The 113352-nt window shown below is 47.5% G+C and carries 114 protein-coding genes and 8 tRNA genes (1 of these 122 only partly in view); 54 read left to right on the top strand and 68 right to left on the bottom strand.

The genetic code is table 11. The features are described from left to right. Positions 1 to 386 precede the first annotated feature (386 nt). The 11 genes from FCU94_RS01480 to mutY all read right to left on the bottom strand — a co-directional run bounded on the left by FCU94_RS01480 (position 387) and on the right by mutY (position 5893). Positions 387 to 462: transfer RNA gene (locus FCU94_RS01480), tRNA-Phe, on the bottom strand. Positions 463 to 469: 7 nt separating this feature from the next. After that, positions 470 to 545: transfer RNA gene (locus tag FCU94_RS01485), tRNA-Thr, on the bottom strand. A gap of 66 nt (positions 546 to 611) precedes the next feature. Then, positions 612 to 687: transfer RNA gene (locus FCU94_RS01490), tRNA-Phe, on the bottom strand. 221 nt (positions 688 to 908) lie between these two features. Further along, positions 909 to 2534 (bottom strand): methyl-accepting chemotaxis protein, encoded by a 1626-nt coding sequence (locus FCU94_RS01495; RefSeq protein ID WP_176286795.1) that lies wholly within the window; start codon positions 2532 to 2534, stop codon positions 909 to 911. A 282-nt stretch (positions 2535 to 2816) separates the two neighbouring features. Further along, positions 2817 to 2892, bottom strand: a tRNA-Asn gene (locus FCU94_RS01500). Positions 2893 to 2936: 44 nt separating this feature from the next. After that, a tRNA-Phe gene (locus FCU94_RS01505) sits at positions 2937 to 3012 on the bottom strand. Between the two features lie 7 nt (positions 3013 to 3019). Continuing rightward, positions 3020 to 3095, bottom strand: a tRNA-Thr gene (locus FCU94_RS01510). A gap of 66 nt (positions 3096 to 3161) precedes the next feature. Continuing rightward, positions 3162 to 3237: transfer RNA gene (locus FCU94_RS01515), tRNA-Phe, on the bottom strand. A gap of 102 nt (positions 3238 to 3339) precedes the next feature. Next, the gene (gene mltC, locus FCU94_RS01520; RefSeq protein ID WP_176286796.1) at positions 3340 to 4476 is read right to left on the bottom strand and encodes a membrane-bound lytic murein transglycosylase MltC; all 1137 of its coding nucleotides are present in this window, start codon (positions 4474 to 4476) and stop codon (positions 3340 to 3342) included. A gap of 70 nt (positions 4477 to 4546) precedes the next feature. Then, entirely contained in the window at positions 4547 to 4819 is a 273-nt protein-coding gene (locus tag FCU94_RS01525) for an oxidative damage protection protein (protein WP_176286797.1), read from the bottom strand. Between the two features lie 18 nt (positions 4820 to 4837). Beyond that, the gene (mutY, locus tag FCU94_RS01530; RefSeq protein ID WP_176286798.1) at positions 4838 to 5893 is read right to left on the bottom strand and encodes an A/G-specific adenine glycosylase; all 1056 of its coding nucleotides are present in this window, start codon (positions 5891 to 5893) and stop codon (positions 4838 to 4840) included. A 207-nt stretch (positions 5894 to 6100) separates the two neighbouring features. Between mutY and trmB the strand changes: the two genes are divergently transcribed. The 3 genes from trmB (at position 6101) to FCU94_RS01545 (ending at position 8513) form a co-directional block, all read left to right on the top strand. Continuing rightward, complete coding sequence (gene trmB / locus FCU94_RS01535; RefSeq protein WP_176286799.1) at positions 6101 to 6820, top strand: tRNA (guanosine(46)-N7)-methyltransferase TrmB; 720 nt, start codon at positions 6101 to 6103, stop codon at positions 6818 to 6820. A gap of 116 nt (positions 6821 to 6936) precedes the next feature. After that, entirely contained in the window at positions 6937 to 7857 is a 921-nt protein-coding gene (glsB, locus tag FCU94_RS01540) for a glutaminase B (protein ID WP_176286800.1), read from the top strand. 29 nt (positions 7858 to 7886) lie between these two features. Then, positions 7887 to 8513: a DNA-3-methyladenine glycosylase family protein gene (locus FCU94_RS01545; RefSeq protein WP_176286801.1), complete on the top strand. Its 627-nt coding sequence runs from the start codon at positions 7887 to 7889 to the stop codon at positions 8511 to 8513. Here the strand turns inward: FCU94_RS01545 and hemW are convergent. Genes hemW through FCU94_RS01580 form a run of 7 tightly spaced genes read right to left on the bottom strand, consistent with a single transcriptional unit; the run spans position 8510 to position 13254 of the window. Next, positions 8510 to 9688 (bottom strand): radical SAM family heme chaperone HemW, encoded by a 1179-nt coding sequence (gene hemW, locus FCU94_RS01550; RefSeq protein WP_176286802.1) that lies wholly within the window; start codon positions 9686 to 9688, stop codon positions 8510 to 8512. The genes FCU94_RS01545 and hemW overlap by 4 nt on opposite strands. Further along, positions 9688 to 10290, bottom strand: a complete 603-nt coding sequence (locus FCU94_RS01555; RefSeq protein WP_176286803.1) for an XTP/dITP diphosphatase — start codon at positions 10288 to 10290, stop codon at positions 9688 to 9690. The genes hemW and FCU94_RS01555 overlap by 1 nt, the downstream gene beginning before the upstream one ends. Before the next feature lie 25 nt (positions 10291 to 10315). Next, positions 10316 to 10747 (bottom strand): DUF4426 domain-containing protein, encoded by a 432-nt coding sequence (locus FCU94_RS01560; protein ID WP_176286804.1) that lies wholly within the window; start codon positions 10745 to 10747, stop codon positions 10316 to 10318. A 36-nt stretch (positions 10748 to 10783) separates the two neighbouring features. Then, positions 10784 to 11074, bottom strand: coding sequence for a DUF167 family protein YggU (gene yggU / locus FCU94_RS01565; RefSeq protein ID WP_176286805.1), 291 nt, complete (start codon positions 11072 to 11074; stop codon positions 10784 to 10786). Beyond that, positions 11074 to 11631, bottom strand: coding sequence for a YggT family protein (locus FCU94_RS01570; RefSeq protein WP_176286806.1), 558 nt, complete (start codon positions 11629 to 11631; stop codon positions 11074 to 11076). Before FCU94_RS01570 ends, yggU begins: the two co-directional genes overlap by 1 nt. Before the next feature lie 37 nt (positions 11632 to 11668). After that, on the bottom strand, positions 11669 to 12487 hold the full coding sequence (proC, locus tag FCU94_RS01575) for a pyrroline-5-carboxylate reductase (RefSeq protein ID WP_176286807.1): 819 nt from the start codon (positions 12485 to 12487) through the stop codon (positions 11669 to 11671). A gap of 41 nt (positions 12488 to 12528) precedes the next feature. Further along, positions 12529 to 13254 (bottom strand): YggS family pyridoxal phosphate-dependent enzyme, encoded by a 726-nt coding sequence (locus FCU94_RS01580; protein WP_176286808.1) that lies wholly within the window; start codon positions 13252 to 13254, stop codon positions 12529 to 12531. Positions 13255 to 13279: 25 nt separating this feature from the next. Between FCU94_RS01580 and FCU94_RS01585 the strand changes: the two genes are divergently transcribed. Beyond that, entirely contained in the window at positions 13280 to 14317 is a 1038-nt protein-coding gene (locus FCU94_RS01585; protein ID WP_176286809.1) for a type IV pilus twitching motility protein PilT, read from the top strand. A gap of 13 nt (positions 14318 to 14330) precedes the next feature. Beyond that, on the top strand, positions 14331 to 15437 hold the full coding sequence (locus FCU94_RS01590) for a PilT/PilU family type 4a pilus ATPase (protein ID WP_176286810.1): 1107 nt from the start codon (positions 14331 to 14333) through the stop codon (positions 15435 to 15437). A gap of 37 nt (positions 15438 to 15474) precedes the next feature. Here FCU94_RS01590 and FCU94_RS01595 read toward each other — a convergent pair whose 3' ends face one another. From FCU94_RS01595 to FCU94_RS01605, 3 genes are read right to left on the bottom strand one after another with little or no spacing between them, the layout of a single operon-like run. Beyond that, complete coding sequence (locus tag FCU94_RS01595) at positions 15475 to 15630, bottom strand: FeoB-associated Cys-rich membrane protein (RefSeq protein WP_176286811.1); 156 nt, start codon at positions 15628 to 15630, stop codon at positions 15475 to 15477. Position 15631: 1 nt separating this feature from the next. After that, positions 15632 to 18133, bottom strand: coding sequence for a ferrous iron transport protein B (gene feoB, locus FCU94_RS01600; RefSeq protein WP_176286812.1), 2502 nt, complete (start codon positions 18131 to 18133; stop codon positions 15632 to 15634). A gap of 10 nt (positions 18134 to 18143) precedes the next feature. Continuing rightward, positions 18144 to 18377, bottom strand: a complete 234-nt coding sequence (locus FCU94_RS01605) for a FeoA family protein (RefSeq protein ID WP_255199219.1) — start codon at positions 18375 to 18377, stop codon at positions 18144 to 18146. Positions 18378 to 18596: 219 nt separating this feature from the next. Between FCU94_RS01605 and FCU94_RS01610 the strand changes: the two genes are divergently transcribed. Both FCU94_RS01610 and FCU94_RS01615 read left to right on the top strand, forming a co-directional pair. Further along, positions 18597 to 18908: a hypothetical protein gene (locus FCU94_RS01610; RefSeq protein ID WP_176286814.1), complete on the top strand. Its 312-nt coding sequence runs from the start codon at positions 18597 to 18599 to the stop codon at positions 18906 to 18908. Positions 18909 to 18931: 23 nt separating this feature from the next. Further along, positions 18932 to 19717: a DUF4198 domain-containing protein gene (locus tag FCU94_RS01615; protein ID WP_176286815.1), complete on the top strand. Its 786-nt coding sequence runs from the start codon at positions 18932 to 18934 to the stop codon at positions 19715 to 19717. A gap of 72 nt (positions 19718 to 19789) precedes the next feature. Here the strand turns inward: FCU94_RS01615 and ruvX are convergent, their stop codons facing one another. The 7 genes from ruvX to metK form a co-directional block, all read right to left on the bottom strand. Next, positions 19790 to 20215, bottom strand: coding sequence for a Holliday junction resolvase RuvX (gene ruvX / locus FCU94_RS01620; protein ID WP_176286816.1), 426 nt, complete (start codon positions 20213 to 20215; stop codon positions 19790 to 19792). Between the two features lie 17 nt (positions 20216 to 20232). After that, positions 20233 to 20796, bottom strand: coding sequence for a YqgE/AlgH family protein (locus FCU94_RS01625; protein WP_176286817.1), 564 nt, complete (start codon positions 20794 to 20796; stop codon positions 20233 to 20235). Between the two features lie 50 nt (positions 20797 to 20846). Then, complete coding sequence (gene gshB, locus FCU94_RS01630) at positions 20847 to 21794, bottom strand: glutathione synthase (protein WP_176286818.1); 948 nt, start codon at positions 21792 to 21794, stop codon at positions 20847 to 20849. A 13-nt stretch (positions 21795 to 21807) separates the two neighbouring features. After that, positions 21808 to 22539, bottom strand: a complete 732-nt coding sequence (gene rsmE / locus FCU94_RS01635) for a 16S rRNA (uracil(1498)-N(3))-methyltransferase (RefSeq protein WP_176286819.1) — start codon at positions 22537 to 22539, stop codon at positions 21808 to 21810. A gap of 78 nt (positions 22540 to 22617) precedes the next feature. Next, on the bottom strand, positions 22618 to 23115 hold the full coding sequence (locus FCU94_RS01640; RefSeq protein ID WP_176286820.1) for a SprT family zinc-dependent metalloprotease: 498 nt from the start codon (positions 23113 to 23115) through the stop codon (positions 22618 to 22620). Between the two features lie 69 nt (positions 23116 to 23184). Beyond that, complete coding sequence (locus tag FCU94_RS01645; protein WP_176286821.1) at positions 23185 to 23982, bottom strand: DUF2189 domain-containing protein; 798 nt, start codon at positions 23980 to 23982, stop codon at positions 23185 to 23187. A gap of 269 nt (positions 23983 to 24251) precedes the next feature. Further along, complete coding sequence (gene metK, locus FCU94_RS01650; RefSeq protein ID WP_176286822.1) at positions 24252 to 25406, bottom strand: methionine adenosyltransferase; 1155 nt, start codon at positions 25404 to 25406, stop codon at positions 24252 to 24254. Positions 25407 to 25721: 315 nt separating this feature from the next. Between metK and tkt the strand changes: the two genes are divergently transcribed. Further along, on the top strand, positions 25722 to 27716 hold the full coding sequence (gene tkt / locus FCU94_RS01655; RefSeq protein ID WP_176286823.1) for a transketolase: 1995 nt from the start codon (positions 25722 to 25724) through the stop codon (positions 27714 to 27716). Between the two features lie 80 nt (positions 27717 to 27796). Here tkt and FCU94_RS01660 read toward each other — a convergent pair whose 3' ends face one another. Continuing rightward, positions 27797 to 28033: a hypothetical protein gene (locus tag FCU94_RS01660; protein ID WP_176286824.1), complete on the bottom strand. Its 237-nt coding sequence runs from the start codon at positions 28031 to 28033 to the stop codon at positions 27797 to 27799. Positions 28034 to 28229: 196 nt separating this feature from the next. On the opposite strand from FCU94_RS01660, the gene epd reads away from it, so the two are divergent. The 4 genes from epd (at position 28230) to mscS (ending at position 32938) form a co-directional block, all read left to right on the top strand. Further along, positions 28230 to 29270, top strand: coding sequence for an erythrose-4-phosphate dehydrogenase (gene epd / locus FCU94_RS01665; RefSeq protein WP_176286825.1), 1041 nt, complete (start codon positions 28230 to 28232; stop codon positions 29268 to 29270). A gap of 154 nt (positions 29271 to 29424) precedes the next feature. Next, the gene (locus FCU94_RS01670; protein WP_176286826.1) at positions 29425 to 30585 is read left to right on the top strand and encodes a phosphoglycerate kinase; all 1161 of its coding nucleotides are present in this window, start codon (positions 29425 to 29427) and stop codon (positions 30583 to 30585) included. 153 nt (positions 30586 to 30738) lie between these two features. After that, entirely contained in the window at positions 30739 to 31815 is a 1077-nt protein-coding gene (fbaA, locus tag FCU94_RS01675) for a class II fructose-bisphosphate aldolase (protein ID WP_176286827.1), read from the top strand. Between the two features lie 259 nt (positions 31816 to 32074). Further along, on the top strand, positions 32075 to 32938 hold the full coding sequence (mscS, locus tag FCU94_RS01680; RefSeq protein ID WP_176286828.1) for a small-conductance mechanosensitive channel MscS: 864 nt from the start codon (positions 32075 to 32077) through the stop codon (positions 32936 to 32938). Between the two features lie 44 nt (positions 32939 to 32982). Here mscS and FCU94_RS01685 read toward each other — a convergent pair whose 3' ends face one another. Beyond that, the gene (locus FCU94_RS01685; RefSeq protein WP_176286829.1) at positions 32983 to 33465 is read right to left on the bottom strand and encodes a YbaK/EbsC family protein; all 483 of its coding nucleotides are present in this window, start codon (positions 33463 to 33465) and stop codon (positions 32983 to 32985) included. A 9-nt stretch (positions 33466 to 33474) separates the two neighbouring features. Continuing rightward, the gene (locus FCU94_RS01690; RefSeq protein WP_176286830.1) at positions 33475 to 34095 is read right to left on the bottom strand and encodes a LysE/ArgO family amino acid transporter; all 621 of its coding nucleotides are present in this window, start codon (positions 34093 to 34095) and stop codon (positions 33475 to 33477) included. A gap of 111 nt (positions 34096 to 34206) precedes the next feature. On the opposite strand from FCU94_RS01690, the gene FCU94_RS01695 reads away from it, so the two are divergent. Beyond that, positions 34207 to 35103: a LysR family transcriptional regulator ArgP gene (locus FCU94_RS01695; protein WP_176286831.1), complete on the top strand. Its 897-nt coding sequence runs from the start codon at positions 34207 to 34209 to the stop codon at positions 35101 to 35103. 108 nt (positions 35104 to 35211) lie between these two features. Further along, positions 35212 to 35907: an oxidative stress defense protein gene (locus FCU94_RS01700; RefSeq protein ID WP_176286832.1), complete on the top strand. Its 696-nt coding sequence runs from the start codon at positions 35212 to 35214 to the stop codon at positions 35905 to 35907. 65 nt (positions 35908 to 35972) lie between these two features. Here the strand turns inward: FCU94_RS01700 and pykF are convergent, their stop codons facing one another. After that, entirely contained in the window at positions 35973 to 37385 is a 1413-nt protein-coding gene (gene pykF, locus FCU94_RS01705) for a pyruvate kinase PykF (RefSeq protein ID WP_176286833.1), read from the bottom strand. Between the two features lie 431 nt (positions 37386 to 37816). Between pykF and FCU94_RS01710 the strand changes: the two genes are divergently transcribed. Beyond that, positions 37817 to 38578: a DeoR/GlpR family DNA-binding transcription regulator gene (locus tag FCU94_RS01710; RefSeq protein WP_176286834.1), complete on the top strand. Its 762-nt coding sequence runs from the start codon at positions 37817 to 37819 to the stop codon at positions 38576 to 38578. Positions 38579 to 38675: 97 nt separating this feature from the next. Further along, positions 38676 to 40508: a glutamine--fructose-6-phosphate transaminase (isomerizing) gene (gene glmS, locus FCU94_RS01715; RefSeq protein ID WP_176286835.1), complete on the top strand. Its 1833-nt coding sequence runs from the start codon at positions 38676 to 38678 to the stop codon at positions 40506 to 40508. A gap of 85 nt (positions 40509 to 40593) precedes the next feature. Here the strand turns inward: glmS and FCU94_RS01720 are convergent, their stop codons facing one another. The 11 genes from FCU94_RS01720 to ispB all read right to left on the bottom strand — a co-directional run bounded on the left by FCU94_RS01720 (position 40594) and on the right by ispB (position 53505). Continuing rightward, entirely contained in the window at positions 40594 to 40893 is a 300-nt protein-coding gene (locus FCU94_RS01720; protein WP_176286836.1) for a DUF202 domain-containing protein, read from the bottom strand. Next, positions 40890 to 41225: a YidH family protein gene (locus FCU94_RS01725; RefSeq protein ID WP_176286837.1), complete on the bottom strand. Its 336-nt coding sequence runs from the start codon at positions 41223 to 41225 to the stop codon at positions 40890 to 40892. The genes FCU94_RS01720 and FCU94_RS01725 overlap by 4 nt, the downstream gene beginning before the upstream one ends. 13 nt (positions 41226 to 41238) lie before the next feature. Further along, positions 41239 to 42084 (bottom strand): MurR/RpiR family transcriptional regulator, encoded by an 846-nt coding sequence (locus tag FCU94_RS01730; protein WP_176286838.1) that lies wholly within the window; start codon positions 42082 to 42084, stop codon positions 41239 to 41241. A gap of 55 nt (positions 42085 to 42139) precedes the next feature. After that, positions 42140 to 43516, bottom strand: coding sequence for a PTS transporter subunit EIIC (locus FCU94_RS01735; RefSeq protein WP_176286839.1), 1377 nt, complete (start codon positions 43514 to 43516; stop codon positions 42140 to 42142). Between the two features lies 1 nt (position 43517). After that, entirely contained in the window at positions 43518 to 44420 is a 903-nt protein-coding gene (gene murQ / locus FCU94_RS01740; RefSeq protein ID WP_176286840.1) for an N-acetylmuramic acid 6-phosphate etherase, read from the bottom strand. Positions 44421 to 44756: 336 nt separating this feature from the next. Then, complete coding sequence (locus FCU94_RS01745; RefSeq protein WP_176286841.1) at positions 44757 to 45287, bottom strand: MltR family transcriptional regulator; 531 nt, start codon at positions 45285 to 45287, stop codon at positions 44757 to 44759. Between the two features lie 56 nt (positions 45288 to 45343). After that, complete coding sequence (locus FCU94_RS01750) at positions 45344 to 46492, bottom strand: mannitol-1-phosphate 5-dehydrogenase (RefSeq protein WP_176286842.1); 1149 nt, start codon at positions 46490 to 46492, stop codon at positions 45344 to 45346. Between the two features lie 113 nt (positions 46493 to 46605). Further along, entirely contained in the window at positions 46606 to 48555 is a 1950-nt protein-coding gene (locus FCU94_RS01755; RefSeq protein WP_176286843.1) for a PTS mannitol transporter subunit IICBA, read from the bottom strand. 482 nt (positions 48556 to 49037) lie between these two features. Continuing rightward, entirely contained in the window at positions 49038 to 50117 is a 1080-nt protein-coding gene (locus FCU94_RS01760) for a TRAP transporter substrate-binding protein (protein WP_176286844.1), read from the bottom strand. Between the two features lie 259 nt (positions 50118 to 50376). Then, entirely contained in the window at positions 50377 to 52140 is a 1764-nt protein-coding gene (locus tag FCU94_RS01765) for a lysophospholipid acyltransferase family protein (RefSeq protein ID WP_176286845.1), read from the bottom strand. A gap of 393 nt (positions 52141 to 52533) precedes the next feature. Further along, positions 52534 to 53505, bottom strand: coding sequence for an octaprenyl diphosphate synthase (gene ispB / locus FCU94_RS01770; RefSeq protein ID WP_176286846.1), 972 nt, complete (start codon positions 53503 to 53505; stop codon positions 52534 to 52536). 268 nt (positions 53506 to 53773) lie between these two features. On the opposite strand from ispB, the gene rplU reads away from it, so the two are divergent. The 6 genes from rplU to folA all read left to right on the top strand — a co-directional run bounded on the left by rplU (position 53774) and on the right by folA (position 57695). Further along, positions 53774 to 54085: a 50S ribosomal protein L21 gene (rplU, locus tag FCU94_RS01775; protein ID WP_038207969.1), complete on the top strand. Its 312-nt coding sequence runs from the start codon at positions 53774 to 53776 to the stop codon at positions 54083 to 54085. 20 nt (positions 54086 to 54105) lie between these two features. Then, a complete protein-coding gene (rpmA, locus tag FCU94_RS01780) occupies positions 54106 to 54363 on the top strand; it encodes a 50S ribosomal protein L27 (RefSeq protein ID WP_004409945.1) in 258 nt (85 codons plus the stop codon). A gap of 296 nt (positions 54364 to 54659) precedes the next feature. After that, positions 54660 to 55832: an Obg family GTPase CgtA gene (cgtA, locus tag FCU94_RS01785; protein ID WP_176286847.1), complete on the top strand. Its 1173-nt coding sequence runs from the start codon at positions 54660 to 54662 to the stop codon at positions 55830 to 55832. 115 nt (positions 55833 to 55947) lie between these two features. Next, the gene (locus tag FCU94_RS01790) at positions 55948 to 56715 is read left to right on the top strand and encodes a threonine/serine exporter family protein (protein ID WP_176286848.1); all 768 of its coding nucleotides are present in this window, start codon (positions 55948 to 55950) and stop codon (positions 56713 to 56715) included. Beyond that, positions 56712 to 57185, top strand: coding sequence for a threonine/serine exporter family protein (locus FCU94_RS01795; protein ID WP_176286849.1), 474 nt, complete (start codon positions 56712 to 56714; stop codon positions 57183 to 57185). The genes FCU94_RS01790 and FCU94_RS01795 overlap by 4 nt, the downstream gene beginning before the upstream one ends. An 18-nt stretch (positions 57186 to 57203) precedes the next feature. After that, the gene (gene folA / locus FCU94_RS01800; protein WP_176286850.1) at positions 57204 to 57695 is read left to right on the top strand and encodes a type 3 dihydrofolate reductase; all 492 of its coding nucleotides are present in this window, start codon (positions 57204 to 57206) and stop codon (positions 57693 to 57695) included. A 60-nt stretch (positions 57696 to 57755) separates the two neighbouring features. Here folA and apaH read toward each other — a convergent pair whose 3' ends face one another. The 6 genes from apaH to lptD form a co-directional block, all read right to left on the bottom strand. Next, on the bottom strand, positions 57756 to 58559 hold the full coding sequence (gene apaH / locus FCU94_RS01805) for a bis(5'-nucleosyl)-tetraphosphatase (symmetrical) ApaH (protein ID WP_176286851.1): 804 nt from the start codon (positions 58557 to 58559) through the stop codon (positions 57756 to 57758). Between the two features lie 9 nt (positions 58560 to 58568). Continuing rightward, positions 58569 to 58946, bottom strand: coding sequence for a Co2+/Mg2+ efflux protein ApaG (gene apaG / locus FCU94_RS01810; RefSeq protein ID WP_176286852.1), 378 nt, complete (start codon positions 58944 to 58946; stop codon positions 58569 to 58571). Positions 58947 to 59013: 67 nt separating this feature from the next. After that, positions 59014 to 59817: a 16S rRNA (adenine(1518)-N(6)/adenine(1519)-N(6))-dimethyltransferase RsmA gene (gene rsmA, locus FCU94_RS01815; protein WP_176286853.1), complete on the bottom strand. Its 804-nt coding sequence runs from the start codon at positions 59815 to 59817 to the stop codon at positions 59014 to 59016. A 12-nt stretch (positions 59818 to 59829) separates the two neighbouring features. Then, positions 59830 to 60822 carry a 4-hydroxythreonine-4-phosphate dehydrogenase PdxA gene (gene pdxA, locus FCU94_RS01820; RefSeq protein WP_441351733.1) on the bottom strand — a complete coding sequence of 331 codons (993 nt, stop codon included), beginning with the start codon at positions 60820 to 60822 and terminating at the stop codon, positions 59830 to 59832. Continuing rightward, complete coding sequence (gene surA / locus FCU94_RS01825; protein ID WP_176286855.1) at positions 60812 to 62104, bottom strand: peptidylprolyl isomerase SurA; 1293 nt, start codon at positions 62102 to 62104, stop codon at positions 60812 to 60814. The genes pdxA and surA overlap by 11 nt, the downstream gene beginning before the upstream one ends. 54 nt (positions 62105 to 62158) lie before the next feature. Next, positions 62159 to 64519, bottom strand: a complete 2361-nt coding sequence (lptD, locus tag FCU94_RS01830; protein WP_176286856.1) for an LPS assembly protein LptD — start codon at positions 64517 to 64519, stop codon at positions 62159 to 62161. Positions 64520 to 64666: 147 nt separating this feature from the next. Between lptD and djlA the strand changes: the two genes are divergently transcribed. Together djlA and FCU94_RS01840 are read left to right on the top strand one after the other, a co-directional pair. Next, positions 64667 to 65512 carry a co-chaperone DjlA gene (gene djlA / locus FCU94_RS01835; protein WP_176286857.1) on the top strand — a complete coding sequence of 282 codons (846 nt, stop codon included), beginning with the start codon at positions 64667 to 64669 and terminating at the stop codon, positions 65510 to 65512. 128 nt (positions 65513 to 65640) lie between these two features. Next, complete coding sequence (locus tag FCU94_RS01840) at positions 65641 to 66795, top strand: HD-GYP domain-containing protein (protein ID WP_176286858.1); 1155 nt, start codon at positions 65641 to 65643, stop codon at positions 66793 to 66795. Positions 66796 to 66826: 31 nt separating this feature from the next. Here the strand turns inward: FCU94_RS01840 and FCU94_RS01845 are convergent. The 5 genes from FCU94_RS01845 to rpsU form a co-directional block, all read right to left on the bottom strand. Next, a tRNA-Ile gene (locus FCU94_RS01845) sits at positions 66827 to 66902 on the bottom strand. A 148-nt stretch (positions 66903 to 67050) separates the two neighbouring features. Beyond that, entirely contained in the window at positions 67051 to 68907 is a 1857-nt protein-coding gene (gene rpoD / locus FCU94_RS01850; protein ID WP_176286859.1) for an RNA polymerase sigma factor RpoD, read from the bottom strand. Positions 68908 to 69005: 98 nt separating this feature from the next. After that, positions 69006 to 70763, bottom strand: coding sequence for a DNA primase (dnaG, locus tag FCU94_RS01855; RefSeq protein ID WP_176286860.1), 1758 nt, complete (start codon positions 70761 to 70763; stop codon positions 69006 to 69008). Between the two features lie 106 nt (positions 70764 to 70869). Then, on the bottom strand, positions 70870 to 71313 hold the full coding sequence (locus FCU94_RS01860; protein ID WP_176286861.1) for a GatB/YqeY domain-containing protein: 444 nt from the start codon (positions 71311 to 71313) through the stop codon (positions 70870 to 70872). Between the two features lie 26 nt (positions 71314 to 71339). Further along, positions 71340 to 71555, bottom strand: coding sequence for a 30S ribosomal protein S21 (rpsU, locus tag FCU94_RS01865; RefSeq protein WP_001145625.1), 216 nt, complete (start codon positions 71553 to 71555; stop codon positions 71340 to 71342). A 228-nt stretch (positions 71556 to 71783) separates the two neighbouring features. Here rpsU and tsaD point away from each other — a divergent pair, with 228 nt between their 5' ends. Both tsaD and FCU94_RS01875 read left to right on the top strand, forming a co-directional pair. Beyond that, positions 71784 to 72800 carry a tRNA (adenosine(37)-N6)-threonylcarbamoyltransferase complex transferase subunit TsaD gene (gene tsaD / locus FCU94_RS01870; protein WP_176286862.1) on the top strand — a complete coding sequence of 339 codons (1017 nt, stop codon included), beginning with the start codon at positions 71784 to 71786 and terminating at the stop codon, positions 72798 to 72800. 121 nt (positions 72801 to 72921) lie between these two features. After that, complete coding sequence (locus tag FCU94_RS01875; protein ID WP_176286863.1) at positions 72922 to 73737, top strand: alpha/beta fold hydrolase; 816 nt, start codon at positions 72922 to 72924, stop codon at positions 73735 to 73737. Between the two features lie 26 nt (positions 73738 to 73763). Here FCU94_RS01875 and plsY read toward each other — a convergent pair whose 3' ends face one another. Continuing rightward, a complete protein-coding gene (gene plsY, locus FCU94_RS01880; RefSeq protein WP_176286864.1) occupies positions 73764 to 74375 on the bottom strand; it encodes a glycerol-3-phosphate 1-O-acyltransferase PlsY in 612 nt (203 codons plus the stop codon). A 156-nt stretch (positions 74376 to 74531) separates the two neighbouring features. Here plsY and folB point away from each other — a divergent pair, with 156 nt between their 5' ends. The 11 genes from folB (at position 74532) to rpoS (ending at position 82177) form a co-directional block, all read left to right on the top strand. Further along, entirely contained in the window at positions 74532 to 74885 is a 354-nt protein-coding gene (folB, locus tag FCU94_RS01885) for a bifunctional dihydroneopterin aldolase/7,8-dihydroneopterin epimerase (protein ID WP_176286865.1), read from the top strand. Further along, positions 74882 to 75370 carry a 2-amino-4-hydroxy-6-hydroxymethyldihydropteridine diphosphokinase gene (folK, locus tag FCU94_RS01890; RefSeq protein ID WP_176286866.1) on the top strand — a complete coding sequence of 163 codons (489 nt, stop codon included), beginning with the start codon at positions 74882 to 74884 and terminating at the stop codon, positions 75368 to 75370. The genes folB and folK overlap by 4 nt, the downstream gene beginning before the upstream one ends. A gap of 14 nt (positions 75371 to 75384) precedes the next feature. Next, positions 75385 to 76188, top strand: a complete 804-nt coding sequence (locus FCU94_RS01895; RefSeq protein WP_176286867.1) for an undecaprenyl-diphosphate phosphatase — start codon at positions 75385 to 75387, stop codon at positions 76186 to 76188. A 101-nt stretch (positions 76189 to 76289) separates the two neighbouring features. Next, positions 76290 to 76568, top strand: a complete 279-nt coding sequence (gene ftsB / locus FCU94_RS01900; protein ID WP_176286993.1) for a cell division protein FtsB — start codon at positions 76290 to 76292, stop codon at positions 76566 to 76568. Position 76569: 1 nt separating this feature from the next. Further along, positions 76570 to 77271 carry a 2-C-methyl-D-erythritol 4-phosphate cytidylyltransferase gene (gene ispD / locus FCU94_RS01905; RefSeq protein ID WP_176286868.1) on the top strand — a complete coding sequence of 234 codons (702 nt, stop codon included), beginning with the start codon at positions 76570 to 76572 and terminating at the stop codon, positions 77269 to 77271. A gap of 3 nt (positions 77272 to 77274) precedes the next feature. Further along, the gene (gene ispF / locus FCU94_RS01910) at positions 77275 to 77751 is read left to right on the top strand and encodes a 2-C-methyl-D-erythritol 2,4-cyclodiphosphate synthase (RefSeq protein ID WP_176286869.1); all 477 of its coding nucleotides are present in this window, start codon (positions 77275 to 77277) and stop codon (positions 77749 to 77751) included. Positions 77752 to 77788: 37 nt separating this feature from the next. Beyond that, positions 77789 to 78832: a tRNA pseudouridine(13) synthase TruD gene (gene truD / locus FCU94_RS01915; RefSeq protein WP_176286870.1), complete on the top strand. Its 1044-nt coding sequence runs from the start codon at positions 77789 to 77791 to the stop codon at positions 78830 to 78832. Then, entirely contained in the window at positions 78832 to 79590 is a 759-nt protein-coding gene (gene surE / locus FCU94_RS01920) for a 5'/3'-nucleotidase SurE (protein ID WP_176286871.1), read from the top strand. Before truD ends, surE begins: the two co-directional genes overlap by 1 nt. Before the next feature lie 2 nt (positions 79591 to 79592). After that, positions 79593 to 80219 (top strand): protein-L-isoaspartate(D-aspartate) O-methyltransferase, encoded by a 627-nt coding sequence (locus FCU94_RS01925; protein WP_176286872.1) that lies wholly within the window; start codon positions 79593 to 79595, stop codon positions 80217 to 80219. 6 nt (positions 80220 to 80225) lie between these two features. After that, a complete protein-coding gene (gene nlpD / locus FCU94_RS01930) occupies positions 80226 to 81125 on the top strand; it encodes a murein hydrolase activator NlpD (RefSeq protein WP_176286873.1) in 900 nt (299 codons plus the stop codon). A 71-nt stretch (positions 81126 to 81196) separates the two neighbouring features. Then, positions 81197 to 82177 carry an RNA polymerase sigma factor RpoS gene (rpoS, locus tag FCU94_RS01935; protein ID WP_176286874.1) on the top strand — a complete coding sequence of 327 codons (981 nt, stop codon included), beginning with the start codon at positions 81197 to 81199 and terminating at the stop codon, positions 82175 to 82177. A 99-nt stretch (positions 82178 to 82276) separates the two neighbouring features. Here the strand turns inward: rpoS and FCU94_RS01940 are convergent, their stop codons facing one another. Both FCU94_RS01940 and FCU94_RS01945 read right to left on the bottom strand, forming a co-directional pair. Then, positions 82277 to 83557: an HlyC/CorC family transporter gene (locus FCU94_RS01940; protein WP_176286875.1), complete on the bottom strand. Its 1281-nt coding sequence runs from the start codon at positions 83555 to 83557 to the stop codon at positions 82277 to 82279. A 130-nt stretch (positions 83558 to 83687) separates the two neighbouring features. Then, a complete protein-coding gene (locus tag FCU94_RS01945) occupies positions 83688 to 84482 on the bottom strand; it encodes a cytochrome C assembly family protein (RefSeq protein WP_176286876.1) in 795 nt (264 codons plus the stop codon). Positions 84483 to 84691: 209 nt separating this feature from the next. Here FCU94_RS01945 and ffh point away from each other — a divergent pair, with 209 nt between their 5' ends. The 5 genes from ffh to rplS all read left to right on the top strand — a co-directional run bounded on the left by ffh (position 84692) and on the right by rplS (position 88275). After that, complete coding sequence (gene ffh / locus FCU94_RS01950) at positions 84692 to 86077, top strand: signal recognition particle protein (protein ID WP_176286877.1); 1386 nt, start codon at positions 84692 to 84694, stop codon at positions 86075 to 86077. Between the two features lie 207 nt (positions 86078 to 86284). Next, positions 86285 to 86533, top strand: a complete 249-nt coding sequence (gene rpsP / locus FCU94_RS01955) for a 30S ribosomal protein S16 (protein ID WP_176286878.1) — start codon at positions 86285 to 86287, stop codon at positions 86531 to 86533. Positions 86534 to 86562: 29 nt separating this feature from the next. Further along, a complete protein-coding gene (gene rimM, locus FCU94_RS01960; protein ID WP_176286879.1) occupies positions 86563 to 87111 on the top strand; it encodes a ribosome maturation factor RimM in 549 nt (182 codons plus the stop codon). Between the two features lie 25 nt (positions 87112 to 87136). Further along, the gene (gene trmD / locus FCU94_RS01965) at positions 87137 to 87880 is read left to right on the top strand and encodes a tRNA (guanosine(37)-N1)-methyltransferase TrmD (protein ID WP_176286880.1); all 744 of its coding nucleotides are present in this window, start codon (positions 87137 to 87139) and stop codon (positions 87878 to 87880) included. 41 nt (positions 87881 to 87921) lie between these two features. Next, entirely contained in the window at positions 87922 to 88275 is a 354-nt protein-coding gene (rplS, locus tag FCU94_RS01970; protein WP_045977783.1) for a 50S ribosomal protein L19, read from the top strand. A 255-nt stretch (positions 88276 to 88530) separates the two neighbouring features. On the opposite strand, the gene yacG is transcribed toward rplS, so the two are convergent. Genes yacG through FCU94_RS02005 form a run of 7 tightly spaced genes read right to left on the bottom strand, consistent with a single transcriptional unit; the run spans position 88531 to position 94393 of the window. Further along, positions 88531 to 88725, bottom strand: coding sequence for a DNA gyrase inhibitor YacG (gene yacG / locus FCU94_RS01975; RefSeq protein ID WP_176286881.1), 195 nt, complete (start codon positions 88723 to 88725; stop codon positions 88531 to 88533). Positions 88726 to 88784: 59 nt separating this feature from the next. Continuing rightward, positions 88785 to 89525, bottom strand: coding sequence for a cell division protein ZapD (gene zapD / locus FCU94_RS01980; RefSeq protein WP_176286882.1), 741 nt, complete (start codon positions 89523 to 89525; stop codon positions 88785 to 88787). Between the two features lie 34 nt (positions 89526 to 89559). Continuing rightward, on the bottom strand, positions 89560 to 90168 hold the full coding sequence (coaE, locus tag FCU94_RS01985) for a dephospho-CoA kinase (RefSeq protein WP_176286883.1): 609 nt from the start codon (positions 90166 to 90168) through the stop codon (positions 89560 to 89562). Position 90169: 1 nt separating this feature from the next. Continuing rightward, positions 90170 to 91039, bottom strand: a complete 870-nt coding sequence (locus FCU94_RS01990; RefSeq protein WP_176286884.1) for a prepilin peptidase — start codon at positions 91037 to 91039, stop codon at positions 90170 to 90172. Between the two features lie 37 nt (positions 91040 to 91076). Further along, positions 91077 to 92306 (bottom strand): type II secretion system F family protein, encoded by a 1230-nt coding sequence (locus FCU94_RS01995; RefSeq protein ID WP_176286885.1) that lies wholly within the window; start codon positions 92304 to 92306, stop codon positions 91077 to 91079. A 6-nt stretch (positions 92307 to 92312) separates the two neighbouring features. Then, entirely contained in the window at positions 92313 to 93998 is a 1686-nt protein-coding gene (gene pilB / locus FCU94_RS02000) for a type IV-A pilus assembly ATPase PilB (RefSeq protein ID WP_176286886.1), read from the bottom strand. Further along, entirely contained in the window at positions 93998 to 94393 is a 396-nt protein-coding gene (locus tag FCU94_RS02005; protein ID WP_176286887.1) for a pilin, read from the bottom strand. Before FCU94_RS02005 ends, pilB begins: the two co-directional genes overlap by 1 nt. 81 nt (positions 94394 to 94474) lie before the next feature. On the opposite strand from FCU94_RS02005, the gene FCU94_RS19270 reads away from it, so the two are divergent. Continuing rightward, positions 94475 to 94597 carry a hypothetical protein gene (locus FCU94_RS19270; RefSeq protein ID WP_255199220.1) on the top strand — a complete coding sequence of 41 codons (123 nt, stop codon included), beginning with the start codon at positions 94475 to 94477 and terminating at the stop codon, positions 94595 to 94597. A gap of 8 nt (positions 94598 to 94605) precedes the next feature. Here the strand turns inward: FCU94_RS19270 and nadC are convergent, their stop codons facing one another. Further along, positions 94606 to 95493 carry a carboxylating nicotinate-nucleotide diphosphorylase gene (gene nadC / locus FCU94_RS02010; RefSeq protein ID WP_176286888.1) on the bottom strand — a complete coding sequence of 296 codons (888 nt, stop codon included), beginning with the start codon at positions 95491 to 95493 and terminating at the stop codon, positions 94606 to 94608. A 133-nt stretch (positions 95494 to 95626) separates the two neighbouring features. Between nadC and ampD the strand changes: the two genes are divergently transcribed. Further along, on the top strand, positions 95627 to 96178 hold the full coding sequence (gene ampD, locus FCU94_RS02015) for a 1,6-anhydro-N-acetylmuramyl-L-alanine amidase AmpD (protein WP_176286889.1): 552 nt from the start codon (positions 95627 to 95629) through the stop codon (positions 96176 to 96178). 66 nt (positions 96179 to 96244) lie between these two features. Here the strand turns inward: ampD and fldB are convergent, their stop codons facing one another. Continuing rightward, positions 96245 to 96766: a flavodoxin FldB gene (fldB, locus tag FCU94_RS02020; RefSeq protein ID WP_176286890.1), complete on the bottom strand. Its 522-nt coding sequence runs from the start codon at positions 96764 to 96766 to the stop codon at positions 96245 to 96247. A 164-nt stretch (positions 96767 to 96930) separates the two neighbouring features. Here fldB and xerD point away from each other — a divergent pair, with 164 nt between their 5' ends. From xerD to lpdA, 7 genes are all read left to right on the top strand, one after another. After that, positions 96931 to 97827, top strand: a complete 897-nt coding sequence (gene xerD / locus FCU94_RS02025; protein ID WP_176286994.1) for a site-specific tyrosine recombinase XerD — start codon at positions 96931 to 96933, stop codon at positions 97825 to 97827. Between the two features lie 39 nt (positions 97828 to 97866). Next, a complete protein-coding gene (locus FCU94_RS02030; RefSeq protein WP_176286891.1) occupies positions 97867 to 98610 on the top strand; it encodes a thioredoxin fold domain-containing protein in 744 nt (247 codons plus the stop codon). A 44-nt stretch (positions 98611 to 98654) separates the two neighbouring features. Further along, positions 98655 to 100391: a single-stranded-DNA-specific exonuclease RecJ gene (recJ, locus tag FCU94_RS02035; protein ID WP_176286892.1), complete on the top strand. Its 1737-nt coding sequence runs from the start codon at positions 98655 to 98657 to the stop codon at positions 100389 to 100391. 540 nt (positions 100392 to 100931) lie between these two features. Beyond that, entirely contained in the window at positions 100932 to 101699 is a 768-nt protein-coding gene (gene pdhR, locus FCU94_RS02040; RefSeq protein ID WP_176286893.1) for a pyruvate dehydrogenase complex transcriptional repressor PdhR, read from the top strand. 55 nt (positions 101700 to 101754) lie between these two features. Further along, the gene (aceE, locus tag FCU94_RS02045) at positions 101755 to 104418 is read left to right on the top strand and encodes a pyruvate dehydrogenase (acetyl-transferring), homodimeric type (RefSeq protein WP_176286894.1); all 2664 of its coding nucleotides are present in this window, start codon (positions 101755 to 101757) and stop codon (positions 104416 to 104418) included. Positions 104419 to 104437: 19 nt separating this feature from the next. Further along, a complete protein-coding gene (gene aceF / locus FCU94_RS02050) occupies positions 104438 to 106330 on the top strand; it encodes a pyruvate dehydrogenase complex dihydrolipoyllysine-residue acetyltransferase (protein ID WP_176286895.1) in 1893 nt (630 codons plus the stop codon). Positions 106331 to 106595: 265 nt separating this feature from the next. Next, entirely contained in the window at positions 106596 to 108023 is a 1428-nt protein-coding gene (gene lpdA / locus FCU94_RS02055) for a dihydrolipoyl dehydrogenase (RefSeq protein ID WP_176286896.1), read from the top strand. Between the two features lie 112 nt (positions 108024 to 108135). Here the strand turns inward: lpdA and FCU94_RS02060 are convergent, their stop codons facing one another. Next, complete coding sequence (locus FCU94_RS02060) at positions 108136 to 108762, bottom strand: LuxR/HapR/OpaR family quorum-sensing transcriptional regulator (RefSeq protein WP_176286897.1); 627 nt, start codon at positions 108760 to 108762, stop codon at positions 108136 to 108138. 313 nt (positions 108763 to 109075) lie between these two features. On the opposite strand from FCU94_RS02060, the gene hpt reads away from it, so the two are divergent. Then, positions 109076 to 109606, top strand: coding sequence for a hypoxanthine phosphoribosyltransferase (hpt, locus tag FCU94_RS02065; protein ID WP_176286898.1), 531 nt, complete (start codon positions 109076 to 109078; stop codon positions 109604 to 109606). 57 nt (positions 109607 to 109663) lie between these two features. On the opposite strand, the gene can is transcribed toward hpt, so the two are convergent. Then, positions 109664 to 110332: a carbonate dehydratase gene (gene can, locus FCU94_RS02070; protein ID WP_176286899.1), complete on the bottom strand. Its 669-nt coding sequence runs from the start codon at positions 110330 to 110332 to the stop codon at positions 109664 to 109666. 408 nt (positions 110333 to 110740) lie between these two features. Between can and FCU94_RS02075 the strand changes: the two genes are divergently transcribed. Then, the gene (locus tag FCU94_RS02075) at positions 110741 to 112396 is read left to right on the top strand and encodes a SulP family inorganic anion transporter (RefSeq protein ID WP_176286995.1); all 1656 of its coding nucleotides are present in this window, start codon (positions 110741 to 110743) and stop codon (positions 112394 to 112396) included. 182 nt (positions 112397 to 112578) lie between these two features. Continuing rightward, positions 112579 to 113352: the 5' portion of an ABC transporter ATP-binding protein gene (locus FCU94_RS02080; protein ID WP_176286900.1), read on the top strand. 144 nt of this gene lie beyond the right edge of the window; the window shows 774 of its 918 coding nt (coding positions 1-774); the start codon lies at positions 112579 to 112581; its stop codon lies beyond the right edge, outside the window.

The following is a 113352-nucleotide window of genomic DNA, read 5'->3' on the forward strand; positions in this document are numbered from 1 at the left end:
GTTCGTTTTATAAAGTTTTGAGCGCTTAATTGACTCATTTCATCTGTTTGTCATCTTAGTGTAGAACTTGTTAACCAAATAGCGACCAGGATTCTTTTTATGACACGGATTAAATTTTAGGGTAAAAATAAGTGCTGATTACGCTAACAAATGCATAACATTTAAGTGGTTGAGAGTGGTTTTATTCGCAGAAAGCAGGGAGAAAGAAGGAGCGTCGTAAGGTGTGGATACAAAAAAGCCAAGTCTTGCGACTTGGCTTTTGAAAGTGGCTCCTCCTGCTGGGCTCGAACCAGCGACCTGAGAATGGTGCCGACTACCGGAATCGAACTGGTGACCTACTGAACTATTCTGTCTGTGTCTTGCCATTGAGCAAGCGCACCAAATAATGGTGCCTCGAGGCGGAATCGAACCACCGACACGAGGATTTTCAATCCTCTGCTCTACCGACTGAGCTATCGAGGCAAGAGAATGGTGCCGACTACCGGAATCGAACTGGTGACCTACTGATTACAAGTCAGTTGCTCTACCTACTGAGCTAAGTCGGCCTACTCTATTCTTTGTGCTTTTGTCCGTGAGATAACATTTTGCTAAAACACCAACAAATCAAATTGTGGTGCCCGGAGGCGGAATCGAACCACCGACACGAGGATTTTCAATCCTCTGCTCTACCGACTGAGCTATCCGGGCGACGAGGTGTATTAAAATGCTTTTCGTGCTTTAGGTCAACATCAAAATGCAAAAAAAATATCGTTTGTTGTTTTTCTATACTTAATGGGCTGTTTTTATCCATTTTGGCCAACAAGTGTATAAATGGCAACAACAGTAGCAGACGATATTTTGTTAAATAGTTTGCATTGAAGGGAATAAAAGCACGCGAAGAGGCGTGCTTTTATTGTGTCTAGGCTTGATTAGTGCTTAACCGTAAACTTACTCACCCAGGTTTCCAGTTCATTCGCTAACTGAGCGAGGCTTTGAGTGCTGTTGTGGCTTTCGGTCACCACTCCGCTTAGTTGATTGCCGTTTTCTTCTATGAGATTGATACGCTGCGAAATATCGTCACTGACCTGAGTCTGTTCTGCCGCTGCGGTAGCGATTTGGTGGCTCATTTGAGTAATGGACTCTAGCGCGACAACAATCTGTTGCAATGCCTCTGAAGCGTTTTGAGATTCGTGTACAGTGCTCTCGCTGGTTTCTGCACAAACTTCCATGGTCTGAATCGCATTGCGCGAGCCCTCCTGGAGATTGGTGATCATTTGTTGGATCTCTTTAGTGCTGTCTTGAGTTCTTCCCGCTAAGTTACGAACCTCGTCAGCAACAACCGCAAAGCCACGGCCTTGTTCGCCCGCGCGCGCGGCTTCGATAGCGGCATTGAGAGCGAGAAGGTTAGTTTGTTCGGCAATGTCCCCAATCACATCTAGTACTTTGACAATGCTATTCACGTTGGTATCGAGGTCAGCGACAGCTTTACTGGCCGCATTGAGTTGGTTCGCGAGCCCTTGGATATTGTCGACCGTATTGTGGATTAAGTGTTGGGTATGTTGGCTCTGCTTGTCTGCTTCGTCGGTGTTTTTAGCGGTATCACTAGCGGAATCGGCAACATTGTTCGCTGATGAAGCCATCTCGGTCATTGCCGTCGCAATCATAGCGGTTGATTGTTGTTGCGAGTCGGTTAATTGGGCAATACTCGCCGAGCGTTCTTCTACCTGAGCCAGCTCACTGCGTAGTGCGTGCATTGAACCATCGAGGTTCTCGACCAGTTTGGCTAGCGAAAGGCTCATTTGCTGTACGGCTTCATAAATACTGCCTTGTGCAGCTGGCTCAGCAAACGACGTTTGAATGTTACCATTTGCGACGTCTTGCACCGCATTGCGCACATCTTGTGGTTCTCCTCCCAAGAGCGCAAGCATGCGACGAATCGAAAAAATCAACGTCGCGAGTATTGCCGAAGCGATGATCAAACACAGCATTAACTGCCACTGGGCGGTCGCCCAAAAACGCGCATTCACTTCGTTAAAGCCGATTCCCGTACCGACAACCCAATTCCAGCGAGGCGTTTTCTTGGCGATCGATAGCTTTTCTTCGATACTGCCGTCTGCTTGCTTTTGAGTCCAAGTGTACTCGACCAGTTGACCGGTTTGACGCCCCAATACATCTTGAATTAATTGGCCAACGCTATCGCCATTGCCATCTTTAAAATCGTGAAAGCTGGTTCCATGCAGTTGTGGGTCGAGTGGGGTGGCGATGAAGGTCATCTTCTCATCGGCAACATAAACGTATTCATTGTCTTTGTAGATATTGTTACGTAGTAAGCGGGTGGCCATCGATTTTGCCTGTTGGTCGGAGAGTGTGCCATCCGCCGCCATTTTCTCTACTTCCGTTAAGATGCTGTAGGCACTATTGAAAAGCTCCGTGACACGCGCTTTATTGTCGAGGTTACTTGCAACGCGCAGCGTCCACAATCCTGTCGCCGTCAGTGCAAGCAAAGCGATTAAGATAATTCCTGATAGCAAATAAGCTTGTGTCCTTAATTTCATATGATGCTCGCTTTTTGTTCGTTTTATAAAGTTTTGAGCGCTTAATTGACTCATTTCATCTGTTTGTCATCTTAGTGTAGAACTTGTTAACCAAATAGCGACCAGGATTCTTTTTATGACACGGATTAAATTTTAGGGTAAAAATAAGTGCTGATTACGCTAACAAATGCATAACATTTAAGTGGTTGAGAGTGGTTTTATTCGCAGAAAGCAGGGAGAAAGAAGGAGCGTCGTAAGGTGTGGATACAAAAAAGCCAAGTCTTGCGACTTGGCTTTTGAAAGTGGCTCCTCCTGCTGGGCTCGAACCAGCGACCTGCGGATTAACAGTCCGTCGCTCTACCAACTGAGCTAAGGAGGAACTATTCTGTCTGTGTCTTGCCATTGAGCAAGCGCACCAAATAATGGTGCCTCGAGGCGGAATCGAACCACCGACACGAGGATTTTCAATCCTCTGCTCTACCGACTGAGCTATCGAGGCAAAAGAATGGTGCCGACTACCGGAATCGAACTGGTGACCTACTGATTACAAGTCAGTTGCTCTACCTACTGAGCTAAGTCGGCACACTGTATTCTTTGTGCTTTTGTCCGTGAGATAACATTTTGCTAAAACACCAACAAATCAAATTGTGGTGCCCGGAGGCGGAATCGAACCACCGACACGAGGATTTTCAATCCTCTGCTCTACCGACTGAGCTATCCGGGCAACGGAGCGCTATTAAACGGATTTTCCGCTTTGCCGTCAACTTGTTTTTAGAAAAAACTTCAAAAAAGTGGCCGAGTGCTGATTATTTAGGCGTTTTTACGCTTATGACTTACCAGAATTGAAATCCTTCTTGAATTTAGTCACTTTTTCAAGATAACGACGCGCTTCTGCATTGGGGTGTTTTTTGGTTAATGCCCAATATACTTGATTGGGTTGCAATGAGTTGAGGTCGCGCATCGCGCGTTTTCTGTCGCTTCGGTTAAACGTGTTTAACACGCCCCCCGTTCCCCCGTTGTAAGCAGAGATCATACTGTACTCGAGAGACAGTGGGTGGCTGACATCTTTTAAGTAGCGATTTTTGAGAATGTAAAAGTAGGCAGTACCGGTATCGATATTGTTCTCAGGGTTGAACAAGTATTCGGGGCTGGGTTGGCCTGACTTTTTCTTTACTAGCTTGAACACATCCTTACCAGCGGTTTTGGGCACAACTTGCATTAAGCCATAGGCGTTAGCCCAACTAACTGCATAAGGATTAAAGCTACTTTCGGTTTTGATGATCGCGTAGATCAAGTCTTCAGGGATGTCATACTTGCGCGAAGCGCGTTGGACGATATCGGCGTACTTGTAGCTGCGTATCTCAAACTGCTCGGCAACCATTGGGATTTCGACATAGTACGCTTTTTTAAAATCGACATCTTTAACTTTAAGCTTGTTGGCGATCAGGTATTCAGCAAAGCGGTTTGCGCGCCAACTCCATTGAATCGGTTTATTATCTTGGTCGACGACTTGGCGATAGAGGAAAGGTTGGCCTTCTAGGGTAATCTCTTTGGAGGAGAAAAGATCGACACTTGCCGGATCGTCGGGAGTGAGAAGCGTGGTAATAATGGCATTTTTAAGATGCCCTTTGGGATCAGTAGGTGATACGGTTTCGACCGTAATGAGCCCTTTATCGAAGTTGACTTCTGAGCGGCTGAGGTAGTTATCGATGTACTTAACGTAGTTGCTTTTACCCGCAAATTTGACTTCGCTGCGTCCCCAGCGTTTCTCAATATTACCGGAAAAACTGCTGATTAATGCATCAAGCGCGGCGGTATCTTTTGCAAACTGACCGGGAAGTTCGGCCAAGTTTTTGGCAAAACGATTGGTCGGCTCGTAGTTGATATCATAAATGTCTTCAATGAACTCTCGGCTACAGCCTGATAGAGCCAACATCAGCAGTACGTACGCGAACTTTCTCATAGTATCCCTAAAAAAATGACATCACTGCAGGCAATGATGTCATCTCTTATTCGTCACTCTCTACCCAGCGTTACTCGCTAGGCGGTGTGTACCCTTCGATATGAACTTCTTTGCCCTCGAACAAGAAGTTAACCATTTCAGTTTCGATCAACTTACGGTGTTCAGGATCCATCATATTGAGTTTTTTTTCATTGATCAGCATGGTTTGCTTGTGTTGCCACTGCGCCCACGCCTCTTTAGAAATATTATCAAAAATACGCTTGCCGAGTTCACCCGGATAAAGTTGAAAGTCGAGACCTTCGGCTTCTTTTTGTAGTCGAGCACAAAATACAGTGCGGCTCATAACGACTCCTTAGACTAATTAAATGTGAAGCTCTGACGGTAAGCTTTGCAGCAGTTGTTTGACTGGTGCAGCTAAACCGATCGCTTCCGGTTGGGATAAGTTATACCAAAGACCTTTGTCTGCTTCCATTATCACATCAGGTTGCTTTGATAGGTCTACCAAAATTGGTGTGATATCGAGATGGTAGTGGCTAAACGTGTGACGAAACGCGATCAGCTGACTTTGGCGTTTGATATGTTGGTCGGTGATACCACGCTTAGGCAACAGGTCAGCCCATTGTGCCTCTGAGTCTTCGGGAAAACAGAACAGACCGCCCCAAATCCCGCTTTGTGGACGCTGCTCCAGCCAAACCTCTCCGTCGTGGTGCAACATAACGAACCAAGTTTCTTTGATAGGTTTTTCTTTCTTCGGTTTTTTACCCGGATAATCGAGTGGGTTGCCCTGTTTGTTGGCTTGACATAGAGACGCAACGGGGCACAAGCCGCATTTGGGTTTACTGCGGGTACATACCATGGCCCCCATATCCATCATGGCTTGATTGTACTTGTCGACATCTCGGTTTGGGGTATGTTGCTCTGCGTATTGCCATAGTTGGTTCTCGACTTTTTTTTGCCCAGGCCATCCGGGCACCGCAAAGCAGCGTGCTAATGTGCGTTTGACGTTGCCGTCTAAGATCGCGTGAGGCTGTTTATAGACCGAAGAGAGCACCGCTGCGGCTGTCGAGCGGCCGATACCCGGTAGGGCGTTCAGTTGCTCGATTTCTAGCGGAAATTCACCTTGATACTGCTCTGCGACGATTTGCGCCGCCTTATGTAAGTTGCGCGCGCGCGCGTAATACCCAAGGCCGGTCCACAGATGTAGAACTTCATCTTGGTCGGCCTGGGCGAGATCAATCACCGTGGGAAAGCGCGCGAGAAAACGCTCATAATACGGGATGACGGTAGCCACTTGGGTTTGTTGCAACATAATTTCCGACAGCCACACACTATATGCGGTTTTATTTTGCTGCCAAGGTAGGCTTTTACGCCCATAGTTTTCGTACCACTCTAAGATGGCTTTAGCGAAAGGAGTCACGACATGCTCTATGGTTTAGTTTTAATCAGGCCAAATTAACCACAATTGGGCGTTAAAGTACAACCGACAAACAGTGAGGGTATAGAGAGTGGGCCGCATCCATTCTGTTGCAATGGATCAAATACGCTAAAAAACTTGCACCAATGGCGATTCTTTGGATAATCACAATCCCTTTGAGTCGAGACCAATTTTTAAACAGGCAATATCATGAGTGAAGTGACCACTAACGAATACAACGAAGACGGTAAACTGATACGCAAAGTTCGCAGCTTTGTTCGACGCGAAGGTCGCTTGACCAAAGGTCAAGAAAGCGCGATGAAAGAGTGCTGGCCGACCATGGGGATTGACTACCAAGATAAGCCACTTGATTGGAAACAAGTGTTTGGTAATGACAATCCAGTGGTGTTGGAAATTGGTTTCGGTATGGGCGCGTCATTGGTCGAAATGGCCAAAAATGCCCCAGAGAAAAACTTCATCGGTATTGAAGTACATAGCCCAGGCGTCGGTGCCTGTTTGTCGGATGCGCGTGACGCAGGTGTCACCAACCTACGTGTGATGTGTCACGATGCGGTTGAAGTGTTTGCCAACATGATCCCAGATAGCAGCTTGGCAACCCTGCAGCTGTTCTTCCCTGATCCGTGGCACAAAAAACGTCACCACAAACGTCGTATTGTTCAGTTGGACTTTGCTGAGATGGTTCGCCAGAAATTGATCGTCGGCGAAGGGATCTTCCATATGGCGACCGACTGGGAAAATTACGCTGAGCATATGATTGAAGTTATGAACCAAGCGCCAGGTTTTGAAAACATTGCGACTGACGGTGATTTTGTCCCTCGTCCTGATGATCGCCCGCTCACTAAATTTGAGGCGCGTGGTCATCGTCTTGGTCATGGCGTATGGGACATTAAGTTCAAACGCAGCAAATAATGATTGACTGAGTTATTGTTAACCAGCACACTTTACTAAAGCCAACACCACTGCGGATGTTGGCTTTTTTGACCCTATAAGAAAAATAATAAGCCTTTGAAAAATAGAGGTAACTCATGAAGCCAACCCCTGAGATTCTTGCCGAAATTCTTGATGAAGTTCGCCCTTTAATTGGCCACGGAAAAGTCGCTGATTACATTCCTGCATTGGCGAAAGTTCCTGCCCACAAGCTTGGTATCGCTGTGTTTACTAATCAAGGTGAAGTGATAAAAGCGGGCGATACGGACGAAGCGTTTTCGATTCAGTCTATTTCAAAAGCCCTTAGCCTAACCTTGGCGATGGGGCTGTATAAACCGGAAGAAATATGGTCACGCGTCGGCAAAGAACCGTCAGGACAGGCATTCAACTCTCTGATTCAGCTTGAAATGGAGCAGGGGATCCCACGTAACCCTTTCATTAATGCCGGGGCGATAGTGGTCGCTGATTTGCTCAATAGTCGTTTATCGGCGCCGCGTCAGCGATTGCTGGAGTTTGTGCGTCAGTTATCCGGCGACACCCATATTTGTTATGACAAAGTGGTGGCAGCGTCGGAAATGATGCACAGTGACCGCAATGCTGCCATTGCCTATCTGATGCGCTCATTTGGCAACTTTGAAAACGAAGTGATTCCGGTGCTCAATAACTACTTCCACGCCTGTGCTCTTAAGATGAGCTGTGTCGATTTAGCAAAAACATTTAGCTACTTGGCCAACAAAGGCACCTCAGTGCAAACTGGAAAAGCCGTGATTACGCCCACTCAAACTAAACAACTTAACGCCTTGTTAGCCACTTGTGGTTTATACGATGGTGCGGGCGAGTTTGCTTATCGAGTGGGGATGCCGGGTAAATCTGGTGTCGGAGGCGGCATAATGGCGGTCGTGCCGGGAGAGATGACCATCGCAGTGTGGTCTCCTGAACTGGATCCGTCAGGCAATTCACTGGCCGGGACCAAGGCACTTGAGTTGTTATCAGAGCGGATAGGCCGCTCAATATTCTAGAATAACAATAGAGTGCGCAAGGAGGCGAGATGACACGACAACATTCTGACCATATTCATGCCGACTTATTGGATAAGCTCATCGCCTACCCTGTGGTGCACGCGATGGTGGCCAGTAATGGCCCGCAGCAAGTTGATAAGCAGCCACCAGAGCGGTTTCTGGCCTATTTAAGCCGAGCGGTAGCAGGGCAACAACTGTCGGTGACGGCGGCGAAAACCATTTGGAGCCGAGTGGAAGTTCAAGCAGACTCAAATGGGTTAGAGGCTTTGCTGGTGGAGCAACACTACGACGCGCTCAGGAAGTGCGGACTCTCCAATGCTAAAGTCAAAACCTTGCTAGGCATTAACCAGGCGTTGAGTAATGGCACAATTTGCCCTTCAATATTTCAAAGTGATGACGCCGAGTTTATTACCCAGCAGTTAGTTCAACTGTGGGGTGTCGGGCAGTGGACCGCCGAAATGGCGCTGATGTTTTTCTTTGCTCATCCTGATGTATGGTCTGCAGGGGATGTAGCGCTAACACGCGGGTTAGAAAGCCTCGCTCAACAGCAAGGCGTCAGTGGTGAAGAGATCCTTCAAGCCGTAACGCCTTATCGCACTTACTTTGCGCTCCATGTTTGGGCTGTGCTTGATGCAGAGCTCATGAAAAAAGATTAGTTTTCTTCTGTCATAAAGGCTTCGAGCAAGTCGTTGAGGAACAATTTGCCTTTCTGGGTGACTTGCCAATGAGCGTCACTTTCATCGATATAGCCTCTATCGATAGCCCAATCCATCGTCTGCTTAATCGCCTCCAGCCCGAGCCCTGTGGTATCCAAAAAGTCTTGTTTTGGGCACGCTTCTAGTAAACGGAAGCGGTTCATAAAGAACTCAAAAGGTCGCTCTTGAGCCTCAACATTGATTTCGCTATCCAAGTAAGGTTTGACCATGTTTTGATACGCCGCCAAGTAGCCTTTGGGGTGCTTAACTTTGGTTGTTCGGACAATTCGTCCATCAGAAAAACTGAGCTTACCGTGCGCCCCGCAACCTATTCCCAAGTAGTCACCAAAGCGCCAGTAATTAAGATTATGCTGACATTGGTAGCCCGGCTTACTGTAACCCGAGATCTCGTACTGAACGTAACCAGCGGCGGCGAGTTTCTGATGACCGAGTTCGAAGATGTCCCATAGGGCGTCATCGTCCGGTAACGTTGGTGGTTTGGAGTAAAAGAGGGTGTTGGGCTCAATAGTGAGCTGATACCAAGATAGGTGCGGTGGATCCAGTTCGATCGCTTTTTCAAGATCAGCAAGCGCTTGGTCGACGGATTGATCAGGTAAACCGTGCATCAAGTCGAGGTTGAAGCTGTTGAGGCCGATTTTATGGGCAAGGTGGGCGGCATTGACCGCTTCATCTTGGCCGTGAATTCGCCCCAACCGCTCAAGTTTTGCTTGCTCAAAGCTCTGCACGCCGATGGAGATGCGCGTTACCCCCGCTTTTCGATAGCCACTGAAGCGCTCGGCTTCAATTGTACCTGGGTTCGCCTCCATAGTTATTTCTATGCCTTGCTGAAAAGGGATGCGGTGCTCAATCCCTTGCAGCAGCGTTGCAATACCCTCAGCAGAGATAAGGCTAGGTGTGCCACCACCGATAAAAATCGAGTGTAGCGGACGCGGGTTAGCCGATAATTGATAACGTTCGATGTCACTGTCCAAGTCTTCAAGCAGTGCTGCGATGTACTCTTGCTCTGGAATGTCATTTTTTAGCGCGTGCGAGTTGAAATCACAATACGGGCACTTCTGTACACACCAAGGGATATGGACGTAAAGGCTGAGCGCAGGAGGCGTGAGTTGGTTCATTAATTCTGCTCTGCAAGGGTCGCAAACAGTTGTTTGAGCGCTTTGCCACGGTGAGACAGCTGTTTCTTGCGTGCTGGTTCTAGTTCAGCCGAAGCGCACTTGTCTTCAGGTACGTAAAACACCGGGTCGTAACCAAAACCATTGTCACCGTGTGCCTGGGTTAAGATTCGCCCTTCCCATTTTCCATGACAAACGATAGGGGTAGGATCGTGTTCATGGCGCATCAACACGAGCACGCAATGGAAGCGTGCTGTGCGTTCAGCTTCTGGTACGTCTTGTAGTGCGCTGAGTAGTTTCTCAAGATTTTCTTGGTCGGTTGCGTGTTCACCGGCGTAACGCGCCGAGTAAATACCGGGAGCACCTTGCAGGTAGTCGACTTCTAGGCCTGAGTCATCAGCAATAGCGGGTAAGCCAGTTTCCTTGGCGGCATGACGAGCCTTTATAATGGCATTTTCGATAAAAGTGGTCCCAGTTTCGGCCACTTCAGAGACGTTGAACTCGCTTTGCGCGACCACATCAAAACCGAAATCGGCCAGCAGGTCAGCCATTTCGCGTACTTTACCTTGATTGCCAGTGGCGAGGACAATTTTATTGGTTTTCATCGTATGATCGTTCACTTGTTGGTTACTATTCTTCTACGTAAAATTTCTGGCTGAACTTTAATGTGCCAGCGCCTTTAATGCCAGCATTAACATCAAGATTAAAGGTCAGTTGTTCTTGATCAGAGATAGGGAATTCAGCCAAGTAGTAGATAGCGTCCCCTTCTTTGACTTGTCTAAACTGCAACTCGCGGGTTTGGCCAATCAGATTTCGAGCGCTGCCAGATAGCGTTGCGGTGGTTGCGGGCTTTCCCGCTTGGGAATTATCCAGCACGCTGATATTAATAATCGCTGAGTAGCCATTGCGTTTGAGTTGGTAGCTGCGAGCGACTTTGGCCGTTAAAAACGTTGAGTTGAACGCAGAATAGTGAACTTCAACGTCTTTGATGGTTTTGAACTGCCCAGCCCAAGTTGGCATGGCAAACAGCGCGGTCAGTAATAACGTTGTCCATCGTTTCATCGTGTTTCCTTATGGTTATTATCAAAACAAAAGCCATCATAGGATGGCTTTTATCTCAGTTGGAATCTGTTTGGGAGCGGTGACGCGCACTTGTTTATGACGCCCTAACTCTCCTTTTTCGATACTAATCAGTCCTTTCGCGACCTTAAACTGTTTGGCGAGAAACTTGCTCAAGTGCGCATTGGCTTTACCATCGACGGGGGGAGCGGTAATCGCTACTTTTAGCTCGTCGCCATGCTGGCCGACAATTTTGTCGCGGCTTGCTTTCGGTTGGATGTAGAGGCGAAGCAGTAAGTCTTCGCCTTGATACCAAACAGCTTGAGACATTATAGCTGATACCAGATTGGTCCGATCAAGTCGCCCATTAAGAAGTTGGCGAACTGCAATGCGATAAACAGCACTAATACGCTAAGGTCAAATCCGCCCATTGCTGGAATAATGCGGCGGATAGGCGCAAGCATTGGCTCGGTTAACTGGTGGAACACGTATTCAATTGGGCTGCGACCTTGGCTGACCCAACTTAGGATCGCGCGGATCAATAGCACCCAAAATAGTAGGCCACCTGCCGCTTTAACCAGCGATAGTAGACCTAAGAATAAAAAGTCAGCGCTGAAAGAAACCGAACCATTGGAGGCGAGTAAAATCAGTGCGACGAACTTGAGTACACAAAGTACATAGGCAAACAGCAGTGTTGCCAAATCGATACTGCCGAGCGAAGGAATAACGCGACGCAGAGGTGCGACCACCGGCTGTGTCGCTTTTACAATGAACTGAGAAAACGGGTTGTAGAAGTCAGCCCGTGCAGCTTGCAACCAGATCCGTAAGATCACCACCATGATGTAGAGATCAAACAGGGTGGAAATCAGAAAACTCATTGAATTCATAGGTAACCCTTATTAGCGAGAGCAAGTGCTCTGGTGTTTAAAATTGTTTTTCCATCTCTTCAGCGCGCGCGACTGCCGCTTGCATCGCTTTGGCTACTATATCTGAAAGTTGATGTTGGTTGAACGTTCGCAGCGCTTCTGCGGTAGTACCACCTTTAGAGGTGACGTTTTCACGTAAGGTGGAAAGCTCGCTTTGTGGGTTTTCGACCACCATACTGGCTGCACCTAACGCCGCTTGTTGCACCAAAAGTCGCGCTGTGTGCTTATCGAACCCTTGAGCAATGGCTTCTGCTTGCATCGCTTCCATAAAGAGAAAGAAGTATGCGGGCGCGCTGCCTGCGGCGGCAATCACGTTGTTGATACCTGACTCTTGTTCGACCCAACACACTTTTCCACACGACTCCATCAGCTTAGCCGCAAACGCTTTATCGGCTTGGTTGACTCCATGCGGAGCAAACAAACCGCTCATGCCTAAGCCAAGTTGAGAGGGTGTGTTGGGCATAACGCGAACTAAGTTCACGGTTTGTCCCAGCATCTGCATCAGGCGGTCGCAACTAATGCCCGCAGCAATCGAGATTACCAGCTTGCCCGATAAATCTAAGCCTTTGAACGGTTCACACACTTGTTCCATCATTTGCGGCTTGACTGAAAGCACAACAACCTCTGCCTCTTTGACGGCACAAAGATTATCGCTGGTGGTGCGGATAGCGTATTCTTGCTCAAGGGGTAAACGGCGCGTTTCAGAAGGCGCTGTGGCCGTAATAAGCTCCGCTGGGTATCCGTCAGACACTAATCCCGCGACGATAGCACTGACCATGTTTCCCGCGCCAATAAAGGCAATCTTTTTGTGTTCCATTGAGAATTCTATCCTTATCTATACAAACTGAGTCATCAAGATTAACTCATCGAGTTGCGGCGAGAGTAATCACGCGCACCAAAAATGGCGGTACCAATTCGTACCATGGTGGATCCCGCTGTGATTGCCGCTTCCATATCGCCGCTCATTCCCATCGATAGTGTATCGATGTTCTGCTCTGGCAAGCGTTGCGTGAGTTTTTGTTGCAACTGCGCCAAGTGAGTAAAGGCGGCGAGCTGCGATTGATAGTCAGGCACGTTGGCAGGAATCGACATCAATCCTCTTAACGTGAGGTTGGGTAGGGTAGAAATCAACTCTGCAAGAGCAAACACTTCTTCATCGCTGGTACCTGATTTCGAGGTTTCGCCACTCGTGTTGACTTGAATTAACACTTGCAGCGGCGCCATCCCTTCAGGTCTTTGGTCATTGAGTCGCTGGGCTATCTTGCTACGGTCGATGCTGTGGACCCAAGCAAACTTTTCGGCAACGTGGCGTGATTTATTGGATTGAATCGGGCCGATAAAGTGCCATTCTAGCGGCAAATCAGGGTGGTGTTGGTTAAAGTAGTCGACTTTATCCACCCCTTCTTGGACGTAGTTTTCGCCAAACGCGCGCTGGCCCGCCTCGGCGGCAGCGAGTATCGCTTCTACTGGCTTAGTTTTACTCACCGCGAGAAGTTGCACTGTGTCTCGACCGCGTCCACACTTTTGTTGTGCACTCTCAATCTGTGAGGTGATCTGTTCAATGTTTTGTTGAATACTAGTCATAGCAGATTTTACTTAAGGATTTTAAATGGATATCGCTGAGTTACTGGATTTTAGTGTAAAGCATAATGCGTCAGATCTACATCTTTCTGCTGGAGTATCTCCAATGGTGCGGATCGACGGTGAAGTTCGCAAGCTGGGCGTACCGGCTTTTAATCACGCGGACGTCCATCGCTTGGTATTTGATATTATGAATGACGCGCAGCGCAGTGAGTTTGAAGAAAGACTGGAGGTCGACTTCTCTTTTGAACTGCCGGATGTGGGACGTTTTCGTGTCAACGCCTTCAATCAGTCGCGTGGCTGTGCAGCCGTGTTCCGTACTATTCCGACTGAGATTCCTACTCTCGAACAACTCGACACTCCGGCCATCTTTGAAACCATTGCCAATATGGAAAAAGGGCTAGTGCTAGTGACCGGACCAACAGGCTCGGGTAAGTCGACGACGTTGGCGGCGATGGTGGACCATATCAATCGTCAACACAACAAGCATATTCTCACCATCGAAGACCCAATTGAGTTTGTCCATAGCAATGACAAGTGCTTGATAAACCAGCGCGAAGTCCATCGCGATACCCATAGCTTCAACAATGCTCTGCGCAGTGCTTTGCGTGAAGATCCGGACGTGATCTTAGTCGGTGAGTTACGTGATCAAGAGACGATCAGTTTAGCCTTAACGGCTGCCGAAACTGGCCATTTGGTGTTTGGCACCTTGCATACGAGTTCGGCGGCGAAAACCATCGACCGAATCATTGATGTCTTCCCCGGTAGTGACAAAGAGATGGTGCGCTCAATGCTATCCGAATCACTCAAAGCCGTGATTGCACAAAAACTGTTAAAACGCATCGGTGGTGGGCGCGTGGCTTGCCATGAGATTATGATGGCGACGCCTGCGATTCGAAACTTAATCCGTGAAGATAAAGTCGCGCAAATGATGTCGGTGATTCAAACGGGCGCGGCGCATGGCATGCAAACTATGGAGCAAAATGCCAAACAGTTGCTGGCTCAGGGGTTAGTTGAACAAGCTGAAGTCGCGAAGAAAATCGAACTCGAAACCACCATGTTCTGAGCAGGATAGCCCTATGGATAGTGATCTCTATTTACAAAAAATGATCGAACAGAAGAGTTCAGACCTGTATATCACGGTTGGCGCGCCGATTTTGTATCGTGTCGATGGCGAGCTAAAAGCGGAAGGAGAGAAGCTCTCTCACGCCATGGTCACTTCTCTTATTGAAGGTATGATGGACACTAGCCGCCAACACGATTTTCATTCCAGTAAAGAGGCTAATTTTGCCATCGTACGTCATTTTGGCCGCTTTCGCGTTTCCGCTTTTTATCAGCGAGAGCAGCCTGGCGCGGTGATTCGCCGGATAGAAACTCATATTCCAAGTTTTGATGAATTGAAACTACCTGAGGTCTTAAAGTCGCTATCCATGGCCAAGCGAGGCTTAGTATTAGTGGTTGGGGCGACAGGATCTGGGAAATCAACCACAATGGCGGCGATGACTGGCTATCGTAATCAAAACAGCAGCGGTCATATCCTCACCGTGGAAGACCCGATTGAGTTTGTTCATGAGCACCAAGGTTGTATTGTCACCCAGCGTGAAGTGGGGCTGGATACGCAAAGTTATGAAGTAGCGCTCAAGAATTCTCTCCGTCAAGCCCCAGACATGATTCTGATTGGTGAAATCCGCTCGCGTGAGACCATGGAATACGCGATGACCTTTGCTGAGACAGGGCACCTTTGTATGGCGACGCTGCACGCGAACAACGCCAATCAAGCTCTAGAGCGTATTTTGCATCTAGTACCTAAAGAGCAAAAAGAGCAGTTTCTATTTGATTTATCGATGAACCTGCGCGGTGTAATTGGTCAGCAACTGGTTCGTGATAAAAGTGGCCATGGACGCCATGGGGCATTTGAGGTGCTACTTAACACGCCCCGTATCAGTGATTTGATTCGTCGCGGGGATTTGCACGAGCTGAAATCGGCGATGACAAAATCAACTCAATCCGGGATGCAGACATTTGATCAAGCCCTTTATCAACTGGTAGTGGAAGGTAAAATTGGCGAAGAGGATGCATTGCATAGCGCTGATTCGGCTAACGATTTGCGTATTATGCTTAAGACGCAACGTGGGGAGAGCTTGGCTAGTGGCTCTTTGAGTAATGTAAAGATTGACATGGATTAAACAGTGCCCTGCTTACTGCAGGGCGCTGTTTTCACGCCTAAAGCGTCTTGTCTTGCGCGCTCGGGCACCCGCCACAACCATTGCCGCAACTGGCTTTTCTCTTCACTAACCGGATGTACAGATAGAGGACGGCGACGCTCACTATGGCGATTAACGCAAGCACATCCAAGACGGCATTATGTTGTTCGAACATGCTATTTCTCGACGATTTTAATTGGAATGGGTTGCCCCTGTTTTTTCTGTTGCGCGTTGTCACGCAGACCAACCATCAGTAAAACGGCTAAGGCCGAAAAGTAGGTAAGAGACATCACTTGGATGCCACTTAACGCCAAGCGTGTGCCGATCGTGTAGACAAGTGTGGCAACCGTAAAGCCGAGCATGGTGGGTAACACCATAGATAGGAGCATCCACTTATACTCACCAGTCTGTACTTTTATCATCATTACAGTGGCAAGACAGGGAGGGTACAAGATAAAAAACAGGATCAGCGCAACGGCGGCGACTTCTCCATGAGAGGCCAGCTCATCCGACTCCGCCATACGTTGCTCGAGTTTTTGATTGCTCTCTTCGTCGGCTTGAAACAGCACCCCTAAAGTTGCAACGCTGCTCTCACGAGCGGCGAACGAAGAAAAAAGCGCGACGTTGATCTTCCAATCGAAGCCTGCATATTGTGTCACAGGTTCTAAAGCCCGGCCAAAGCTACCTAACAACGAGGCTTCAAGACGCCTCTCCTTCATTTCTCGCCGAATTCTCTTTCTTTCTGAAGCCAGTTTTCTGAGTGCTTTATTGAGTTTGGCTGCCTCTTTACCCCCTTTTCTTGCCGAAATAGCGTAGTAGAGCGGATGGCGAGATTGAAAGCTATCATTGACAGATTGCGACGCAGCGGCGCCTTTGGCATTGAGTTTTGCTGCGCGGTAGTCTGTGTAAAAGTTGACCAAATCAGTCAGCGACTGCTCGTCAAATACATCGGCGTATTGGGTGGTTTGCGCCGCTTTTTGAAAGCGAGCGACGGCTTGTTCCGCTCTGGCTTGGAACGCTTGTTGTTCTTGCTCAGGAACGCCAGGAAATTGCAGCAGCACGAAAATGACTGTAGAGACGGCCAGGACAATGGTGCCCACTTTGCGTATGTACATCCAAGTTCTTTCCAGTGAACGCGTCACCACACTGCGCGCCGTAGGAAGGTTGTAACGCGGCAACTCCATGACGAATGGCGCTTGCTCGGTGCGACGTAGTACGGATTGGGTCAATAGCTTTGCGACCAGTAGGGCTGCGATAATGGAAATTGTCGAAATGTAGAATGTCATCAGAGACTTGTTTTCAACAAAGAAAATACCGAGCAGCAAGGTATATAAAGGCACTTTCGCCAAACAGTTCATGTAAGGCACGGTGAGAATCGTCGCAATACGGGCACGATTATCGGGAATGCCTTTGGTTGCCATGACGCCCGGTACCGCGCATCCGCCAGCAAAGACCCCCGCGAGAATCATCGGCAGGGTGCTTTGGCCATGAAGGCCAAAACGGTTGAGTACCCGATCTGAAATAAACGCAATTCTGGCCATGTAGCCAGAGTCTTCAATGATAGCGATAAGCGCAAACAAGATTAGAAAGATAGGAATATAGTTGAGCAATGTGTTGGCTGAGTCGACAATCCACAGACCGAGCGATCGAAGATAAGGATCGTGGAGAAAACCCGCGTCGGGTAATATCCCCGCAATGAGCTCTCTACACCCTGCCAGATAGGGCCACCAGTAGTTGGTGAGCTCATATCCATACACGATGGAACTTTGATAAATGATGAAAACCGTGGCGATAAGAAACAGTGGCGCACCAAACTTATTGAGAACGATTTTGTCAATTTTATCGCTCACAGACAGTGTTTCGATTGGGTGCTGAGGCAGGCGAGTGCAATCTTCCACGACCTCAGATACATATAGATGTCGCTGAGCAACAATGTAATCACTGACGCTGCCCGTTAATTTCGCGTCAATGCGCTGAAGAGAGCGTTCGACCTTTGCGCTCAACTGCTCAGCTTGCTGCTCAGACAGCTGGTCTTGCAACCACTCATCGATATGACTATCGCGCTCTAGTAGCCGTAGAGCAAGCCAGCGATGCGCATCGCTTTGATTGGGAATAGCCACATCGAGCCAATCTGTGAGTGAAGAAAGCTCGGGCTCTATCTGCGGATAATCGATCGGCTTAGTGCGCTTTTGAGCGTTGAGCACAGCCGCGCTGATCTGCTCTTCTCCTTTTCCTTTCCTACCGATACATTCCGCGACGGGGACGCCAATTTGTTTGCTTAACGCATCAGAATCGATATCAATGCCAGCGGCTTGAGCAACGTCCATCATGTTGAGGGCCACAGCCATCGGCTGTCCCATCTCTATCAGTTGTAAGGTTAAGTGCAAAGAGCGCTTAAGGTTGGCCGCATCGACCACGTTGAGAACTACATCTGGTGATTCTTGTCGCAGGGCATCGCGCGCCACCCTCTCTTCTAGTGAGTAGCAGCTTAAGCTATACGTTCCCGGGAGGTCTACGAGCTGGTATGTGTCGCAGTTTAATGAAAAATAGCCTGTCTTTTTGTCTACAGTGACGCCTGGGTAGTTAGCCACATGTTGCCTCGCCCCCGTCAGCATATTGAAAATCGTCGATTTCCCCGCGTTTTGTTGGCCTGCCAGTAGTACTTTTTTTCGTTGCATTACGATTTCCTTACGACAGCGCGGCCAAGCGTACGATGACGGTGTCGGCTTCTGTTTTTCTGATCACGACGCTAGTCGCGCCCACTCTAAACTCAAAAGGGTCACGCAGTGGCGCTTTACGAATCAACTTGATTTGAGATTGTGGAATCAGCCCTAAATCAAGCAAGCGTTGGCGAATTGAGCCGCTAGATTGATGAGAAACAATCGTCGCGCTTTCTCCAATAGATAGTTGGCTTAAGGTCATTTTCATTTCATAACAGTGAATAATTTTTTGTTATCGAGATTGTAAACAATGTGCAGAAAACTAATTCAACAATATCCGGTGCATAGATGATTTATATCAATGAATATGTTTTTAATAATCATTCTCACTTCCATTTGTTTTTTTCAGTCGTTAATCTCCCGACATAAAATTGAGATGCATTCTCAATATCCTTTTAAAAAGCTCAAAATGGACCAATAAATGAAACCTAAAACTCTACTGCTACTGATGAGCGTGCTACTCCCGAACGCAGCACTGGCTCACACCCCGTTATTTTCATGTTATGACTTCGGCGACAATACCATCTTATGTGAAGGTGGCTTTTCTGATGGATCTTCGGCATCAGGGGTAGAAGTGCTGGTGGTTGATGGCGCGAACCAGGCACTAATTAAAAGTGAGATTAACCAAGAGGGTGAAATTGAATTTGCAAAACCTGCCGGTGATTACAAAGTTCAGTTTAACGCCGGGCCAGGGCATTCGATAGAAGTCGATGGCAAGAATATTGTTGAATAATCAAAGAAACTTAGGATGAAAAAATGAAAAAGTTATCTCTAGCGGTTGGCTTAACAGCGCTCTCTTTGTCGGCGGCTTCTCAGGCGCATTTTCTACTAATGTATACGCCGACTTCTCAAATTGAATCACCGACAACCGTCGATATGAAAGTGGTGTTTGGCCACCCAATGGATAATGGCCATGTAATGGATATAGAAAAGCCCGAAGCGTTAACGGTCACGTTCAAAGGCAAGCAGACGGATTTATTGGATAAGTTGCAACCCATCGAATGGAAAGGGCCTGATAATAAGGCTAAAGCGTTTGAGTTGGAGTACAAAATCCGTCGTAACGGTGATTACATTTTTGCCGCAACCCCCGCCCCTTATTATGAAGGCGGTGAAGATATCTATATCCAACAAATCACCAAGCGTTACATCAACAAGGGTGGTCTGCCGACAGGATGGGAGGAGCCGTTGGGTTTGAAGACGGAGATTGTGCCAAAGAACAAACCTTATCAAATCCTTGCTGGTAGCACGTTTACCGGGCAACTTCTCTCTGAAGGTCAGCCAGCGGCAGGAGTTGAGTGTGAGATTGAGTTTCTAAACACAGATATTGACAGCAAAGCGAATGCATTTGCTCAAGGCACCCATCGTAATACGCCAGCGTCTGCGCTTGTCGCGATCACCGATGACAACGGTATGTTTACTTTTGGTGTGCCAAAAGCAGGCAAGTGGGGATTTGCGTGTTTAGGCTCTGGGCCTGACAAAGAGTTCCAAGGTAAAGAGTTGTCGCAAGACGCGGTACTTTGGATTGAAGCGCAAGATCTATAAACTCAATATAATAACCAAGCTGGCTCTTTCGCCAGCTTGGTTAGGTTGTGACCGCGCTAGAGAGTCTCTTACTCATTCACCCCATTGCGTTTCAAACCAGCTTTCTAAAATGACCACCGCCGACTGGCAGTCTACGTTGCCTTTGCTCAAGGCTTTATAACCGCCCATGGCAAACAAGTCTGCTCTGGCTTCCGTGGTCGAGAGCCTTTCGTCATGCAGCTCAACCGGAAGACCAAAACGACCATGCAAGCGGTTGGCAAATTTTTTTGCGCGCGGTGTAATGGCCTCTAGGTCGCGTCCATGCAAGTCAGTCGGCAGCCCCACCACGAGTAAATTAGGTTGCCACTCTTTTATCTGCTTTTCTATGTCATCCCAGTTAGGAATGCCATCGTTGGCTTTAAACGCTTTCAGTGGTGAAGCTGTACCAGTTACCTCTTGTCCGATGGCACTACCAATACTCTTAGTGCCAAAGTCAAAAGCCATTATCGTTCTAGACATAGTGTTTGTTCTTTTTATTAAGCGTGACCAATATCGCTCGAGAGTTGGGCCACATCGATGCCAAGCATTTTCACTGCTTTTTGCCAGCGTTCGTTGATCGGGGTGTCGAACATCACATCAGGGTCTGCCTCAACAGTGAGCCATGAGTTCTCCGACAGTTCCGTTTCAAGTTGCCCTGGTTCCCAGCCAGCGTAACCCAGTGCAACCAAGTAGTGGTTAGGCTCGGCATCGGTGCCGAGAACGCCAAGAATATCACGCGACGTGGTGACCGAAATTTGGTCGGTCATGCGAATGCTCGACTCGTACTCATCTTTGGGTTGATGCAAGATAAACCCGCGGTCTTCTGATACTGGCCCGCCGTTCAACACTGGTTTGTCTAAGCTTTCAGTTAGGCGTTTAGGATGCGCGGATTGAACATCGACCTTTTCTAGCATCTTACCTATAGTGATGTCGATGGGAGCGTTAATCATCAAACCCATAGCGCCCTCTTCGTTGTGCTCGCACACATAAATGACACTACGTTGAAAGTAGGGATCTTTCATCCCCGGCATAGCCACTAAAAAATGGTTGGTTAAATTCATAGAGACTCCCGCGTAATGAGGGCAACGAAAATGCGTTGCCCAAATCAGTATTAGGCTTTCAAACGACGCTCAATGGCGTCCATCAGTTTGCCAGTAATTGACACATCAAAGGCCGCTTCAATCTCACGAATGCAAGTTGGGCTAGTCACATTGATTTCTGTCAGCTTGTCACCAATAACGTCGAGACCTACAAAAATCAGTCCTTTTTCTTTAAGTGTAGGCGCTACGGCGGCAGCGATCTGTTTATCTGTTTCACTCAGCGGTCGTGCTTCACCGCGACCACCTGCCGCTAAGTTACCGCGAGTCTCGCCTTTGGCTGGAATTCGCGCTAAGCAGTAAGGCATCGGTTCGCCGTCAACAACGAGAATACGTTTGTCGCCATTGCTGATATCGGGCACGAATGTCTGCGCCATCGCGTAGTTTTGACCGTGGTTGGTGAGGGTTTCGATGATCACTGAAACGTTGGGATCGTTGGCTTTAACGCGGAAAATAGAGGCACCGCCCATTCCATCGAGAGGCTTGAGGATCACATCGCCATGCTCTTCACGGAAGGCCTTAATTTTTTCCGCTTTACGCGTCACAATTGTCGTCGGCGTAAGCTCTGGGAACCAAGCGGTAAAGAGCTTCTCATTGCAGTCACGCAGACTTTGCGGTTTGTTGACGATCAGTGTGCCTTGCTCTTCAGCGCGCTCAAGAATGTAGGTAGCGTAGATATATTCAGTATCAAACGGAGGATCTTTACGCATCAACACAGCATCTAGCTCAGAAAGCTCAATGGTTTGTTCAGATTTAAACTCGTACCAACCATTTGGATCTTCTTTGAGCTCAACAACCTTGGTATCTGCAATCGCGACACCTTGGTCAAGATGAAGGTCATTCATCTCCATATAGTGGATTTCATAGCCGCGTCGCTGCGCTTCAAGCATCATGGCAAAGCTAGAGTCTTTCTTGATGTTAATGGACGCAATTGGGTCCATTACAATGCCTAATTTGATCATTCTTTTTCTCCGTTTAACCAAGATCGCCGAAACGAACTTGCAAGGCTGTAATTGCAGTAAGAGCCGCGGTTTCCGTGCGCAGTACGCGTGGGCCGAGCAACGTCTCTTCAAATTTGTAGTTTTCTGTCATGCTGATTTCTTCAGCAGACAAACCACCTTCAGGACCGATTAACAGGCGCACTTTTTCTACTGGCGTGGGTAGGGTGTTAATTGAGTACTGTGCACGTGGATGAAGGTTGAGCTTCAAACCGTCGTATTCTTCACCACACCATTCTTCAAGCTGCATGATTGGGCGAATCTCGGGAACCGTATTACGACCACACTGCTCACAGGCACTGATGGCGATTTTTTGCCATTGGGCGAGTTTCTTTTCAAAGCGTTTCTGATCGAGTTTGACACCGCATCGCTCAGAAATAAGAGGGGTAATGGTGTTGACGCCGAGTTCGACCGATTTTTGAATGGTGAACTCCATTTTGTCACCACGTGAAATGACCTGCCCTAAGTGCAAGTCGAGTGGTGATTCACTGCTGCGCTCAACGCGCTGTTTGAGCTCAACTTCGACGTTTTTTTTCGACACGTGACTGATCTCGGCTGGAAACTCAGCGCCCTGGCCGTCGAACAGTATCACTTGCTGGCCCTGCTTCATTCTCAAAACGCGTCCGATATGGCCCGCGGCGTCTTCGCTAAGGGCGAGAGTGCCTAACTGAGTGATGGTTTGAGGATGATAAATTCGAGGGATGCGCATTGTGTACCGGTTTCCAGCATGAGAGTTAATTACCCATTAACATGGATGCTTTGCGATGAAAAAACAAGGGGATCGCTATTAGGATAATTGGCGGCCAGTAAAACTGAGCGACTGGTGGCACTGCTGACATCGATATACGGCTTGGTTGCGTAGTACTTTATTGTGGCGTCGAATCGAGAGCGGGTAGTGGTCACAGGCACACCGGTACTCGAAAGTTTTGCCTTGTACTGAGGTAACGGCAAAATTGTGGGTTGTCTTCGCGGGGGCTTTAAACAGCGACTCCATTATCCCTTGCCACTCTTTACCGTGGGGTTTAACCCGACCATACACTTGATAGGCGACCAAATGGGCGACTTCATGAGGGATAACTTCGCGTAAAAACGCCGTTTGGTTTTCTCGGTAGAGTACTGGATTAAGACGTACTTCATTGAGCTGCAAATAAGCCTTGCCCGCTGTTTTACCGCGCAGTTTGAAACTGAGTCTAGGGATTGGAAACTGACGCTGAAAGTGCTGTGATGCGGTGCGGATGCAACTCGAAATGGTTTGCATCGCACGGTATTCATTTTCTATGTCCAAGTTAGACTCCAATAAAAACGCCCCTGTTAGCAGAGGCGAATCATATACCGGATTGTGTTAGCTTGCGACTTAAGGGTGATGTTTCTTTTTGATGATCTCGTGATAAGCGTGCCAAGTCGCGTAGCCTAAGATAGGCATAGTAAATAGCATGCCTATTCCATAGGTCGCAAAGCCGACTAAGATACCGCCACAAATGAGTGCGGCCCAAACAATCATGGCTGGAATGTTTGACTTAACCGCGTTGAAGCTTGAAAACACGGCGGTCATCATATCGACGCGGCGTTCCATCATGAGTGGGATAGAGAAGGCGGAAATGCTAAATACCACGCAAGCCAACACCAATCCCACCAAAGATCCAATCACCAAAAATGGCATAAACTCGCTCAGTGGTGCGCCTTGTACCGAGGGGTAGAGCGCATGGAGCAGTGCGGCGATTCGCATCCAAAAAATCATACACACGGCGAGCATCACTGCAAATGCCCACTGCGACGTTGAGTTACGACCTATCGCTTTCATAGAATGGAGTAAACTTGCGCTGTGGCCTTTTTCACGCTCCCAACTGGCATCATAAAGCCCTAGGGCCAAGAAAGGGCCGATTAGCATGTAGACGACCAAACTGGGCATCACGACGAGGTGAGTCCCTTGCCATTGCACGAGTAATACGATTCCTATTGCCGCGGCCATAAAGCACAGGCCGTAAAAAGCACTGATCAGTGGCATACGCACGAAGTCGTGCAGACCGAGCGATAGCCAGTGGAAGGGGGCAGAAATACTCACTTGATTGCACGGTATTGTACGTGCGTATTCTGAATCTTTGACTTCCTTATGTTTTGCATCGAAGCCATCTGGGTTCACCGTACGAGGCATAACTCCTCCTTGATCGATTCTCTACCTACACCCGCTTCAATAAAGTGGATGAATGAAACTCGATGCCCGGCTTGGCGACGTCATAAGCGGCGCATCAGTTATTACCTGTTTACGCAAATCACCGCCGAGGCGATTCTTTTTGTTAACATATTTTTAACTATTGACCGCTTGGCACAAAAATACAAATTTCTCCGCGCTTTTTTCACATACAAAAAGAGCGCCTGATAATTCAGGCGCTCTTTATTTGCATGTAACTGTTGGAGTGATGGTTATTTTAAACCAGCAAATTCTCGCAGTTGTGCGGCTTTATCTGTCGCTTCCCAAGGGAACTCTTCGCGACCGAAGTGGCCGTATGCTGCGGTCTTCTTGTAAATCGGTTGCAGAAGGTTGAGCATCTCTTGTAGGCCGTATGGACGGAGGTCGAAGAACTGACGTACCGCTTCAATGATGATGTCGTGAGACACTTTCTCAGTGCCAAACGTTTCCACCATGATAGAGGTTGGATCAGCAACACCAATCGCGTAAGAAAGCTGGATTTCACAGCGATCTGCTAGGCCTGCGGCAACGATGTTTTTCGCTACGTAACGCGCTGCGTAAGCGGCTGAGCGGTCTACTTTTGATGGATCTTTACCAGAGAATGCACCGCCACCGTGACGCGCTGCGCCGCCGTAGGTATCAACGATGATCTTACGACCTGTCAAACCACAGTCGCCCATAGGACCACCGATTACAAAACGGCCGGTTGGGTTGATGAAGAAATTAGTCTCTTTGTTGATCCACTCTGAAGGCAGCACAGGTTTGATGATCTCTTCCATAACCGCTTCGCGCAGATCTGGCGTAGAGATTGAATCACAATGCTGAGTTGAAAGAACAACCGCATCGATACCCACGATCTTGCCTTGGTCGTACTGGAACGTTACCTGAGACTTAGCGTCTGGACGTAACCAAGGTAGAGTGCCGTTCTTGCGCACTTCTGCCTGTTTTTGGACTAGGCGGTGCGAGTAAGTAATTGGAGCTGGCATAAGAACATCAGTTTCGTTACATGCGTAACCGAACATAATGCCTTGGTCGCCCGCGCCTTGTTCTTTTGGATCCGCTTTGTCAACACCTTGGTTGATGTCAGGCGATTGCTTACCGATCGTGTTTAGCACGGCACAAGAATCGGCATCAAAGCCCATATCTGAGTGAACATAGCCGATTTCACGTACGGTTTGACGTGTTAGCTCTTCGATATCGACCCATGCAGACGTGGTGATTTCACCACCCACCATCACCATGCCGGTTTTTACGTATGTTTCACACGCAACACGCGCTTTAGGATCTTGCTCTAGAATCGCATCAAGAACGGCATCAGAAATCTGGTCTGCAATTTTATCTGGATGACCTTCTGATACAGATTCAGAAGTAAACAGGTGCTTAGCCATGTGAGCTCCACTTTAATCTACATAAGGGCTCTGACGTATTCAGAACCCAAATAAATAATACTTGAGTTTGTAGGTGTATCTACATCTAGACGTCTATTTTAAGTTTGCTGATGACAATTACAAGCTTTTTTCTCGCTCAAGAATGAGTTAATCGTTTGCTTAATTCTGAGCAAGTTGTCGTGCTAATGATAAAAAATAGTGCAAAAAATCCTCGATGTGCAGGCGAATTCAATGGAAATCGTTTGCACAGCTGGTAGGGGTTTGAGAGAATTAGGCCCCATTTTTTTGATTCGCTTAATGCATTCAGGAGCTGCAATGTCTTCTCGTCAACACCTCGCTAATGCTATTCGTGCGCTAAGCATGGACGGTGTACAACAAGCTAACTCAGGTCACCCAGGTGCCCCTATGGGGATGGCTGATATCGCTGAAGTTCTTTGGCGTTCACACCTAAACCACAACCCAGCTAACCCAGAGTGGGCTGACCGCGACCGTTTTGTGCTTTCAAACGGTCACGGCTCTATGCTGATTTACTCTTTGCTGCACCTTTCTGGTTACGAGCTATCGATTGACGATTTGAAAAACTTCCGTCAGCTGCACTCAAAAACGCCAGGCCACCCAGAATATGGTTACGCACCGGGCGTTGAAACCACGACGGGTCCTTTAGGCCAAGGTATCACTAACGCAGTGGGTATGGCGCTGGCTGAGAAAACGTTAGCAGCGCAGTTTAATAAAGAAGGCCACGACATCATTAACCACTTCACTTATGCATTTATGGGTGATGGCTGTCTGATGGAAGGTATCTCTCACGAAGCGTGTTCTCTAGCGGGTACGCTAGGTCTTGGTAAGCTGATCGCGTTCTGGGATGACAACGGCATCTCTATCGATGGTCACGTTGAAGGCTGGTTCTCTGATGACACACCTAAGCGTTTTGAAGCGTACGGTTGGCACGTCATTCCAGCGGTAGACGGCCACGATCCAGAAGCGATCAACGCCGCTATCATTGCCGCGAAAGCTGACCCTCGCCCAACGCTAATTTGTACTAAAACAGTGATTGGTTTTGGTTCGCCTAACAAGTCGGGTTCTCACGACTGTCACGGCGCGCCACTAGGCGCTGAAGAAATTGCCGCGACTCGTAAAGAGCTTGGTTGGGAGCATGGCCCGTTTGACATTCCGGCTGACGTCTATGCCGAGTGGAATGCAAAACAAGCAGGCGCAGAAAAAGAAGCAGCGTGGAATGCCAAATTTGAAGCCTACGCGGCGGCTTACCCAACAGAAGCTGCAGAGCTTAAGCGTCGCCTAAACGGTGAACTACCTGCCGAGTGGGAAGAAAAAGCCAATGCAATCATTAGCGAACTTCAAGCGAACCCAGCCAACATCGCATCACGTAAAGCCTCACAAAACGCGCTAGAAGCGTTCGGCGCTATGCTACCAGAATTCCTAGGCGGCTCGGCTGACCTAGCGCCTTCTAACCTAACCATGTGGTCGGGTTCGAAGTCTGTTTCTGCGGAAGATGCGTCGGGCAACTACATCCACTACGGTGTGCGTGAATTCGGTATGACGGCTATTATGAACGGTATTGCGCTGCACGGTGGTTTCGTACCCTACGGCGCGACGTTCCTAATGTTCATGGAGTACGCACGTAACGCAATGCGCATGGCGGCTCTGATGAAAGTTCAGAACATCCAAGTGTACACGCACGACTCTATCGGCCTTGGCGAAGATGGCCCAACTCACCAACCGGTTGAGCAAATCGCATCGCTACGTCTAACGCCAAACATGAGCACATGGCGCCCATGTGACCAAGTTGAGTCTGCAGTCGCTTGGAAACTGGCAATTGAGCGCAAAGACGGCCCGACGTCGCTAATCTTCTCTCGTCAAAATCTTGCACAGCAAGAGCGTAGCGAAGAGCAAGTAGCAAACATCGCACGCGGTGGTTACATCCTGAAAGATTGCGCAGGCAAGCCTGAGCTTATCCTAATAGCGACAGGTTCAGAAGTTGAACTAGCGGTTGAAGCGGCTGCCCAGCTGACTACTGAAGGCAAACAAGTACGTGTGGTTTCAATGCCATCTACCGATGCATTCGACAAGCAAGACGCTGAATACCGTGAAGCAGTAGTGCCATCAGACGTAACGGCTCGTATCGCTATCGAAGCGGGCATTGCAGACTTCTGGTACAAGTACGTTGGCTTCGGTGGCAAGATCATCGGTATGACAACATTCGGTGAATCTGCACCTGCAGGAGAACTGTTCAAGATGTTCGGCTTCACAACTGAGAACGTTGTTAACACAGCGAAAGAGCTGCTTGGTTAATCGTCTTTTTACCGAGTCAACAAAATAGAAAACCGAGCCATGTGGCTCGGTTTTTTTATTGGTTTCAGTGAGTTTAAGCGTTATTCAAACTCATTGCCCCAATTGTCTTTCTCTTTATGACCACATACTTTACATGTCACGTATCTGTCCATGTTGAAGTAATGTCCACCATTGATAAAGGTGTTCGCCATCAGTTTAATTCTGCCAAGCAATGAAGGATCAGAGTCATAACTGCTGGTTTTTCTCACCAAGACTTCGCTATGAGGCGTTTCTTGTGAGCATTGCTGGCAAAAGTGAGTCGCTGGGAATCCAGTCATGGTAATTTCCTTTGGTTGAAAAACTAGAGGACAAACAGCCAAAGAAGTACACCGACTCCGCTTTAATATCTATACATTCAGCGTATTAATCAAGTTGTATAGTGTGCGAACTTCGACTTACATCACTAACTTAATGCGCTTTAAGCGGCTATCGGTTACTATTTGTGACACGAAAATGATGTAGGGCGAAGGAATCATGCTAAGAGTTGCGATCAATGGATTTGGACGTATCGGTCGTAATGTACTGCGAGCAGTATATGAAAGTGGCAAAAGCCAACAAATTAAAGTAGTCGCAGTCAATGAACTGGCACAGCCTGATGCGATGGCACATCTTCTGCAGTACGACACCAGTCATGGTCGGTTTGGCAAAAAGATTACCAACGACCAAGAACATATCTATATTCATCATGGAGCTTGCGATCAAAGAGCAGGCGAATATGACTCTATTCGCATTCTTCATCTTAGTGATATTGAGCTACTGCCTTGGCGTGATCTAGAAGTGGATATTGTCTTAGATTGTACCGGCGTGTTTGGCTCGCAGGCCGATGGTCAAGAGCATATTAAAGCAGGGGCGAAGAAAGTTCTATTTTCACACCCAGGTGCCAACGATCTCGACAATACCATTATCTATGGCGTAAACCATCACACGCTTAAAGCAGAGCATAAAGTGGTGTCGAACGGATCTTGTACCACTAACTGTATTGTGCCGATCATTAAAGCGCTTGATGATGCGTTTGAAATTGAGTCTGGCACCATCACTACTATCCATTCGTCAATGAACGACCAGCAAGTCATTGATGCTTACCACTCCGATTTGCGTCGAACGCGCGCTGCGAGTCAATCGATCATACCTGTAGACACTAAGTTGCATAAAGGTATTGAAAGAATCTTCCCGAAATTTTCTAACAAGTTTGAAGCAATTTCTGTGCGAGTACCGACGGTAAACGTTACGGCGATGGATTTAAGTGTCACAATTAATACAAATGTGAAAGTTAATGACGTAAATCAAACCATTGTTAACGCATCTCAGTGTACATTACAGGGCATTGTTGACTATACTGAAGCGCCGCTCGTTTCTATCGACTTTAATCACGATCCCCATAGCGCGATTGTCGATGGCAGCCAGACCCGAGTGAGCAACGGACATTTGGTGAAAATGTTGGTTTGGTGTGATAACGAATGGGGCTTTGCAAACCGTATGCTGGATACTGCGGTCGCAATGCAAGCTGCTGAATAAGCCGTAGAGCAGCGTTGGAGAAAGATTTATTTTTAACCTTGAAATAAATTGAATCGTTCTTCATATTAAGACCAGTTTACAGAATTATTGAGCCTGGCAAGGGTTGCTGGGTGACTGAAAAACTTTACTTATTGAATATTTGAGAGGACACATCATGTCTGTAATCAAGATGACTGACCTGGATCTAGCAGGTAAACGTGTATTTATCCGTGCGGACCTTAACGTACCAGTAAAAGAAGGCAAAGTGACTTCTGATGCACGTATCCTAGCTTCTCTACCTACGATTAAGCACTGTCTAGAAGCCGGCGCTAAAGTAATGGTTACTTCTCACCTAGGTCGTCCTACTGAAGGTGAATACGCAGAAGAGTTCTCTCTACAACCTGTTGTTAATTACCTAAACGACGCACTAGATTGCGAAGTGAAACTAGCGAAAGACTACCTAGATGGCCTAGAGCTAAATACGGGTGAACTTGTTGTTCTAGAAAACGTTCGCTTCAACAAAGGCGAGAAGAAAAACGAAGAAGAGCTATCTAAGAAGTACGCGGCACTGTGTGACATCTTCGTCATGGATGCATTCGGTACAGCTCACCGTGCACAAGCATCGACTCACGGTGTGGGCATGAACGCTCCTGTAGCGTGTGCTGGTCCTCTTCTAGCGGCAGAACTTGAAGCACTAGGCAAAGCAATGGACAACCCAGAGCGTCCGCTAGTGGCTATCGTTGGTGGTTCTAAAGTTTCGACGAAACTGACAGTTCTAGAATCTCTATCTAAAGTGGCTGACCAGCTTGTTGTTGGTGGTGGTATCGCAAACACATTCATCGCAGCGGCGGGCAATAACGTAGGTAAGTCTCTATACGAAGCAGACCTAGTTGAAACAGCGCAAAAACTAATGAAAGAGTGTTCTATTCCAGTAGCCACTGACGTTGCATGTGCAAAAGCATTTGATGAAAACGCAGAAGCTGAAATCAAGAACGTTGCTGACGTCGCTGACGACGATATGATCTTCGACCTAGGTCCAGATTCAACTGCAGCTCTAGCTGAAATTATCGCTAACGCGAAAACTATCCTTTGGAACGGCCCAGTAGGTGTATTCGAGTTCAAGAACTTCGAAGCGGGCACTAAAGGTATCTCTGAAGCGATCGCTCAGTCTGCTGGTTTCTCTGTCGCTGGTGGTGGTGACACGCTAGCCGCTATCGATAAGTTCGGTATCAAAGCGGACGTTTCTTACATCTCTACTGGCGGTGGTGCATTCCTTGAATTCGTTGAAGGTAAAGTACTGCCAGCGGTTGCGATGCTTGAAGAGCGCGCTAAGTAATTAAACGAAAGCGGGGGAGTTTCTCTCCCGCTTTCTTGTTTGCTGCACATCACATTTTTTTGCTAGAATAGCGCACGTTGTGAGCAAACGTTTGCAAGAATTTAAACTTAACAAGTTTTATTTTTAAAACGACAGATAAATAGGATCAAATCCATGTCTAAGATCTTCGATTTCGTAAAACCAGGTGTTATCTCTGGCGATGACGTTCAGAAAGTTTTTGAAGTAGCAAAAGAGAACAAATTTGCTCTTCCTGCAGTAAACGTTGTGGGCACTGACTCTGTAAACGCAGTACTAGAAGCAGCAGCTAAAGTGAAAGCGCCAGTTGTTGTTCAGTTCTCTAACGGCGGTGCAGCTTTCTTTGCTGGTAAAGGCGTTAAGCTAGAAGGTCAAGGTGCACAAATCCTTGGCGCTGTAGCGGGTGCTAAATACGTACACGAAGTTGCAGAAGCTTACGGTGTGCCAGTCATTCTACACACTGACCACGCTGCTAAGAAACTACTACCTTGGATCGACGGTCTACTAGACGCGGGTGAGAAATTCTTCGCTGAAACGGGTAAACCACTATTCTCTTCTCACATGCTAGACCTTTCTGAAGAGTCTCTAGAAGAGAACATCGAAACCTGTGCTAAGTACCTAGAGCGCATGGCTAAAATGAACATGACAATCGAGATCGAACTGGGTTGTACTGGTGGTGAAGAAGACGGCGTTGATAACTCTGATATGGACGCATCTGAGCTTTACACTTCTCCTGAAGACGTTGCTTACGCATACGAGAAACTAAGTGCAGTTTCACACCGTTTCACTATCGCAGCTTCTTTCGGTAACGTACACGGTGTTTACAAGCCAGGTAACGTTGTTCTAACTCCAACTATCCTACGTGATTCTCAAGCACATTGTGCAGAGAAGTTCGGTATCGCACCAAACGCGCTAAACTTCGTATTCCACGGTGGCAGCGGTTCTACTGAAGCTGAAATCCAAGAGTCTATCGGTTACGGTGTTATCAAAATGAACATCGATACAGATACCCAGTGGGCAACTTGGGATGGTATCCGTCAGTACGAAGCTGAAAACCACGATTACCTACAAGGTCAAATCGGTAACCCAACTGGCGAAGATGCGCCAAACAAGAAGTACTACGATCCACGCGTATGGCTACGTGCTGGTCAAGCTTCAATGGTTGCACGCCTAGAGAAAGCATTCGCTGACCTTAACGCAGTAGACGTACTATAATTCGTTGATTGCTAAGAGTTTAAAAACCCGCTCAATGAGCGGGTTTTTTTATATCTGATTTGTTGTGCCGCTGGCTTTAAACAAAAGCGGCGAAAGGATTGTTTTGGCGCTATTTGCAAAAAGTTAACTTTGCGATTGGTCGAAAGTGCGCTATCGTGCCAAAAAAATGACATTGTCACGGTCAATGTATCACAAGTACTCTAGTGGCGGTGCCAAGCAATTGGATTCATGCAGTCTTGTTTAATAAGAGGATAAAACTATGTCAGATGAGTCAGTTGGGATTGAAGCCCCTCTCGTTGATGGTTTAAGCCATGCGGAAAAATGGCTAACAAATAATTCAGATCTACTGGTTCAGTACGGTGTGAACATCATATCAGCGGTTCTGATCCTATTTATCGGTAACATTATCGTTAAAGCGGTCGCTAACAGCGTGTCTAAAGTTCTAGACAAGAAAAACATGGACAAAGCCGTTGTCGAATTTGTTCATGGCCTAGTTCGTTATCTGCTCTTTGTTATCGTACTCATTGCGGCACTAGGTCGCGTTGGTGTTCAAACCGCATCGGTTGTTGCCGTTATTGGTGCGGCGGGCTTAGCGATTGGTCTTGCGCTACAAGGGTCACTATCAAACTTTGCTGCGGGTGTGCTCATCGTGGCTTTCCGCCCATTTAAATCGGGAGATTATGTCGAAGTGGGTGGTGTTGCCGGCAGTGTTGAAGCGATTCAAATTTTCCAAACCGTTCTTAAAACACCCGATAACAAAATGGTCGTGGTGCCTAACTCAGGTGTCATCGGTAGCCCTATTACCAACTACTCTCGTCATGAAACTCGCCGTGTCGACCTGATTATCGGTGTCTCATACAAAGCGGATCTTAAACAAACCAAGCAAGTGATCCGTGAAACCCTGGAAAAAGATCCTCGAATTCTCAAAGATCCAGACATGACCATAGGTGTGCTGGCACTTGCCGACTCATCAGTCAACTTTGTGGTTCGTCCTTGGGTTAAAACCGCGGATTATTGGGGTGTATACTTTGATTCCATGCAAGGTATTAAAGAAGCTCTTGATGCAGCAGGCATCGAAATTCCGTTCCCACAAATGGATGTTCATCTCAACAAAGTCGATTAATCACACTCGGTGTTACGATCAAAGCGAGGCTCTGCCTCGCTTTTTTACATTTCTAGTATGGGATTGTCCAACTGGTTCAGGACAGGGATTAGGTCTTGGCCGGCAATCCCTAAAGTTACTTCTGGTTTGCCTGGAGTATAAAGGATCTCTTGTTGTTGATAGAGTCGGGTATCAACAATGATTGCAATCTCACTGGGTAGGCCGAAAGGGCATACCGCTCCGGCTACGCATCCGGTCACTTCAGTCATCTGCTGATCATCGACAATCGAGGGCCGTGTTCCCGTTAAAACTTTAATTGCTTTGCTATCGAGGCGAGAGTCTTTGTCAGTCAACAGCAGCGCATAACCTGCGCCTTTAAGGCGAAGAAAAAGGCTTTTGCTATGCGTGCCTGTCCAACCGAGTCTCTTTGCTACCCGTTCATCTGTGGTGAAGTCTAGGATCGGTTCATGCTGCCATTCGGTAAAGCTGATATTGAGTTGGTTGAGCAAGTCAATGTTAAAACGATATATCCTATCTAGTTGATTCATATCTCTCCCTTATTCGTTGAATAATTGCCTAGCCAACATAAAGGCAATAACAAACATCATAACTGCAACCCCAAAATCAATCCCTTGTTTTACTCTGGGTTTTGACAGTATCGGTGCCAATTTGGCTGCCGCAATGGATAGTGCGAAAAACCAAACAAATGACGCCGTGATGGTCCCAAAAGCGAAGGCAAGACGGTCGATACCGCTAAATTGGCCGCCAATCGAACCCAATATGACCACTGTATCTAAATAGAGGTGGGGGTTCAGAACTGTCACGGCAAGGGCGCCTACGATGACCGCCTTGCGTCCAACCAATGAGGCGGACTGGTCTTGGCTATCCGTTATTGGAGATAACGCATTTTTGAGTGACAAATAACCATAGAAAGTTAAAAAAGCGATACCTCCTAGCGTGACTAGCAGCAGCAAGGTCTCATTTTTTGCCAGTAGCGCGCCGCCGCCAAAGATTCCCAGTGAGATAAATAAGGTATCCAATACGCTGCAAATGCTGGCGGTCGTCAGGTGATGTTGGCGCTTAATGCCTTGATTTAACACATAGGCATTCTGCGCACCGATTGGGATAATCATGCTTGCGCCTAACCCAAATCCTTGTAGCATCAACCAAAAATTCACTTCACTTTCTCCATTTGTTTGTTGATGTAGTGAAGATAAACAAATAGATTTAATAAGTATATTTAATGATTTTTATACTATATTAGTTCTTCTAATTAGATTGAGGTGCAGATGCGAGGGTTAGATTATCGCTGGATTGAAGCATTGGAAGCCGTTGTTAAAGCAGGGAGTTTTGAGCGAGCGGCACAATCACTTTATGTGTCGCAATCCGCGATATCTCAACGGGTAAAGCAGCTGGAAAAATTTCTCGCTCAACCGGTTTTGGTCCGTGAGCAGCCTCCGAGGCCCACCTTGATTGGGCAAAAGCTGCTAGGTTTTTATCAGCGAGTGCAACTTTTAGAAACTGAACTTATTCCAGAGCTTGGCAGCGACAGCCAAGAAAAAGTGCAGCGCATTTCGATTGCGACCAACGCAGACAGCTTAGCGACTTGGTTGTTGCCAGCTTTGGCACCCATCATGAAATCTCATCGGGTAGAGTTTAATTTTGTTGTGTTTCCAGAAGCGCGCACCCTGAATAAACTCAAAAATGGCGAAGTGGTGGGGGCCCTCAGTATGGAACCTAGAGCGATGGCGGGGTGTGAGGCTCAATACCTAGGTCGGATGGATTACGTGTGTGTGTCCAGCCCAGAGTTTGCTGAGCATTATTTTCCCAATGGTGTCGACCGAGCTGCGCTACAGAGTGCGCCAGCGGTCTCTTTTGATCATTATGATCCTCTCCATCGTGATTTTTTAACCCAGCACTTTCATATTGAACCTGATACGATCGCTCATCATCATGTCGCCAGTTCAGAGGCGTTTGTTAATCTTGCATTAATGGGCTGCGCGTATTGCTTGATCCCAAAGTTGCAGATTGAGCGTGAACTTGCGTCAGGCCAACTAGTCGATTTGATGCCAGGCTTTTTTATGAGTTTTGAAATTTACTGGCACCATTGGCAACTCGAAACCGGTTTACTCAAAACCATCACGCAGTCGATTCTCGCTCATACCGACGATTTATTACCTAAATAGTCGTACTATAAGACGAGTTAACTCTTTGTCAGAACTTCCTTCGCTTACTTGGCCTATTTGTATCCTCTATCTATGATGTATAGGTTTGAAGCGAAAGGGTATTTCAGTATGAAGAGAATTCCACTATGGGTAGCAGCGCTCTCCTTATCCAGTGTGAGTGTCAATGCGCTGGCCAATACGCCAGACTTTCCGCACTTAGTCACCACCGGGTATGGTGAGGTTGTCGCTCAGCCTGATATGGCGCAGTTTTCGGTCAAAGTGGTCGAGACAACCATGACGGCTGAACAAGCTAAGCAGTCGGTCGATCAGGTGGTCATGAGTTTTCTTTCTGCGCTCAATCAGCACGGCGTGGCGAGTAAAGATATCTCTAGTTCCAATCTCTATATCACCCCTCAATACCACTATCCAAAAAAAGGCAAACCTGAACTGGTTGGATATCGTGCGACTCGAAGTATGACGGTCACGGTGCAGCAACTAGAGGATCTCAATCAATATCTTGATTTGGCGTTGGATGCGGGGATCAACCAAGTTGATAACATTGAGTTGAAAGTACGAGAACAAGCCTTGTATCAGCAGCAGGCGCGACAGGCAGCGATTAAAGATGCCAATGATAAGGCCAACTCGTTGGCGGAAGGGTTTGGCAAAGAAATCGAAGATGTGTGGCGGGTTGACTACAATATGTCGAATCATCAACCAGTACTGATGCGTTCTATGGCGATGGATGGAAAAATGGAGTCGAACACGTACCAAGATTCGACCATAGTGATTCGAGACCGTGTTGATGTGATTTATCAGTTAAATTAAACGGGGTCTCTATCAAACAAAAAGAGGGCATAAAGCCCTCTTTATAGTCATCAATACAGGTTCGATTAAAGAACGTGTACAGATGCAGTGTTAGTAGTACCTGAAGCCACTAGAGCACCAGAAACCATAACAACGATGTCGCCTTTGTTACCTAGGCCTGACTCTAGAGCGATTTCTTTACCCGCTACGTAGAATGCGTCAGTGCTTTCGATTGAATCAACAACAACTGGAGTCACACCTTTAGTTAGCACTAGCTGTGCAGCCGTCTTAGTGTTAGTTGTTAGAGCGATGATGTTTGCCGTTGGGAAGTACTTACGTACTGAACGTGCAGATTTACCACCTTCAGTTGCAACAACGATAAGTGGAGCTGCTAGTTTTTCAGCTGTGTCTACTGCGCCTTTACATACTGCTTCAGTGATACGTAGGCGTGGGCTGTCTAGACGAGAACCTAGCTCAGCTTTAAGCGCTGAATCAGTACGGTTCGCGATTTGAGCCATGATAGTGACTGCTTCAACTGGGTACTTACCTTTAGCCGTTTCACCAGAAAGCATGACAGCGTCAGTACCGTCCATTACAGCGTTCGCAACGTCGCCTGCTTCCGCACGAGTAGGGCGTGGGTTGTTGATCATAGAATCAAGCATTTGCGTTGCAGTGATAACCATCTTACGTGCACGGTTACACTTCTCGATCATCATTTTCTGAGCGAAGATAACTTCTTCAGCTGGGATTTCAACACCTAGGTCACCACGAGCAACCATGATACCGTCAGAAAGCTCTAGGATCTCGTCGAAGTTATCAACACCTTCTTGGTTTTCGATCTTAGAGATGATGTGGATGTTCTCGCCGCCGTTTGCAGCAAGTACTTCACGGATTTCTTGAACGTCAGACGCTTTACGGATGAAAGATGCTGCTACGAAGTCAACGCCTTGCTCACAACCGAACTTAAGGTCGTTCTTATCTTTTTCAGATAGAGCTGGTAGGTTTACAGAAACGCCAGGAAGGTTAACACCTTTGTTTTCGCCTAGCGCGCCGTTGTTTAGCACCTTACATTTCACTTCAGTCTCAGAAGTTGCGATAACTTCCATCTCAATAAGACCGTCATCTACTAGGATAGTGTTACCAACGTTTAGGTCAGCAGCAAAGCCAGCGTAAGTTACTGCTACTTTGTCTTTGTTACCCACAACTGAGATGTCAGTAGTGAACGTGAACTCTTGACCAGCAACTAGGTCAACGTCATCGCCGTTTTCTAGTTTGATCGTACGGATTTCAGGACCTTTAGTGTCTAGAAGGATAGCAAGTTGCTTACCAGACTCTTCCATCACTTTGCGGAAGTTCGCGATACGAGTGCCGTGCTCTTCATAGTCACCGTGAGAGAAGTTCAGGCGCATTACGTTCATGCCTGCGTTTACTAGCTCAGTTAGCTTCTCTACAGATTCAGTTTTAGGGCCAATCGTACATACGATTTTGGTCTTTTTCATGGAAGATACTCTCCGGTCAATATAGTTACAATTTGAAAGTCGGTTATTGGTCTGAAACCAAGGCTGTCGCTAAGGCATTTTGTGCCTGCCAACTCGAATGGACAGCGCCGAAATTAGTTGGCTTCAGAACTGAAAGTCTTTCACAAAGTTTAGTCATTTTATGACCAACTTGTTGGGATTTTTGGCGCTATTTTTGTGACCACCCTAGGATAACTCGGGTTCACTGGCAAAAAATAACGGTCAATTCTGTAATTTATTTTCTTTTCGGATGCGAATTCTACCACTGAATCATTTCAATATCACTGGTTAAGAATTGTCTTAGGACAAGGTTTTTGCGCTAAATATTAATTTTTTGGATCGAAATAAATGGACTTAAAAGTTTCGCTTTGACTATAATTAGTTTCAAACCGAAACTTAAATTTAATGATTAAATGTCGAAACGAAACACTCAGTTAAGAAGACACGCTATTTCTAACCTAGTCGATGAGAAAGGGGAAGTCAGCGTTGAGGCACTGTCCGTTCAGTTTGAAACATCAGAAGTCACGATTAGAAAGGATCTCGCTTCTCTAGAAAAAAATGGTCAGCTACTGCGCCGCTATGGTGGTGCCATCGCTTTACCGAAAGAAGTGGTGAGCGATGAACTCGATAAAAATGTTTCGATTCGTAAGAATGAGCTGGCTCAAGCTGCGGCTAAACTGATCCGCGAGCACAATCGTATTGTGATCGATAGTGGTAGCACGACAGCCGCTTTGATCAAACAGTTAGACGGTATGCGCGGTTTGGTGGTGATGACCAATTCACTCAATGTTGCGAATGCACTCAATGAGCTAGAGAGTGAGCCGACACTGCTTATGACCGGAGGCACTTGGGATGCGCATTCTGAGTCATTTCAAGGCCAAGTTGCCGAGTCTGTTCTACGATCTTATGACTTTGATCAGCTGTTTATCGGCGCTGATGGTGTGGATTTGGACCGTGGAACCACCACATTCAACGAGTTGGTTGGTCTGAGCAAAGTGATGGCCGACGTGTCGCGTGAAGTGATCGTGATGGTGGAGTCGGAGAAGATTGGCCGCAAGATCCCCAATCTGGAACTGGCTTGGGACGCCATCGATATTTTGATCACCAATAAAGATTTAGCGCCAGAGGCAAAACAAAAGATTGAATCTCATGGCGTCAAAGTTGTGTGCGCCTAACGCGCAAAACAACCATCAAATACGACTATTTTAAAATCATTAATCCGACATTGGCCTTTGCTTGCTGCCACTCGGAATCAACAAATTGGAGTTACTTATGTGTGGAATCGTCGGTGCAGTTGCACAACGAGACGTCGCTGAAATTTTGGTAGAAGGATTACGCCGCTTAGAGTATCGCGGCTATGACTCGGCGGGCGTTGCTGTGGTAGACAGTCAATCCAATCTCACTCGTGTACGTCGTTTGGGCAAAGTTCAAGAACTGGCTGACGCCGTCGATTCGGCACAAGTGGTGGGCGGTACCGGGATCGCACACACACGTTGGGCGACGCATGGCGAGCCTTCTGAAGCAAATGCACATCCCCATATGTCGGGTGATATCGCAGTGGTACATAACGGCATTATCGAAAACCACGAAGAGTTACGTGAACTGCTTCAATCTCGCGGTTACGTATTTGAATCTCAGACCGATACTGAAGTGATTGCTCACATGGTTGAGTGGGAGCTTCGTACGTCAGAAACTCTGCTTGAATCGGTACAAAAAACCGCCAAACAACTTGAAGGCGCCTACGGCACGGTAGCGCTGGATCGTAACGATCCGTCGCGCATCGTAGTGGCGCGCTCAGGCAGCCCAATCGTGATTGGTTTTGGTGTTGGTGAAAACTTCCTGGCTTCAGATCAGCTTGCCTTGCTTAATGTTACCCGCCGCTTTATGTACTTGGAAGAAGGTGATGTTGCCGAGATCACTCGTCGTGAAGTGACCGTATTTGATGCAACGGGTGAGCGTGTAGAACGTGAAATCACGGAATCAAACGCTGAACACGACGCGGGTGACAAAGGTCAGTACCGTCACTTCATGCAAAAAGAGATTTATGAGCAACCAACGGCGCTGATTAACACGATGGAAGGTCGTCTTACCGCGGATTCTGTTGTTACTGAAGCGATTGGGGTTAACGCGGCAGACATTCTCAGCAAAGTCGAGCACGTTCAGATCGTCGCCTGTGGTACCTCATACAACGCAGGTATGACAGCGCGTTACTGGTTCGAAGACATTGCTGGCGTAAGCTGTGACGTTGAAATCGCCTCTGAATTCCGTTACCGCAAGTTTGTGACGCGCCCAAACAGCCTGCTTATTACTTTGTCCCAGTCTGGTGAAACGGCCGATACACTCGCAGCCCTTCGTCTGGCCAAAGAGAAGGGTTATATGGCGGCGATGACGATCTGTAACGTTGCTGGCTCTTCATTGGTTCGTGAGTCTGATTTCGCCTTTATGACTCGCGCGGGCGTGGAAATCGGGGTAGCGTCAACCAAAGCCTTTACCACTCAGCTTTCAGCGCTATTGATGTTGGTGACGGCACTGGGTAAGCAGCAAAACCGCATCAGCAAAGAGAAAGAAAAAGAAGTCGTGGAAGCGTTACACGCGCTACCTGCGCAGATCAATTCCGCATTAGCATTTGAAAAACAGATCGAGGCTTTAGCCGAAGACTTTGCCGACAAACACCATACTCTGTTCCTAGGGCGCGGCGAGTTTTATCCCATCGCGATGGAAGCGTCGCTGAAGCTGAAAGAGATCTCTTACATCCATGCAGAAGCGTATGCTGCTGGTGAACTGAAACACGGTCCACTTGCCTTGATTGATGCCGATATGCCGGTGGTGGTCGTAGCGCCAAGCAATGATCTTCTGGAGAAGCTCAAATCAAACGTCGAAGAAGTTCGTGCGCGCGGTGGTCTGTTGTATGTCTTTGCGGATGCAGACGCGGGCTTTGAAGGTGATGAGACCATGAAGATCATCACCATGCCTCACGTGAGTGAAATCACAGCGCCAATCTACTATACGATTCCAATGCAGCTATTGTCTTACTATGTTGCGTTGATCAAAGGTACCGACGTTGATCAACCTCGCAACCTAGCCAAAGCGGTCACTGTGGAATAGTTCCCCCGTTACTTAGTCGTTCTACAAAACCACCTATCACACCATGTGTGATAGGTGGTTTTTTGATTTATGCTGACTGCCAACACTAATGCAAACAGACCCACAATGCGGCGAGTGCGACCGCGCAGCTCATCCAAAGGTTGCGAATCAACATTTTACGATGCACCACGTTGGCTTGAGTCGCGATTTCATTTTTACGTTTGACAATCTGATTGAGAAACAACCACAGTACAAGCAACAATAGCAAGTAGTGCAAGATGGAGAGTGAGCCGACCTTGAGCAGCAGCATAGTCCCTGTGGTCATCACCAACGCGCTACGCGTCCACGCCAATTGGGTACGCTCTCGTTGTAGCCCCGGATCGTGCTCAAGCGACGAGGCTTTCATATCGCCAAATAGCCGATCAAAGAAGCAAAACTGACAACGACCAAGGTTATCGCAATCAAGCTCTGGCTGTATTTGAATGGGCCTTCAAGTCGCATTGCCTTCTCATTTTGATACCAACGCAGAAATGCCCACACGGCGGTGACTAGGCTCACACAGGCCAAACCGGGTGTCAGCCATTCGCTGTGATGAAGAATCGGGCTGTCGTGGGTGGCGCTAAGCAAGTCAATGCCTATCGATGTGGCTAAAAATGCCAGTGCGGTGCGTATCCAAGCAAGAAAAGTACGTTCGTTGGCAAGGGAGAATCGATAGTCGGGATCTTTGCCCATTTTCATATCGGGAACCTCGTTAGCGTTGAATGTGACGAAGTGAGTCCAACGCGGTGTTCATGCTGACCTTATCGGTCAGGGTATTGAGTTTGAAAAACAGAATGTCGAAAGCAATCATCTGCAGCAACTGTGGTGTCACCATACCCAATTGGTTGTGCTCTTCGGTGTAACTGTAAGGAATAACGAAATCCGATAGCTGGGCCACTTTGCCTTTGCCGTAACGCGTCAAGGCAATCACTTTGGCACCGTTAGCGCGCGCTTTCTCAATTGCTGTTAATACTTCTTGAGTGTTACCTCGCGCCGATACCACCAGCAACACATCGCCTTTTTTCAGTAGCGAAGCTTGGACGATTTGAATGTGGTAATCGAGATTGAACTGGACGTTAAAACCAGAGCGAATCAACTTGTGATTGATGTCTGCCGCGACCAAGGCTGAAGCGCCGATACCGGAAAGCAGGATCTTATTTGCTTTCAGCAGTAACTCAGCACTGCGTTCAATGGTGTCGGTATCTATCAGGCTTAAGGATTGCTCGATCTTACTGGTAAACAAGTTTTTGGACTTGTCGATAATAGCTTGGGTCGAGTCGCTGCTCTCGATCTCTGCATAGACAGACTGAGTGGAGGGTTTTTGCGCTTGAGGCGCTAGTGCCGCCAGCTTGAGTTTTAAATCGGGAAAACCACTACAGCCGATGCTCTTGGCATAGCGAATCACTGATGAATCGCTAATGCCCAGTTTAGCGCCGACTTTGGTGGCGCTATACTTAGCGAGGTCAAACTGCTGCTCAATAATAAAGTGCGAGATTTTTTGCTCGTTCAGGTTGCTTGAATGAGCGAGCGCTTTGACTTTATTGATGATGCTTTCCATTGATGCCTCTGAAGTGTAATCGTCCCGTCGCCGCGAATTGTACGACGGGATGATATTAGCGACTTTTTGCTGACTTTTCGACTGGATCGGTAAACCCGAGTAGCATCGACGCGATAAAGCCGACAATCCATGCACACACTACCGCAAGTAAGAAGGATGGGATCTGACCTTCACCTACCAGAGGAATCAGTGAAAGCCCAGCAGTACCAAACGGAATGATGATGCCAATCTTGAAGGCCGCCATCATCGCACCACCGGCAAACCCACCGATACAGCCTGCAATAAAGGTCTTACCAAGCGGTAGTGACACTCCAAACAGAAGTGGCTCACCTACACCAAGGATACCGACAGGCAGAGCGCCAGTTATGGTTTTTTTCAAGCGCTCATTCTTTGATTTGAAGTAGACGTACGCAGCTGCGCCGACTTGTCCCATGCCACCCATTGCCAAAATAGGAAATAGGTAGTTGAGACCAAATGTTTCAAGGATTTGAGCGTGAATAGGGATTAAGCCTTGGTGTAGGCCGGTCAATAGCAAGAACAGGAAGCCACCACCGAGGATGCCGCCAACTGCGACCGAACCTGCCGATTCGTTAAGGAGTGCAACCGAGACCAAGTTACCCAGCCACATGTTGACCGCGTGGGCAACGGGTTGCAAGATAACCAAGGCGGCCGCAGACGATACCAAAATGGTGACGGTTGGAGTAAAGATAAGGTCGAGACTCTCTTTACAATGGCTACGGAACCAAAGTTCAAACTTAGAAGAAAACACGCAAACCAGTAGCACCGCAAACATGCCTCCGCCGCCCGGTACTAAAGTGGTGCCAAACAACTCAATATTGGCGAGGCCAGGGGCGGTCAGTACCGCGGCCATCACAGCCCCAATTGCTGGAGACGCTTGAAGTTCTTTGGCGGTGTTCATACCGATCATAACAGAAAGTACCGCAAACACGGCTTTGCCAACTACGGTGAACAGGGTAAAAATATCTGGGTTGGCGGCCACAAAATCGGGCGCGACGAGTTTGAAGATGTTCACCATCCCAAGAACTAAACCACAACCGATCAGAGCTGGAATGGTCGGTACAAAGATCGCGGCTAAGGTGTTGAGTGAGCGACGAACAGAGAAGGGTTGAGCTGCAGGGGGCTGCGTCGACTCTTGTTCAACACCAGCGCCTTTCATGCGTTTGTTGAGCACAGCAGCGACTTTGGCCGCAGTGCCCATGCCGACGATGATTTGATATTGCTCGCCTGCATCAACGACGCCTTTGATATCGTCGACGTCACGCAGTGCGTCCATGTTAAATAGGGAGCGGTCTTTGAGCACGATACGCACGCGCGTCATACAGTTGGTTAGCGTGGTGACGTTATCAAAACCGCCAATATGCTGCTCAATTTGATCGGCAATCAGCTCCAGATGTTCTATCTTATTTGCCATGTTATTTTCCTTGCAGTAACTGCTGTTTCAGAGGTTGGAAGGGTCGCGCTGCAAGTGCAAGCGCTTGAGAAGGGGAAGTCTCCAACGTGTGCAGCAACACCGCTGCACGAACATTGTAATCCACTGCATCCAATAGATTGGCAGCGGTAAGCTCATCCACTTCACAAATTTGCTGCACCATATGTTGGGCACGAATGCGCAGCTTTTGGTTATTCGCTTTGACATCCACCATCAAATTGCCGTGGACCTTGCCTAGTTGGATCATGACCGAAGTACTCAGCATTCCCAGCAACATCTTTTGCGCTGAGCCGCTTTTCATGCGTGTTGAACCAGCGAGCACCTCTGCACCAACATCTGGGGCTATCGACACATCTGCGTGCTGTGAAATGAGGCCTGGCCCTCGGGTACTAAGTGCGACGGTTTTCGCACCGACCTGTCTGGCGTAATCGAGTGCTGAAATAACAAAGGGCGTTCGACCACTAGCGGCAATACCAAGTACTACGTCTTGCGCCGTAAGCTGACGCTGCTGAAGTTCGGCAGGGGCCGACTCGGTGCAATCTTCAATGTCTTCCACCGCAGCAAGCATAGCGTCAACACCACCTGCGATAATCGATTGTACTAAAGCTGGATCGGTACCGAATGTAGGGGGACATTCGGCGGAATCCAACACACCAAGTCGGCCGCTGGTTCCGGCTCCAACATAGAATAAACGGCCGCCTTGTCTGAGCTGTGCGGCGATCAGTTCCACCGCTTTGGCCACCTCTGGCAACACTTTGTTGATCGATAGGGCGACACTCGCGTCGTGGGCATTGAGTAATTCCAGCACCTCGACTAAAGGCAACTCGGACAGCTGTTCTGTCTCGGGATTTTGCTCTTTATTGATGGTGGACGACAACTCACTCATAATTCTCTCCGTTGGTATTCGACATTCGAATAATATACAAATGTCGAATTTCGACAAATAAAAATGTACGGATTCGAGATTTTTGTCACATGGAACGGTGTTTCATTTATGGGTTTGTTATTTAATTGCTTGTAAATCAGTAACTTACAAATTAGTCGTTGATCATGTGAGCCAGTGGTTATGTCGAATGTCGACATTTTAAGAGAAAAATCAGTGAGATAATCTACTGGTTATGCTTATGGTGAGTATCAATTTAGACAACAAGTTTACCCGTCAGCGAGTGATCGTGCAGATCAGTCAGCGTCGGGCACGGATGCTTACGCTATCGTTCAAGCGTCAAAATGGACTTTCTTTATCGAGCTCATTACATATCTCGACAATTGCCAGTGAAAGCCCGGACTTAATGATTTGCTGCTGACGCTGGAGTTGCAACTGATAAAACTCAAGATCGATGTCGTCATCGGGTTCAGAGACTTGAAGTTGTACCATGCCGAGATTTTGGACCAAGTTAAGCTTGGTGATAGGGTCAATAATATTAGGATCAGTGAACTCGTAATCGGACGCGTCGCTGTTCAACGTATTCTTAATTTTGATGATATCTTCGATGTCGTGATAGACATTGTCTGGCAGGACGCCTAAGCCATACAACAACTTTAAACGCACAGACAAATCCCCCAAAGGACCGGAGTCTTGGAGTAAAGGGCCGACGACTGACTGCACGGCAAAGTTATCTTTTCGAAAGATTCTTTGTATCAGCGCATCGATAGAGTCATTAAAAATGTCCACCGCGGCGATAAAGAAACCGCGAACCGACGGGGCATTATTTAATCGCTCTATAATCTCAGTTTCGTTAAGTTTGTCTGCCATATACCAATTAGTCGTTTTCGTTTAAAAGGGGAGACATGGCTCCCCTCAGGTTATTGTTATAGAGACGCAAAGATGGCTTCAATCTTTGCGACTTCTTCACTGTCTATTGCGAGACCTGTGTAGTGAGCAACAGTTTGGCGCACGCCCTGCTCTTGTAGCGATGTTTGCAGTTCTATCGCCTGGGGATCTTCGCTGCTAGTATACTTCAAAGCCGCAGCGATGCCTTTCAAAAGTGTTTGATTTTCAGTGCCATACTCAATTGTACCGAGTAAGGGCTTGACCAATCTATCGTTTGGCCCCAATTTCCTGATCGGTTGACGACCCACGCGGTGCACTTCATCGACGAGAAATGGATTCGCAAAGCGTCCTAGAATTTTCTCGATGTAGGCATTGTGCATGTCGCGGTCGAAACCATAACGCTTGATCAGGACTTCGCCACTCTCGAGCATCGCTTGTTTTACTTCATCGTGAATGCTTGGGTCTTCAATCGCCTCACGGATGGTGCGATGGCCTTTTAAACAACCTAAGTAAGCGGTTATGCAGTGGCCAGTATTGAGGGTAAAAAGCTTACGCTCCACAAACGCCATCAGGTTGTTGGTTTTTTCCATGCCCGCGATGTCAGGGATGTCTCCTTTGAACTGCTGCTCGTCGACAATCCATTCACTGAAACTTTCGACTGTCACTTCGAGTGGATCATCGTTTGCCGCTTCGACTGGTGGCACGATGCGGTCGACGGCAGAATCGACAAAGCCAACCAACTGGTCTGCTTTTGCGTGCAATGATTCTTCCAAGTGTTTGTACACTTCACCTTTTAGGTGGGTGGTGCCGCGAACCATATTCTCACATGCGATGATATTGAGTGGTTTTTCATTGCCTGCTGCCAAGCGTTTTTCAATGCCGGTCGCGATGGTTTTTGCAATGATGTCTAGGACGTTAGGACCGACGGCGGTTGTCACTAAATCGGTGTTCACAATGCGATCGATCACGTCTTCACTGGCCGAGTTTACCGCGGTGACGTGAGTCACGGTATCGATTTGGCACTCACTGCCCACGACTTTTACTTTGTATTCTTGTTTGTGACTCAGTTGATCGATTAGAGGTGCGTCGACGTCGGCAAATGTGACTTTAACCTCTGCGTCTGCCAATAGTTTGCCGATAAAGCCACGACCAATGTTACCTGCGCCAAAATGAACTGCGTTTTTCATAATGCTTACCTACCAATGTCTGAAATGTTGACGAAAATGAGTGTAGAGTGAGGTCAACCGCATAGGGGGTGACAGCTGACCTCGGTTTGCTCAGGAGCAAATGAAAGGAGTGATTAAGCCGCTTGCTGACCACCAAGGATGTTGAGAATCTCTTCCACATCCTTGGTGCTGGTTAGCTTTTCAATTGACTCCGGCTCATCGAGCGCATTGGTAATGGTGGTAATCACCTGGATGTGCTCATCATTCTTAGCGGCAATGCCGATAACCAGTTTTGCTACATCTTCGTCGTCATCCGTAAATTGGATACCCGATGGGTATTGGCAAATTACAATGCCGGTTTTTTTCACTTTGTCTTTCGCTTCTACCGTGCCGTGGGGGACTGCGATAGACTCGCCGAGGTAAGTTGGAACCATGGCTTCACGTTCGAACATCGCGTCTACGTATTCGGGTTCCGCGTAGCCAAGTTCGACCAACTTGTTGCCCGCAAAGCGAATCGCTTCTTCTTTGTTGGCTGCTTTTAAACCTAGATGAATGTTCTCACGCTGGATTTGAAATACTGGCGAAGCTTGAACTTCAAAGTTGTCATCATTTGCAGCGACGATAGACACCTTGACCATGTGGGCTTCGTTTGCTGCGTCTTGCTTTTGTGCGGCAAATAACTGTGTCACTAGGTTTTGGTACGTGTCGCCGTCGAGGAAGTTAGTCAAAGAGATATGATGTGCACTCGGGGCGTATTTACGCGCACGGTCTGTCAGATCTTTGTGGGTGATAACGATATCCACGTCTTCAGGTAGGCTGTTGATGGCTAAGTTAGTCACGCTGATGTTTAAGCCCGCTTGTTGTACTTTCTTACGCAATAAGCTCGCTCCCATTGCGCTCGATCCCATGCCAGCGTCACACGCGACAATAATGGTTTGCACGGTGGCTAGGTTTACGTCACCTTTGGCTTGTGCACTGGTTACAGCGTTTTTCGACGCAGACTTCATATCTTTCATCTGTGAGGTTGCTTTCTCTAGCGCAGCGCCGTCGCCGTCTTCTTCCGTTGACGTTTGAGTTTTAAGTAGCAATGACGCAACGGTGAAAGAAACCGCAGCCGCTGAAGCGATAGACGCCAGCACGCCAACCATCGCGCTCTTAGGTGTCATCAGCAGTACTGCGAAGATAGAGCCTGGTGATGCTGGAGAAACGATACCCGCGTTGAAAACCGTTAGCACAAACACACCTGTCATACCGCCAGCGATGGCCGCCAAAATTAGGCGAGGGTTCATCAGGACGTACGGGAAGTAGATTTCGTGGATACCACCAAAGAAGTGGATGATCGATGCACCACCGGCCGTCTGACGAGCTGTCCCTTTACCAAATACGATGTAAGCAAGCAGGATACCTAGACCAGGACCTGGGTTGGCTTCGATTAGGAAGAAGATCGATTTGCCTGTTTCCGCTGCTTGCTGAATACCCAACGGCGAGAAAATACCGTGGTTAATCGCGTTGTTCAGGAACAGGATTTTTGCTGGTTCAACAAAGATAGAAGTTAAAGGTAAAAGGTGAGCGGCAACCAGGAAGTTTACCCCTGCTGCCAAGCCGCCTGAGAGCACTTTGACAAAGGGACCAATTAAGAAGAAAGCAACGATCGCACACACCATACCTATGATGCCGGCTGAGAAGTTGTTGACCAACATCTCGAAGCCGCTTTTCACTTTGCCGTCGATGTAGTTGTCAAATTTCTTGATTGCCCAGCCACCCATAGGGCCGACCATCATAGCGCCCATAAACATTGGGATGTCGGTACCAACAATCACACCCATAGTGGTAATGGCACCGACCACTGCGCCGCGATCGCCGCCGACTAGCTTACCACCGGTATAACCGATCAGCAGCGGCAACAGGTAGGTAATCATAGGGCCAACCATTGCTGCCAGTGTTTCATTTGGCAACCAACCGGTTGGAATAAATAGAGCAGTGATAAAACCCCAGGCAATGAATGCTCCGATATTAGGCATTACCATGTTTGACAGGAAGCGACCAAAATTTTGTATCTTGATCTTAGCATCTGGTGATATCATAAGAGTTCCCCGTTCGATGTTCTGTTAATATGTTGTAGTACGGTTCGCCAAAACCGTCTGATTGCGTAGTACCCAATCAATTTACCACACATTTTTATGATGGAACTGACAACGGGTTTTTCGTGATCTGTACCTTATAAATATATCCCTCCAAGCACTTTTTGCGTGAACCTCATCAATTAATTGAGATGTAATTTAATGACAATTTATAAATGTCACGAATGTCAATAATTTTTAAAAGATCAAAGTCTCAATTAAAAAAGATTAAAAAATGAACCATGAGTGATCTGTGTCACTTTTTTGTTTTTGTATGGATTCAATGAATCTATAAATGTGACTTTGATCTTGTTGGTTGGTGTGGTGAATAGATGTTGTAAAGTGATGCGTATCACGCTTTGGTTTTTTGTGAAATGAAATGACACACTTTAAACGATATTGAGTAGAGTGACCAAAGGGCAGCAATGCTGCCCTGGTCGGTAGGATTAATTGGCGTCGAGGTAGGCTTTTGAAGAAATGTCCGTCCAAGCGCGAACTTTGGTCAAGTAGCGTTTTTGTGACTCGATGATCTCTTTTGCCAGTGGGTCTTTCGCTGCTTCTTCTTCAAGCAAGCTTGCTGTTGCCGCTTTCATCGCTTGCAATACTTGAGGTGGAAAGTTGCGAACTTTAATGTCTGGGTACTCAGCACTCATTGTTGCCCAGCTATTAGCGTTGGCATCGACTGCTTGGTTGTACATGTCAAAGGCAGCAACGCGGAAGGCGGTTTCCAAAATGGTTTGCAGATCTTTAGGTAGTGAATCCCACTTCTTCTTATTGACGAGGAATTGAGTTTCAGATCCCGGCTCGTGCCATGCGGTATAGTAGTAAGGCGCAATTTTTTGAAAGCCCATTCTCAAGTCAAACGCCGGCCCCACCCATTCTAGCGCGTCTATGGTGCCACGCTCTAGAGAGGTATAGAGCTCTCCAGGGGCGATATTAGTCGGAGCAGCGCCCACTTTGGCCATGACTTCACCGGCAAAACCTGGAATGCGGATTTTCAAGCCTTTTAAGTCTTCGATGGAGTTGATCTCCTTTTTAAACCAACCGCCCATTTGAATATCTGAGTTTCCGCCTGGAAACGATAGTAAATTATGCGGAGCGTAGACTCTCTCCATCAGTTCCATACCGCCACCACGATAGAACCATGCGTATTGTTCGGTAGAGATCATGCCAAATGGCATGGAAGAGAAATAGAGCGTATTAGGCACTTTGCCTTTCCAGTAATAGGAGCTTGAGTGACCAAGGTCATACTGGCCTGATTTGACCATATCAAAAATGCCCAGTGGCGCTTTGTGTTTATTGGCGGAATCGATACGAATTTGTAGGCGTCCGTTGGACATTTCCTCTGCGAGTTGTGCCATGTTCTTGGTGGCATCACCGAGTATCGGGGTATTGGGGCCCCAAGTTTCCGCAAGTTTTAAGCGATACACTTTGTCTTCGGCAAAGCCTGAAAATGATGTTAACGCGAGTGAAAGGGTTAACGTTCCGGTGATGAGTGAGCGTATTTTTTGTTTTGAGGGCAGCATAGAGAGGTGACTTCCTTATTGTTGTCTTGCTAAATCACACCTAGCATTTCTCCTGACTATTTTTTCGTCAATCTAATTTATCGCTAGCAATTGATCCCGATGCAGAGAGTGTTACTAATGACTTTGTATATAGTGGCGGTTTATGCTGCCATCTAGCCTAAGTTGTTAGCGGATTTGACGAGTCGCTACTCGGAATCAAGGACATAATCTTGATATAAAAAGTGCCGACTCGGTCACGTACGCGTCGTCGTTGCATAAGTCATTCAATACGCGAACGATGCTGATCGAGATACTGCGTTGCTTGGCTTGCCCCCATATAACGGGCTAAGGTTTTAAACGGCACCTCTCTTAGATCGACCATGATCAAACCGTCTAGTGCATTATTGAAATCGGGATCAACGTTAAAACACGCGAGTTTACCGTTGAGTGCTAGGTATTGTCTGAGTAAGACAGGGACGCTTTTTCCGTCGTCAATTCTTGCTATCACGCGAGATAACAACTGCAAGTCCGCGAGTGCAGACAACATCGCTTGGTTCCATCTTGTTTCGGTTTCAGGTAAAGGATTGGATGGTGTAACAAACTCTGCTTTGTCGTTATCGTAGTGGTGCAAGGTCATGGTTTGCGCCAAAAGTTGACGAGTTTGCTCGCTGTAGTCGTTACTAATGCTTACTGGACCGAATAGATGGGTATAGTCTGGATTGTTTGCCACGTAAGTCGCGATACCTTTCCATAGTAGCAGTAAGGGAGCCATGGATTTTTGGTACGCGTTGTCGATGACAGAGCGACCCATTTCGATGGATTTCCCCATGCTGTCGATAAATGGTTTTTGGTAGTTGAACAAGGTGCGTGAATAGAGGCCATCTATCCCATGTTTCGCCACAATCTGATCGACGAGCCCTAAGCGGTAGGCGCCGACCAAGCGTTGATTGTCTCGGTCCCAAACAAATAACTGCAGGTAGTATCGGTCAAATCTATCAATATCTAGTGCGTTGCCTGTCCCTTCCCCCACTTGGCGAAAGTTAATTTCTCTCAGACGACCAATTTCGTGCATGATCGATGGAATGTGATCAGCGCTGGTGCAATAAACGTCAAACTCACCACTGGACAAGAGTCGGTGCTGCTTAGGTAATTGACGAAGATCATCGAGATGATCTTGTAAAGGTAGCGATGGATCTACCGCAACCAAGCGGTCGTTTTGGGTAGGCGACTTAGTGTTTCTGTTTTGAGGTGTTTGCAGTAAGTAGGTATTTAGGCGTAAGTAGTGGACGAGTTGTGTGTCGGTCAGCCCGTTGACTTCTTTGTACTTAATCGCTTGGCCAATGGATAACCCTATGGTGTGGTTAGCTTTGTTCAATAGCTCTCTGCCGAGCATCAAGGTGCGAAGTAGAGGATGAACTTTGCCGGCTAAATAGAAATGTTTTGAATTTTGTCCATCAATAAACATCGGCACTGTTGTGGCGCGTGATTTGCGAATTAGATGACTGACGGAACGACTCCACTCTTTGTCTTCAAGCCGAGCTGTACTCCCTTTGACCAGTTGCGATACTTCGCCAGCAGGAAACAGTAACAATAATCCGGCATTCTCTAGATGTTGCTGTGCCTGACGCAGCGCCTTTAAGTTTGCTCGTGGCGCGTCAGTGCCCTCAAATACATCGACACCGATAAATAGTTTGTCGAGTTCTGGCACGGTTTTGAGGTACTGGTTGGCCAGGATTTGGACATCGTTTCTTACATGCAACAGTAGCTCAGCTAAGATGACGCCCTCCACACACCCTAGCGGGTGATTGGCAACGACGATCGTAGCACCTTGCTGTGGAACGGTGTTTACACAACCTTTGACGACTTGATAGTCGATACCAAGTACCTCCAGCGTATAGCGAAGAAAAGAATGGGTATCGCAATTGACGGGGCGTTGCGCATAGAACTTGTCGAGTTGGCTTAGTCCTGTCGCCCATTCGGTAAGGCTTTCGGCCACTCGAAGTGGTGTCTTGGTGGGTAAACGAAAAGGGCTGGATGCTGGCATGTTATCCTCAACAGATAGCGAATCTGTGCTGAGGATAGAAAAATCATATGACAGCGAGGCTGCAGTTCAATGAGGGATTGGTGACGCATCAGTGACACTTCAATGACAGCCATTCGGTCGCCGAGTAAAACGAGCGGAGTGACTGCAATAATGATATTTTTATTAATCTAAAAAATATATTGCTCACAAAACATACTAAATTTACATCTCAATCGAAGTATTACTGGTAATGTCAAAGAGCGGGCAGAGTGTATAGAGTGAGAGCGTCAGACTTAAACCTAAACACGGTCAATTGCCTTCGTTTCGCTGTTCTGGATGGTCTCGTAGAGAGACAAACGGGAACCTTAGGGTTCCCGTTGCTGTATTTGCACTTTGTGTGAGTGTGCGTTCTGACTAGCTGCTGCGATGCACCGACATGTGAGCGAGTGTAACCAGGGCTTGCTTGTAGGGGGATTCCGGCAGCACATGAAGCTCGGCAATCGCTTTATCTGCCTCTTGATACGCTTTTTGGCGGGTATATTCCAAAGACCCCGTTTGTTCCATGGCTGCGAGAATCTCGTTTAAGCGCTCCATGCCATTGGCTTTTTCAATCGCTTCGCGAATCATCTCATTTTGTGCTGCTGTTCCATGACGCATGGCATAGAGTAGAGGTAAGGTTGGTTTTCCTTCTGCGAGGTCGTCACCGACATTTTTCCCCATCTCATCGCCATCAGAGGTGTAGTCCATCACGTCGTCGATCAGTTGGAAGGCGGTGCCTAGATATTTACCATAGTTTTGCAAAGCGACTTCGACTTCATCTGGGGCGTCGTTCAAAATGGCCCCTATTTGTGTCGCGGCTTCAAACAAGCGAGCGGTTTTCGAGTAGATGACCTGCATGTAACTCTCTTCTGTGGTGTTGGGATCGTTGCAGTTCATCAATTGTTGTACTTCACCCTCAGCGATAATGTTGACCGCGTCACTCATCAACTTAAGGATCCTTAATGATCCTAGCTCGGTCATCATCTGGAACGAGCGAGTGTAGATAAAGTCGCCGACTAATACGCTGGCTGCATTGCCAAAGGCGGCGTTGGCTGTTGCTTTACCGCGACGCATGTCTGATTCATCCACGACATCATCGTGCAACAAGGTTGCTGTGTGAATAAATTCAATAAAGGCAGCAGCCGTGGTATGCGCGTCGCCTTGGTAACCCAATGCTCGGGCCGAAAGTACAGCTAGGAGAGGGCGTATACGCTTACCTCCACCACTGACGATATAAAAACCAAGTTGGTTAATTAAAGAGACATCAGAGTTGAGCTGAGCATGAATTGTTTCGTTCACTTTTGCCATGTCATCGGCGGTGAGAGCTTGGATAGCTTTAAAATCCATTGTAAATCCGGCTGAGGTTAGAACTTGTAAGGTATTCTTATCTACTTTAATTGCTGAATAATACACTAAAAAACGTTGATAAATACACGGTTAAAGGGCATCATCTCGGCACTTTTCATTGGCGATTAGCTTTTCGCCAATTTTTTCAAAATATGGCTTGTCATAGGTGCGAGCTTTCTGTAGAATCTGCGCCCTATTGATGATTAGTTTAGCGCACACCCTTAGTGCTCAAAAAGCATACGGCTGTGCGGAAAAAGCGGAGTAAGATATGTACGCTGTTTTCCAATCTGGTGGTAAACAACACCGTGTAAGCGAAGGTCAAACTCTTCGTTTAGAGAAATTAGACGTTGAAACTGGTGCAACTGTTGAATTTGATAAAGTTCTTCTTGTTGCTAACGGTGAAGACATTAAAGTTGGTGCTCCTCTTGTAGAGGGCGGCAAAGTGGTTGCAGAAGTGGTTCAACACGGTCGTGGCGATAAAGTAAAAATCGTTAAGTTCCGTCGTCGTAAGCACTCTCGCAAACAAGCTGGTCACCGTCAGTGGTTCACAGAAGTGAAAATCACTGGTATCAACGCTTAATCGATTAGGAGAGTTTAACAATGGCACACAAAAAAGCTGGTGGTTCTACTCGTAACGGCCGCGATTCAGAAAGCAAACGTCTAGGTGTTAAGCGTTTCGGTGGTGAATCTGTACTTGCAGGTAACATCATTGTTCGTCAACGTGGTACTAAGTTCCACGCTGGTACTAACGTAGGTATTGGTAAAGACCACACTCTATTCGCTCTTACCGAAGGTAAAGTGAAGTTCGAAGTGAAAGGTCCTAAGAACCGTAAATTCGTTAGCATCGAAGCTGAGTAATTTAAGCAACCTTGCTTATTTACTGATTAGCTTTCAAGCTGAATTCAAAAGCCCTGCCGATTCGGCGGGGTTTTTTATTTCTCTTCAGTTTGTCGGCGGCAAGACAGAATAGATACTAAGGCACTTTGTAAAAAGTCCCTCATTATATATTCCTGAGTGGTAGAACGATCTAAGATCAAGGTGATCGATCTGAAAACGGAATCTGCTAGAATTTATATCATTCACTCCGCGACCAGCGGGGCTTGAGATGATATTTGCAACGCAGCTACTTGAGTAGCAATAGGGCGGAGTAAGAGATGAAATTCGTTGATGAAGCGGTAGTTAAAGTTCAAGCCGGTGATGGCGGCAACGGTGTAGTGAGTTTCTGGCGAGAGAAATTCGTGGCGAAAGGTGGCCCTGATGGTGGTGACGGTGGTGACGGTGGCGATGTATACATCCTCGCGGATGAAAACCTCAACACCCTAATCGACTATCGTTTTCAGCGCTTCTATGAAGCGGAACGTGGTGAGAATGGCCGTGGCGGTAACTGTACGGGTAAGCGTGGTAAAGACAAAGTGCTTCGCGTACCTGTTGGTACTCGTGCGGTTGATATTCACACTAATGAAATTGTGGCTGAAGTAGCCGAACACGGTAAAAAAGTCATGGTGGCCAAAGGTGGCTGGCATGGTCTCGGCAATACGCGCTTTAAATCGTCGGTGAACCGCGCACCCCGTCAAAAAACGTTGGGTACTAAAGGTGAAGTGCGTGAAATTCGCCTCGAGCTATTGCTGCTGGCGGATGTTGGTATGCTTGGCTTACCGAATGCAGGCAAGTCGACCTTTATTCGTGCGATTTCTGCAGCAAAACCGAAAGTCGCTGACTATCCGTTTACCACTCTAATCCCGAGTTTGGGTGTGGTGAGTGTGGTTCCAGAGAAGAGCTTTGTCGTCGCCGACATTCCTGGACTGATTGAAGGGGCCGCTGATGGCGCAGGACTGGGTATTCGCTTCTTGAAGCACCTAGAACGTTGCCGTGTGCTACTGCATATGATCGACATTATGCCGATTGATCAATCGGATCCGATTGAAAATGCTTTAACTATCATTGATGAGCTTGAGCAATATAGTGAGAAACTGGCGGATAAACCACGCTGGTTGATCTTCAACAAAGTTGATCTGATGCCTGAAGATGAGGCCGATGAGATCATTCAAGGCATTCTTGACGCCCTAGGCTGGGAAGATGAGTACTTCAAGATCTCTGCGGTGAACAAGCAAGGCACTAAAGAGCTGTGTTACAAGCTGGCTGAGTTTATGGAAAATCTTCCTCGTGAAACTGAAGAGGTGAGTGAAGAAGATAAAGTCGACTTTATGTGGGACGACTACCATAAAGATGCCATCGCAGGTAAAGATGTGATCACTGAAGAAGATGACGACTGGGATGATTGGGACGACGAAGAAGATGACGGCCACGTTATCTATGTGCGCGAATAATCCTGAATAATATCCATAGCCGCAATGTCAATTGCGGCTTTTTTGTGTCTAAATCAAATCATTGACCTACAATTCGCAGCACAATAGTCGAATTCTAAAGGAGTAGGATAGAATTATGGCATCCAAACAACGAGCGGTGTCTCGTTTGATAGCTCAAGCAGGGCAAATGCTTTTGGCGCATGGGGCGGAGAGCACGTTAGTGGGGGACTTGATGCGTCGCTTTGGTATCGCAGCAGGTATGGACGAAGTGGAAGTGTCACTGTCGGCCAGTTCGCTGGTGGTGACCACTGTGTATCAAGAACATTGTATTACGACCGCTCGCCGTTGCCCCGACCGCGGCATTAATATGCGCGCGATTACCCAAGTGCAACGCATCTGTATCATGCTAGAGCGCGGCATTATCGACGCCAGCTTAGCTCAGCACAAACTTAATCAGATCAGCCCCGAACGCTACAACCGTTGGTTAGTGGTTATGATGATCGGTCTCTCTTGTGCTGCCTTTAGTCGCTTGGCTGGCGGTGATTGGACCGTATTTGGTATGACGTTCGTTGCATCGGCAGTGGGTATGGTGGTACGACAAGAGATAGGGCATCGCCACTTCAACCCATTGATGAACTTTGCAGCCACTGCGTTTGTTACCACGTTTATTTCTGCTCAAGCTGTCATTTATCAGCTTGGTAATTCCCCTTCGTTGGTCATGGCGTCATCGGTACTGATGCTGGTGCCAGGTTTTCCCTTGATAAATTCAGTGGCCGATATGCTGAAAGGGTATATCAATATGGGCATCGCTCGTTTTGTAATGGCCAGTTTACTGACCTTAGCCACCAGTTTAGGCATAGTGGCTGCAATGAGCTTAGTCGGTGTTTGGGGGTGGGTCGCATGATAGATGGACAACTGTTACTCGGCCTGCTCAATGACATGCTATTTGCTGCGATTCCAGCTGTTGGGTTTGCTCTGGTGTTTAATGTGCCGCAAAAAGCACTGGTTTATTGCGCACTGGGCGGTGCCATTGGTCATGGTTCACGTTACCTGATGATGCACTTTGGCGTACCGATAGAATGGGCCACCTTCTTCGCGGCAATGATCGTGAGCATGGTCGGTATTCATTGGTCAGCACGCTTTTTGGCTCACCCAAAAGTGTTTACCGTTGCGGCGTTGATCCCTATGGTACCGGGCGTATTTGCGTTTAAAGCGATGATCGCACTGGTTGAGCTCAACCATCGCGGCTACAGCCCTGAGCTTGTGGCGATGTTGATGGAGAACTTTTTAAAAGCAATGTTTATTATTGCAGGACTTGCGGTTGGCTTAGCCATGCCAGGATTGCTATTCTATCGCCGAAAACCGATAGTTTAAGGCGTTAGGAGTAAAGAGATGATCATCAGTATGATCGCTGCGATGGCACAAGATCGTGTGATAGGTAAAGACAATCAGATGCCTTGGCATTTGCCCGCGGATTTTGCATGGTTTAAACGCTGCACACTCGGTAAGCCCGTTGTTATGGGGCGAAAAACCTATCAATCGATCGGTCGCCCATTACCAGGCAGGCACAATATCGTCATTAGTCGAGACCGAGATTTACAGATTGAAGGCGTAACGACGGTCGCTTCGATTGATGAGGCATTGCAAGCGGCTGGTGAAGTCGAAGAAGTCATGGTTATTGGCGGTGGCACGATTTATCAAGCATGCCTTCCCAAAGCTGACAAGCTGTATGTTACCTACATTGACGCTCAAGTGGATGGCGATACTCAGTTCCCCGCTTGGGGAGAGGAGTTTGTTGAACGTTATTCTGAACGTTATCGTGCCGACGATAAGAATGCGTATGACATGCAGTTCATGATTTTAGAAAAGAGTCGCCAGAACTAGTTAACGATACGGAAACTAGAGTTGCTTTCTTAGCATTGCAGCTCTAGTTTCCAAAGTCCTTTACAGGGCTTGTTGCGTGAAAAACACCTTATCTTCCCACCTGAGCATGGTGAGGCTTCCCCCCCAAACACATCCGGTATCAAGACCGATCACTTTCTTGCCTTGATAACCTTCCAGCGCCGCCCAATGACCGAAAATTACCGTCTTTTTTAGTTTTTCTCGCTGTTTGACTTCAAACCAGGGAACCAGCTCATCACTGTTGGTTTGACTAGGAGGAAGTTTACACGCCATATCTAGACGCCCGTCTGGGTAACAAAAACGCATGCGAGTAAAAGCATTGATAATATAACGATATCGCTCAATGCCTTGCAGAGAGTCGCACCAATAGTCGGGTTGATTGGAATACATGTTCTCAATCAGCCAGCGCCACTCTTTACTGTGTAATATCGCTTCGACTTCTCGTGCCGCACAACGTGCTTGTTTTAATGTCCATTGAGGCGAAATACCCGCATGACACATCACAAATTCATCATGCTCGGCAAGGAGAGGTTGCTTTCTAAGCCACTTGAGGAGTGCCTTTTTGTCTTCCGCTTGCAAGATTGGGATAGTTCTGTCTTTATCTTTGGCTTTAAATAGTCCTAGCGAAACGGCTAATAGGTGTAGGTCGTGATTACCGAGAACGACTTGGACATTCTCGCCGAGCGATTTTAGATAGCGCAGGACTTCGAGTGATTTTGGGCCTCTGGCAACCAAATCTCCTGCGACCCATAAAGTGTCGGGTCCTGGTTGGAAGTTAACTTTATCGAGGAGTAACAGCAGTTCATCAAGGCAACCTTGTAGATCACCAACAATATATGTGGCCACAGAGCGTACCTAATTGAGTATATGGGGAATAGCGAGTCTAAATGGGTCAATCTCAGCGACGAACTCTTGGCCTTCGGCATCGTGCATCATGTATTGGCCTTGCATCACACCCACGGGAGTTTCAATCACTGTACCGCTGTTGTACGTGTATTCATCATTCGCTCCAATCACAGGTTGCTCACCAACGACGCCTTCTCCCTCGACGGTCATCTGCTTGCCATTTGCATCGGTAATTAACCAGCGGCGACTGATCAATTGGACAGGTTGCTGGCTGAGGTTTTTTATCGTGATGATGTAAGCGAAAACAAAGCGTTTGGCATCTGGGTGGGACTGGTCGGCGATATATTTACTATGCACTTGGACTTTTATACAAGGGGTAGCTTCCATGTAAACTCCTAAAAAAGTCAAAAAGGTGACAAGCCATAGACTTACCACCTTTTGATTCTAGCTTAACTTACTGGTTGGCATCGAGCCAGTTAGCCATATCGACAAATTGTTGCAGAGTGAGGTTTTCTGGACGCATGCTAGGATTCACTCCCAATTGCTCGAGTACCTCTGCTGACAACAGCGATTTGTAACAATTACGAACCGTTTTGCGACGCTGATTAAAGCCTTCACGACATACTCGATCAAGCCACTTTAAGTTAGTGACTGGGTGAGGGATCTCCTCGTAAGGGACTAAGCGAACCACGGCCGAATCAACTTTTGGCGGCGGAACGAACGCCGTTGGTGGCACTTCTAACACGGGCACTACTTTGCAGAAGTATTGCGCCATCACGGTTAAGCGGCCATATGCTTTGGTTCCAGGTCCTGCTGCAAGGCGATTTACCACCTCTTTTTGCAGCATAAAGTGCATATCCTGAATGTCTTTATGAAATTCAAACAGGTGAAACATCAAAGGCGTTGAAATGTTGTACGGCAAATTACCGAAAATACGCAGTTTATTGTTTGGTTTGACTAACTGAGTGAAGTCGAAGCGCATCGCATCGCCTTCGTGAATGGTTAGTTTATCACCAAGGTCTGGGTGGTTGCGCAAGCGCTCAGCGAGATCTCGGTCAAGCTCAATAACCGTGAACTTGTCCACTTCTTTACCGACAGGCTCGGTGATCGCGCCTAAGCCTGGGCCAATTTCAACTAGGTTTTGCCCCGGTTTCGGGTTAATTGCAGAGACAATTCCATCAATGATATAAGGATCATTTAGGAAGTTTTGACCAAAGCGCTTTCTCGCTTTGTGTCCTAAGTGGACATCGTTTCTCATAATTCTCTCAAGTTAATTGGTTTTCTTATCGACTAGCTCAATGGCATGAGCCAACGCCGTTCTGAAGCTCCCTGTGTCCGCACTGCCAGTCCCTGCAAGGTCGAGTGCGGTTCCGTGATCAACGGAGGTCCGAATAAATGGTAGACCCAAAGTTATGTTCACTGAGCGTCCAAAACCTTTGTACTTTAATACTGGAAGTACCTGATCGTGATACATCCCGAGTACCGCGTCAGCCTGTTGTAGATACTTTTGGTTAAAAATAGTATCGGCAGGTAGCGGTCCGATTAAATTGTAGCCTTTTTGCTGACGAATCTTTTCCAGCGTAGGCGTGATCGTTTGGATCTCTTCTGTGCCCAAACAGCCATCTTCTCCCGCATGAGGGTTGAGACCACAAACATAGATATTCGGCGCGGGGATCGCAAACTTCTCGACCAAATCATGGTGGAGAATATCGAGAATGCTCTCGAGCCTATCTTCAGTCACCGCTTTTGACACATAAGCCAGCGGGATATGGGTGGTAACTAAAGCAACGCGTAGCCCTTCTGTCGCCAGCATCATAACCACAAGTGGTGTGTTAGACTTCTCGGCAAAGAACTCAGTGTGACCACTAAAAGCCACCCCAGCGCGATTGATCACCCCTTTGTGTACAGGGCCGGTGACAATAGCATCAAATTCACCATTCATACAGCCTAATGCGGCTCTTTCTAAAGTATTTAATACGTAGTGGCCATTGCTTTCATCGAGTTGGCCTGCTACCACCGGATTGGCGACAGGAATATGGTCGACCACCAGAGAGCCGGCTTTTTGCGCGATGATGGCATCTTCAGTACGGTAATCAATCAGTTCAACATCAATACCAAGCGCTTGTGCGCGCTCAGCAAGCATGTTTTTGTCGGCACAAACGACGATTTGGTGTGTCCAGCTCTCTTTCGAAAGCGCGAGAACTAAATCTGGGCCAATGCCTGCCGGTTCTCCGGCGGTGACGATAATGCGTTTAACTGTCATCTTGATCATTCACTACTTCAACAAACGCGCTAGCGCGCATTTCTTGCAGCCAAGCACTCGCTTCTTCGTTGAACTTTCGATTGAATAGAATTCGGTAAGCTCGGTTCTTCATCGCAGAGTCAGTACGGTCGACTTCGCGGCGGTCGAGTACTTCGACGATGTGCCAGCCGTGCACGGTTTTGAATGGTTCGCTGATTTTTCCGGTCGGCAGTGTATCAATTTGATGTTTGAACTCAGGAACATATAAGTCTGAGGTTTGATAACCGAGTTCGCCGTCTTGTGCTGCTGAACCAGGATCTTGACTGTACTGTTGTGCCATTTCTGCAAACGTGGCCTCACCCGCCTTGATGCGCGCGATGATTTCATTAAGCTCTTTCTTAACACCTTCATCACTCAAGATAACCGTAGGCTTAATAAGAATGTGACGTGCATTTATCTCGGTGACGGCGACGGTCTCTAGCCCTTTAACATCATCAATTTTCAGGATGTGGAAGCCAACACCACTACGAAAGGGACCAATCACGCTGCCTTTGTTCTGCAATTTGATTTGGTCGGCAAAAATGGTTGGCATTTCCTCTTTACGCATCCAGCCCCAATCGCCACCTTGCAAGGCTTTCGGGCCTTTTGAGTAGGTATAAGCCATGGTGCTAAAGTCGGCGCCTTGGTTCAGTTTTTCAACCAATTGATTGGCTTGTGCTTCGATGGCGGCTTTATCATCACCGTCGCTGACTCGTAGCTGAATATGGCTGATTTTATACTGTACTGTGGCGCTGGTTTCTTGAGCCAGAAGCTCTGCCAAGTTTTCGACTTCAGCTGGTAGGATATTGATTCGTTGACGAACTAGGGCGTTGCGCGCTTCACTTGCCGCGATTTCTTTACGAATTTGCTCACGAAACTCAGCGTAGTCCAAACCTTCTTGCTCCATTGCCGCACTGAGTTGCTCCACCGTTTGTTGGTTGTTGCTGGCGATTTCTGCGATAGCTTGGTTGAGGCGATTGTCATCAATACGTACGCCGATGCGTTCAGCTTCTTGCTGCTGGATGGTATCGACAATTAATTTTTCCACCACTTGCTCACGCAGAATGTCTTCTTCAGGTAAGGCTTGGCCACTTTTTTTTGCGTTTGCTTTTAATGACTTAATCGATGCCTCGATATCACTTTGCAGCACCACGCTGCTGTTTACGATGACGGCAACCTTATCTAATGCCACTGGCTCTGCTTGTGCTGCATTTAACGTGCTGGTCGCACATAGAGCCAAGAGCGCGTGTTTCCAAAATCTCATTCAAGAACCTATAAAATATAATTAGCCTGCAGAGTTAGACAGCAGGCTATTGAATTAGTTGTTTAAGAAGAATGGGCGGCCATAACCTAATGAGTTACCCGCACTGTCTAAGCCTGCTAGCCCTGAACCTGCACCTATCTTGGTACCAAAGCCAATAATACCAAAGTTCAGGCTAAAGTTACTTTCGTACATCGGTGTGGCGGTTGTGGTGTTGATATAGTCACCGTCCCAGCCTTGTAACTGTTTGCTGTAGGTAAAACCAATGTACCAACAATCAGACGTATAGTTCAGTCGCGTCAACCACTCGAGCGCTTCATCGGTGGTAATGTCATAGAAGTATTGTGCACTGGCGTTCCAACGGCGGGATATCTGATAACCTGCCAGTAGTCCGGCCTGAGAAATGCCGTCTGGAGTGATGCTATCGATATTAAAGTCGACTGTATTATCAATATATTCCTTGGTGACGTAGCGATAGTTGCCTTGAAGATAACCCCCACTGAAGCGGTACTCTAGCGTGCTGTTACCTAACTGAACTTCACCGGTATCGATATCATACTGAATCCCTCCATGGTAGAAGAGATAGTCATCGTAGTTGAAGTCCATCTCGACGGCCCAGGCTGAATAGTTCGAAGGCGAGTCGCTCGGTGAATCAATACGTTGATTGGCATCTAAGTAGATAATTTGACCAAACGAAATATTCAATCGTTCCTTAAATCCATCATCAAAGAAGCGAGTCGAGGCACCATAGCTAAACTGGTTGGCGGCGGCGATCTCATCAACACCACTAAATTTACGACTACGGAACAAACCGTAGTAGTCGGTTTGCAGCAAGGTGGTATCGTATTTGGCGATGTCGCTTTGATCTTCTTTCGGTACATAAAGGTACTGAACTTGAGGCTCAAGCGTTTGGGTATAGTTATCAAATATCACCGTATCGCGTTCTAACACAACACCTGCGTGAGAGCGAAACTCCGGGATAACGCGCGAAACGTTTTCTTTTAATCCATAGTATGGATTGCTCGACCCATTAGCCAGAGTTTGAGATGTAGTATCGACCCCCTCTAACTCTTGTTGATAGTATGTGCCGAGTAATCTTGCTTCAGTGGTCCAGCTACCCCAAGTCGTGCCTACAGGTATTGCAAAGCCCGGTTCGATGTGAACGCGAGTTGCAGAGGGTTTACCTTCAGCGTCGGTATCAAAGCGCGAAACATGACTTTTCATATCAAAGTCGAGGTAGCGCATAAGTGCCGGCGCGTAGTAGTTAAACTCTAATTGAGGCAGTAGGCGGTATGGTAAATTGTTAGTGGTCGTGAGTACCTGAAAGTCACGCGCCAATATTGACGCATCCCAACTGTTGGAACGGTATGTCGCTCTCGCTTCTTGAATCAATTGCCCGTCTTCGCGGTTACCAATCCCAGAGTCGATATCAGAGAAGTAACGTATATCGCTGACTTTCGAGTAATCAGCTTCAAACTTCCAGTTCTCTTGGAAAATCCCGGTGTGTTGCCATTGGAAACCCCAACGGTCACCATACTCCGGGTATTTCTTATCGTCATGCAAGTACTCGGACTTCAAAGTGCTGAAACCAAAGTCGGAGAGATAACGGAATTCACTGTTGAGTTGAGTTCCCCGCTTTTGCATATACTTGAGCGTTGTCTCTAGATCGTAGTTAGGTGCCAAGTTCCAGTAGATAGGCACTTCCATTTCAAAGCCGTCACTCGAGCCATACGAGACCGTAGGGTAGAGGAAGCCTGTTTTGCGCGTATCGCCAATAGGCACGGTTAGAAATGGCAGGTAGAACACTGGCACATTAACAATTTCAAAGCGTGGATTATAGAAGGTCGCTTCTTCTTCGTTTTGGTCGATATCGATGCTGGTGGCACGCATGCGCCATGACTTATCGCCTTCCGGGCATGAGGTAATGGTGCCATCTTCAATTTCGTAGACAGCCTTGCCAGTTTTGGCTACGTAGACCGCTTCGCCTCGGCCAGGTTCACACAAGAATTGATATTGGGTATTCTCGAGTGTCACCTCTTCAGTGTTAAGGTTATTGGTGGCTTTGTCTGAAATGGTTTTTATTTCGCCGTCGCTAAAGGTCACATTGCCTTCAGCGACAACAATGTTTTCTTGTTGGTGCATGGTGACGTTGTCCGCCTGCATGCGCTTTTTACCCTGAACCACGACTACATTGCCGTGATAGGTTGCTTTATCACCATTTATCGCTTCTAGGCTGTCTGCTTCGACATTCACCGGAAGTTGATTAGGATTTTCTGGTTCAGGTTCGTTGATCAGACATTGATCTATAGCGGGCAGTTCCTGCACACTATCGTCTAATATAGTTTCTGCTTGAGTCTGAGGCACTAAAAACGCAGCACCGATCGAGGCGGCTAACAAGGTGCGGGGAAAACGTGACATCGAGTTTTACTATCCTGTTGAACTTGATATATCCGGTGAATAGGAGACCGAACAAAAAAATGACGGACCTTATCATAAAGTAATTTAGAGCTTACAGCACTATCAGACCGCGTTACGATGTAAAAATTCATAGATTGAGAGCACATAATGCATATTTTCGGCAAAATCCTTGGTACTTTTTTTGGTTTCCTATTTGGTGGGCCATTCGGTGCGTTGTTGGGCCTGTTCATTGGTCATCAATTCGACAAAGCGCGTCGCCTTCGCCAGGCTGGTTTCAATGGTGGTTTTGGCAGCGGGCCAAGTCAAACGGAACGTCAGGAGGAGTTTTTCAAAGCGGCGTTTGCTGTTATGGGCCATGTCGCCAAAGCCAAGGGGCAAGTTACTCGAGAAGAGATTCAGCTTGCGACCATGATGATGGACAGAATGAGTCTCCACGGTGAACAGCGCCGCGCGGCTCAAAATGCTTTTCGAGAGGGCAAAGAGTCTGATTTCCCTTTAGATACGGTGTTGGAGCGAGTTCGCATTTCCTCTGATGGCCGTTATGACCTAATACAGTTTTTCCTTGAGCTGCAAATTTCCGCCGCTTTTGCTGATGGAGAACTTCATCCAAGCGAGCGCAATGTGCTGCATAAAATTGCGCGTGGTTTAGGTTTTTCGTCAGAGCAACTTGAGCAGCGACTGCGTATGCAAGAGGCCGCGTTTCGTTTTCAACACGGTGGTTTCGGTGGTCAAGGACAATCACAGCAATCGAATGGTGGTTGGCAGCAAGCTCAAGGGGCCCATCAGCTCAGTGATGCGTATAAGCTGCTTGGTATCGATAGCAGCTCAGACGCAAAAACGGTCAAACGTGCTTATCGCAAGTTGATGAACGAGCATCATCCCGACAAGCTTATGGCAAAAGGTCTACCGCCCGAAATGATGAACGTTGCCAAGGAAAAAGCTCAAGAGATTCAAAACGCGTATGACTTAATTAAAAAGAGCAAGGGCTTTTAACGCTATTGATCGATGACAAAGAGAGTTGTCATCGATCAATAAAGCGATTAATTGATAGAATTGTTATTGGCAATAATCGCCCCCCCGTGACTACAATTAGTTCAAGGGAGAGGGGGCTGTGTCAAGTTATGGAAGCAACAATAGACTGCATGGCGTTTCAACCGCCATGCCATCATCAACTGAATCATAAATTTGCCGCTATTCAGCAACGCATGCAGGTTCATCACGCCACAATCGATAGGGTATGCTTTGTTTTGTATGACCCCTGTGACCATCTACTTAAAACCTACGCAGATAGCGCTCAGCAATGCTTGAGTGGTGTCCACATTCAGGCTCCGATTAGCGGCTTACCCGCGTTAAAACCTTGCTTAGAGAGTCGCCGTCATGCCGTTTTTTCGGATTTACGCGAGCTAAGGTCTTGCTCGCTTATCCAGCGCTTTCTTGAACAAGGCTATCATTCTAGTTTGGTGTGGCCGGTATTCTCAGCCAAACAGTTCCTTGGTTTTATCTTTGCCCTCTCATCGCAAGTCGATGCGTTTGAAGAGCGAGATCTAACTCATTTGGCTCCATACTTGAATATGCTGCAGTCAACGGTTTTATCGGAATTTGAGTTGGTCAGTGCACTGCTCACCAAGGCGCATTCGCTCGTGGCACGCTCACCGATTTATCAGCGTGAGTCGAGCGCTCATAAACAGAGAATGGCGGCGTATTGTGAGCTTATGGCTTTAGGTTTAGCTGAGCGTTATGACTTTGATGACGAATGGATTGAGCACTTAAGCTTGTTCGCTCAGTTTCACGATATCGGTAAAGTCATGTTGCCGCCTGAGCTGTTATGCAAGCAAGAACAATTGACTCGCGACGAGGTCGTTCAGTTACAAAGGCATATCGAACACGGTGAACAGTTGCTTGAAGAGTTTGCCCACCAACTGGGGGAATCCGAGCACCCTGCGGTTAAACTTTTTGGCCAAGTGATCGCCCATCATTATGAGTTTCTTGACGGCAGCGGTTACCCTCGTCAACTAAAAGGCGAGCAGATACCGATTAGCAGCCGTATCGTCTGTGTGGCGAATATCTTCGATGCATTGACCAGTCATAAGCCTTACAAACAAGCTTGGTCGATTCCTTACGCGATGATAGAGCTAGGTAAAATGGTGGCAGAAGGCAAACTCGACGGTGAGTGCGTCAACGTATTGCGCGAGAATCAAACGGCACTCAAAGCGATAGTTGAGCGTTATCCAGAGCGAGACCCTAAAGATGGTGGTTATGAAAGGCAAAAGGCGTAGTAGGTATTAACCTGCTACGCCTTCTGGAATATGGTGGCCCCTCGCAGACTTGAACTGCGGACCAATCGATTATGAGTCGACTGCTCTAACCACTGAGCTAAGGGGCCGTGTAGGGCAATGATTATAGGGGATGACGATCTAGCTGTCTAGACGCTATCAGAGCTAAATGCGCTTAGTTTTTATCCACTTAAAACATCCAGAGACAAAAAAGGTGAGCATTTGCTCACCTTTTCATCATTCGCTAGTCTGTAACGATTATTCGTCTAGGAAGCTGCGCAGAGTTTCTGAACGGCTAGGGTGACGCAGTTTACGTAGCGCTTTTGCCTCAATCTGACGAATACGCTCACGGGTCACGTCGAACTGCTTGCCCACCTCTTCTAGCGTGTGGTCCGTGTTCATATCGATACCAAAACGCATACGTAGGACTTTTGCTTCACGAGGGGTTAGACCCGCGAGTACATCCTTGGTTGCGACTTTGAGACTTCCCGCAGTGGCAGAGTCTAGTGGTAGCTCCAGCGTCGTATCTTCAATGAAATCACCTAGATGCGAGTCTTCGTCGTCACCAATTGGTGTTTCCATCGAGATTGGCTCTTTAGCGATCTTGAGTACTTTACGAATCTTATCTTCTGGCATCTGCATGCGTTCTGCCAGCTCTTCCGGTAACGGCTCACGACCCATCTCTTGCAGCATTTGACGAGAGATACGGTTGAGTTTGTTGATCGTTTCGATCATGTGTACCGGAATACGAATCGTACGTGCTTGGTCTGCGATAGAGCGAGTGATCGCTTGGCGAATCCACCAAGTCGCATAAGTCGAGAACTTGTAACCACGGCGGTATTCAAACTTATCGACCGCTTTCATCAGACCGATGTTCCCTTCTTGAATCAGATCCAAGAACTGTAGACCACGGTTGGTGTATTTCTTCGCGATAGAGATAACGAGACGAAGGTTCGCTTCGACCATCTCTTTTTTCGCACGGCGAGCTTTTGCTTCGCCGATCGACATACGACGGCTGATCTCTTTGATGTTCTGTACCGTGAGTGATGTTTCTTCTTCAATCACTTTTAACTTAGAGATTGAACGACGAATGTCATCTTCACTACGGCGAACCTTTTCTGCGTAAGGCTTATCAGAGGCAAGAATCTCATCGAGCCATGCTTCGCTTGATTCGTTACCCGTGAACAGGGTAATAAAAGATTTCTTTGGCATTTTGCCGTATTCAACGGTCGCTCTCATGATGAGGCGCTCTTGAGTACGCACACGCTCCATCGAGGTACGAAGCTCTTCTACTAGGTAGTCAAATTGTTTCGGCGTTAGACGGAACTCTTTGAATACATCGATAACCAGTTCATTCGCGATTTGAGCCTTTGGACTTTCGCGGCCATACTCGTTGCAAGCTAGTTGATAGTTTTGGAACGTGTTGCGCAAAGACGTGAACTTCTCAAGAGCAAGCTCAGGGTCAATGCCTGTATCTTCCTCTTCTGAATCGTCGTCTTCAGACTCCTCATCGTCTTCATCTTCTTCGTCTTCATCTTCTAGATCAGACTCAGCCAGCTCAGAACCAATGTGGGTCGCGGTTGGCGCTGCCGTTTCGTCTGCATCTGGGTCAACGAAGCCAGTGATAAGGTCGGTAAGACGGAGCTCTTCGGCTTGAACTTTATCAAATTGCTCTAAAATGTATGGGATAGTGCCCGGATACTCCGCTACAGCATTTTGAACTTGGTTAATACCATCTTCAATACGCTTCGCGATATCGATCTCGCCTTCACGAGTCAATAGTTCAACTGTCCCCATTTCGCGCATGTACATGCGCACTGGGTCAGTGGTGCGGCCGATTTCGTTTTCTACGCTCGATAGCGCAGCTGCAGCGGCTTCTGCTGCATCCTCATCGGTGATTGTATCATCATCGTTTAGAGCAAGATCATCGGCGTCTGGAGCCGTTTCTACGACTCGGATGCCCATGTCGTTGATCATCTGAATGATGTCTTCGACCTGTTCTGAATCGACAATTTCTGCCGGCAGGTGGTCGTTTACTTCTGCGTAGGTCAGATAGCCTTGTTCTTTGCCTTTAATGACAAGTTGCTTTAGCTGTGACTGCGGATTTTGATCCATAGACGGTATCCAACTTAGTATCTGGTGAAGGAATTAGTATGCGAGTTGCAAACCACACATCTTAACAAATTTATTTATTGCTGACTATTCGAACAGGGTTACGCTTTTAAATCTAGCATTAAGGCTAGCAGCTCCCTTCTTTCTTCGGTTGATAAACCGACACTTCTTTCTTTGGCCTGCAGGTTTTCAATTTGTTTTTCAACGCATTGGGCAATAATTTTGTCCAATGAGTCTAAAAATATATCTTGTTCATTATCGTCGTCGAGGGGGATTTCCCATCCTGCAAGACGCGATAATAGCGCTTCGTGGCGACTATTTCGCCAGTGCTCAAGCAACTGGCCTGTAGTGATATTGGGATGCTGATGGCAATATTCAAGCACTTCCACAAATAAACTTAGTCCCGGTACTGTTAATTCACGCACACTCGAAAGATCCGGTACCATTTCAGCATAGCTCGGATTTTGAATAAGCAAAGCGATGACCTCGCGCATTGGAGTGCGTTTAATCTCTTTATGCGGTTGGGGCCGGGTTTCACTGTTTTTCTTGCGCGGCTGGCGTAAGCGATTGTCAAAACCAGTCCGCTCATCGAGCAGCTTTTCCAATAGTTCTTGAAAGTAAGGATCAGGAATTTTCTCGATCAAAGCGCTGGAATGGGCGCGAAGTGCTGACTTACCTTCATGAGTGCCTAGGTTGAGCTGGTGAATTTCGATCAAGTTATCGAATAAATAGCTCGATAGTGACGTGGCTTGCTCTATTTGCTGCTCTAGTGCTGGCTTACCGTGCTTGCGTACGTAACTATCCGGGTCTTCGCCATCAGGCAAGAACAAAAACTTGAGAGTGTTGCCGGTTTTTAAGTACTGCAATGCATTTTCGAGCGCACGCCAAGCGGCTTCTCGACCTGCGCGGTCGCCGTCATAACAACAGACCACGGTATTGGTTTGGCGAAATAGCAGTTGGATATGATCCCCAGTGGTCGATGTGCCGAGTGAAGCCACAGAATAGTCGACACCATATTGTGCGAGAGCCACCACATCCATATAGCCTTCAACGACGAGGATTTGCTTAGGTTCACGGTGTGCTTGCATTACCTCGTAAAGGCCATACAGCTCTTTACCTTTGTGGAAAATCGGCGTTTCTGGCGAGTTGAGATATTTGGGGGTGCCTTCGCCAATTACTCGTCCACCAAAGCCGATGACACGCCCGCGGCGATCGCGAATTGGGAACATGACTCGACCGCGGAAGCGGTCGTAGCGATTGCCTTTGTCGTTCTCGATCAACATCCCACCAGAAACCAGCATCTCTTGTGTCTGTGGGCTTTGACCAAAGTTTTTGCGAACTAGGTCCCACTCATCAGCGACATAGCCGATACCAAATTTTTGGACGATTTGGCCTGATAATCCGCGTTCTTTCAGGTAATCAATGGCTACTTTGCTGCTGGGATGTTTCAGTTGATCACGATAAAACTGAGCAATGCTGCCCATAATGTCGTAGAGGTTGCGTTTTTGTTCAGAACTGGCCTTTGGCTGATTAGATTGAAAACCACCCCCTTGGCGTTGCTCTCTTGGTACCTCTAAACCGAGAAAAGAAGCGAGCTCTTCAATCGCTTCAACAAAGTCCAGACGCTCGTATTCCATCATAAAGTCGATGGCGTTACCGTGTACGCCACAGCCAAAGCAGTGATAAAACTGCTTTTCCTGGCTAACGCTAAATGAAGGGGTTTTTTCGTTGTGGAATGGGCAACAAGCGCCGTAGTTTTTGCCTTTTTTCTTAAGTTTTACGCGAGCGTCAATAATGTCGACGATATCGAGTCGAGCGAGGAGATCATCAATGAAACTACGAGGGATGTGTCCTGCCATAAAACCTTAGAAAAACGCACTAACTAAAAATAAATCGAGAGAGGAGATACAAACAAGCCGTGCATTCCGAAGGATAGCACGGCTTGTTGCAATTTGATTTGGGTAATTAAGCCAGTTTAGCGCGAACTAAACCGCTCACTTTACCCATGTCTGCACGCCCTTGAATTTTTGGCTTGAGAACGCCCATCACTTTACCCATGTCTTGCATGCCCGCGGCACCGGATTCAGCAATTGCACTTTCAATCAGTGCAGCCACTTCTTCTTCGGTCAGCGGTTGAGGCATAAAGTCCTCAAGTACTGTGATTTCTGCTTTCTCAGCGTCAGCTAAATCTTGACGATTGGCTGATTCATATTGAGCGACAGAGTCGCGACGCTGTTTAACCATTTTAGTCAGCACGGCAAGGATGTCGTCGTCGCCCAGAGTAATCTGTTCGTCCACTTCACGTTGCTTAACGGCTGCGAGAGCTAAACGGATAGTGCCAAGGCGCGTTTTGTCCTTGGCTTTCATCGCTAATTTTTGCTCTTCTTTGAGCTTGTCAATAAGAGCCATAACTAGAATCCTTTTGGACTTAGTTATTAGTACAGGCGAACGCGACGAGCGTTTTCGCGAGCTAGCTTCTTAGCGTGACGCTTTTGAGCTGCTGCTTTAGCGCGTTTGCGAACTGTAGTTGGTTTTTCGTAGTGCTCACGACGACGCACTTCAGAAAGGATACCTGCTTTTTCGCAAGAGCGTTTGAAACGACGTAGAGCAACGTCGAACGGTTCGTTTTCACGTACTTTAACTACTGGCATATGCCTTTCACCTCAGGGGTTATTCGTTAATGCTGACTTCACACGACTTAGTTTACAGACTAGGCCTACAATCAGCTTGATCAAAAATGGTGCGGAATTTTAATCCGATCACACTAGCTTTGTAAAGTATTTTGTTGGGTAGAGTTTGCACAAAATTTGTTTGCAAAGCGAAGGCACGGTAAGATTGCGCCAATTTTGAATCAAACCTCTCAACCAGCAAGGTAAACCATGCGCATTATTGGTATCGAAACCTCTTGTGATGAAACGGGTATCGCCATCTATGACGATGAGAAAGGCCTACTTTCACACAAGCTCTACAGTCAAGTTAAGTTACATGCTGACTACGGTGGTGTAGTGCCTGAACTGGCTTCTCGCGATCACGTTAAAAAGACCATTCCTCTGATTAAAGCGGCAATGGCCGAGGCTGATGTCACGCCGGCTGATATTGACGGTGTGGCTTATACCGCGGGTCCAGGTTTGGTTGGGGCGTTGCTAGTCGGCGCGACCATTGGTCGCAGTTTAGCTTACGCTTGGGGGGTACCTGCGGTTCCTGTCCATCATATGGAAGGTCATTTACTTGCGCCAATGTTGGAAGATAACCCACCACCTTTCCCATTTGTTGCGGTACTGGTGTCGGGCGGTCACACCATGATGGTGGAAGTGAAAGGCATTGGTGAATACAAAATTCTTGGCGAGTCGATTGATGACGCCGCAGGTGAGGCGTTTGATAAAACCGCGAAACTGATGGGGTTGGATTACCCCGGCGGGCCGCTTTTATCTAAATTGGCTGAAAAAGGCACTCCTGGCCGGTTTAAGTTTCCGCGCCCGATGACGGACAGACCAGGACTCGATATGAGTTTCTCGGGGCTGAAAACCTTTACTGCCAATACGATTGCCGCCAATGGTGATGATGAGCAAACTCGAGCCGATATTGCTCTTGCGTTTGAAGAAGCGGTGTGCGCGACGCTAACCATTAAGTGTAAGCGTGCGCTAGAGCAGACCGGCTTTAAGCGTATTGTGATTGCAGGTGGTGTGAGTGCCAACCGCCGTTTGCGCGCTGATCTTGAGCAGCTCGCAAAGAAAATCGCTGGCGAAGTCTACTATCCACGCACAGAGTTTTGTACCGACAACGGCGCTATGATTGCCTATGCGGGGATGCAACGTCTGAAAAATGGTGAAGTCGCCGATTTAGCCGTGCAAGCAACACCGCGCTGGCCGATTGATCAGCTGCACCCGATCGATTAACCCGAATCATCGAACATTTTCTAAGTCGCCATAGTGGCGACTTTTTTAATGAAGCTCGGATCTGTTGAGTGTCTGCAAGGTGGTAGGCTGGCGGAATAACAATAATGAGATGGATTAGACAATGAATAAGTTTAGCGTAGATGGTCGCGAGATGGCCTACTTGGATGTGGGCCAAGGCCCGGCGATTGTGTTTGGTCACAGCTATTTGTGGGATAGTGCAATGTGGGCGCCTCAAGTTGAAGTGTTGAGTCAGCACTACCGCTGTATTGTGCCAGAACTTTGGGCGCACGGTCAGTCTGAGTTTGCGCCGGACACAACGCGTTCGTTAGCCGATTATGCTCGGCATATAGTGGCTCTGATGGACCATTTAGATCTCGAACAGTTTTCGATCGTTGGGCTCTCTGTTGGCGGTATGTGGGGAACCGAAGTTGTTAATTTGGTACCACAACGTGTCCATTCGCTGGTGTTAATGGACACCTTTGTTGGCCTTGAACCTGAAGTCACGCATAACAAATACTTTGCGATGCTCGATACTATTTCGCAAGTTGAAGCGGTTCCTGCCCCAATGATTGAAGCGATTACGCCGTTGTTTTTTGCCGCCAATGTAGAGCAAAACAATCCACAGCTCGCCGCGCAATTTAGTCGGTCGTTGAGCCACTTAACAGGTGAGCGAGCGGTTGAAGTCGCCCGGGTAGGTCGAATGGTGTTTGGTCGACGTGATCAAATGGACGATATTGAGAAGTTTACCCTGCCAGTGTTGATCGCGGTGGGGCAAGAAGATAAACCCCGTCCGGTACTCGAGTCTTACTTGATGCACGATACTATTGCTGGCTCCGAGCTGATTCAGATCCCACACGCTGGGCATATATCCAACCTTGAGCAAGCAGAGTTTGTCACGCAAATGCTCAAAAGCTTCCTAGACAGACATCACGCTTAAGGTATGAAGTCTAACTTAAGCCTCGGTTACGAGGCTTTTTTCAATCCGCTTTTCTTATCGCCAACCTTAGGCTCTGTACCGGAAAACAAGCGTTTGATGTTTTGATGATGACGGAAAACAATCAGGCAACACAGCATGGCTACGGGTAAGGTGTATTGGGGTTTGATCATCCAGGTGTAAAACGGGGCGAGCAGTACGGTGACAATCGCCGCCAGTGATGAGTAGCGAAAGAGAAAGGCGACGCTTATCCAGGTAGCGATGATCATGGCGCTAAGATCTAACCCAATCGGTGCGATGGCGCCAAGCGCAGTTGCGACACCTTTTCCCCCTTTAAAATGGAAAAAAAGCGGATACATATGGCCTAAACAAGCGGCAATGGCGACCACACCTAAAATGATAGGGTCGATGTTTAGGAAGTAGCCACCCCAAACAGGAATGGTGCCTTTTAACATGTCACACAAGAGGACCGCGACGGCCGCTTTCTTTCCGCCGATGCGCAGGACATTAGTCGCGCCGGGATTGTTTGAGCCCACGTCACGTGGATCGGGCAAACGGAGTATTCGGCAGATCAACACTGCACTTGAGATCGAGCCCAAGAGGTAGGCGAAAATGATCATTACCAGTGCTAGTGGGGTCATAGTAGAGTAACTCGTCTGAAACAGGTGTTAGCCAAGCAAGTACCTGATATCATATCGCGCCTGACACGCTCAAACTATGGCATAGGCTTGGTTTGAGATGCAAATAGTACGACTTTTTACCCCGTTAGGGTATCCGACCTGTAAAGGAAGTATCACATGGATAAAGTATTTATCGAGCAATTAGAAGTCATTACCACCATTGGGGTTTACGATTGGGAGCAAGAGATTAAGCAGAAGTTGGTGCTTGATATTGAAATGGCTCACGATAATCGTCCTGCTGGGAAAAGTGATGATGTTGTCGATGCGCTCGATTACGCCCAGGTCAGTCAAGCGGTACTGAGTCATATAGAAGGTGGACGCTTTCTCTTGGTTGAACGTGTTGCAGAAGAGGTGGCCGAGTTGATCATGACGCGCTTTAGCGTACCTTGGATCTCAATTCGCTTAACTAAGCCAGGTGCGGTAGCGCAAGCAAAAGGGGTTGGCGTTGTCATTGAACGAGGCCAGTTATGATCACAACCTATATTGGGGTTGGGTCAAACATACAAAGGCGTAAACATATTGCGGCGGCGATTGATGAGTTGGGGGCTTTAGGGCGGCAACTGCGCCTCTCTACCATTTATGAGTGTGAAGCGGTCGGGTTTAATAGCCATGCGTTTTATAATTTAGTGGTTGAGATGAAAACGTCCTTACATCTAACAGAGTTCGCTCAGCAACTGCGTTCGATTGAGCGCAAGTGGGGACGCGCTGAGAATGCCAACAAGTTTGAGCCTCGAACGATTGATCTCGATATTATTCTATTTGGCGATCAAGTCAGCGAGTCGTCTCCGCAACTGCCACGCAGTGATATTTTTCACTATGCGTTCGTACTTGAACCTCTCAACGAACTCTGCCCGAGTTTGATTGTTCCCAACGATGGACGCCGCATTGAGCAAATATGGCAACAAACCCAGTTTGACTGTGTCCTGACTCCAGTTCCTGTTTGGTTTGATTATTAATTAACGAGATTTTAATGAGTTATTTTGAAGCTTTTGTCTTGGCATTGATCCAAGGCTTGACGGAGTTTTTGCCTATTTCGAGCTCCGCGCACCTGATTTTGCCTTCAGCGATTCTTGGGTGGCAAGACCAAGGGTTGGCATTTGATGTGGCGGTGCATGTCGGTACGTTACTGGCGGTGATGATTTACTTCCGTCATGAGGTGGTCAGCCTATTGCGCGCCTTTTTCGGTTCTATTTTTCATGGTGATCGGAGTAAAGAGGCCAAGCTCGCGTGGATGATACTGCTCGCGACGATTCCAGCTTGTGTGTTTGGGTTGTTGATGAAGGACTTTATCGAGATCTACTTGCGCAGTGCTTGGGTCATCGCGACGACAACCATTGTCTTTGGTCTTTTACTTTGGTACGTCGATAAGCACGCGCCACTGACCGACGATGAGTATCAAGCGGATTGGAAAAAAGCGCTGTTTATTGGCGTAAGCCAAGCTTTGGCGATGATCCCTGGCACGTCACGCTCGGGTGCAACGATCACGGCTGCACTCTATTTAGGTTTTACTCGCGAAGCGGCGGCACGTTTTTCCTTCTTGATGTCGATTCCGATTATTCTCCTAGCTGGAGGATATTTAGGGCTTAAGTTGGTGACCAGCGGTGAACCCGTTCACCTGGGCTTTCTGCTGACGGGGATTGTCACCTCGTTTATCAGCGCTTACGTGTGTATTCACTTCTTCCTAAAGCTGATTTCACGTATGGGTATGACGCCATTCGTGGTTTATCGTTTGATATTAGGCGCAGGCTTGTTTGCGTATCTACTACTTAATTAACCGTGTCAGTTTGACTAAGACCACACAGTGCAATCTCGCGCCACCAGTGACATTGTGATATATATGTGGTCTTTGTTACTTTCCCTTCTTTAATTGACGATATGCGTATTTTTGCTTTGATGTTAACCCTTGTTTTAGGCTGGCTGCAGTATGAACTTTGGCTGGGCAAAAATGGTATTGCAGACTTTCAAGCGGTCAATGCAGAAATTCAGGTTCAGCATCAAGTCAACAACAATTTGAAAGAACGCAATGACGAAATGTTTGCTGAGATCGACGATTTACGCCAAGGGCTTGACGCCATTGAGGAGCGAGCAAGGCATGAACTCGGCATGATAAAAGAAGGCGAGACTTTTTATCGAATTATCGGCGAGGATAATTAACATGCCTGATCCTGGCTCATTAGTGGCGATTGTTCCTGCTGCGGGCATCGGCAGCCGAATGAAAGCGGACCGCCCTAAGCAATACCTAGCTATTGAGGGCAAAACGGTACTCGAACACACCCTCGAAAAGCTTCTGTCTCACCCTGACATTACCCAAGTCGTGGTCGCGGTCAGCGATGATGACCCTTACTTTTCATCCCTTTCACTGGCTAATCATAGCAACATCGTCCGAGTATGTGGTGGTAAAGAGCGGGCAGACTCGGTGCTGTCGGCTCTCCAATATGTCACGTCACAACAGCTCTCCTCTTGGGTTTTGGTGCATGATGCCGCGAGGCCTTGTATCACGTTAGAGGATATCGACCGCTTAATTGAACAGGCATACAGTGAGAAGCATGGTGCGATTCTCGCCGCGCCGGTGCGTGATACCATGAAGCGCGCCAATCAACAGCAACATATCGACCATACCGTCGCTAGGGAAGCGCTATGGCATGCCTTGACACCACAAATGTTCCAAACTCAGTTGCTTACAGATGCGCTGTCAGCGGCACTGGAGCAGGGGGGGCACATTACCGATGAAGCGTCCGCAATCGAGTGGTTAGGGTATACGCCAGCATTGGTTCAAGGTCGTTCCGATAATATAAAAATCACTCAACCGGAAGATTTGGCACTTGCCGAGTTTTATCTTAATAGAAGTAAAGGATAACTCATGATTCGTATTGGTCACGGTTTCGACGTTCATAAATTTGGCGGGCAAGGCCCGGTTATTATCGGTGGTGTGTCGGTGCCTTATGAGCAAGGACTGATCGCCCACTCTGATGGCGATGTGGCATTGCATGCATTGTGTGATGCAATGCTAGGAGCGATTGCGGCTGGCGACATTGGTCGTCACTTCCCAGATACAGATGCTCAGTGGAAAGGGGCGGATAGCCGAGACTTATTACGCGATGTTTACCGCCGCGTGCGTGAGCACGGGTACAAGCTGGGTAATGCCGACATTACTATTATGGCTCAAGCTCCGAAAATGGCACCGCACATCGAGGCGATGTGCCAAGTGATCGCACAAGATTTGCAGACAGATGTGTCTAACGTCAACGTCAAAGCGACCACTACAGAAAGGCTCGGTTTTACCGGGCGTAAAGAGGGTATTGCGACCGAAGCGGTTGTTTTACTGATTAAAGAATAACTCAGTTGTCATTGATAGCTGACAACGGATCTCAATTATGTCTGATATTTTATCCTCTCTGGCTTACTTACACTGCAAACCGAGCGCTAAAGGCAAACTCAAAGCCAAGCCTGAACATTTTCAAGTGAACGAGAACTTAGGTTTTGAGTTTTCTGGTCAAGGAGAGCACTTGATGGTGCGTATTCGCAAAACGGGGGAAAACACCAGTTTTGTGGCCAACGAGTTAGCCAAAGCATGCGGTGTGAAGTCGAAAGATGTTAGTTGGGCAGGGCTGAAAGACCGTCATGCCGTGACTGAGCAGTGGTTAAGTGTCCATTTGCCTAAAGGTGATACACCAGATTTAAAGCCGTTTTTGGCTCAATACCCGAGTATTGAAATCATTGCGACTGACCGCCATAACAAAAAATTGCGTCCGGGTGATTTAACCGGAAACCAATTCGTTGTAACTGTGTCTGAAGTGACGGACATTGAAGATGTGGTTAAGCGGCTAGAGGCGATACAGCGCATTGGTGTGCCGAACTATTTTGGTAGTCAACGTTTTGGTAACCAAGGCAATAATTTAACAGAAGCTCGACGCTGGGGCAGAGACAATGTACGCACGCGCAATCAAAATAAACGTAGTCTGTACTTGTCGGCGGCACGCTCGTGGATTTTCAATACCATAGTGTCCGCGCGAATCGAGCAAGATATATTTAATCGAGCCGTGGCGGGAGATATCGTCTATCAGCAAGGCGAGCTGGTGGCGGTAGACGCCAACGCCGTTGATCAGATTAATGATCGAGTTGCCGAGCGTCAGTGTCAATTGACGGCAGCACTGGCGGGGGATAACGCACTGCCAACCACAGAGCAAGCGTTGGCCTTGGAACAGCCACATTTAGAGGCGGAACCTGACTTAATGGCGCTGATCCGCGGGAATCGTATGCGTCATGATCGCCGTGAGATAGCCTTGGTGCCTCAGCAATTGTCTTGGCAAGTCGAGGACAATAGTATCACTTTGCAGTTTGTACTTGATGCGGGCTGTTTTGCGACCGCGATTATTCGTGAACTGATTGAAGAGATCGAAGTGGAGCGTCATTACTGATGAGCGAGAGTAAACTCAACATATTGATCAGCAACGATGATGGTGTCCATGCTGAAGGCATCCATTGCCTCGCGGATTCCCTGCGCGATATGGCAAAAGTGACGATAGTCGCACCGGATAGAAACCGTTCGGGGGCTTCAAATTCGTTGACGTTAGAGCAGCCTTTAAGAGTTAACCAAATTGCTCCACAAGTCTACTCTGTTCAAGGCACCCCTACCGACTGCGTCCATTTTGCTTTAAATGAACTGATGAAAGATAACCTGCCAGATTTGGTGTTAACCGGTGTGAATCACGGTGCCAACTTAGGCGATGACGTACTTTATTCGGGGACTGTAGCAGCGGCAATGGAAGGGCACTTTCTCGGCGTTCAGTCGATAGCCTTTTCGTTAGTGGGCAAGCAGCACTTTGCCACGGCTGCTGCCATTGCTCGCCAATTGGTCGAGCAACATGCCGCAAGTCCGATTCCAACTAATCGGCTCGTGAATGTGAATGTTCCCGACCTGCCATTGGCTGATCTTAAAGGGACGCTTGTTACCCGTTTAGGTGCGCGTCATCACGCTGAGGCGATGATCAAGCAGCAAGACCCTCGAGGTCATGATATTTATTGGTTGGGCCCTCCAGGGAAAGAGCAAGATGCAGGTGAAGGGACTGATTTTTATGCCATTGAGCAAGGTTTCGTCTCGGTCACTCCGCTGCAAGTCGACCTAACGGCACACGAATCGATTTCAAGTATGGATAACTGGTTAAAGGACAAGTAACAATGGCAAATCCACATGCGGACAGATTAATCGACTTTCTCGTCGCGAGTGGCATTCAAGATCAGCAAGTGTTGGACGCTATCTACCGCTTGCCTCGGGAGCAGTTTGTATCCCAAGCCATGATGCATCAGGCGTACGACAACAACGCACTGCCGATTGGCCAAGGACAAACGATTTCCCAGCCTTATATCGTCGCTAAAATGACCGAGATGCTCGGGTTAAGTCGTACCAGCCGAGTACTCGAAGTGGGGACCGGATCAGGGTATCAGACTGCGGTACTGGCTCAGCTGGTGGACCACGTCTATTCCATTGAGCGCATCAAAGCACTGCAGTGGGAGGCCAAACGCCGCCTTAAACAGCTCGATATCTACAATGTGTCCACTAAACATGGTGACGGCTGGCAAGGTTGGTCAGCCAAAGCGCCTTATGATGCCATTATTGTCACAGCTGCGGCGGAGTCGGTGCCTGAAGCCTTGTTGGCACAGTTGGCGCAGGGCGGTGTGATGATGATTCCAGTGGGGACGGAGGAACAAAACCTGTACAAGATTACTCGCTACGGTGAGGAGTATCACTCAGAAATTGTTGAGGTGGTGCGGTTTGTGCCCTTAGTCGCAGGGGATCTCGCTTAGTTCATCATGAAGTCATTTCCTTTTGTACTTATTCTGGTGATGTTAAGCAGTACGCTGATCGGGTGTGCTGCTCATTCTCCTGCGCCAGTTTCAGGACTAAAGAAAGACTACAGTTCGTTGGCACGCGGCAGTTATCGTGGCAGCTATTATCAGGTTGAAAAGGGCGATACGCTGTATTTTATAGCGTATGTCACAGACAAAGATGTAAATGATCTGATTCGTTACAACAGTCTAAAACCGCCTTACACCATTCATCCTGGGCAGAAGCTTAAACTGTGGCGGCCTGCGTATAATGCTCCAGCGTACGGCGGCACAGGCGCGGGCGCGGTTGCAGCCGTCGCAACGGTAGCTCCTACACCTGTTTCAAGTAAAAGCTCTAGTCAAAAGGTTAGCTCTGGCAACACAAAAAACAGCCAGCAATTGGTCAAAAAAGAATCAATAAAGGGTGTTGATCAATCCAAATCAAAGGAGTATGTTGGACCTAGCAGTAAACAAAATGTTAACAAAACCGTCAGTCAGCCGAAAAAAAATAACAATAAAGTTTCCAAATGGTTATGGCCAACAAAAGGGAGAGTTATCAAAAATTTCTCTGCTGGAGATCAAGGGAATAAAGGTATTGATATCGCAGGACAGCGGGGTCAATCCATTGTATCAACAGCAGGCGGCACCGTGGTTTATTCAGGCAATGCACTACGTGGTTACGGTAATCTAGTCATAATTAAACACAACGACAATTACCTGAGTGCATACGCACATAATGATCGGTTGCTTGTACACGAAGGACAAAGTGTAAAAGCCGGCCAAAAAATCGCAACAATGGGCAGCTCAGGAACCTCCAGTGTTCGATTGCACTTTGAAATTCGCTATCAAGGTAAGTCAGTGAACCCAAAACGCTACTTACCGTAGAATTTTACTGTTAGGTAAGATAGCGACATTAGACGTAGTAATGTCTTGCTAGCTCGCCAGGGGGAGGCGCTATGAGTATCAGCAATGCAGCAACGAAAGTCGAAGAATTTGACATCGATAGTGAAGCGACGGAAACGCTTCAATCGGGAAATTCTCTCAAATCATCTACCACAACTGAAGTCAAAGAAGAGTTTGACGCATCCACGAAAAGTCTTGATGCCACACAGCTCTATCTGGGCGAAATTGGTTTTTCTCCACTCCTAACTGCTGAAGAAGAGGTGTTGTACGCACGTCGTGCGCTTCGTGGTGATGAAGCCGCGCGTAAGCGTATGATTGAAAGTAACCTTCGTTTAGTAGTGAAAATATCACGCCGTTATAGTAATCGAGGTTTAGCACTGCTCGATTTGATCGAAGAAGGTAATTTAGGTCTGATTCGAGCGGTAGAGAAGTTCGACCCCGAGCGTGGGTTCCGTTTTTCTACGTACGCCACATGGTGGATTCGTCAAACCATTGAACGTGCTCTTATGAATCAAACACGCACCATTCGTTTGCCTATTCATGTCGTGAAAGAGCTCAACATTTACCTACGCACCGCAAGAGAGTTGTCACAGAAACTCGATCATGAGCCGACTGCTGAAGAGATCGCCACGCAATTAGATAAACCAGTGGATGATGTCAGTAAAATGCTTCGATTGAATGAGCGCATAAGCTCTGTTGACACGCCGATTGGCGGTGACGGTGAAAAAGCGCTGTTAGACATCATTCCTGACATCAACAACTCGGACCCAGAAGTCTCGACTCAGGATGATGATATCCGCAACTCGCTTATTCACTGGTTAGACGAACTTAACCCGAAACAAAAAGAGGTGCTGGCGCGTCGCTTTGGTTTACTGGGTTATGAACCTTCAACCCTAGAAGAGGTTGGGCGTGAAATTAATCTTACCCGCGAGCGCGTTCGTCAGATTCAAGTCGAAGGCCTACGCCGTCTGCGTGAGATTTTGATTAAGCAAGGACTGAATATGGAGAATCTGTTCAGTGTGACTGAAGATTAGTGTCCTAGTGTTAGCAAAAAGCCTTGGCAACTTGCCAAGGCTTTTTTGATCCTAGAAATACTTTGGTGATCGAAGACGATATTGGATATTCGCTCTATGTTAAGCGGATTTGGCCTTCTTCATTAGCGGGAAGACTTTCACCAGTTTGATGCGGTTCTCTTCCAGTTCGACGATCTCCATTGGGTGTCCTGAGACATGAACACTAAGATGACTCTCTGGAATGTCTTCCAAGTGCTCCAAAATCAAACCGTTCAATGTACGAGGACCATCAGTCGGCAGTTTCCACTTCAGACCTTTGTTGATATCTCGAATATTGGCACTGCCTTCAATTAAGAAACTACCGTCACCTTGAGGTGTAATTTCTTCAGCTAGACTCGGTGCAATAGAGGTAGTGAATTCGCCGACAATTTCTTCAAGGATGTCTTCCAAAGTGACTAGGCCGATAATATCACCATATTCATCCACAATTAGTCCGATACGCTGTTTATTGCGTTGGAACTTTAGCAATTGAACATTAAGCGGGGTACTTTCAGGGATAAAGTACACTTCATCAGCGGCGCGCAGTAAAGTCTCTTTGGTAAACTCATTTTTTTCCAGCATGAGTCGATATGACTCGCGCAGGCGCAACATGCCGACGACTTCATCAATTTGGTCCCGATACAGCACCACTCGACCATGAGGGGAGTGGGTGAGCTGACGAACAATCGATTTCCAATCGTCATTGATATCAATCCCAGTGATCTCGTTGCGCGGAACCATAATGTCATTCACGGTTACGTGTTCTAGATCTAGGATCGAAATCAACATGTCTTGGTGGCGACGGGGAATCAAGCTGCCAGCTTCGTTCACAACAGTTCGCAGCTCATCTGAGCTGAGGTGATCATCGCCACCATGGACTGCTTTTATACCGAGTAGACGAATAAACCCATTGGTGATCATGTTGACGAACGCCACTAAAGGTGACAACAGCTTCATCAATATGGTCAATAGGATACTACTGGCGTAAGAGACGCGTTCGGGATAAAGCGCAGCGAGCGTTTTAGGTGTGACCTCGGCAAACACCAGTACCACTAAGGTCAGTGCGCCGGTCGCGATAGCGACTCCGAGATCTCCATAGAGGCGCATACCCAAGATAGTGGCAATCGCCGAGGCGAGAATGTTGACTAGGTTGTTACCAATAAGGATAAGACCAATGAGTCGGTCTGGGCGGTCGAGAAGTTTTTCAACGCGTTTGGCCCCTTTGTGACCGTTGTTGGCGAGGTGCTTGAGACGGTAGCGGTTCAGAGCCATCATACCTGTCTCGGAACCAGAGAAATATCCTGAAATAACGATAAGACACGCGAGTAGCGCAAATAAGATACCCGTTGATATGTCGTCCAAAGCTTATCTTTTCCTTGTTATGTTTGGTTAATTTATGACCTAAAATGTTATTGAAGTCAATTTCAAATAGGGGATTGCGTAGTGTAAAAGAAAGGTGCAATTAATGCACCTTTCAGTTGTGATTGGGTCGTCAGCGCAAAATTATTTCGCGTACAAAGCGACTGCCAAAATAAGCTAAAGTCAGTAGGGTTGCACCAGCAACGGCAAACCACGTGACTTTGCGCCCGCGCCAGCCTTTCTGATAATGCCCCCACAGCAACACAGAGTAGGCGATCCAAGCGACAAAAGAGAGGATGGCTTTATGTGCTTTGCCCTGAGCGAACATATCTTGAACAAAGACAAAACCAGTGAGTAGCGTGCCTGTCAGCAGTAACGTTCCGATGAGTATGATATTGAATAGCTGGCGCTCAACCATCAAAAGAGGTGGCAAGTTAGGGTTGATCGCCATCGCTTTCTTGGCTTTTAATTTGTGGTCTAGCCAAGCGAGTTGCAGTGCGTAGAGCGCACCGATAGTCAGCGTAGAATATGAGAACAAGGCAAATGAAATATGGATTAACAGCTTAGGGTCTTGTTCTAAATGGGTGATAAAGGTGCTCGGTAGTACGACGGCTGCGACTAAGTTGATCGCGGCAAAACTATAGACAACCGGGAGCAGGAACCACAAACGAGTCTTGAGCATCGCGGTGCTCATCACCAATGAGATAATAAAGCTTATCAGCGAGGCAACATTGAGAATACTGAGGTTTTGTCCTGAGCTGCCTAAGATGAGATCGCTGAGCAACCAAGCATGAAAAGCGAGCGCAAGCGCTGCACTTACCAGTACTGTCTTGACCCGAATGCCTGTCTGGTGGACCAGTCCGGGGACTATGGTCGCAATGGCTAATAGATAAAGTATTGCCGCCACAACGGCGATGAGGTTGTCCATTATTCTCTATAAGCTGGTGGATTTTTAACAAATTATACCCTGCATCAACAGCTTGAGCCATGACTTATCACCCTCATTTGCGCGACTTGAGATATCAAAAGTTATCTAGGCGGTGTCATGCGCTGGTTGGCTAAGGTATACTCACAGTAATTTTCGCCGTCATTGACAAGGCGTGTCTCCCTAAACACCGTCTAGGTAAAGAGAGTAAGATGTTTGATAATTTAACGGATCGCTTATCCAAAACGCTGAAGAACATCAGCGGTAAAGGTCGTTTGACCGAAGATAATATTAAAGAGACGTTGCGCGAAGTGCGTATGGCACTACTTGAAGCGGACGTGGCATTACCGGTTGTACGCGATTTTATTAAACGCGTTAAAGAGTCGGCTGTCGGTGTCGAGGTGTCTAAATCGCTGACTCCTGGCCAAGAGTTTATCAAGATCGTTCAAAACGAACTTGAAGGCGTCATGGGTGAGTCTAACGAAGCTCTAAACTTAGCCGCTCAGCCTCCAGCCGTTATCCTAATGGCTGGTCTACAGGGTGCAGGTAAAACTACGTCGGTCGGTAAGCTTTCTAAACTCCTGACTGAGCGTGATAAGAAGAAAGTCTTGGTTGTGTCTGCCGACGTTTACCGTCCTGCGGCGATTAAGCAGTTAGAAACGCTGGCAGCCGATGTAGGCGTTGATTTCTTCCCTTCTTCAGCAGACCAAAAGCCCATTGATATTGCTAACGCTGCCATCGATCACGCGAAGAAGAAGTTCTACGATGTGCTGCTCGTCGATACTGCCGGTCGATTAGCGATCGACGAACAGATGATGGGAGAGATTCAAGAGCTACACACAGCGATCAACCCGGTTGAGACTCTATTTGTTGTCGACGCCATGACAGGTCAAGATGCTGCCAACACGGCTAAAGCATTTGGTGATGCGTTACCTTTAACTGGTGTGGTTCTAACCAAAGTCGATGGTGATGCCCGCGGTGGTGCGGCTTTATCGGTTCGTCATATTACTGGCAAGCCGATTAAATTCTTAGGTGTGGGTGAGAAAACCGACGCACTTGAACCTTTCCACCCGGATCGTGTTGCTTCACGCATATTAGGCATGGGGGACGTACTGTCGCTGATCGAAGATTTGCAGCGCAACGTCGACACTGAAAAAGCAGAAAAACTGGCGAAGAAGTTTAAAGAGAAGAAAGGTTTTGACCTTGAAGACTTCCGTGAGCAGCTCGGTCAGATGCAGAGCATGGGTGGTATGATGGGCATGATGGACAAGCTACCAGGCATGTCTCAACTCCCAGACAACGTCAAAGACAAAGTCGACGACAAGATGTTCAAGCAAATGGAAGCCATCATCAACTCCATGACTATGAAAGAGCGTCAACGCCCTGAATTGATAAAAGGTTCGCGCAAGAAACGTATTGCCGCGGGTTCTGGCACCCAAGTGCAAGATGTGAATCGCCTACTGAAGCAATTTACTCAGATGCAAAAGATGATGAAGAAAATGCAAAAAGGCGGTATGAAAGGCATGATGCGCAACATGCAAGGCATGATGGGTGGCATGGGCGGCGCCGGTGGTGGTTTTAACCCATTTGGCCGTTAAGTTTATTGTGAGATAAAAATTTCAAGGTGTTAGCTGCATCACAAACTTAAATACCGTTTTATGTTGGTGAAAAAATAGCTAAAGACCTTGCATTGCTCCGGAATAAGAGTAAAATTCCGGAGCTTTATTTTGGCACGAGCCCCAAACTGTTTAGCGATAAGTGGTTTCTGGGGTTAATTTTATTTTTGAGAAAGCAAAGAGGACGACATGGTAACCATTCGTTTGGCACGTCACGGCGCTAAAAAGCGTCCATTTTATCAAATCGTAGTAGCGGACAGCCGCAATGCAGCAACTGGCCGTTTCATCGAGAAAGTGGGTTTCTTCAACCCAACTGCTAAAGGTCAAGAAGAAGGTCTACGTCTAGATCTAGACCGCGTTAACCACTGGGTTGGTCAAGGCGCAACTGTATCTGACCGCGTAGCTAAGCTAGTTAAAGACGCTCAAAAAGCGGCTTAATTCTTACATTAAGAAGTAGTAATTAGCTTATGTCGATGAAAGGTAAAGAAACAATGAGCAACGAAAAAATTGTTGTAGGTAAGTTTGGTGCTACTTACGGCATTCGTGGTTGGCTCAAGGTTTTTTCCTACACAGACAATACCGAAAGCATATTTGATTACACCCCTTGGTTTGTAAAACAAGGTGACAAGTGGGTCGAGTACAAAGTCGAAAGTTGGAAGCGCCATAACAAAGGTTTGGTGGTGAAGCTGGAAGGTCTTGATGTGCGCGAAGACGCGCAATTAATGACTAACTTTGAAATCTCAATTGACCCTGCAGTATTGCCAGAATTGCCATCAGATGAATTCTATTGGCGTGATTTGATTGGAATGCAAGTCGTAACTGATAAAGGTTACGATCTAGGTGTCGTTTCCGACATGCTAGAAACGGGTTCCAACGATGTTTTGGTGATTAAAGCAAATCTAAAAGATGCTTTTGGGCAAAAGGAACGACTAATTCCGTTCCTTGAAGAGCAAGTGATCAAACACATTGATCGCGAAGCTCAACGGATCGAAGTTGACTGGGATCCTGGATTCTAACTCCAAGTAACGGAGCCAAAGAACAATGTGGGTTGGCATTATAAGCCTGTTTCCTGAAATGTTCCGCAGCGTTACTGATTACGGAGTAACAGGTCAAGCGGTTAAAAAAGGTCTTTTGTCGATTGAGACTTGGAATCCTCGCGATTTCACTCATGACAAACATCGCACTGTTGATGATAGACCTTACGGTGGTGGTCCTGGCATGTTAATGATGGTGCAGCCTTTGCGCGATGCTATTCATGCCGCTAAACAAGCCTCACCGGGTAAGACGAAAGTCATTTATCTCTCTCCACAAGGTCGTAAGCTCGACCAGAAGGGAGTCGAGGAGCTGGCAACGAATGAGAATTTGCTTCTGATTTGTGGCCGCTACGAAGGGGTAGATGAGCGCATCATTCAATCTGAAGTTGACGAAGAATGGTCAATTGGCGATTTTGTGATGACGGGTGGTGAAATACCAGCCATGACGTTGATCGATTCTGTCTCGCGGTTTGTTCCGGGAGTACTGGGAGATTTCGCGTCAGCAGAAGAAGACTCTTTTGCCAATGGCTTGTTAGATTGCCCTCACTATACACGTCCTGAAGTGTTGGATGACAAACAAGTACCTTCGGTACTGATGTCGGGTAACCATAAGGATATTCGTCGCTGGCGACTGAAACAGTCGTTAGGCCGTACTTGGCTAAGAAGACCAGAGCTCCTGGAAAACCTAGCTCTGACTGACGAACAGGAACAATTACTGGCCGAATTCATTAAACAGAGTCGAGCTAAGTAACCTATTAAATTTAGTATCAGTTTATTCTAGGAATATTGAAAATGAGTAACATCATCAAAGCTCTTGAAGAAGAGCAAATGAAAAAAGACCTACCTAACTTTGCACCTGGTGACACAGTTGTTGTTCAAGTTAAGGTAAAAGAAGGTGACCGTGAGCGTCTACAGGCTTTTGAAGGCGTTGTAATCGGTATTCGTAACCGTGGTCTACACTCTGCATTCACTGTACGTAAGATTTCTAACGGTGAAGGTGTAGAGCGTACGTTCCAAACTCACTCTCCAATGGTTGATAGCATTGAAGTTAAACGCCGCGGTGCAGTACGTCGTGCCAAACTGTACTACCTACGTGAGCGTTCTGGTAAGTCAGCTCGTATCAAAGAGAAACTTGCTAAGAAGTAATGCTATAACTAGCGTTCTCATATTAAGCGGAGACCAATTGGTCTCCGCTTTTTTATTTTAGACGCTATGCTGGTGGTATTTCACGATAGCAGCGGCGTCGGCGCTGATTTACTAGCGTAAACTCCGTTCCCCCTTCTTACTCTTGCAAAAATCGCTCTAACACGTTGCAAGTTAGATATTAAAAAAGCCGATGTTTTCACATCAGCTTTTCTTATTCTCTCCCTTGAAGCGCAGCGTTCTCGTCTCTCTATTCTGTCAGTACTGATCTTCTGACCAGCCATCAGAATCAGACATATCGGGTGCGCCGGGGATGCTGTTTTCTTCGTCGGCCCACTCACCAAAATCGATCATTTGGCAGGCTTTACTACAAAAGGGGCGGTAAGGGCTTTGTTCTCCCCAAATAACCTCTTTGCCGCATTGTGGGCAAGGGACAGTGGTGATTTTTGACATGTTACTCTCTGTTTGGAACACAGTATGGTGTGATTATAGCGACAATTGTAACCGATAGGCTAACAGCAAACCGCCAGATTAAATTCAATATTGGCGACCGATGCTTGGCCTGAGCCAAACTCGATGAACTTAATCGCAAAGCGGTTTTTGTGACCAGAAATCATTGGGTAGACGCCATATTGCATTGGGATTTCTAAGCGTAGAATGTTGGCCTCTTCTGCGTCACTTTGATAAAAGCCGGCTTGCGCTTGGATTGGGCGGAAGTGGCCTGTCTCACGTGTAAGCTTGAGCCACAACTGTAGAGCATTGGCTAACGGTTTGAGTGAGCTTTGCCATTTGTTTGCGTCGCTGCGCTTTTTATCAAGAGGCAGGTGTAGCCAGTGGTGCAGTGCAGGCAAATCGAAACAACAAGAGCCGCCAGGTAAGTTGAAGCGTTGTCGAATAGCACTCAAAAAACGGTCTTCTTTCAGGCTTTGTCCAAATCGTTCAGCTGACATCAAGTCACTATGCACTACATCGACTTCGCTTAAGATGGTTTGTAGCATCTCTTGATCCACGCCATCAACATTTAACCATGAACGATAGGTGAGCCTTTGCTTTTCGATATCTTTGGCGAGCTCACTCTTAAGTTGAATCTGTTCAAAGATCTCGAGTAGGTCGAACAGTGAACGATAAAAGAGCAGATGCTGCATATCATCACTGAACTGAGCTGCAATGCTCAACTGGTTGAGTAGCGCTTCTACTCGCAGGTAAATTCGCGTTTTCTCGTTCAGTGGATGTTCGAAGTAATGCGTGGTCATTAAAATGCAGCTCTGGATAATTCAGTCTTTATTCTCACAGATTTGCCCCACACATTTCTAGAAACTTTTGATGCAATTCTGTGATTTGAGGCAAAAGTTTTTGGTTTTCTGTACTATTTTTAATCACATAGTCAGCAATCGCTAATCTTTGTTCGCGAGTTGCTTGAGAAGCTAAGATCGACTCAGCTTGCTTGGCGTCAACGTTGTCGCGCTGGATAGTGCGTGCAATCTGTATTTCTGGCTCTACGTCAACCACAATGACTTTATTGGCCAGTGATTGGAGGTTGTTTTCTACCATCAGTGGAATGACCAGCAGTGCATAAGGAGATTGAACATCGCGCAACTGTTGCAGCATGCGTTCGCGTATCATCGGATGCAGTAGTGTATTGATCCAGCGCTTTTCATCTGGCTGACTGAAAATGATCTCGCGCAGCTGAGTACGATTCAGTGAGCCCTGCTCGGTTAAGATTTGACCGCCAAAGCGTTCTACAATGGCATTGAGCCCAGCACTGCCGGGTTCGACTACTTCACGGGCCACGACATCAGCGTCGACAATTTCAATACCGAACTGCTGCTGGAAGAGATTCGCCACGGTCGTTTTTCCGCTGGCGATGCCGCCGGTGAGGCCAACTACAAATGTCATATTAGATTCCCAGCCAGTTGTGTAAATACCACGACATAATGGCGTCGCCCCACATCATGCTGATCCAACCTGCGATGGCTAAATATGGCCCGAAAGGGAAGGCTTTGTCTATGCCTTGACGCTTCAAGCGCAACTGGATCAGGCCAAATACCAGTCCGACCAAAGATGAGAGTAAGATGATTAGAGGTAGGTGCTGCCAACCTAGCCACGCTCCTAAAGCCGCAAGTAACTTAAAGTCGCCGTAGCCCATGCCTTCTTTGCCCGTGAGCAACTTAAACAACCAGTAAACACTCCATAAGCATAAGTAACCCGCTATCGCGCCAATCACCGAGTCATGCAGTGATACCGGACTGATATTGAACAGAGCGAGCGCAATGCCTGCCCATGTGAGAGGCAGAGTCAATTGGTCGGGCAGCAGCATGGTGTCTAGGTCGATAAAGGTGGCTGTAATCAGCGTAAAGGTAAACAGTAACAGTGCCAGTGAAAAGTAACTAAAGCCGAGTTGATAAGCTAGGGAAAAGCTGAGGGTCGCGCTCAGCAGTTCAACGAGAGGATAACGGGCACTGATTGATTGAGAGCAGTGACGACACCGGCCTTGGAGACGTAACCAACCCAGCAGTGGAATGTTGTCACGCATCGCCACTGGATGTTGGCAATGAGGGCAGCGAGAGCGCGGAACGCTTAGATTAAACTCTCCTGTAGGCGGTTCAATATGGTATTCAGGAAAGCTCTCTGCGCACTCTTGTCGCCATTCCCTTTCCATCATCAGAGGAAGACGATGAATCACTACATTAAGGAAACTGCCAATAACAAGGCCAAAAATAGTGGCTAAAGTGGGAAACAGCCAGGGGTAGTAGTTAAAAATATCCATTGATTAGTGACGCTGACTCGGAGTTAAGCTGGATATACTATCCTAAGACATTCATTAAGTTAAAGATAGGCAAGTACATAGCGACCACTAAACTTCCTACAATCGTGGCCAAGATTAACACCAATAAGGGTTCTAGGGATTTTTCAAGTTGTTCGACTTGAGTATCGATTTCCGATTGATAGGTGTTTGCGAGTTTGAACAACATATTCTCAAGCTGACCTGACTCTTCTCCGACCATCACCATTTGAATCATCAAGTCTGGAAACTGCTTGCTTTCTCGTAGTGCGATGTACATCGGCATTCCCGCCAAAACGTTTTGATAAACCTCACTCATCAGGCACTGATAATAGGGGTGATGCAGGGTGTTAATGGCAGTAGATAAGCCCTGATGAATGGGGATTCCGGCACTGACATTAATGGCTAATGAGTGGCAGAATCGATGCAGCGCGCCATGCGCCTTTAGCGAGCCGAAAATAGGAATCTTGAGCGAAAGATAGCTGCAATAACGTCGTAAGTTCGGTGACGCATTAATAAACTTAGCGACTACTCCTGCTAGCCCCAGTATTGTGAATACCAGAAAGCCACCATAGGCGCGGATGAGTTCTGACATATCAAGCACTTGTTGAGTAAACCAAGGTAGTTCGGCGCCGAGTCCAACAAACATCGCTTTAAATTGGGGGACAACGAATGTCAGCATTAGGTAGGTGACACCTGCTGCGGTCATTATCACGATCGATGGATAGATCATGGCCGTTTTTAACTTGGTTTGTAATTGTTGGTGGTCTTCTCGATAGCGTGCTAGCCCTGCTACCACTTCACTTAACTGACCACTTTGTTCTGCGACTTTGATCAAGCTGAGATAGAACGCATCGAACAAAGGGTGAGTGTGTTGCATAGCTTGAGATATGGGCGTGCCAGCTTCGACGCTGCGACTGAGATGTGACACGATCCATCGCACTTCTGCCTTCTTTTGACCTTGGCCAATAAGCTTAAGCGACTGTGAGAGCGTGACACCACTGGCGAGTAGAGTCGCCAGTTGACGGGTAATAGCGGTAATGTCGTGCGCATGTGCGCTATGTCGCCAATGAGCAAAAGTGGATAGTGAGTGACGTTTTAACGTCAAGAGCGAGATCTGTTGCGTTTGCAGTTGCTGTTTGAGTTGATGTTCACAGGTCGTGATCTCTTGTCCACACTGACGAGTGCCTGAGTTGTCTATGCCTTGCCAATCAAAGCGATAGAGTTTCTGGGACAGTTTTGAACGGAGCATGGCGGATTAAACAAGCAAGGTGCGCTGCAGCTCAGCGAGGCTGGTGACCCCTGAGCGAAGCTTTTCCACGCCCGACTGCTTTAAACTCTGTAAGCCATGTTCTAGTGCAAGCGCATTGAGTTGCTGGGCCGTGTCACGACGAGAGATCGCCGCGGTTAAAGTTGGGCAGATCGGCAGGACTTCATAGATCGCCGTTCGACCCAAATAACCTAGATTGCACTGGGCGCAGCCCTGCTCACAGGCGGTAAAGATGGCCTCTTGGGCAGCTAAACCGAACTGCTTGGCGGTATGGGGATTGACGCTGTCGCGCTGTTTGCAATGCGGACAGAGCTTTCGTACTAACCGCTGAGCAATCACGAGAGAAAGCGAAGAGGCAAGGTTAAAAGGCGCGATCCCCATGTGGGTCAAACGTTCAATGGATTGGGCGGCAGAATTGGTATGCAAGGTAGCTAATACCAGATGTCCCGTTTGCGCGGCTTTGATTGCCATTTGCGCGGTATCGCTATCACGGATCTCACCAATCATGATGATATCAGGATCTTGGCGTAGAAAGGCGCGCAGTGCTTGGCTAAAGTCTAGCCCGATATCTGGCTGAACTTGGACTTGGTTGACGCCAGGAACCGCGATCTCAATCGGGTCCTCAGCGGCCGCAATATTGATATGTTCGGCGTTGAGGTGATTAAGCGCGGCGTAGAGCGAAACGGTTTTCCCGCTCCCGGTTGGGCCAGTGAGTAAAATCATCCCTTGTGGTTTGTTGAGTGCTGCAAGATAGGTGCGTTTTTGACCGTCATTCAACCCAAGTCCATTGATATCAAGTGCAATTGCACGGTTATCAAGGATGCGTAATACGACTTTTTCTCCGAACAAGGTCGGTAGGGTAGAGACGCGCATATCGACCGAAGTTTGATGATTTAAGCGCAGTTTGAGCCGACCGTCTTGCGGTAGCCGGCGTTCGGCAATATCCAGTTTCGCCAAAATTTTGAGTCGAGCAGCGAGTCGGCGACTCAATTGGTAATCCGGCTGCTCGGCCGCTATTAGCAAACCATCGCATCGCATTCTGACTCGATATGTCTGCTCATAAGGCTCGAAGTGAACATCGGAAGCGCGCCTGGCAACCGCATCGAGTAACACTTGTTGAATGTAGCGACTGACTGGGGCGTTGTCGTGGCTCAGATCGTCGTGATCATCTTGCTCGTCCGCGGAGAGGCTGACCATGTCAGTCAACTGTTTCGCTTCGATAGGGCGACGGGTTAGCGAAGAAGGGGGAGACTCGCCGCGTAATATCTGCAACGCTTGTTTGATTGGTGTCCAATGAGCGATGGTCAACTCGACGCTCATTCCTGTCGCGAAACTAAATGCTTGTTCTAATTCCTGCTGGCAAGGGTCGGCAACGGCGAGTCGCAGAGTCTGCTGTTCATGTGCAATGGGGACGGCATCAAACTTTTGTAACAGCTCGATCAAAGAGGGCTGTTGGCTGATTGTTAAGTAGTCATAGTCTGATAAGGCTATCAAAGGTAATGTGAACTGTTTCGCCAGATGCTCGGCAAGCGTTGATTCGCGGATTCTGGTGTTGTCGAGCAATATATCGAGCAAGGGTTGATGGCGCTGTTGTAACGCCTGCATCAACTCATGTTGTTGGCTAGACGTAATGAGCTGAGAACTGACGAGAGTGAAGAGAAGATCGCTTTGCATTATGAACACCCTGCAATCGCGATGCTGCTTGATGTGGTGCAGCGCCATACGCCGTTGGCATCACGTTTTAAAGTGATACTTTGTCCTGTTGCGGAGCCTTGAGTAATCGCGACCGTGACATCATTGGTTGCCGTTCCGGTTGCCAGTGGCGCTGATTCTGCGCGAATGGTTCCGATAGCAAAGTCGCGCGACACTGCTGGAAAGCGTCCTTCAAAGGCAATGTCGTCTTCGATGAGTACTTTATACGCTGTCGCGGAAGCGAGCGCGGTACTTAACGCCGCCTTTTTTACATAGACTTGGTATTGTGGAATGGCGACGGCAGATAGCAGACTGATGACCGCGACCACTATCATTAGCTCGATCAAAGTAAAACCGCTTGCGCGTCGTCGATACATTGTCTCTCTCATGAACATTATGGCTAGTGGAGAGAGATTAGGTTGAGAGGCGCGTGTGCTACAGGGGCAATTGAGTCACTTATGAGTCACTCGAAGAGCGATCATCATGTTTTTACCGCCGATATGCAGAAAAAGGGGAGCAAAGTCCGGTTTTTGGGTAAGAACCAATACGGAGGCGCATGGCCTCCGTGGGAAATGTTCTAAACAGGGGGTTACTTGAAGCGCATCGAGAGATCCATTGCTTTGAGGTGTTTGGTCAATGCTCCAACAGAGATATAGTCGACACCGGTTTGAGCGTATTCACGAATGGTGTCGAGGGTCACGTTGCCTGAGTTTTCGAGTGCTGCTCGCCCTGCATTGATTTTAACCGCCTCACGCATCATCTCTGTGGTGAAGTTGTCGAGCATAATGATATCGGCACCGGCTTCGATCGCTTCTTTTAGCTCCGCCAAACTCTCGGTTTCAACTTCGACTGGCTTGCCTGGGTTAAGCTGTTTGGCGGTTTGGATCGTCTGTGTGATCCCGCCATTCGCGATAATGTGATTCTCTTTGATCAAATACGCATCGAATACACCAATTCGGTGATTATAACCACCGCCACAAGCGACCGCATATTTGAGTGCGCTGCGTAGGCCAGGAATCGTTTTACGAGTATCGAGCAAGCGACAACCAGTGCCCTCAAGTTGTGCGGCATATTCAGCGGTTACCGTCGCGCAGCCTGATAGAGTTTGGATAAAGTTCATCGCATTGCGTTCACCAGTCAGCAGTGCGCGTGCTGGGCCCGATAGTGTGCACAACACTTGGTTTGGCTCCACTTTGTCCCCGTCTTGGACGTGCCAGTCAATGTTCACTTCACCACCGAGTTGTTTAAAGACTTCATCAGCCCAAGCTCGGCCACAGAAAACCCCATGTTCGCGGGTAATGATGGTTGCTTCATTTTGTGCGTCGGCAGGGATTAGACTTGCAGTGATATCGGCTGCTGGATCCAGAGTGCCGCCTAAATCTTCTTTTAGGGTGTCCGCCACAGCACGAGAGATCTCAAGAGGTAGTTGTTGTTTTAAGTATTCAAGACGTTCTTGGCTATTGTGTGTGTTTTTCATCGCAAATCTAATACGCAGTTAATTGGAGCTGGGCATGATACGCTGACTGCGAGTGAAATTCAGCCATTATTCTCGCATTTCAACGGCAAAAATATAAAATTGCCAAGAACCCACAATGAGTGAATAAGCAAATATGATTGATAACCACGGCTGGTACAAACAAGCGCGTCACGTCCCTTCGCCATTTTTTGACCCAAGAAGCGACGAAACGGATATTTCTCTGTTGGTTATTCACAATATCAGCTTACCGCCGGGAGAGTTTGGTGGCCCTTATATCGAGCAGTTTTTTACTGGGAAACTGAACCCTGAAGAACATCCATTTTTTAACGTCATTCATAAGATGGGGGTTTCTGCTCACTGCTTGATTCGTCGCGATGGAGAAGTGGTACAGTTTGTTTCTTTTGAACAGCGTGCCTGGCACGCAGGCGCGTCGAGCTACGCGGGGAGAAGTAAGTGCAATGACTATTCAATTGGGATTGAGCTCGAGGGAAGCGATTTTGTCGCCTATACCGACGCACAATATCAGGCGTTGATTGAGCTAACGCAACAGATACAGCAGCGTTACCCTCAGATCACGCTGCCGAGAATCACCGGACATCAATATATTGCCCCTTTGCGCAAAACCGACCCCGGACTGGTGTTTGACTGGTGCCGATACAGAGCAGGTCTTGGCGCTGAGCGTTGATAGCGTTCTATACCAACGATTGAAGAATTCAATGCAACGCCTCAAAACACTATGACTAAATGGCGTTTAGAGTGTCGCTTGGTACTCGACAAGTATTTGCTCAACCCAAGTCGCAATGCGCTCATCACTCAGCTCGTACTGTGAGTCTTCGTCGAGTGCTAAGCCGACAAAGTGACGGTTATCCTCAGTCAGTGCTTTTGACGCTTCAAACTCGTAGCTGTCGTCATTGGGCCAGTAGCCAATCACGTTAGCTCCGGTCTTCTTCAGTTGGTCGTGGAGTAGCCCCATCGCATCGAGGTACCATTCGCCATAGCCTTCTTGATCGCCGAGCCCGAACAGCGCGACGGTTTTGCCATTTAGAACGATGCCATCGATGTGATCCCATATCTCATTCCAGTCTTCTTGGATTTCACCAAAGTCCCAAGTCGAGATCCCCAGAATGAGAAGGTCATAATCGCTCATTAACGACAATGGCGACTCTTTAACGTTGTGAATATCGACAAGGTCTTCCCCAATGATAGCGCGGATTTTCTCTGCCGCCATTTCGGTATAGCAAGTGGTTGAGCCGTAAAACAGACCGATTTTCATAGCATTTTTCTAACTTGTGCAAACAGGATGGTGAATTCTAACCACAAAATGGCGAGCTTTGCAGCGAATATCCAACCAGATGATGATTTTTTATAGCATTCTTTCGCAGTGCCCCTTACATTTGAGCGCAGAGCAAACAGAAGAGGTTAGTTGTGTCACAGCAGATGTCACCCGATCAGGGGATTGTAGAGCAGTTTTTAGATGCGATGTGGATGGAGCGCGGTTTGTCTGAGAACACGTTAGCTTCTTACCGCAACGATTTAGTCAAACTTCTGCAATGGATGGACGCCAATCATTATCGCCTCGACTTTATCAGTTTGTCTGGGCTGCAAGAGTATCAAGTTTGGCTGACTGACCAAAATTATAAACAGACGTCTCGAGCGCGGATGCTATCGGCGATTCGTCGCTTGTTTCAATACCTTCACCGGGAAAAAATCCGCGCAGACGACCCAAGTGCTCTGCTCGTTAGCCCTAAGTTACCGAAGCGATTACCGAAAGATTTAAGTGAAGAGCAGGTTGAGTCACTACTGAATGCACCTGATCCCAACGACGCGATGGAGCTGCGCGATAAAGCGATGTTGGAGCTACTGTACGCCACAGGTTTGCGTGTGACGGAGTTGGTTAGCCTGACGATGGAAAACATCAGCTTACGCCAAGGGGTGGTTAGGGTCACAGGTAAAGGCGGTAAAGAGCGTTTGGTGCCGATGGGTGAAAATGCGGTGGATTGGATTGAAACTTTTCTCCAGCACGGCAGGTCTGAGTTGTTGGGGGACAATACCTCTGATGTAGTGTTTCCAAGTAAACGTGCGCGTCAAATGACACGTCAGACCTTTTGGCATCGTATCAAGCATTATGCGGTGCTAGCGGGTATTGATACCGAGTCACTTTCGCCGCATGTGCTTCGGCATGCGTTTGCTACTCATTTGCTCAATTACGGCGCAGACTTACGTGTTGTTCAAATGCTTTTGGGGCATAGTGACTTGTCGACAACACAAATTTATACTCATGTGGCAACGGAACGATTAAAACAGCTACATAGTGAACATCACCCTAGAGCCTAGTACTCAAAGGTGGCTAAGAACATGATTAAGGTGAATTGAATGAGCGTACTACGCCGAATGACTCTACTAACGTTACCTCTGGTTTTCGCTGCGCAGTCTGCGTTGGCCAATGAGGTAAAATTCGACAAAGCGGAGCTTGAAGCGCGCTTTTCTAAGCTGGGTCTAGAAGTGCACAATGTAGTGCCAGCCGATATCGCAGGGCTGGTCGAAGTTCAAACCAGTGGTGGCGTGTTGTTTGCCTCGCCAAACGGTAAGTATTTTCTCGCGGGAACCTTGTACGAGTTAGATGATAACGGCCAGTACCAAGATGTGCTTGCTCAGCGTCAAGCGCCGATCAATGCGCAGAAAATCGAAGCCTTTAAAGATAGCATGATTGAGTTTAAGGCGGCCGAGGAAAAATACGCGGTTACTGTGTTCACGGACATTACCTGTGGCTACTGTGTAAAACTGCACAGCCAAATGCAGGGGTACAATGATTTAGGTATTACCGTGCGTTACATGGCGTTCCCTCGTCAAGGTGGTACTGGTATGGTTGCCGACCAAATGGCGGCAATTTGGGCGGCAGATGATCCTAATAGCGCGATGCACAATGGCAAAGTCAATCGTCAGTTTCCGAAAACGGGTGACAACCTAGCCGAGTTCCAAACCGTCATCAAGCAGCACTATGCGCTCGGGCGTGAACTGGGTATTAGTGGTACGCCTGCGATATTCTTGCCCAATGGCGAAATGGTCGGCGGTTACCTTCCCCCTGCTCAACTCCTTGAGCGTCTCGAGCAAATCTAACTTAGTCAGATAATGAGCCTCACTCGAGGCTCAAAAGCCCTTATATGATAGAAATTCAACGTAGACCCGAAGTCGACTTAAGCCTTCTTCCAGACACCATAGCACCGTTACTCAAGCGCATTTACATCGCACGCGGTATCACGCAGGTCGAACAGCTAGAAACCACCGCTCGAGCGCTGCATTCTTACCAAAAATTGCACGGCATTGATGCGGCCGTTGAACTGCTGTTTACGGCGATTCAAACTCAGCAGCGTATTATTGTCGTCGGTGATTTTGATGCCGATGGTGCGACCAGCTCCGCGTTGTCGGTGCTGGCGCTGCGCATGCTCGGCTCGAACAATGTCGATTATTTAGTCCCTAATCGCTTTGAAGATGGCTATGGGTTAAGCCCAGAAGTGGTGGATCAGGCGATTGAGCTTGGCGCGCAAGTGATCATGACGGTCGACAACGGTGTCTCGTCTATTGAGGGGGTAAGGTACGCTAAACAGCAAGGGTTAACCGTATTGGTGACAGACCATCACTTACCTGGAAATGAGCTGCCTCCTGTTGATGCTATGGTGAACCCCAACCTGCAAGCGTGCGCGTTTCCATCTAAGGCGTTAGCGGGAGTTGGGGTCGCGTTTTATCTGATGATGGCGCTGTGCGTACATATGCGAAAGTCTGGGTGGTTTGCTCAGCAAGGCATGGCTGAACCTAAGTTGATGGAGCTGATTGATTTGGTGGCGCTGGGGACTGTGGCCGATGTGGTGCCTTTGGATGAAAATAACCGAATTTTAGTGCATCAAGGCCTGCAGCGCATTCGGGCTGGTAAAGCTCGGCCGGGTATTCAGGCCTTGATTGAGGTGGCTAAGCGCGATGCGCGGCGCCTGGTTGCCTCGGATTTTGGCTTTGCCCTTGGGCCACGAATTAATGCCGCAGGTCGTTTGGACGATATGTCATTTGGGGTTGAGTTGCTGTTGAGTAATAATATTCATGCCGCTCGTCGGATGGCCAGCGAGTTAGATGGCTTAAACCAGACTCGAAAAGAGATCGAGGAGGGGATGAAACAAGAAGCCATGGCGTTTTGTGAGCGTCTCCAGTTTGGTGAAAAAGATATGCCCCACGGTTTAGTCCTGTTTCAGAGAGACTGGCATCAAGGCGTGATTGGTATTCTTGCGTCAAGAGTCAAAGAGAAGTTTCATCGCCCGGTGATCGCTTTTGCTGATGGTGGCGAAGGCGCGATTAAAGGGTCTTGCCGTTCCATTCCTGGCTTGCATATGCGCGATGTGCTGGATCGTATCGATACGCAAAACCCAGGATTGATCCTCAAGTTTGGCGGCCATGCGATGGCGGCGGGTCTAACGATCATGGAACAAAACTTCGAACGTTTTGCACAGTTGTTCGATCAAGCCGTAAAGCAGGATCTGGACGAGGCTGCGCTAAAAGGGGTGTTGCTGTCTGACGGTGAGCTTAAGCCGGAAGAGTTTTCGATGCACACGGCGGAAATGTTGCGTGCTGGTGGGCCTTGGGGACAAGCCTTTCCTGAACCTCTGTTTGATGGTGAGTTTAAAGTGCTCCACCAAAAGCTGGTGGGAGAAAAGCATCTCAAGCTGATGCTTGAGCCACTGCACAAAGGTCACCCAACCAATATGATGATCGATGGCATTGCCTTTAATGTGGATTTGCGTCGCTGGCCAGATGCGTCGGTTAAAACCGTTCATTTGGCTTACAAGCTTGATATCAATGAATTTCGTGGCAATCAGTCACTGCAATTGATGATTGATCATATTGAGGCTAGCTAATCGATACAAATGCTTCATAGCTAATATCAGTCACTCCAGTATGGCTTGATACATAAGTAGTCATTCCATATAGTGACGAAGGAGCGAGTAGGGAATCTCGAAAGGCTTTCTACTCGCTTTAAGATCTCCCCAACTCGTTCGTACTTCACTCTCGGGGATGACAGTCTAAATTCTCGAAAAGAAAAGATTGAAGGTATGGGGCAGTCCTTAAAAGTTGACTCGCCACTCGCCACTCGCCACTCGCCACTCGCCTCCGTTGTTGTCTTTTATTGACCTATTCCATTCATATTCCTTTAAAACTCACCGATTAAACTGTGATGCCTAGCACGGTTTATTCCCATCTGTTTATATTTTGTAATTGGTCAGACCAATTTGATTGCTGTTTTAATCGACTATTGTTATCAAAGTGTTGGTGTTAGCCTTGTTCTATGATTTGGGTCAATTTTTGACTGGAACTTGCGTTTTAATTATGTTAATTTTCTCGTCAACTTAAAATTGGTATTACCAATTGACTGCATACAGAGTAGAAGAAAAATAACTATGGCTTATCAAAGGATTCGTCAGCCAAAACTTTCTGATGTGATTGAACAAGAGTTAGAAAGGCTGATTGTAGAAGGAACATTGTCTCCAGGGCAGCAACTGCCGCCTGAGAGAGAATTAGCGAAGCAGTTTGATGTCTCGCGCCCTTCAATCCGAGAAGCGATACAACGGTTAGAAGCCAAGCGTCTTCTTACTCGCCGTCAAGGTGGTGGCACCTTTGTCAGTGAGAGCATCTGGACCAGCTTTTCTGATCCTCTGCTAAATTTACTGTCTAGCCACTCCGAAACTCAGCTGGACTTACTGGAAACGCGTCATGCGATGGAAGGTATAGCCGCTTATTTTGCAGCCGTTCGTGGTACCGAGGAAGACTTTGCGCGTATTCAGGCTTGCCTGACTAACATCAGCGAAGAGCAAACTAAGAAGCACGTTGAGGCGGAAGCCGCTGCTGTTATGCAGTTCTTGATCGCTTTAACTGAAGCAGCCCACAACGTGGTGCTGCTGCATATTGTTCGTAGTTTAGCCCCTTTGCTTGAGCAAAATGTCTTGCAGAATTTAAAGCTCTTACATCGCCGCGAAGAAGTGGTAGAGAAAGTAAGTAAACACCGAGCTAACATCGTGGATGCGATTGTTTCTGGCCAGCCAGAAAAGGCGCGTGAAATGTCTCACTCACACTTAGCTTATATCGAAGAAACATTGTTGGATTTGACTCGTGAAGAGTCGCGCAGAGAACGCTCTTTGCGTCGAATTCAGCAAGGTAACGATTCTTAAAATAAGAACGGTTACTTTAAATAACTAGATCCAACCAATAGAAGGATAGATCGCCATGTCTGATTTGAAGCATGACGTAGATGCACTGGAAACTCAAGAATGGCTACAAGCACTTGAGTCAGTTGTACGTGAAGAAGGTGTAGAACGTGCTCAGTACCTATTAGAGCAAGTTCTAGACAAAGCACGTCTAGACGGTGTTGATATGCCAACAGGTATCACAACTAACTACATCAACACGATTCCTGCAGATCAAGAACCAGCTTACCCAGGTGACACAACACTTGAGCGTCGTATTCGTTCTATCATCCGCTGGAACGCAATCATGATCGTTCTACGTGCATCTAAGAAAGACCTAGAACTAGGCGGCCACATGGCGTCTTTCCAGTCTTCTGCTGCATTCTACGAAACATGTTTCAACCATTTCTTCCGTGCGCCAAACGAGAAGGACGGTGGCGATCTGGTTTACTACCAAGGTCATATTTCACCAGGTATCTACTCACGTGCATTTGTTGAAGGTCGTTTAACTGAAGATCAGCTAGACAACTTCCGTCAAGAAGTCGATGGTAAAGGTATCCCATCATACCCGCACCCTAAACTAATGCCTGAATTCTGGCAGTTCCCAACCGTATCTATGGGTCTGGGTCCGATCTCTGCGATCTACCAAGCTCGTTTCCTTAAGTACCTTGAAGGCCGCGGCATGAAAGATACTTCTGAGCAGCGTGTTTACGCGTTCCTAGGTGACGGTGAGATGGATGAGCCAGAATCACGTGGTGCTATCTCTTTTGCTGCACGTGAGAAGCTAGACAACCTATGTTTCCTAATCAACTGTAACCTTCAGCGTCTAGACGGCCCTGTAATGGGTAACGGTAAGATCATTCAAGAGCTTGAAGGTCTATTCAAAGGTGCTGGCTGGAACGTAGTGAAAGTCATCTGGGGTAACAACTGGGATTCTCTACTAGCGAAAGACACCACTGGTAAGCTTCTACAGCTTATGAACGAAACCATCGATGGCGATTACCAAACGTTCAAAGCGAAAGATGGCGCATACGTACGTGAGCACTTCTTCGGTAAGTACCCAGAAACTGCGGCACTCGTTGCTGACATGACTGACGACGAAATCTTCGCACTTAAGCGTGGTGGTCACGAGTCTTCTAAGCTTTACGCGGCATACAAAAACGCGGCAGAAACGAAAGGCCGTCCAACAGTAATCCTAGCTAAGACTGTTAAAGGTTACGGCATGGGTGAAGCGGCTGAAGGTAAGAACATCGCGCACCAAGTTAAGAAGATGGATATGACTCACGTACTACACCTACGTGATCGTCTAGGCCTACAAGACATCCTAACTGACGAAGCGGTTAAAGAACTTCCGTATCTGAAACTTGAAGAAGGTTCAAAAGAGTACGAATACCTACACGCTCGTCGTAAAGCGCTACACGGCTACACGCCTCAGCGTCTACCAAACTTTACTCAAGAACTCATCGTTCCTGAGCTAGAAGAATTCAAGCCACTACTAGAAGAACAGAAGCGTGATATCTCTTCTACTATGGCATTCGTACGTGCACTTAACGTTCTACTTAAGAACAAGAACATTGGTAAGAACATCGTTCCTATCATTGCGGATGAAGCGCGTACATTCGGTATGGAAGGTCTGTTCCGTCAAATCGGTATTTACAACCCGCACGGCCAGAACTACACACCACAAGACCGCGACATCGTTTCTTACTACAAAGAAGCAACGTCAGGTCAGGTTCTACAAGAAGGTATCAACGAGCTAGGTGCTATGTCTTCATGGGTTGCTGCTGCGACTTCATACTCGACAAACGACCTACCAATGATCCCGTTCTACATCTACTACTCAATGTTCGGCTTCCAACGTGTTGGCGACATGGCGTGGATGGCTGGCGACCAACAAGCACGTGGTTTCCTACTAGGCGCAACTGCTGGTCGTACGACGCTGAACGGTGAAGGTCTACAGCACGAAGACGGTCACTCGCACATCATGGCGGGTACGGTTCCTAACTGTATCTCTTACGACCCAACATTCGCGTACGAAGTAGCAGTAATCATGCAAGACGGTATCCGTCGCATGTACGGTCCTGATCAAGAGAACGTGTTCTACTACCTAACGCTAATGAACGAAAACTACGCAATGCCAGCAATGCCAGAAGGCGCTGAAGAAGGCATCCGTAAAGGTATCTACAAGCTAGAAACTTACACGGGCGATAAAGCGAAAGTTCAGTTAATGAGCTCGGGTACTATCATGAATGAAGTACGTAAAGCCGCTCAAATCCTAAGCGAAGAGTACGGTGTTGCTTCTGATGTTTACTCTGTAACGTCATTCAACGAACTGACTCGCGACGGTCAAGATGCAGAGCGTTTCAACATGCTTCACCCAGAAGCGGAAGCGAAAGTACCTTACATCCAAACAGTAATGGGTACTGAGCCAGCTATCGCAGCCACTGACTACATGAAGAACTACGCAGAGCAGGTTCGTGCATTCATTCCTGCTGAGTCTTTCAAAGTTCTTGGTACTGATGGCTTCGGTCGTTCAGACAGCCGTGAAAACCTACGTCGTCACTTCGAAGTGAACGCAGGTTACGTAGTAGTAGCAGCGCTAACTGAACTAGCGAAACGTGGCGAAGTTGAGAAATCTGTAATTGCGGAAGCAATTAAGAAATTCGACATCGACACTGAGAAAACTAACCCGCTATACGCTTAATTAAGAAGGTAGATAAGAAATGGCAATCGAAATTAATGTACCAGACATCGGTGCGGATGAGGTTGAAGTTACTGAGATTCTTGTAAGCGTTGGCGACAAGGTTGAAGAAGAACAGTCTCTGATCACTGTTGAAGGCGATAAAGCTTCTATGGAAGTTCCTGCATCGACAGCGGGTATCGTTAAAGAAATCAAAGTTGCAGAAGGCGACAAGGTTTCTACTGGTTCTCTAATCATGATTTTCGAAGCCGAGGGTGCAGCTGACGCTGCACCTGCTCCTGCGGCAGAAGCGGCTCCAGCAGCGGCTCCAGCTCCAGCAGCAGCGGCAGAACTGAAAGAAGTTCACGTACCAGACATCGGTGGTGACGAAGTTGAAGTTACTGAAATCATGGTAGCAATCGGCGACAGCATCGAAGAAGAGCAATCTCTGATCACTGTAGAAGGCGACAAAGCTTCTATGGAAGTTCCTGCACCATTCGCAGGTACGCTTAAAGAGATCAAAGTAGCAGCAGGCGATAAAGTATCGACTGGCTCTCTAATCATGGTATTCGAAACTGCAGGTTCAGGTGCTCCAGCAACTCCTGCGGCAGTTGAAGCTCCAGCAGCGTCTGCGGCGAAAGAAGTTAACGTTCCAGATATCGGCGGCGATGAAGTAGAAGTAACTGAAATCATGGTTGCTGTTGGCGACACAGTGGAAGAAGAGCAATCTCTGATCACTGTTGAAGGCGACAAAGCTTCTATGGAAGTTCCTGCACCATTCGCTGGTACAGTGAAAGAAATCAAGATTGCAGCTGGCGACAAAGTGTCTACTGGCTCACTAATCATGGTATTCGAAGTCGCAGGGACTCCTGTAGCGGGCGCAGCGCCTGCTCCGGCAGCAGCTCCAGCTCAAGCTGCAGCACCTGCAGCGGCAGCTCCTAAAGCAGAAACTCCAGCGGCAGCAGCTCCAGCAGCGACTGGCGATTTTAAAGAGAACGATGAGTACGCTCACGCGTCTCCAGTTGTGCGTCGTCTAGCTCGTGAGTTTGGCGTTAACCTTTCTAAAGTGAAAGGCAGCGGACGTAAGAACCGTATTCTAAAAGAAGACGTACAGTCTTACGTTAAAGAAGCGCTTAAGCGCCTTGAGTCTGGTGCAGGTGCTGCAGCATCTGGCAAAGGTGATGGCGCTGCACTTGGTCTACTACCATGGCCAAAAGTGGACTTCAGCAAGTTCGGTGAGACTGAAACTCAGCCTCTATCTCGCATCAAGAAGATCTCGGGTGCAAACCTACACCGTAACTGGGTGATGATCCCTCATGTTACTCAGTGGGATAACGCAGATATCACTGAGCTAGAAGCATTCCGTAAAGAGCAGAATGCGATTGAAGCGAAGAAAGACTCAGGCATGAAGATCACGCCACTAGTGTTCATCATGAAAGCGGCGGCGAAAGCCCTTGAAGCGTTCCCAGCGTTCAACTCTTCTCTATCAGAAGATGGTGAGAGCCTAATTCTGAAGAAGTATGTGAACATCGGTATCGCAGTAGATACGCCAAATGGCCTAGTTGTTCCTGTCTTTAAAGACGTAAACAAGAAAGGCATCTACGAACTCTCTGAAGAGCTAATGGCTGTGTCTAAGAAAGCACGTGCTGGTAAGCTGACTGCAGCAGATATGCAGGGTGGCTGTTTCACGATCTCAAGCCTTGGTGGTATCGGTGGTACGGCGTTTACACCAATCGTAAACGCACCAGAAGTTGGTATCCTGGGTGTGTCTAAGTCTGAAATGAAACCAGTATGGAACGGTAAAGAGTTCGAACCGCGTCTACAGCTTCCACTGTCTCTATCATACGACCACCGTGTGATCGATGGTGCTGAAGGTGCGCGCTTTATTACGTTCCTAAACGGTGCACTATCAGATATCCGTCGTCTCGTTCTTTAACTCGAATAGACGATTAAGAGGCGGCAATTGGCCGCCTCTGTTACTAATAACTATCTGACAATTTGATCGTAGACTTTAGATTCAATAAGGTCTTCGCCATCGAATTGTTGTCTAGCTCACAGGCTAAATTGATTTACTTTTCACACCATTAACATCTCTGTAAACTGTTGGCGGTCTGAAATAACTGTTTAAAACGAATAACTCTTAAACATAAAAAATCGATACCCACTCAGCCTGTTAGGGATAATGACTACAAGAGGTCACAATGAGCAAAGAAATTAAAGCCCAAGTTGTTGTACTTGGTTCTGGTCCTGCTGGTTACTCCGCTGCATTCCGTTGTGCAGATTTAGGTCTTGAAACTGTACTTATTGAGCGCTACAGCACCCTAGGTGGTGTATGTCTGAACGTGGGTTGTATCCCATCAAAAGCGCTTCTACACGTTTCAAAAGTAATTGAAGAAGCGAAAGCGATGGCTGAACACGGTGTTGTGTTCGGTGAGCCTCAGACAGATATCAACAAGATTCGTATCTGGAAAGAGAAAGTAGTTAACCAACTGACTGGCGGTCTTGGCGGTATGGCTAAGATGCGTAAAGTGAACGTGGTTAACGGTTACGGTAAATTTACTGGCCCTAACTCTATTCTTGTCGAAGGTGAAGGCGAGTCAACGACGGTTAACTTCGATAACGCTATCATTGCAGCAGGCTCTCGTCCTATTAAACTGCCGTTTATCCCGCATGAAGACCCACGTATTTGGGACTCAACCGATGCGCTTGAGCTAAAAGAAGTACCGGGCAAACTGCTTATCATGGGTGGTGGTATTATCGGTCTAGAAATGGGTACGGTATACCAATCTCTGGGTTCTCAAGTAGACGTGGTTGAGATGTTTGACCAAGTTATCCCAGCAGCCGATAAAGACATCGTTAAAGTTTACACTAAGCGTGTGAAGAACAAGTTCAACCTGATGCTAGAAACGAAAGTGACAGCAGTTGAAGCGAAAGAAGACGGTATCTATGTCTCAATGGAAGGCAAAAAAGCGCCAGCAGAAGCTGAGCGCTACGATGCGGTTCTTGTTGCTATCGGTCGTGTACCAAACGGTTTGCTAATCGACGGCGAGAAAGCGGGTCTAGAAATCGACGAACGTGGCTTTATCAGCGTTGACAAGCAGATGCGTACTAACGTGCCTCATATCTTTGCTATCGGCGATATCGTTGGCCAACCAATGCTGGCTCACAAAGGAGTGCACGAAGGTCACGTAGCAGCAGAAGTGATTGCGGGTAAGAAGCACTACTTCGATCCTAAAGTTATTCCTTCAATTGCTTACACTGAGCCAGAAGTGGCTTGGGTTGGTAAGACTGAGAAAGAAGCGAAAGCGGAAGGCATTAACTACGAAACCGCGACCTTCCCTTGGGCGGCTTCGGGTCGTGCTATCGCATCAGACTGCTCTGACGGTATGACTAAGCTGATCTTCGACAAAGACACTCACCGCGTAATTGGTGGTGCTATTGTTGGTACCAACGGTGGTGAACTGCTCGGTGAAATCGGTCTTGCGATCGAAATGGGTTGTGATGCAGAAGATATCGCACTAACTATCCACGCTCACCCGACTCTGCATGAGTCAGTGGGGCTAGCGGCGGAAGTGTTTGAAGGTACAATCACTGACCTGCCAAACCCTAAAGCGAAAAAGAAGAAGTAATTCTTAACTAGAAATTGTAAAAAGCCGCTGAATGATCAGCGGCTTTTTTTATATCACTCGCCAAACAAAAAAGCCCACTGTCTCCAGAGGGCTCAGATCTTAGCTCAAACTGTTATTGGCTATTATTTGCTGCGTGCTTATAGATGCACAGCATATCAAGATGGTTAGCGGTCAGTCGCTGCATCATCAGCTCATCTTGAGTTCGAGTCGCTTGGATGAACAATGAGTAGAAGATACCGTGGAACAAGGTCGCAAGTTCAGCAGGATCATGTTGATCGCACACTTCACCACGTTCCATTGCCTTGGCGAACATATTTTGCACTAACAACTGATTTGTACGGTTGGTTGAAACAAACAGCGGCCACACTTCGTCACGAGTTGATGCACTCCATTCGAACCACACTTTAAGCCAATGACAGTCGTTGAGAACCAGTTCTACCATCGCTGATGTGAGATTTTTCAGGTTATCTTTCGCGTGAAGGTCGAGGTCGATAGTGTCAGAGAGAAAGTTTGAAAACTGACGTACGACATAGTTAAGTACTTCATCAACCAAATCTTCACGAGTGGGGAAGTAGTTAAACACCGTTGCCACAGAAACTTGTGCAATTTCTGCGATATCAGCGTGTCCACCACGTCCGATGCCACGACGAGCGAACACCTCTAAAGAGATGTCCATCAGCTGTTGCTTACGTTTTTGCGGAGATAGACGCGTGCGCGGTCTTTTCGCTATAGAGTCCATAGTTAATTTCCTTGCCAATTGAGTTGTTTGTATTTATTGGGCTTTGCCCTAATTAGTATTTTATAAATTGCTTGACGCTCTATGAGTGTAATGGTGCATATCAAGAAGGTCAACGCTTTACGGCTATTTTATAATCAGAATTGTTAATATGGTATGAAACTAAGCGATCTTTTGCGCCCTTCAATTCGGATTATTTTTAGGCAAACGTTTTTCTCAACGCTGTGGGATGGTAGACTGTGCGCCTCAAATATCAGACAGGTGTTGAGTAGTTACCTAAAAGCTCAATACGGCCAACGCAGAAAATGAGATCAGTATGAAACATACAGTAGAAGTCATGATTTCTGAGCAAGAAGTTCAGGATCGAGTACGTGAATTAGGCAAACAAATCACTCAACACTATCAAGGCAGTGAAGACCTAGTCTTAGTGGGCTTGTTACGTGGCTCATTCGTTTTTATGGCCGATTTAGCACGTAATATCGAGCTGACTCATCAGGTGGACTTTATGACCGCATCTAGCTACGGCAATACGATGGAAAGTTCGCGTGATGTACGTATCTTGAAAGACTTGGACGATGACATTAAAGGCAAAGACGTTCTGATTGTCGAAGATATTATCGATACAGGTAACACACTCAACAAGATCAAAGAGATCCTCTCATTACGTGAGCCTAAATCGATCGCGATTTGTACCTTGCTGGATAAACCAACCCGTCGCGAAGTCCAGGTACCAGTAGAGTGGATTGGTTTTGAAATTCCAGACGAGTTCGTGGTCGGTGTGGGTATCGACTATGCGCAAAAATATCGTCACTTACCTTTTATCGGTAAAGTCGTCCCGCAAGAGTAATTCGCGCTACAAAGAAGCCACAACGCCCGCAAAAGCGGGCGTTTTTTATATCACGAGTTAGCGACAAAGCAACTTGTGTTGACGATTGAGAATCGTCTCCATTGCTTTATGGTAGGAAGTCTCGACCGAGGCTCTAGAGTTGGATCGCACACCTAAGTACTGTAACTTGCCATCTGCGATTCCATAAACGACGCCGTGGATCTCGACGTCTTGGCCACGCTCCCAAGCGTTTTGCATTATGGTGGAATTACCCAGATTATAAACTTGCTCCGCCACATTGATTTCGCCCAACTTGTCGGCGCGATCTTGGGCCGTCATTTGGTCGAGGTAATCTCTATGCTTGAAGTAAATATCACGAATGTGCAGCAGCCAATTATTGATTAAACCTAGTTGCGGATTATCAATAGCGGCATTCACACCACCACAGCCGTAATGGCCACAGACGATCACATGTTTTACCTTAAGCACATCGACGGCGTATTGAACTACCGATAAGCAGTTCAAATCGGTATGAATCACTTGGTTAGCCACGTTGCGATGTACAAACAGTTCGCCCGAATAGAGTCCAGTCAGTCGCTCAGCGGGAACACGGCTATCTGAACAGCCAATCCATAAAAATTCAGGGCTTTGTCCCTCTTCTAACTTGGTAAAATATTCAGGACGATCCGCAGTAATGGATTGAGACCACTTAGAGTTATTCTCAAACAGCTGTTTTATTTCCGGCATCTTAGTAGTAACCCTTAAAAAATCCTTGCACCACTATACACAATGTTACAATTTCCTTCCTGCTAAAAGTGGTCAAACAGGTACTCATCTGACGTGTTTGAGGATGAAAAATCATAAACTTAGCTGCTATCCTAACTATTGGTTATATCGGGCATAGATGAAATGGGTTTAACCCTTATCGCCAACGAGTAACATTTGATAAGCTAGGTAATTTAGCGATATTTAGCAGCAATTTGATTACATTTTTGTCATTTTGCCTACAAACTTTAGGGTTATTTTCCTCCATCATGGCAGAGAGAACAACCCATAATCCAAGATGTTGGTTTTGTCTCTATGCGTATCGGTGGTGGGTGTACAGTTTTCACTGATGATTACGTGTTGGGACAAAACATGAAATGGAGTACAGTCGTGTTTGCGAGTCGTTTTGCAGATGTCAATCTGAAAGGAGATGCGTTTGGTGGTGTCACCACAGCGATTATTTCGTTACCCCTTGCGTTAGCTTTTGGTGTCGCTTCGGGGGCGGGCGCTGAAGCCGGTCTATGGGGCGCGATTATGGTCGGCTTGTTTGCCGCGCTATTTGGTGGCTCGAATACTTTGATATCAGAGCCCACCGGTCCGATGACGGTGATCATGACCGCAGTGTTGACGGGGATGATGGCTAAGTATCCCGAAACAGGCATGGCCATGACCTTTACCGTGGTGATGATGGCCGGCGCCTTCCAGATTTTACTCGGGACACTCAAGCTGGGTAAGTATGTCACCTTAATGCCGTATAGCGTAGTTTCAGGCTTTATGTCGGGGATTGGTGTTATTCTAATTATCCTTCAGATTTCCCCCTTATTAGGCCAAGCCGCGCCTCCCGGTGGTGTGACCGGAACCTTGTCGGCCATACCTGACATCATCAGTAATATGAAGTTTAGTGAGCTGTTTCTGGGTTTGCTGACTCTGGGAATCCTGTTCTTCTTCCCCAAGACATACCGCAAATATGTTCCTGCCCAATTAGTTGCGTTGGTTACGGTAACGTTATTGTCGATGATGCTGTTCGAGACTGACGCGATTCGTCGAATTGGTGAGATCCCTGCTGGTTTACCTTCATTCGTGATCCCACACTTTGAAAGTGCGGTTTTTACTGAAATGGTAATAGATTCCTTGGTATTGGGCACGTTAGGCTGTATCGATACCTTACTTACCGCTGTGATTGGTGATTCGCTAACGCGTAAAGAGCACGACTCAGATAAAGAACTGCGTGGTCAAGGGTTAGCCAACATGATTTCAGGTCTATTTGGCGCGCTACCCGGAGCCGGGGCAACCATGGGCACTGTGACCAACATTCAAGTCGGTGCACGCTCACCACTCTCCGGCGTCATTCGCGCATTGATGCTTGCTTTGGTGGTATTGGTCGCGGGAGGGCTGACTGAGCCAATTCCGATGGCAGTCTTGGCGGGTATCGCCGTGTATGTCGGCTTTAACATTCTTGACTGGAGCTTTATCCAGCGCGCCCATCGTGTCAGCTTTTCTGGTATGGCAATCATGTACGGCGTAATGTTACTGACCGTGTTTGTTGACTTGATTGCCGCAGTGGGACTTGGGGTGTTCATCTCTAACATCATCATCATTGAGCGCCTGAGCCGCGAGCAAGCCCGCCAAGTTAAGGCGATCAGTGATGCTGATGACAACGATGTCCCCCTGACAGACAGCGAACGTGGTTTGCTCGATAAAGCTAATGGCAAAGTCCTATTTTTCTATCTTTCTGGGCCGATGATCTTCAGTGTATCGAAAGCGATTTCACGCCAACACACCACGATCTCCGACTACGAGGTGATGATCCTTGATCTAACTGATGTACCAATGATCGATGTGACCGTCGGCCTTGCTCTCGAGAACGCGATTAAAGATGCCCTAGACGCCCAGTGTCAGGTTTACCTGTTGTGTCCCAATGAGAAAACGCGTCAGCAATTAGAGAAGTTCCACGTGCTTGACCTTATCGCAGAACACAATTGCTTTAAGTTCCGCTACGAAGCTCTGAATGCGGCAGTCAAACACGTTAATGGTGATGAGCAGTAGACTTATGTGATTTAACCTCAGATAAGGTACAAAAGCGCTTTGGTTGGTCAGATCAAGGCGCTTTTTTTGTTTGCTCAATAACGGCATTTATTATTTCCAAAATATTCGAAAGGTTTAATTGTAATCATCGTTTCTCAACGATAAACTGAACAGCGTTTTAGTGGGATCAATGGCAAGAATCTATGTATGCGTTAGAAATTGAACAGCTGAGAAAAACCTATGCAGGTGGCTTTGAAGCGTTGAAGGGGATCAGCCTCAATGTGGAGAAAGGGGACTTTTATGCTCTACTTGGCCCTAATGGTGCCGGTAAGTCGACCACGATCGGTGTGATTTCATCACTGGTCAACAAGACCTCGGGGAAAGTGAAAGTATTTGGCTATGACATCGATAGCGACCTTGAACTCGCCAAGCAAAATTTAGGGTTGGTCCCGCAAGAGTTTAACTTCAATCAGTTTGAGACTGTGGAGCAAATCGTTTTACAGCAAGCGGGCTATTATGGCGTGCCGAAAGCCGTTGCGAAAGAGCGAGCGAAAAAGTACTTAACTAAGCTCGATCTGTGGCAAAAGCGTGATGAACGTTCGCGCAATCTGTCGGGTGGTATGAAGCGTCGTTTGATGATTGCTCGTGCACTCATGCATGAACCACAATTGCTGATCCTGGATGAGCCGACGGCTGGGGTCGATATCGAGTTGCGCCGCTCAATGTGGGCGTTTCTCAAAGAGATTAACTCTGAGTTAGGCATCACGATTATTCTCACCACCCATTATCTTGAAGAAGCGGAAATGTTGTGTCGCAATATCGGCATTATCAATAAAGGTGAGCTGATCGAAAACACCACGATGAAGAGCCTACTGAGTAAGCTGCAAGTCGAAACCTTTATTCTCGATTTAGAAGAAGGGGCGCCAGAGCCCAAGCTTGATGGTGTAATCAAACAGCAATTGGTTGCGGGATCGCTT

It is taken from the genome of Vibrio sp. JPW-9-11-11 (genome assembly GCF_013369335.1).
In the GTDB taxonomy this organism is placed as follows: domain Bacteria; phylum Pseudomonadota; class Gammaproteobacteria; order Enterobacterales; family Vibrionaceae; genus Vibrio.

What these genes read in the sequence shown, in the direction of transcription:
- FCU94_RS01615 (WP_176286815.1), top strand. Translation starts at nt 18,932, where the DNA reads ATGAAAAAGTTATCTCTAGCGGTTGGCTTAACAGCGCTCTCTTTGTCG.
- murQ (WP_176286840.1), bottom strand. Translation starts at nt 44,420, where the DNA reads ATGAGTGAGTTGTCGTCCACCATCAATAAAGAGCAAAATCCCGAGACA.
- FCU94_RS01595 (WP_176286811.1), bottom strand. Translation starts at nt 15,630, where the DNA reads ATGTTCGAACAACATAATGCCGTCTTGGATGTGCTTGCGTTAATCGCC.
- FCU94_RS01660 (WP_176286824.1), bottom strand. Translation starts at nt 28,033, where the DNA reads ATGACTGGATTCCCAGCGACTCACTTTTGCCAGCAATGCTCACAAGAA.
- fldB (WP_176286890.1), bottom strand. Translation starts at nt 96,766, where the DNA reads ATGAAAATCGGTCTGTTTTACGGCTCAACCACTTGCTATACCGAAATG.
- apaG (WP_176286852.1), bottom strand. Translation starts at nt 58,946, where the DNA reads ATGGAAGCTACCCCTTGTATAAAAGTCCAAGTGCATAGTAAATATATC.
- FCU94_RS01700 (WP_176286832.1), top strand. Translation starts at nt 35,212, where the DNA reads ATGAAGAGAATTCCACTATGGGTAGCAGCGCTCTCCTTATCCAGTGTG.
- rimM (WP_176286879.1), top strand. Translation starts at nt 86,563, where the DNA reads ATGTCGATGAAAGGTAAAGAAACAATGAGCAACGAAAAAATTGTTGTA.
- mltC (WP_176286796.1), bottom strand. Translation starts at nt 4,476, where the DNA reads ATGAGAAAGTTCGCGTACGTACTGCTGATGTTGGCTCTATCAGGCTGT.
- can (WP_176286899.1), bottom strand. Translation starts at nt 110,332, where the DNA reads ATGCCGGAAATAAAACAGCTGTTTGAGAATAACTCTAAGTGGTCTCAA.
- FCU94_RS01925 (WP_176286872.1), top strand. Translation starts at nt 79,593, where the DNA reads ATGGCAAATCCACATGCGGACAGATTAATCGACTTTCTCGTCGCGAGT.
- ampD (WP_176286889.1), top strand. Translation starts at nt 95,627, where the DNA reads ATGATTGATAACCACGGCTGGTACAAACAAGCGCGTCACGTCCCTTCG.
- recJ (WP_176286892.1), top strand. Translation starts at nt 98,655, where the DNA reads ATGATAGAAATTCAACGTAGACCCGAAGTCGACTTAAGCCTTCTTCCA.
- FCU94_RS01695 (WP_176286831.1), top strand. Translation starts at nt 34,207, where the DNA reads ATGCGAGGGTTAGATTATCGCTGGATTGAAGCATTGGAAGCCGTTGTT.
- FCU94_RS01555 (WP_176286803.1), bottom strand. Translation starts at nt 10,290, where the DNA reads ATGAAAACCAATAAAATTGTCCTCGCCACTGGCAATCAAGGTAAAGTA.
- ruvX (WP_176286816.1), bottom strand. Translation starts at nt 20,215, where the DNA reads ATGTCTAGAACGATAATGGCTTTTGACTTTGGCACTAAGAGTATTGGT.
- rpsU (WP_001145625.1), bottom strand. Translation starts at nt 71,555, where the DNA reads ATGCCAGTAGTTAAAGTACGTGAAAACGAACCGTTCGACGTTGCTCTA.
- truD (WP_176286870.1), top strand. Translation starts at nt 77,789, where the DNA reads ATGTCTGATATTTTATCCTCTCTGGCTTACTTACACTGCAAACCGAGC.
- yacG (WP_176286881.1), bottom strand. Translation starts at nt 88,725, where the DNA reads ATGTCAAAAATCACCACTGTCCCTTGCCCACAATGCGGCAAAGAGGTT.
- dnaG (WP_176286860.1), bottom strand. Translation starts at nt 70,763, where the DNA reads ATGGCAGGACACATCCCTCGTAGTTTCATTGATGATCTCCTCGCTCGA.
- FCU94_RS01745 (WP_176286841.1), bottom strand. Translation starts at nt 45,287, where the DNA reads ATGGCAGACAAACTTAACGAAACTGAGATTATAGAGCGATTAAATAAT.
- metK (WP_176286822.1), bottom strand. Translation starts at nt 25,406, where the DNA reads ATGGCTAAGCACCTGTTTACTTCTGAATCTGTATCAGAAGGTCATCCA.
- fbaA (WP_176286827.1), top strand. Translation starts at nt 30,739, where the DNA reads ATGTCTAAGATCTTCGATTTCGTAAAACCAGGTGTTATCTCTGGCGAT.
- FCU94_RS01580 (WP_176286808.1), bottom strand. Translation starts at nt 13,254, where the DNA reads ATGACTAGTATTCAACAAAACATTGAACAGATCACCTCACAGATTGAG.
- trmB (WP_176286799.1), top strand. Translation starts at nt 6,101, where the DNA reads ATGAGTGAAGTGACCACTAACGAATACAACGAAGACGGTAAACTGATA.
- rplU (WP_038207969.1), top strand. Translation starts at nt 53,774, where the DNA reads ATGTACGCTGTTTTCCAATCTGGTGGTAAACAACACCGTGTAAGCGAA.
- aceF (WP_176286895.1), top strand. Translation starts at nt 104,438, where the DNA reads ATGGCAATCGAAATTAATGTACCAGACATCGGTGCGGATGAGGTTGAA.
- FCU94_RS01560 (WP_176286804.1), bottom strand. Translation starts at nt 10,747, where the DNA reads ATGAAACGATGGACAACGTTATTACTGACCGCGCTGTTTGCCATGCCA.
- rpoD (WP_176286859.1), bottom strand. Translation starts at nt 68,907, where the DNA reads ATGGATCAAAATCCGCAGTCACAGCTAAAGCAACTTGTCATTAAAGGC.
- FCU94_RS01790 (WP_176286848.1), top strand. Translation starts at nt 55,948, where the DNA reads ATGGCATCCAAACAACGAGCGGTGTCTCGTTTGATAGCTCAAGCAGGG.
- gshB (WP_176286818.1), bottom strand. Translation starts at nt 21,794, where the DNA reads ATGATCAAATTAGGCATTGTAATGGACCCAATTGCGTCCATTAACATC.
- FCU94_RS01685 (WP_176286829.1), bottom strand. Translation starts at nt 33,465, where the DNA reads ATGAATCAACTAGATAGGATATATCGTTTTAACATTGACTTGCTCAAC.
- FCU94_RS01570 (WP_176286806.1), bottom strand. Translation starts at nt 11,631, where the DNA reads ATGAATTCAATGAGTTTTCTGATTTCCACCCTGTTTGATCTCTACATC.
- FCU94_RS01735 (WP_176286839.1), bottom strand. Translation starts at nt 43,516, where the DNA reads ATGGCAAATAAGATAGAACATCTGGAGCTGATTGCCGATCAAATTGAG.
- rpsP (WP_176286878.1), top strand. Translation starts at nt 86,285, where the DNA reads ATGGTAACCATTCGTTTGGCACGTCACGGCGCTAAAAAGCGTCCATTT.
- yggU (WP_176286805.1), bottom strand. Translation starts at nt 11,074, where the DNA reads ATGTCTCAAGCTGTTTGGTATCAAGGCGAAGACTTACTGCTTCGCCTC.
- FCU94_RS01990 (WP_176286884.1), bottom strand. Translation starts at nt 91,039, where the DNA reads ATGGATATTTTTAACTACTACCCCTGGCTGTTTCCCACTTTAGCCACT.
- FCU94_RS01945 (WP_176286876.1), bottom strand. Translation starts at nt 84,482, where the DNA reads ATGGACAACCTCATCGCCGTTGTGGCGGCAATACTTTATCTATTAGCC.
- aceE (WP_176286894.1), top strand. Translation starts at nt 101,755, where the DNA reads ATGTCTGATTTGAAGCATGACGTAGATGCACTGGAAACTCAAGAATGG.
- FCU94_RS01840 (WP_176286858.1), top strand. Translation starts at nt 65,641, where the DNA reads ATGGAAGCAACAATAGACTGCATGGCGTTTCAACCGCCATGCCATCAT.
- proC (WP_176286807.1), bottom strand. Translation starts at nt 12,487, where the DNA reads ATGGAACACAAAAAGATTGCCTTTATTGGCGCGGGAAACATGGTCAGT.
- FCU94_RS19270 (WP_255199220.1), top strand. Translation starts at nt 94,475, where the DNA reads ATGAGTCACTCGAAGAGCGATCATCATGTTTTTACCGCCGATATGCAG.
- FCU94_RS01795 (WP_176286849.1), top strand. Translation starts at nt 56,712, where the DNA reads ATGATAGATGGACAACTGTTACTCGGCCTGCTCAATGACATGCTATTT.
- surE (WP_176286871.1), top strand. Translation starts at nt 78,832, where the DNA reads ATGAGCGAGAGTAAACTCAACATATTGATCAGCAACGATGATGGTGTC.
- zapD (WP_176286882.1), bottom strand. Translation starts at nt 89,525, where the DNA reads ATGACCACGCATTACTTCGAACATCCACTGAACGAGAAAACGCGAATT.
- FCU94_RS01725 (WP_176286837.1), bottom strand. Translation starts at nt 41,225, where the DNA reads ATGAAAATGGGCAAAGATCCCGACTATCGATTCTCCCTTGCCAACGAA.
- FCU94_RS01585 (WP_176286809.1), top strand. Translation starts at nt 13,280, where the DNA reads ATGGATATCGCTGAGTTACTGGATTTTAGTGTAAAGCATAATGCGTCA.
- FCU94_RS01625 (WP_176286817.1), bottom strand. Translation starts at nt 20,796, where the DNA reads ATGAATTTAACCAACCATTTTTTAGTGGCTATGCCGGGGATGAAAGAT.
- djlA (WP_176286857.1), top strand. Translation starts at nt 64,667, where the DNA reads ATGCATATTTTCGGCAAAATCCTTGGTACTTTTTTTGGTTTCCTATTT.
- FCU94_RS01875 (WP_176286863.1), top strand. Translation starts at nt 72,922, where the DNA reads ATGAATAAGTTTAGCGTAGATGGTCGCGAGATGGCCTACTTGGATGTG.
- FCU94_RS01755 (WP_176286843.1), bottom strand. Translation starts at nt 48,555, where the DNA reads ATGATATCACCAGATGCTAAGATCAAGATACAAAATTTTGGTCGCTTC.
- feoB (WP_176286812.1), bottom strand. Translation starts at nt 18,133, where the DNA reads ATGCAACGAAAAAAAGTACTACTGGCAGGCCAACAAAACGCGGGGAAA.
- FCU94_RS01495 (WP_176286795.1), bottom strand. Translation starts at nt 2,534, where the DNA reads ATGAAATTAAGGACACAAGCTTATTTGCTATCAGGAATTATCTTAATC.
- FCU94_RS01645 (WP_176286821.1), bottom strand. Translation starts at nt 23,982, where the DNA reads ATGCCTCGTACGGTGAACCCAGATGGCTTCGATGCAAAACATAAGGAA.
- FCU94_RS01545 (WP_176286801.1), top strand. Translation starts at nt 7,887, where the DNA reads ATGACACGACAACATTCTGACCATATTCATGCCGACTTATTGGATAAG.
- FCU94_RS02060 (WP_176286897.1), bottom strand. Translation starts at nt 108,762, where the DNA reads ATGGACTCTATAGCGAAAAGACCGCGCACGCGTCTATCTCCGCAAAAA.
- FCU94_RS01895 (WP_176286867.1), top strand. Translation starts at nt 75,385, where the DNA reads ATGAGTTATTTTGAAGCTTTTGTCTTGGCATTGATCCAAGGCTTGACG.
- FCU94_RS01750 (WP_176286842.1), bottom strand. Translation starts at nt 46,492, where the DNA reads ATGAAAAACGCAGTTCATTTTGGCGCAGGTAACATTGGTCGTGGCTTT.
- lpdA (WP_176286896.1), top strand. Translation starts at nt 106,596, where the DNA reads ATGAGCAAAGAAATTAAAGCCCAAGTTGTTGTACTTGGTTCTGGTCCT.
- FCU94_RS01720 (WP_176286836.1), bottom strand. Translation starts at nt 40,893, where the DNA reads ATGAAAGCCTCGTCGCTTGAGCACGATCCGGGGCTACAACGAGAGCGT.
- FCU94_RS01710 (WP_176286834.1), top strand. Translation starts at nt 37,817, where the DNA reads ATGTCGAAACGAAACACTCAGTTAAGAAGACACGCTATTTCTAACCTA.
- mscS (WP_176286828.1), top strand. Translation starts at nt 32,075, where the DNA reads ATGTCAGATGAGTCAGTTGGGATTGAAGCCCCTCTCGTTGATGGTTTA.
- tkt (WP_176286823.1), top strand. Translation starts at nt 25,722, where the DNA reads ATGTCTTCTCGTCAACACCTCGCTAATGCTATTCGTGCGCTAAGCATG.
- ffh (WP_176286877.1), top strand. Translation starts at nt 84,692, where the DNA reads ATGTTTGATAATTTAACGGATCGCTTATCCAAAACGCTGAAGAACATC.
- FCU94_RS01995 (WP_176286885.1), bottom strand. Translation starts at nt 92,306, where the DNA reads ATGCTCCGTTCAAAACTGTCCCAGAAACTCTATCGCTTTGATTGGCAA.
- pdxA (WP_441351733.1), bottom strand. Translation starts at nt 60,822, where the DNA reads ATGACAGTTAAACGCATTATCGTCACCGCCGGAGAACCGGCAGGCATT.
- FCU94_RS01730 (WP_176286838.1), bottom strand. Translation starts at nt 42,084, where the DNA reads ATGGAAAGCATCATCAATAAAGTCAAAGCGCTCGCTCATTCAAGCAAC.
- FCU94_RS01760 (WP_176286844.1), bottom strand. Translation starts at nt 50,117, where the DNA reads ATGCTGCCCTCAAAACAAAAAATACGCTCACTCATCACCGGAACGTTA.
- pykF (WP_176286833.1), bottom strand. Translation starts at nt 37,385, where the DNA reads ATGAAAAAGACCAAAATCGTATGTACGATTGGCCCTAAAACTGAATCT.
- xerD (WP_176286994.1), top strand. Translation starts at nt 96,931, where the DNA reads ATGTCACCCGATCAGGGGATTGTAGAGCAGTTTTTAGATGCGATGTGG.
- glsB (WP_176286800.1), top strand. Translation starts at nt 6,937, where the DNA reads ATGAAGCCAACCCCTGAGATTCTTGCCGAAATTCTTGATGAAGTTCGC.
- FCU94_RS02030 (WP_176286891.1), top strand. Translation starts at nt 97,867, where the DNA reads ATGAGCGTACTACGCCGAATGACTCTACTAACGTTACCTCTGGTTTTC.
- ispF (WP_176286869.1), top strand. Translation starts at nt 77,275, where the DNA reads ATGATTCGTATTGGTCACGGTTTCGACGTTCATAAATTTGGCGGGCAA.
- FCU94_RS01670 (WP_176286826.1), top strand. Translation starts at nt 29,425, where the DNA reads ATGTCTGTAATCAAGATGACTGACCTGGATCTAGCAGGTAAACGTGTA.
- glmS (WP_176286835.1), top strand. Translation starts at nt 38,676, where the DNA reads ATGTGTGGAATCGTCGGTGCAGTTGCACAACGAGACGTCGCTGAAATT.
- epd (WP_176286825.1), top strand. Translation starts at nt 28,230, where the DNA reads ATGCTAAGAGTTGCGATCAATGGATTTGGACGTATCGGTCGTAATGTA.
- trmD (WP_176286880.1), top strand. Translation starts at nt 87,137, where the DNA reads ATGTGGGTTGGCATTATAAGCCTGTTTCCTGAAATGTTCCGCAGCGTT.
- FCU94_RS01765 (WP_176286845.1), bottom strand. Translation starts at nt 52,140, where the DNA reads ATGCCAGCATCCAGCCCTTTTCGTTTACCCACCAAGACACCACTTCGA.
- FCU94_RS01525 (WP_176286797.1), bottom strand. Translation starts at nt 4,819, where the DNA reads ATGAGCCGCACTGTATTTTGTGCTCGACTACAAAAAGAAGCCGAAGGT.
- nadC (WP_176286888.1), bottom strand. Translation starts at nt 95,493, where the DNA reads ATGAAAAACACACACAATAGCCAAGAACGTCTTGAATACTTAAAACAA.
- plsY (WP_176286864.1), bottom strand. Translation starts at nt 74,375, where the DNA reads ATGACCCCACTAGCACTGGTAATGATCATTTTCGCCTACCTCTTGGGC.
- rsmE (WP_176286819.1), bottom strand. Translation starts at nt 22,539, where the DNA reads ATGCGCATCCCTCGAATTTATCATCCTCAAACCATCACTCAGTTAGGC.
- folK (WP_176286866.1), top strand. Translation starts at nt 74,882, where the DNA reads ATGATCACAACCTATATTGGGGTTGGGTCAAACATACAAAGGCGTAAA.
- hpt (WP_176286898.1), top strand. Translation starts at nt 109,076, where the DNA reads ATGAAACATACAGTAGAAGTCATGATTTCTGAGCAAGAAGTTCAGGAT.
- lptD (WP_176286856.1), bottom strand. Translation starts at nt 64,519, where the DNA reads ATGTCACGTTTTCCCCGCACCTTGTTAGCCGCCTCGATCGGTGCTGCG.
- rsmA (WP_176286853.1), bottom strand. Translation starts at nt 59,817, where the DNA reads ATGAGAAACGATGTCCACTTAGGACACAAAGCGAGAAAGCGCTTTGGT.
- FCU94_RS01605 (WP_255199219.1), bottom strand. Translation starts at nt 18,377, where the DNA reads ATGACCTTAAGCCAACTATCTATTGGAGAAAGCGCGACGATTGTTTCT.
- nlpD (WP_176286873.1), top strand. Translation starts at nt 80,226, where the DNA reads ATGAAGTCATTTCCTTTTGTACTTATTCTGGTGATGTTAAGCAGTACG.
- cgtA (WP_176286847.1), top strand. Translation starts at nt 54,660, where the DNA reads ATGAAATTCGTTGATGAAGCGGTAGTTAAAGTTCAAGCCGGTGATGGC.
- ftsB (WP_176286993.1), top strand. Translation starts at nt 76,290, where the DNA reads ATGCGTATTTTTGCTTTGATGTTAACCCTTGTTTTAGGCTGGCTGCAG.
- ispD (WP_176286868.1), top strand. Translation starts at nt 76,570, where the DNA reads ATGCCTGATCCTGGCTCATTAGTGGCGATTGTTCCTGCTGCGGGCATC.
- rplS (WP_045977783.1), top strand. Translation starts at nt 87,922, where the DNA reads ATGAGTAACATCATCAAAGCTCTTGAAGAAGAGCAAATGAAAAAAGAC.
- rpoS (WP_176286874.1), top strand. Translation starts at nt 81,197, where the DNA reads ATGAGTATCAGCAATGCAGCAACGAAAGTCGAAGAATTTGACATCGAT.
- coaE (WP_176286883.1), bottom strand. Translation starts at nt 90,168, where the DNA reads ATGACATTTGTAGTTGGCCTCACCGGCGGCATCGCCAGCGGAAAAACG.
- pdhR (WP_176286893.1), top strand. Translation starts at nt 100,932, where the DNA reads ATGGCTTATCAAAGGATTCGTCAGCCAAAACTTTCTGATGTGATTGAA.
- FCU94_RS01590 (WP_176286810.1), top strand. Translation starts at nt 14,331, where the DNA reads ATGGATAGTGATCTCTATTTACAAAAAATGATCGAACAGAAGAGTTCA.
- FCU94_RS01610 (WP_176286814.1), top strand. Translation starts at nt 18,597, where the DNA reads ATGAAACCTAAAACTCTACTGCTACTGATGAGCGTGCTACTCCCGAAC.
- surA (WP_176286855.1), bottom strand. Translation starts at nt 62,104, where the DNA reads ATGAGATTTTGGAAACACGCGCTCTTGGCTCTATGTGCGACCAGCACG.
- hemW (WP_176286802.1), bottom strand. Translation starts at nt 9,688, where the DNA reads ATGAACCAACTCACGCCTCCTGCGCTCAGCCTTTACGTCCATATCCCT.
- pilB (WP_176286886.1), bottom strand. Translation starts at nt 93,998, where the DNA reads ATGCAAAGCGATCTTCTCTTCACTCTCGTCAGTTCTCAGCTCATTACG.
- ispB (WP_176286846.1), bottom strand. Translation starts at nt 53,505, where the DNA reads ATGGATTTTAAAGCTATCCAAGCTCTCACCGCCGATGACATGGCAAAA.
- folA (WP_176286850.1), top strand. Translation starts at nt 57,204, where the DNA reads ATGATCATCAGTATGATCGCTGCGATGGCACAAGATCGTGTGATAGGT.
- tsaD (WP_176286862.1), top strand. Translation starts at nt 71,784, where the DNA reads ATGCGCATTATTGGTATCGAAACCTCTTGTGATGAAACGGGTATCGCC.
- folB (WP_176286865.1), top strand. Translation starts at nt 74,532, where the DNA reads ATGGATAAAGTATTTATCGAGCAATTAGAAGTCATTACCACCATTGGG.
- rpmA (WP_004409945.1), top strand. Translation starts at nt 54,106, where the DNA reads ATGGCACACAAAAAAGCTGGTGGTTCTACTCGTAACGGCCGCGATTCA.
- FCU94_RS02005 (WP_176286887.1), bottom strand. Translation starts at nt 94,393, where the DNA reads ATGTATCGACGACGCGCAAGCGGTTTTACTTTGATCGAGCTAATGATA.
- FCU94_RS01860 (WP_176286861.1), bottom strand. Translation starts at nt 71,313, where the DNA reads ATGGCTCTTATTGACAAGCTCAAAGAAGAGCAAAAATTAGCGATGAAA.